Below are 87,705 nucleotides of genomic sequence, written 5' to 3'. Positions count from 1 at the left end.
TAGAGATTATCGGTAACTAAGAAAAGGATGTTTCGAACGTGTCGCTATGACATGATAAATTCGGAACATCCTTTTTTCATATTGACTACTGTAGTGGACAGCAGAAGAAGCACATTTTTTGACAGATAGGAATTTAAAAAATTCCTATCTGCATAAGTGCAACTAAGGCTTTACCTGCGCCAGAGGCTTGGTAAAACCAAGTTTTCTAATCTGCGAACTCGTTAAGATCCAACAAGGATGCTGAGGCTGTCCGCTACACAACAAAGAGTGCGGAAAGTGCAAAAAGTTGCGGATGCTACGTAGTAATCTCATGGATTGCACTTTTTATTCCGCACTCTTCGCTGTGTAGCTAGGTAGGACCTTAAATAGTTCTGGACAAAAAATGTGCTTCTTCTGCTAACGGCTTCAGTGTAAAAACAAAAACCAACAGCCAGTAAAAACCAGCTTCTCTTTTCACACAGAGCGTCTTGGCGAAGCCCGACTTAGCGGAGCGCTGTTCATCGGGATAAAGAAGCGAAAGCCAGCAAGTCTTACAGTGAATAAATCGTTTTGAAGCTTCCTAGGGTGAATAGTGCGGAGCGGACAGTTTACCCTCTTTGCGGGGCGAAGACTTTTAGCGAAGGGTGAAAAGAGAAGCTGGTTTTCCCCACTAAAGTATGAAGTTATAATCCTAGGTTATAGTAGTTACAACTATTATGTATTATACAAATTCGATCAACCACGTTAAACTTTAATCATAAAGAGATTAGGCCTAAGAAAAAATTAAAGCGCATACAAACGGGTGATTCAAGGTAAGTACTTACCAATACCTGCTCTTTTGATCTACCAGTAGCAGATAAAGCAATTTTTTTCTGAACGTTTGTGAAAAAAAGAACAATATTTATAAGATACGAAATATTCAGTTAATAATTGGAGTGAAAAATATGAAGCGTTTAGAAGGTAAAGTGGTTGTTGTTACGGGAGGAGCACAAGGACTAGGCAAAGAAATGTGCGAGCTCTTTATGGAAGAAGGAGCGAAAATCGTCTATTCCGTTGATTTAAGAAAGGGCGATTACACGGGAGAAAACGTAAGACATATCGAGTTAAATGTGACAAAAACCGATGAAATCCAAAGCTTTGTTCAGTCGGTAAAAGAAGAAATGGGTCAAATAGATGTGTTAGTGAATAATGCAGGAATTACAAAGGACGCATTGATTCAAAAAATGGATGAGGAGAGTTGGGATAGGGTTATTGATATCAATTTAAAAGGTGTTTTTAACATTACGAAAGCAGTAGCTCCTATCATGATGGAAAACGGAAAAGGATCAATTATTAACATCTCTTCTATTGTTGGTCTTAACGGAAATGTAGGACAAACCAACTACGCGGCAACGAAAGCTGGAGTAATTGGAATGACATATACATGGGCAAAAGAATTTACGCGAAAAGGTGCTGCCGTTCGTACAAATGCTATTGCACCGGGATTTATTGAGACTGACATGATGAAAACGATTCCGGAAAAAGTGTTGCAGCCTTTACGTGATCAGACACCATTAAAGCGTTTAGGGAAACCAAGGGAAATCGCAAATGCGGCTTTATTCTTAGCAAGTGAAGAATCAAGCTTCGTAAATGGACATGTGCTTTCCGTTAATGGCGGATTGCGTTTATAAGGACGAGTATGACGAGTCTCATTACTTACTAATGCTAGATTAAGGGAGATAGAAACATGTCGAAGGTATATATTGTTGATGCAAAAAGGAGTCCGATCGGCAAATTTTTAGGAACTCTTTCATCAGTGAGTCCAAGTGAGTTAGCTGCTCAAGTCATCAAAAAAGTGATCAAAGATAATAAGATTGACGTAGCCAAAATAGATGAAGTTATTTTAGGTAATGTTTTATCTGCGGGACATGGTCAAAACATAGCTAGACAGGCAAGTATGAAGGCTGGAATTCCAGAAGCAGTACCAGCCTATCTTCTCAACATGGTATGTGGCAGTGGCATGAAATCGGTTATGACTGCTTACAACAACATCAAAGCAAAAAGTGCTGACCTGATGCTGGTGGGTGGTGTAGAGGTTATGTCACAGACAGCATTTACGGTTTCACATAAAGTACGTTCAGGGATAAAAATGGGCAGTTCAAATCTCGAAGATACAATCATCTCAGATGGATTAACTGATGCTTTCCATCACTATCATATGGGAATAACAGCAGAGAACATTGCGGAGAAATTGCAGATTACAAGAGAAGATCAAGATAAAGTAGCAATTCAATCTCAAGAACGCGCCATTCAGGCGAATGATAGTGGACGCTTTGAAAGTGAGATTGTCGCGATTGAAGTAAAAGACCGCAAAAAAAATACCATCTTGTTCACGAAAGATGAATATCCAAACTATACGACTACATTGGAGAAATTAGCCTCATTAAAACCAGCTTTTAAGCAAAACGGAACTGTAACAGCGGGTAACGCTTCTGGAATTAATGATGGAGCAGCGATTCTCTTGATTGCATCAGAAGAGGCTGTTGAACAGTATGGGTTAACACCAATGGCAGAAATCGTGGCAATTGGACAGGGAGGAGTAGATCCAGAGATTATGGGTCTAGGACCTGTTAAAGCAATTGAAAATGTATTGGCAAAAACAGATTTGAAGCTAGAAGATATGGAGCTAATGGAGTTGAATGAAGCATTTGCAGCTCAAGCGTTAGGCGTTATGCATGAGTTGAAGCGAATCTATCAGCTTTCAGATGAATGGTTACAATCACGTGTGAATGTGAACGGTGGAGCGATTGCCTTAGGTCATCCATTAGGTGCTTCAGGTGCACGGATTATGACTACCTTACTTCATGAAATGAAAAAACAAGATGTTCAATTTGGACTCGCTTCACTTTGTATTGGTGGAGGAATGGGGACAGCGGTCATTGTAAAATCTGTTTAAGTGAAATGAAGGGAGAGTTCTAGATGGCAATTGAGACGCGTAATCAGATACATTCTCCTATTCAGATTGGAGATAAGGCTTCTTTTACAAAAACGATTACGGAGTTCGATGTATATTCTTTTGCTGGGATTGTGGGTGATTTTAATCCTGCTCACATAAATGAAGAGTATGCAAAACAAACTCAATTTACGAAGAGAATTGCTCATGGGATGATAGGGGCAGGCTTACTATCAACAACCTTGGGGACAAAGTTACCTGGTCCTGGAACCATTTACTTAAGTCAAGAAGTGGTTTTTCGTAAACCGATTTATTTCCAGGATACGATCACGGCAGAAGTTGAAGTTATAGAAATGGTGGACAAAGGTAAATTTACGATCGCAACGATGAAGACAAGTTGTTATAACCAAAATGGTGAACTTATCATTGAAGGTTCGGCAAAAGTCATACCCCAGAAGGAGAACTACCAAAGATGATTATTGAAGCAAAATTATCGGGCAATGTTGCACGAGCTGCCCATCCACTAGGATGTCAAGCTGATGTAATGAGCCAAATCCAATATGTAAAAGAGCAAGGCAAATTTGAAGGGCCCAAAAAAGTGTTAATTCTAGGGGCATCATCTAGTTACGGTCTCGCTTCTCGCATTTCATTAGCATTTGGTGCTCAAGCTGATACAATCGGTGTCTCTTTTGAAAGAGGAATCGCCAGTGAAGATAAGCTAGCTACTGCCGGTTGGTGGAATAATATCTTTTTTAAGGAAGCAGCCGAAAAAGAAGGATTGATTGCTAAGAATTTTATCGGTGATGCCTTTACAAATGAAATGAAAGACCAAGTGATTCAATATATTAAAGACGAATTTGGTGGAAAAATTGATTTGTTGGTATACAGCTTAGCAGCACCACGTCGTAATGATCCACAAACAGGTGAAATGCATGCCTCTGTCATTAAACCGATTGGAGAAAAAGTGAAGGGATACAGTATCAATATCGAAAAAGAAGAGTTATTCGAGCAAACAGTAGAGCAAGCGAGCGATAAAGAAATACTTGATACGATTAATGTAATGGGCGGAGAAGATTGGAAGTTATGGATTGATGCCCTAGCAGAAGCTGATGCCCTCAGTGAAGGATGTAAGACTACACTATACTCCTATTTCGGTCCTGACGTAACAAAACCATTCTATGGAGATGGAACACTGGGACAAGCCAAGCGTCATGCTGAAGAAACATCAAAAGAAATTAATAGATTGCTACAGGATAAAGTACAAGGTGAATCTGTTATTTGTGTAAGTAAAGCTGTAACAACAAAAGCGAGTGCGGTAATTCCGATCTTTCCAGTGTACGCTTGTGCGCTATATAAGGTTATGCGTAATAAAGGGATACACGAAACACCAATTATGCATAAGCTACGATTTTTCAAAGATATGCTTTATGGAAACCAACGTGAGTATGATCAGCTGGGTCGCTTACGTCCAGACTCTTGGGAATTGCGAGAAGAGATTCAAGCGGAAGTAAAAGAAATCATGAATAAGGTAACTCCTGATAATTTCAAAGAATTAACTGATTTCGCTCTATTTAAAAAGGAATTCTTACAATTGAATGGGTTTGATATAGAAGATGTTGATTACCGCGATGATGTAGATATTGAAAAGTTAAAAAGCTTACAACCGTAATGAAGAAGGTGAAAAAAAATGAAGGATAACCCTAAATTTATTAACGCTCGCGAAGCAGCGAATTTAATTACAGATCAATCTACGATTGGCGTAGGTGGTTTTATTGGTACAGGTGTAGCGGAAGAAATTCATATGGAAATCGAAAAAAGATTTCTGGAAACGGCTTCTCCAAGAGATCTAACACTCTTATATGCTGCTGGAATAGGTGATGGAAACGGTGGTTCAAAAGGATTGAACCATTATGCACATGAGGGATTGCTTAAGCGAGTAATAGGTGGGCACTGGGGGATGGCCCCTCAGTTAACGCCACTTGTTATTGAGAATAAGATTGAAGCTTATAATTTGCCACAAGGTGTAATCTGTCAACTGTTTCGCGAAGGGGCGGCAGGTCATCCACGATTAGTTACCCATGTTGGATTAGGAACATTTGTTGATCCTGATTTAGAAGGTGGGAAGCTAAATGAAAAAACGACAGAAGATATTGTTGAAAAAGTGCATTTTGACGGCAAAGATTATCTAGCTTATAAAACTCATAAAATTGACGTGGCTATTCTTAAAGGAACGGTAGCAGACGAAAAAGGTAATATTGCTCTTGAAAAAGAGCCGTTAACTTTAGCTGTTCTGTCGCTCGCAACAAGTGCAAAAAATAATGGTGGTAAAGTTATTGTACAAGTTGAAAAAGTAGTAAAAAATACAACATTAGATCCGAAAGATGTAAAAATTCCACATGTACTGGTGGATGCGATTGTTGTGGTCAATGATATAAAAAACCATATGCAGACATTTGGTACACAATTTAATGAAACATTTATTAAGAGCGATATTATTGTCAATAAAAGCCAAGAGCCATATCCATTAAATGATAGAAAAATTATCGCAAGACGTTGTGCTTTAAGTTTAGATCAATCTATGAAAGTGATTAACTATGGAATTGGTATCCCAGAAGTTATCGCCAATGTCCTATTTGAAGAAAAACAAGAAGATTATTTTACGCCAACAATTGAACCTGGGGTATTTGGTGGAACACCCGCTGGAGGACTTGATTTTGGTTGTTCCATAAGCCCTGATGCCATTATTGATGAAGCATATATGTTTGACTTTTATGATGGGGGAGGGTTAGACGCAGCGTTTTTAGGATTGGCGCAATGTGATCAGCACGGAAATGTAAACGTTTCCAAGTTTGGTCCAAAAATTGCGGGTTGCGGTGGTTTTATTAACATCACTCAGAATGCGAAGATGTTAGTCTTTTGTGGAACGTTTACAGCAGGAGGATTAATTACAAAAGTGGAGGATGGTAAGTTAGTCATTGTTCAAGAGGGTAAAGTGAAAAAGTTCATGCAAAATGTGGAGCAAATCACTTTTAGTGGTGATGTTGCTAGACAAAATGAAAAACAAGTATTGTACGTTACAGAGCGGGCTGTGTTTGCATTAAACCAAGAAGGATTAACTTTGATAGAAATTGCTCCAGGAATCGATTTACAAAAAGATATACTGAATCAGATGAACTTTATGCCAATAATTGCAGATGACCTTGCATTGATGAATGCAGCAATTTATAAAGAAGGACCAATGAATTTGAAGATTAAGTAGAAGAAGTAGTGTTTGTCTACAATTTAATAAATGGAGGTTCATAATATGAGCGAAGTTACACAAAAACCGGGTTTTAGAGCCTATATGATTGAAACAATTATGTTCTTCTCTTACGCGTTTTTCGCAGTTAGCTGGATTGCAGGTACAACCCTAACTCCGCAAATCATGGAATATTTTGATTTAACTAGTTTCTCATCAGCTACTTTTATCTCAAATGCGATTACGATTGCTAAAATTATAGGTAATTTACTTGCTGCTTGGTTTTTAATTAAATTACAACCGAAAAAAGCAATTATCTTTGCATCAGTACTAATTGTAATTGGGAGTGGTTTAGGTGCTTTCGTAACAGATTATTGGATGTTTGTTGCTGCCCGATTTATTATGGGCTTCGGTGGAGCATTGTTTGTAGTTTATTTTGGACCTATTGTTATTCGATACTTTGATCAATCACGTAGAGCAACAATAAATGGTATTAACGCAGCAGCCTATAATATTGGTAGTATTATTGCTATGGTAATTGTAACTCCTGTCATAACTTGGTTAGTTACATGGCAAAATAGTATTTTATTCTTTGCCGGATGTAGTTTAGTACTACTAATTTTGTGGATGATTTTTGGAGAAGATTTCGAGTTAAATGCACCAGTAAATACAAAGGCTACAACTACAGAAACATATACATTCAAAGAGGGACTAAAAGATAAGTTTAACTATATTTTCCCTTTCACATATGCTGGTCTACTATTATTGTATATTGTAATCTTAACTATTTTCCCAGTTTCAAATAGTGCAGCAGTTGATCCGAAAGTGCTAAGTACAGTAGTGGCTCTATCAGGTGTAGTTGGAGCAGTGGCGGGTATTGCAGTGGTAAAAAAGGTAGCAAAGCGTTTGCCTGTTGTCCGTTGGGCAGGCTTACTAATGACTGCTTCTGCTTTAGGAATGGTTATGACATCTTCTGGAACAATGGCATTGATTTTTGCAGCTTGCGTCGGTTTCCTTATGTTCTTACCGATGACAGCTTTAGTAACAATTCCGCAAGAATTACCTAATATGACCCCAAGTAAATTAACGCTCATCATGGGATTCTTTTGGTCATTTGCGTATCTCTTTGAAACAATCGCCTATTACTTCATCGGAGTAGTTATCGATACAGCAGGTTTTAAAATGGGATTATACATCTCAATCGCCTTAAGCTTATCATTCTTTATTGGCTCATTCTTATTACCTGAGACAGGGAAAAAGAACGAAGTCACTAATTAAAAATAAATAGGGGGAATAAGTGATGGATATGAATCATGTGAAAAAACAGCAGTTTACTATTGATCGTTTTACATTGGAAAATGGTAAAACAATCCCTGTAACGTTAGGATATGAAACATATGGGGAACTAAATGAAGATAAGTCCAATGTCATTTTAGTAGCTCATTATTTCAGTGCATCAAGTCATGCTGCTGGTAAGTATTCACCTGAGGATGCCGCTTCCGGTTACTGGGATGGATTAATTGGACCAGGTAAAGCTGTTGATACGAATAAATTCTTTGTCATTAGTACAGATAATCTAGCGAATGTACAGTTCAAAAATCCTAATGTAATTACAACCGGACCAAGAACGATCAACCCTGAAACAGGTAAAATATGGGGTATGAATTTCCCGGCATTCACCTTTAAAGATATAGCTGATATCCAACATGAATTTTTAACGAAACAACTAGGTATCGATAAATTATATGCGGTTATGGGCGCATCAGCTGGTGGTTTTATTTCACTTAATTGGGCAGTTTCCTATCCTGAAATGGTTGAACGTGTGATTGGGGTTATTACAAATCCACAGAACCCAGTGATTACTTCATTTAACGTGCTACAGCACGCAATGAGAGCGATCGCATTAGATCCAAATTGGAACGATGGTAATTATGAAGAGGGAAATGAACCAACGGAAGGGCTATACTTAGCTGTTCAAATGATGAATGCAGGTGCATTTACACCTGAGTTGTATGAAGAGACATATAAACGTGATAGTAAAGAGAATGATTCGTATCAAAATATTCAGCTGAAAACATCGTACGAGCAACAATTATATGATGCTATTAAAGCAGGATCAGCAACAATCGATGCGAGTCATTGGTACTATACATGCCGCGCAACCATGATGCACGATCTAGCGCGTAATCAAGAATCATTAGAGGCAGCATTAGAGAAAATTAAATCACGTGTACTAATGGTTTCATGTAATCGTGATTTGTTACAGCCTACCATTTATAACCGTCAAATGATAGAAATAATGAAGAAACAAGGGAAGCAAGCAGAACTTTATGAGTTTGAAAGTGTAAAAGGGCATATGGGTGGTGTACTTGATACACATTTATTTAGTGATAAAGTAGAAGAGTTTTTACGTTAACATTCTTTAGTTTCTCGGTTCTCGTAATGTGAGAAAAAGTTAATTCTATTAAAGTAGCTCTTCCTGTTCATGATATAACTCACAAAAAAAGCTGTCGGATTATCACCATGATAACGTGATTCCGACAGCTATTTTCTTATTCACTACTGTAGTGGGCATGCAGAAGAAGCACATTTTTTGTCTGCGAACTCGTTAAGGTCCCGCAAGGGAGCGGAAACTGTCCGCTACTGGGCAAAGAGTGCGGAAAGTGCAAAAAGGAGAGATGCTACGCAGTGTCTCATGGGTTGCACTTTTTAATCCGCTCTCTTTGCACAGTAGCTAGGAAGGACCTTAAATAGTTCTGGACAAAAAATGTGCTTCTTCTGCAAACGGCTGCACTGGAAAGAAAAAACTCAAACAAAACCAACAGAATGAAAAACCAGCTTCTCTTTTCACACGGAGCGCCTTGGCGAAGCCCGACCTAGCGGAGCATTATTCATCGGGAGAAAGAAGCGAACCCCAGCAAGTCTTACAGTGAAGACTTCGTTATGAGCTTCCCCGATGGAGAATGTGGAGCGGACAGTCTAACCCACAGCGGGGCGAAGACTCTAAGCGACGGGTGAAAAGAGAATCTGGTTTTCTCCACTATGGCAGGAAGAAAACCAGATTCTTTTTCTTTTGTTATACGAGGTTCTCCGGATTCAATCCTTGCAGTTCAGGTAGAACGAAGATACCATCTTTACGAATCAACACATCGTCAAACCAGATTTCTCCGCCGCCGTATTCAGGACGTTGGATTTGAACGAGATCCCAGTGGATAGCAGAGCGGTTGCCGTTGTCTGCGATATCGTAGGCATTACCAGGTGTGAAGTGGAAACTGCCAGCGATTTTTTCATCAAACAGGATATCGCCCATTGGATGCAAGATGTGTGGGTTAAAGCCAATCGCAAACTCACCGATATGACGTGCACCTTCATCTGTATCAAGGATGCTGTTAAGCAATTGGGTATTATTGCTTGTAGCTTCCACGATTTTACCTTGTTTAAACGTAAATTGAATATCAGTGAAAGTAGTGCTGTTGTAATTGGTTTTAGCGTTGTAATAAATAGTACCTTCTACGGAGTCACGTACAGGTGAGGTGTAGCATTCACCATCTGGAATATTACGCTCGCCATCACATTTGATTGCAGGAATCCCTTTAATCGAGAAGCGAAGATCGGTTTTTGGTCCTACGATGCGTACACGATCCGTTTTATTCATTAATTCAACGAGAGGGTCCATCGCTCTCGACATTTTTGCATAGTCCAGGTTACAAACGGAGAAATAAAAATCCTCAAAGCCTTCCAGACTCATGTTAGCTGCTTGTGCCATCGCCTTGTTTGGATAGCGAAGAACAACCCAACGCTTGTTAGGAACACGTTCTTTCAGATGTACCGGGCTGTAATAATAACGAGATTGCATGGTCAATTTCTCTTCAGGAATATCGCTGTATTCATTCACATTCTCGTAAGCACGGATAGCAATATAGGCATCCATATCTTTCATACGATCCAGTTCATGTTTGGCAAACAGTTCCATGTGCTCCTTGCTAGTTCCCATGATAAGAGAACGCATGATTTCCTGATCTTTGATAGTTACGACTGGCAGAGCACCAACTTCAAATGATTCACGAACCAGCGCTTTTACCATCATTGGTTGCAGACCGATGTTTTCAATCAGTACTTTTTCTCCTGCCTGCAAGTTAAGGGAATACCGAATTAAGTTTCTAGCCAATTCATTAATGCGTGGATCCATACCTAAACACCTCTTTTTTATGTATGTTGCTAGTTTTGCCCGCTTTATTTACTGTATCAGAAAGTATAAACTGCGGAGTTTCACTTCCTGATACGCATGAAAAACATCCACTAAGGAAGAACCAGCTTCTTCGAAAGGACTTCGATAGAAGTTTTTTTAATAACAGCCTTCGTAGATGGCGAGCACATCTTCTACAGTCATATTACGAGAACTAGGAATGCAGTCTTTTCCTCCACCAGTCCGAACTGCTTCTTTGGCTACTTCAAATAAATCCTCACGAACAATACCAAAGTCAGACAGTCGCTCGGTGATACCCATTTCCTGATACCAGTTGGATACCGCTACTATAGTGGCTTTCGCCGCATCTACATCATTTTCCTCTACTACTCCGAAACATAAGCGCCCCATACGTGCTAGTCGTTCAGGTCGATCCTGCATCACAACTTGTTCAAAGTAAGGCAAGGATAATAGTGCCAAACCTCTGCCGTGAGCGATATCGTAACGACCGCTTAACGGATGCTCCACCTTGTGAAGTGGATAGCCTGCATTACGACCAGCTCTGGAAAAAGGAGAGATTCCAAGCGTACTGGCAAAAAGCAGCGTTGATCTTGCTTCTTCATTATTCGGTTCACGAATCGCTTGCACAGAGAATTGAACGACCTGACGAATCAATGATTCTACGATTCCATCCTGAACATGTACATCATTTGGACCTACCAGATATTCTTCAAATAGATGGGAAAAGATATCCGCAGATGATTCTGCCGTTACCCTTGCAGGGATGGTATAGGTGATAGCTGGATCAAGGATTGCCACTTTTGGATAAAGAGCAGGTCCGGTGAACGAACTCTTTTCATGAGATTCCCAGTGAGTAAGTACAGTTGTATGATTCGATTCAGAACCAGTTGCGGCAACAGTTGGAATCGCCATTAAAGGAAGTGCTTCATTGACAGGAACCAGCTCTTTCGCTGTTCCAGCAGGATTACCGCGCATGTAATCATAGCTTGGACGTCCAGAGAGGGCTACTGTTGCAATTGCTTTGGACGCATCCATAGCTGACCCTCCACCAAGAGCAATGATAAAGTCACATCCGGATTCACGTGCCAGTTTACCACCTGCATCAACAGTGCTTGTTCGCGGATTTGGTTCTACCTGATCAAACAAGACAAAGGGAATGCTCGCTTCCTGAAGAAGCTGTTCCACTTTTGCTAGCAGTCCTGTTGCTTTGGCAGATTTTCCTCCGGTAACCAGTAAAGCTTTTGTCCCCATTTTCTGTGCTTCCGTACCAACACGCCTTAGTTCGCCTACTCCAAAATAAATATGCGTCGGAAAATAGACTTCAAATGGATACATTATACGTTTCGCCTCTTTCTCAATTATGTATATTTCTCCAGCTGACTAGCTAATGGTTTTCCCTATTAAAGATGCAGTGGTGCCCGAAAATACGTAAACGACACTGGTATCTTAATTGTATCACAATGAAGTTTTTGCTTTAAGTTGTCCTTAGATATGACCAAAACACGAACGATTGTCGAATTTGCGATGTGTAATATTCGTTGAATATCATCTCTATTTATGTTTTAATCAAATTGAAGAGTGATTATTGACTAAAACACGCATGAAGCTTTCAACTAGGAGGAGATTGTTCTTGGAAAAGCGCGAACAGCTGTATGAAGGAAAGGCTAAACGAGTCTTTTGTACATCAGATCCGAATGTGTATTGGGTAAGTTATAAAGATGATGCCACTGCATTTAACGGTGAGAAAAAAGGCACGATCGTAGGAAAAGGTAAGATGAACAATCAAATCAGTGCAATTTTATTTACGGCTCTTCAGGAAAAAGGCATCCCCAATCATTTTATTCAATTGCTTTCCGATTCAGAGCAATTGGTCAAAAAGGTTCAAATTATCCCATTGGAAGTTGTTGTGCGAAATATTACTGCTGGTTCTCTTGCCAAGCGTTTAGGTTGGGAAGAAGGAGTAGAATTGCAAAAACCTGTTATTGAGTATTATTACAAGGATGATGAACTAGGCGATCCACTGATCAACAATGATCATATTGAATTGCTTCAGGTGGCTAGCGCTGAAGAGCTCGTAACAATCAGAGAGATTGCGCTCGCTGTTAATGATTTTCTTGTTGCATATATGAAAGAACGTAATGTGCTAGTCGTAGATTTTAAACTGGAATTCGGACGTACGCCGGAGGGTGAAGTGTTGTTGGCAGATGAGATTTCACCGGATACGTGCCGCTACTGGGATGCAAGTACGAAAGAGAAGCTAGACAAAGACCGCTTCCGCCGTGATTTAGGTAATGTAGAAGATGCTTATATGGAAATGCTGAGACGACTGGGAGGAGAAATACATGTGTAAGGCAATTGTTTATGTAACACTTCGCGAGAGTGTACTTGATCCACAAGGACATGCTGTACAGGGAGCACTTCATTCTTTAGGGTTTAATGGCATAAAAGATGCACGTATCGGTAAATATATTGAACTGACTCTGGATACGGCTGATCGTGCTGAAGCTAGTGCTCAGGTAAAAGAAATGTGTGAAAAACTGCTTGCCAATACAGTGATTGAAAATTATCGCTTTGAACTGGTGGAGGAATAATCATGCGAGTAGCGGTTATCGTATTTCCAGGATCGAATGCAGATGTAGATATGTATAATGCTGTTGAAGATTGCATGGACGTTCCTGTTGATTACGTGTGGCATAACGAAACAGACTTGTCAGAGTATGAAGTAATTCTAATTCCAGGTGGCTTTTCATACGGTGATTACTTACGTTGTGGAGCAGTTGCCCGTTTTTCACCGATTATGGAGGCGGTAAAAAAAGCAGCTGAAGAAGGAAAGCTGGTTATGGGTGTATGCAATGGTTTCCAAATTCTTTTAGAATCCGGGCTTCTCCCAGGTGCCATGCTGCGCAACACTTCTCTTACTTATCGTTGTAAGCTATCTAGCCTGAAGGTTGCTAACAGTGAGACCCCTTTTACAAATGCGTATGAGCAGGACGAGGTAATCCAAATCCCGATTGCTCACGGAGAAGGTAACTACTACTGCGAGGAAGAGACATTAGCGCGTCTAACAGCCAATAATCAGATTGTATTCCGTTATGAAGGAGAGAATCCGAATGGCTCCCTTGATAATATTGCCGGTATTACAAATGAACGCGGAAATGTTCTAGGGATGATGCCTCACCCGGAACGCGCTGTACATGAGTGGATGACATCGGCGGATGGTCGTCGAATGTTTACCTCAATTATGACTGCATGGAGGGAAAAAAACGGTGTCACAACTTACGCATAATGAACCAACAGCTAACCGTATTAAAGAAGAGCGCCTCTATCGTGAATTAGGTCTCACCGATGAAGAGTATCAATTAGTACTCCGCCTTTTGGGAAAAGAGCCGAACTGGACGGAAATCGGTCTCTATAGCGTAATGTGGTCGGAGCATTGTTCTTATAAAAATTCCAAGCCTGTATTAAGACGTTTTCCTACAAATGGTCCTCGTGTTTTGCAAGGACCTGGTGAGGGAGCAGGGATTGTAGATATTGGTGATAACCAGGCTGTTGTATTTAAAATTGAAAGTCATAACCACCCATCTGCTATTGAGCCTTATCAAGGAGCTGCAACAGGTGTAGGTGGAATTATCCGCGATGTATTCTCGATGGGAGCACGCCCTGTAGCTTTGCTTAACTCCCTTCGTTTTGGTGAATTGGAGAAACCACGTGTTAACTATCTGTTCAAGCATGTCGTAGCTGGTATCGCAGGCTATGGTAACTGCATCGGTATTCCTACTGTGGGTGGAGAAGTCTGCTTTGATCCTACCTACGAAGGCAACCCACTTGTAAATGCCATGTGTGTAGGGTTAATCGATCATGACAAGATTCAAAAAGGGGTAGCAAAAGGTATCGGAAACCCGGTGATTTACGTAGGAGCAAGTACAGGGCGTGACGGTATTCATGGAGCGACCTTTGCCTCTGAAGAATTGAGTGAAGAATCGGAGAAGAAGCGTCCAGCTGTTCAGGTAGGAGATCCATTTATGGAAAAACTTCTTCTGGAAGCATGCCTAGAGCTAATTGAGACAGGCGCAGTCGCAGGTATTCAGGATATGGGAGCAGCAGGTCTTACATCTTCCAGTGCAGAGATGGCTTCCAAGGCTGGCAATGGTATTGAAATGAATCTGGATATGGTTCCACAGCGTGAAACAGGTATGAGCGCGTACGAAATGATGCTTTCTGAGTCACAAGAACGGATGCTAGTTGTAGTTGAAAAAGGTAGAGAAGCAGAAGTAAAAGCAATTTTTGATAAATGGGGACTATACTCTGCAGAGATTGGTCATGTAACCGATGATGGCATGCTGCGCTTGATTCACCACGGTGAGGTAGTAGCGAACGTGCCGGTAGATAGCCTTGCAGAGGATGCACCTGTCTATAACAAACCTTCTAGCGTGCCAGCTTATTATGAAAATAATGCATTGGTAGATACGACTAATCTTCCAGTACCACAAGATTATAACAAGACCCTTGCTTCTCTGCTCGCACAACCAACAATTGCGAATAAAGCTTGGGTATATGAGCAATATGATCATATCGTTCGTGCTTCTACAGCGGTAACTCCTGGTTCAGATGCTGCTGTTGTCATGATTCGTGGCACACGTAAGGCGTTAGCGATGAGCACAGATTGTAATGGTCGTTATGTATATCTGGACCCAGAAGTGGGTGGTGCAATAGCAGTAGCGGAATCAGCTCGTAACGTAGTTTGTTCGGGTGCTGAGCCACTCGCTATCACAGACTGTCTAAACTTTGGTAATCCGGAAAAACCAGAAGTGTTCTGGCAGTTCGAAAAAGCAGTAGACGGAATGAGCGCAGCTTGTCGTGCGCTTGAAACGCCTGTCATTGGCGGAAACGTTTCCTTATATAATGAACGAAGCGGCGAAGCGATCTATCCTACACCAGTGGTAGGTATGGTTGGTCTGATTACGGACGTAGATCATATCACTACGCAGGATTTCAAGGCAGAAGGAGACGCTATCATCCTTCTTGGCGATACGTATGCTGAGTTAGGTGGTAGTGAATATCAGAAGCTGGTAAAAGGAAATATCTCTGGTCGTCCACCACAAATCGATGTAGAAAAAGAAGCAAGACTGCAAAAGGTGGTTCTGGCTGCGATCCGCAATGGATTGGTACAATCCGCACATGACTTGGCAGAAGGCGGTCTGGCTGTAGCGATTGCAGAAAGTTGCTTTGGCGTTGGGATCGGGGCAAGCATCGAGCTTACAGATGAGCTACGTGCCGATCTGTCCCTGTTCAGTGAATCGCAATCCCGCATCTTGCTAAGCGTAAAACCGGAGCAAGTTGCCAAGATAGTAGAAATGGCGAAAGAACTAAATATTGCTTGCCATAAGATTGGTCAAACAGAAGGAGATCATCTAAGCATTACACATAACGGACAAGAAATCATTACTGCACCACTTGCTACGTTGAAGTCAGCTTGGAAGGATGCGATACCATGTTTGATCCAATAATCTGGGATAAATTAAACGAAGAATGTGGTGTGTTCGGCATTTTCGATCATCAGGAGGCAGCCCCGCTTACGTATATGGGGCTGCACGCCCTGCAACACAGAGGGCAGGAGAGTGCTGGAATTTGTTCGTCTGATGGTGAAAAGTGGTATAAACATCGTGGTATGGGGCTGGTAAGTGAAGCTTTTGGTAAAGGGGAGTTAGGCAAGTTCCGTGGTCATGTTGCCATTGGTCATACCCGTTATACCACGCAAGGTTCAAGCAAAATTGAAAATGCCCAACCTTTATTTTTTAACTATGCAAACGGCAGCATGGCAGTGGCGCATAACGGAAACTTGGTTAATGCCAGCGTTATTCGCAAGGATTTGGAAAAGAAAGGTTCCATTTTTCATACGACAAGTGATACAGAAGTGATTGGACACCTGATTGCAAGGTCCCAAAGCGTAGATTTGGCTTCAGCTGTTAGTGATGCCTTGCAAGATATTAAAGGAGCGTATGCACTACTGGTGATGAATGAAAAAGAGTTAATCATCGCTCTTGATCCGAACGGTCTTCGCCCACTATCACTTGGCAGACTGGGAAATTCCATCGTGGTAGCCTCAGAAACCTGTGCCTTTGATATCGTAGGGGCAACCTACTGGCGTGAAGTGCTTCCAGGTGAATTGATCGTAGTTAATAAAGACGGCGTCCATTCTCGTTTTTTTGCAGAGAAAACAAAACGTGCACTTTGTTCGTTTGAATATATTTATTTCTCCCGACCAGACAGCGATATTGATCAGATCAATGTCCACATGGCTCGTAAGCGTATGGGTAAGCAACTTGCTTATGAGGCACCTGTCGATGGTGATGTGGTTATTGGGGTCCCTGATTCCAGTATTTCTGCGGCAATTGGTTTTGCTGAAGCGACCGGTATCCCATATGAAATTGGGTTTATCAAAAACCGCTACGTGGGACGAACGTTTATCCAGCCTTCCCAGGAATTACGCGAGCGCGGAGTTCATATGAAACTATCCGTGGTTCGTAAAATTGTGGAGGGAAAACGAGTCATCATGATCGATGATTCCATCGTACGTGGAACTACAAGCGGCAGAATCGTCAAAATGTTGCGAGATGCGGGGGCGACTGAGGTGCATGTCCGCATCAGTTCACCACCAGTTAAAAATCCTTGCTACTATGGGATTGATACCTCATCCTTTGATGAGCTTGTTGCGTCTTCCCGGACCGTTGATGAGATTTGTGAATTTATCGGCGCTGATACTCTACAATACCTCACTCCTGAGGGATTAATTAACGCAATCGGTCGGAAAGACAACTCTCCTGATCGTGGACATTGTCTAGCTTGCTTTACAGGTGATTATCCGACAGAAGTTAATTTTGAAGAAGCGTTACCTAGCTTGAAATGTTAGGAGGAGGATCTTAGGATGAGTCAGGCATACAAACAGGCAGGCGTTGATATCGCAGCAGGTAATGATGCGGTAGAGTTAATGAAAAAGCATGTAAAACGGACGATGCGCCCGGAAGTAATGAATGGATTGGGAGGCTTCGGTGCTTTGTTTCGTCTGGACATGTCCAAATATAAGCAACCTGTACTCGTTTCCGGAACGGATGGAGTAGGTACGAAATTAAAATTGGCTTTTATGATGGATCGTCATGATACAATCGGGATCGATGCAGTGGCAATGTGCGTAAACGATGTGGTTGTTCAAGGAGCAGAACCATTATTTTTCCTTGACTATCTCGCATGCGACAAGGTGATTCCTGAGAAAATTGAGGCCATTGTAAAAGGGATATCTGATGGATGCGAACAGGCAGGATGCGCCTTAATTGGTGGCGAAACAGCGGAAATGCCTGGGATGTACGCACAAGGTGAATATGACATTGCCGGATTTACCGTTGGTGCAGTAGAAGAATCCAAAATTATTGACGGACAAACTATTTCTTCTGGGGATGTCTTACTTGGAATTCCTTCAAGCGGAGTTCACAGCAATGGTTTTTCTTTGGTACGAAAAGTGTTGCTTCAAGACGCAGGCTACTCGCTTACTGAGCAGGTAGAAGAATTGGGGAAAGAACTAGGAGAAGAACTACTTATACCTACCAAGATATATGTGAAGACCATCCTTTCTCTCTTGAGCAAAATTGAGATAAAAGGAATGGCGCATATTACTGGCGGTGGTTTTACCGAAAACATTCCACGTATGCTACCTGATGGCATTGGCGCTCATATTAAACTGGGTAGTTGGCCTGTTCTTCCTATTTTTGAACTGTTACAAAAAGAAGGGAAGATCAGTCAGGAAGATATGTATCTGACCTTTAATATGGGTATTGGCATGGTCCTTGTAGTAAACGGGGAGGACGTCGATACTGCGTTAACTCACCTTGAAGAGCTGGGTGAAAAAGCATATAAAATTGGCTGGGTTGAAGAGGGCGAGAAAAAGGTGGTTTATCACGAGGGGGAAAAGCAATGAGAGTAGCCGTGTTTGCTTCCGGTAGTGGCTCCAATTTTGAGGCCATTGCAGAGGCATGCCGTACGAACATGCTTCCCGGTGTTGAGATTGCTCTAGTTGTCTGTGATAAACCTGATGCAAAGGTACTTACGAGAGCGGAGCGCCATCAAATTCCTACCTTTACGTTTAATCCAAAAGAGTACGCATCAAAGGAAGAATTTGAGACAGTTATTAAGAATGAACTAATGAAGCTGGATGTTTCATTAGTCGTTCTGGCAGGATATATGCGTCTGATTGGTTCGGTTTTACTTGAGGAATACGGTGGGCGAATGATTAATTTACATCCATCTTTGCTTCCGTCTTTTCCTGGTAAAGATGCAATTGGTCAAGCCATCCGATATGGTGTGAAGGTAACCGGTGTTACGGTTCATTACGTAGACGAAGGTATGGACACTGGTCCAATCATTGCGCAAGAACCCGTACTGGTAAGTGATACTGATACAGTGGAATCGCTAGGGCAACGCATCCATAGCGTTGAGCATCAGCTGCTGGTTGAAGTAATCAAACAGCTCTCTGCAACCACTGCTAGTGTATAAGATAGGACTAGTAATACGATAGAAAATCCATTTGTTTACATGAACGAACGCATTCCTTTGAGGGATGCGTTTTTTTGTAATTAGATTCCTACTGTAGTGGGGTGCAGAAGAAGCACATGTTTTGTCTGCGAACTCGTTAAGGTCCAGCAAGGGAGCGAATACTGTCCGCTACACAACAAAGAGTGCGGAAAGTACAAAAGGATGAAAATGCTACGCAGAGTCTCATGAGTTGCACTTTTTATTCCGCACTCTTCGCTGTGTAGCTAGGTAGGACTTGTATAGTTCTAGCTAAAAAATGTGCTTCTTCTGCTTACGGCTTCAGTGTAAAAACAAAAACCAACAGCCAGTAAAAACCAGCTTCTCTTTTCACACGGAGCGGACAGTCCTGACCCCTTGCGGGGCGAAGACTCCAAGCGAAGAGTGAAAAGAGAAGCTGGTTTTCTCCTCTAAGGTAGGAATAAGTTCTCCAAGAACCAGCCTTTGCAACCACTTTGATTGATGTTTCTCTATCCGCTCACTCTTTTCTCCATCTAGTCATAAAATAACGCAGGTGGGCACGATACAAGGAGGGAATAAAGAACAATGGGGCAAGACCTGATATCCAACCTACTCGGGAAGCTAAGTGAGAAAACAGGCAGAGAATGGAGCATTCACGATATCTACCGACTGGCACAAAAGATTCCCGAAGTAAACAGCAAAAACATTAATTCAGTACTTGATGAAATTACAGATATGGGGCTAACAGTGTCCAAAGAAGCACGAGATCAAGTGATGAGTAAAGTAAAAGCGAAAGATTATAACAGCATTAAAAATCAGGTGCTGAATCATCCGATTGAGCAGGACAATTCAAGTGCGAAGGAACATACAAGTCTAAAAGAAAAATCGGCTTCTCATGAAACACCAAAAAAACCAGCAAAATCTTTACCCCCTTCAGAACGAAAAACAGGAAACAAAAAGAAATCAGAAGGAGCACGAGTGTCGCTTCATGAAAAGAAACCTAAGAGTAAAAAAGAGCAGTTTTACGATAAAGTGAAGCGAATGAATCAAAAAAGATCGCGAAAACGGAATTCGATATAGTGATAACAATGAATAAGGATTAGTAAAAAGGAGCTGTCTCAAAAGTGGATTTTTCTACCCGATAAGACAGCTCCTTTTTGCCATTGATTCAATTATAAAGTATCCATAATTTCTGATAATTGTTCAGCAGAATTAGCAATATGGCTAACTGCTTGATTCATTTCTTCAATCACTCTGGAGAATGTGGCAAGCTCATCTTCAATCATGCTGCTCCGTTCTTTACTGGTAAGTACTGCATCGCTAATATTGGTAAAGAAACTGGTAATCTCACTCATGGATGAGGTTGAAGAAACGATTAAATCTTCTACTTTATCCAATAAGGACGATACCTGTGAGGTTTGAGAATGTGTCTTCTCTATCAGTTGCGTCACACCTGAAACGGATTTTTTTGTTTCTTCTGCCAATTTTCGCACTTCGTCGGCGACAACTGCAAACCCTCTGCCTTGCTCACCAGCACGCGCTGCCTCGATTGCTGCATTTAGTGCAAGCAGGTTTGTTTGTTCTGCAATTCCCGTAACAACGCTTACAATTCCCTTGATTCGTTCAGAAGTATCCTCAAGTGCCTTCATTTCTACAGAAATTTGTTGCATGCTCGATTGCAATTGGCTAATTTGCTGCAACTGTTCCTCTAGTTTTTGCGTCCCTTCATTAGATAGATTTTGAGCTGTCGTAGAATATTGGGTTCCTAGCTGAGCATGTATGACAAAATTAGCTGCCTGGGTACTTAGTTCTTCAACGCTGGCACTTGTCTCTTCTGAAATAGCTGCTAATTCCTGCGCTGAATTATTTACCTGCTGGCGAATACATTCTTTTTTCTCGGCCTCTTTTTCTTGTTCAAGATCAATTACATTCCGATAAGCATCCAGTACAAACTGTTGTTCAATATTTAATAATTTGGAAACAGATTTTACTGTTTCGTGGTAATCTTTAACATCTGGAAGGTACTGAAGGAAAACATCAAAAAGAGAGTTGCTGAGAGCTTGGAATGCACAGAGATACCATTTTGGTAAGAGCCCAATTCGCACATGTGCATGTGCAATTCGTAAGCGATCCTTAAAGAAGTCATCGTCGATAATTCCAGCAAACATTTGCAAGATATGAGTGCGAAGTGTTTTTTTCAATCGATCAATAGAACTGTGTGTTTCAATCATTACGATTAGCGAGTCTTCGTGTACTAGGTTTTTGTAAAATTGGTCAACAATCGTTTCGATATGTTTTTCAACCAAAGGCTGAACGGTCAAGGCAATAGATAAATCCTTTTCTGTAAGTTGAATCATGTCTAATTGCTTAACAATCGTAGAATTGTTTGATACTGATAATTTCACCTGATGTAGTACCAATTCTGGTTGAAAAGTAAAAGGTTTTGGTTTTTCCTTTATGTTAAACAAGGAAGCGAAAGGGTTGGCGCTCATATATTTCCCTCCAACATACTAATCATACATACAATTTTAATATAGATAGAGTGAAATAGATATATCATTTCAGACTAATTTGTATATTTTAAACACTCCCATTAATCTATTTCAATAAACTTTTTTTTCCTGAAAATAATATATAGAAAAATAAAGAGATGAATAAAATAAGACTAGGAGTGAAGCATAACATAAGGTAAAATTGCACAATAGAATGTGTCAGTAACAATAGAAAATGCTACAAAATCAATATGTTGTGTGATGAATGGAATAAAAATGCGGGGGTGCGTGTTATGCGATCTTTTTGGAAATTACTTGGTTTGTACGCTACCGCAATGATCGTATGGATAGTAATGTGGGATGAAATGAATGGTATCATTCCTGGTCTGATGATTGCCTGGTTTGTAATCGGTGTAGTAATCGGATCGATTGTCCTTATTAATGTAGGAAATTCCACTCCACCTAACCAACGGACTTTATATCTACTGGTAGCATGGGTAAGTATTTATACAACGATACAGTTTTTTGAGCTACGTTTAACGGCTGACTCAATGCGTTCGAGACCAGTATGGGAGCAAGTTGTGCCAGATGCACCATCTGATGGTTCACAGGTGAATCAAAATACGACTCTTCTTAAAAAGAGACCACTTATATAAACAAACAAAGAGACAAAGCGAAGGATCGGTGAAAAACCGTTCTTTTGTTTTGTCTCTTTATTACTGGTATAAAATAATGTGAAACAACCTGGGAGGAAGGGTTAGCTTCTTCGGTGTGGTCAAATCATCATGGATTAGAGGTAGAAGACTTTTTATTCTGCTTTTCATTCTGTTTCTGCTTTTCATTCTGTTTCTGTTTTTCATTCTGTTTCTGCTTCTGCTTCTGTATTTTCTTCTCCCTTTGAACATCTTTAGCTGCCGCCACCCACGCTATGATACTCCCAATTAGAGTAAAGACAGCACTAAGTAAAACGAGTTCTGCTATGGAAAGACCTTCTCCTTCGATTTCTCCTTCTTTATCTTCTTCTTCTACTCCGGGTACTGGCACAGATGATTCTCCCCCTTCAGGTTCCGTTTATCTAATATGGTATGAGTCTAGAGAGGAACTGGGCACATTGATTGTGAAAACATGATGATGATAACGAAAGTGCGAATAATGGAGTGTTACATATACACAATAACCCCATATTTTATTGAAAAATACGTACATTTATTATATGATTAGCTTGAAATGTTCATGTATAAGAATTTTAAAACCAGGAGGTTCTTTTCTGTGTCTAAAAAGAGAGCACTGATCAGCGTTTCGGATAAAACAGGTGTAGTTGAGTTTGCGAGTCAATTGGTGCAACTAGGTTTTGAAGTGATTTCGACTGGTGGAACGGCAAAGATGCTACGTGATGCAGGGGTAGCTGTAACGGGTATATCAGATGTAACACATTTTCCAGAAATCATGGATGGACGAGTGAAAACCTTGCATCCAGCTATTCATAGTGGCTTATTAGCAGTTCGAGATAATGAAGAGCACGAAAAGCAAGTAAAAGACCTTGGTTTTGATTATATAGATGTGGTTGCCGTTAACTTGTATCCTTTTAAAGAAACCATTTCAAAATCAAATGTCAGCTATGAAGAGGCTATTGAAAACATTGATATTGGTGGTCCGACCATGCTTCGTTCTGCTGCCAAGAACCATGCTTATGTAACGGTGATTGTAGATGCAGCAGATTATGGACAAGTCCTAGATGAGCTTCGCGTTGGTCAGTCTACAACACTTGCAACCAGAAAGTATTTGGCAGCGAAGGTTTTCCGTCATACTGCAGCATACGATTCTCTCATTTCTCGATATTTGAGTGAACAGGTAGGGGAAACAATGCCTGAATCCATGACGGTTACGTATGAAAAGGCGCAAGATTTGCGTTATGGTGAAAATCCGCATCAAGTGGCAGCATTTTATCGCGAAGTGCTCGCTGTCCCTGGAAGCATTGCAACTTGCAAGCAACTGCACGGTAAAGAACTCTCATACAATAATATTAACGATGCAAACGCAGCCCTAGCTATTTTGGCTGAATATTCGGAGCCAGCGGTCATTGCAGTCAAACATACAAACCCATGCGGTGTAGGGGTTGGTCAAACTATTTTAGAAGCATATCAGAAAGCATACGCTGCAGATCCGGTATCCATTTTTGGAGGAATCGTAGCGGCTAACCGCACAATCGATAAAGAGACTGCTATGTTGTTAAAGGATATTTTCCTCGAGATTGTTATTGCCCCTGCATTCGATGAAGCGGCACTTTCAATCTTGCAAGAAAAGAAAAATCTGCGCTTGTTACAGACAACAGGAAGCGAAGGTAATATTCAAGAAACAGGATTATCTCAGTCGTACCAGATAACTGCGGTACAGGGTGGAGCGCTTTTACAAGAATGGGATCGCAAACCGCTTGATCCTACTGCTATAATGGTCGTAACTGATCGCGCTCCTAGCGAGGAGGAACAAAAACAGTTAGAGTTCGCGTGGAAGGTAGTAAAACACGTTAAATCAAATGCAATTGTCCTCGCCAAGGATAATAAAACAATTGGTGTAGGAGCAGGTCAAATGAACCGGGTTGGGGCGGCCAACATAGCAATTGAACAAGCAGGGGAAGAAGCAAAAGGAGCAGCTCTTGCCTCCGATGCCTTTTTTCCGATGGCTGATACAGTGGAAGCTGCGGCAAAAGCTGGTATTACTGCAATTATCCAACCAGGTGGTTCCATCAGAGATCAAGAATCGATCGATGCTTGCAATCGCTATGGTATTGCCATGATATTTACAGGTGTCCGTCATTTTAAACACTAAGAGGAGGACATACGGAAATGAAAGTTCTAGTAATAGGCAGCGGGGGAAGAGAACATACCCTGGTGTGGAAGTTAGCACAAAGTCCAAAAGTGGAGCAAGTGTATTGTGCACCAGGCAATGGAGGAACTGCTGCTCTGGCACAGAATGTACAGATTCCCATCAGTGATTTTGCAGCGCTTGCTCAATTTGCCAAAGACGAGGAGATAGACGTTACGGTAGTAGGACCGGAAGATCCGCTGTTAGGCGGAATAGTTGACTTTTTTACTGCTCGAAACCTGCCTATTTATGGTCCATCATCACAGGCAGCCAAAATCGAAGGTAGCAAGACATTTGCCAAGAGCCTCATGAAACAGTATGAGATTCCTACGGCAGCTTACGAATCATTTCTTGATCTGGAATCGGCTCTTACTTATGTACAGGATAAAGGAGCACCAATCGTTATTAAAGCGGATGGTCTGGCTCAAGGTAAAGGTGTTATTGTTGCAATGACTCAGGAGGAAGCGGAAGAAGCTGTGAGGCTCATTATGGAGGATAACCGATTCGGTCAAGCAGGAAACCGGGTGGTTATTGAAGAGTTCATGAGAGGCGAAGAGCTGACACTACTCTCTTTCGTTGATGGAGAGACAGTAAGACCGATGGTGCCTTCCCAGGATCATAAGGCAGTCTTTGATGGAGACCGTGGTCCCAATACGGGCGGAATGGGGGCATATGCTCCTGTACCACAAGTGAATCAAGAATATTTGCAGCAAATTGTCGAAACGATTGTTAAACCGATGGCTTCAGCTATGGTAAAAGAAGAGATGCCGTTTCAAGGAGTATTGTATACGGGTATCATGATGACATCAGAAGGACCAAAAGTAGTGGAGTTTAATGCTCGAATGGGTGATCCGGAAACACAGGTAGTGTTACCGCTTCTCGAGACGGATTTGCTAGAGATTATCTTGGCGTCATTAAACGGGACATTGGCTGATCTGGAAATTGATTGGAGTTCAAATAGTGCTGTAACCGTAGTCATGGCATCAGGTGGATACCCGGATGACTATCCAACAGGATTTCCAATTAAAGGCCTGGCAAAATGGCAAGAGAAAAAGCCAGCTGCTCGTGTAGATGACACATTTGTTTTCCATGCGGGTACAAAAGTAGAGGATGGTCACGTGCTAACAAGTGGTGGGCGAGTTCTTGCAGCAACGGCATGGGGTCCATCTCTAAAAGATGCCCAACAAAAAGCATACGAGGTTGTCTCGCAAATCTCATTTGAAAAGTCCCATTATCGGAAAGATATTGCTGATAAAGCATTTAAACGTGTATAAATATTGCCCCTGTCTGGGTGCATATAAAGAGCGAAACGCCTGGTTATGGCGTTTCGCTCTTTCATTTAGATTGCTATTTTGTAGGTTGTCCTTTTACTTTGCAGCGTTTTGTCCAGCGATTCTACCGAATACGGTAATGTCTGCTAGTGCATTACTACCTAAACGGTTAGTTCCGTGTATTCCGCCTGTAACCTCACCAGCAGCATAAAGACCTTCTATCACTTTGCCTTCGGTGTTAATTACCTGGGCATTTGGGTTAATCTTAATGCCACCCATTGTATGATGCACAGCAGGAACCGCTTTGATCATATAGAATGGACCTTTTTCAATTTTAGAAGGCAGGCTGCGTTTATTGAACTCTGGATCTTTGCCTGCATCCACATAGCTGTTGTAGTTGGTAACAGTTTTCTTTAACTCTTCCGCCTCAATTTCGAAGAATGCAGCAACCTCGTCTAATGTATCAGCTTTTACTAAAAGGTCATTCTTGTACAGGTAATCTAGCTCTGCCGCGTGGTTTTCCTGTAGTTTACTTTCGACAAAGCCATTATGGTCAATTAGCTCGTAAGCGGCGTGGCCAGTTTGTGCCTTGATAGCCATAGACATTACATCACGTCGACCAAGCTCTTCTACAAAGCGTTTTCCCTCTTTGTTAACAATTACGGTGTGACCATATAGACGGGCATCATCATAGTACAAAAGGGTACCAGTCAGTGGATCGCAAATTGGATAGGTTTGGATATACTCCATACCAGTTAAAGCTGCTCCGATTTTCTCAGCCATTACAATACCATCACCTGTACTGCCCACACTATTGGTTGAGAGAATGGTTTCATCAATGTCAGGGTTATATTTTTTACGCATCTCAATATTGGAACCAAAACCGCCAGTGGCAATAATAACTGCTTTGTTGGTATGGATCGTGTAGTTTGTATCAGTGCCTTCAGCTTTTACACCAACGACTTTACCGCTTTTGTCTGTAATCAGCTCGGTAGCAGGAGTGTCATAGTAAATAGGAATGTTTAGTTCTTCAGCTTTTGCTAGTTGTTTTTTTATAATTTCCTGACCGCTTGCACCTAGTGGAATTAAACTTCTTTTTACAGAGTGACCACCGAAGAACATCAACTCATCTTCCCACTCAACACCGACCACATCACGAAGCCAAACAGCCCCATCCAGCGCGTTTTCAGCTACTGTTTTTACCAGCTCAGGATCGTTTTTGTGATCTCCACCTTTAAGCGTATCTTCAATCATCAATTGGGGATTGTCACTGATGTTTTCTTTTTTTTGCAGCCAGTTGCCAGGAGCTGCATACTCAGCTCCAGAAATTAAGGTGTTTCCGCCAGCTACCGGAAGCTTTTCTATTATGAGTACGTCAGAACCAGCCATTTTGGCTTCTATTGCAGCGTTAAATCCTGCTCCACCCGCACCTATAATCACGATGTCACGTGTTTCCTCTACATTTTTCTTCTCCGTTGTTACGCCTACATTGCCATCAATCTTTTTCAGCATATCAGGGGTTGCTCCTGCGGAAGCTATGGCTGCGTTCACTGCTTCCAAGAAGCCCTTAGATGTCAACGTACAACCTGAGATCGCATCTTGATCGGCGCTGTTGGTTTTTAAAATGTTCTCTGTCAAAGTGTCCATAGACTTGTCCAAACCTTCTGTTTCAGAATGGCTTACTACCTTAATCCCGGTGATGGTGTCATCTTTAATGGTGACCTCTACTTTAATAGGTCCTCCCTTACCAATGCCCTCGCCAGTGTACGTTCCATCTTTAATTGTTGATGTTGCTGAACCGCTTCCAACTGATGTACCACATGCAGTAAGACTCAGGGACAGAATCATGATGAGTAGCCACGTAAAAAACTTCTTCATGTTGATCCTCCTATTTATGTATGTTTCAAACGTATTTCTCGAATTAAGCGTAGCACATATAAATATGAATTAATTTACACATTATTTATTTATTTTGCACTTTGCGGTATTGTTAAAAAAGAATGGACAAATGGATAACCTGTTGGGATTTTCAACACAGACAAAACAGCAGGGAGAGGGATGACGTGTCCTTACGGTTTAAAATTGTGTCAGTTTTCGTTTGTTGCCTATTACTTGCCTTTTTACCACTTATATTTATTATTCAATTGCAAGTGAAGTCATTAAATAAGCAAGAGGTTGAGCGGCAAACCTTGCAACTTATCAGCGCAAAAGCCAACGAGGTAGGCTCTTGGCTGAACGAGCGACTCAGTGAGATACGTATTATTCATGAATACCCATACGTAAAAGAACTGGATTTCACGCAAATTAAACCTTATATCACAAGGATTAATCAAATCGTAAAAGATAATTACGGCAATCCGGGGGAATCCTTTGCTATTGGAGGGTTAGATGGACAAGGGTGGATAAATGATGCTACCACCATAGATGTATGTAATCGCACCTATTTTTATCAAGCCATTCAAACAGACAAAGAGTATGCGATCAGTAGGCCGGTAGTATCCAAATTCGACAATCAGCCTATTTTTCTAATCTGTTATCCGATACGTAATGAATTAGGAAAAAAGATTGGATTTATTAATGGAGCAGTAAGTCTGGAAAGGATAACACAAGTCATTGAAGACATTGACATTTATGACGGCTTTGTGTGGATTATGAACCGTGAAGGGGATGTTTATACTGGTTCTGGCAAAGGCTTTGAGGAGCGGGATCTTTCCCGAGAGAAATTACTTGATCTAGCTAAACAAAGTATGGGATCACAGGCTGGTACTCTGGTGACGGCACAAAACAAATCCACTTTGTTTTATTCTTCTGTGCCTTATGCGGATGACTGGCTCCTATGCATGATGATAGACAACGATAAGATTCATGCAGAGACCAATTACATAACCAACTTAATCGTGATCGTCTGTCTACTATTGATTGTAGCCTCGGTAGGACTGGCTATCTTCGTTTCTGGATCTATCACACGACCAATAGAGCGTCTGAAGCGACACATGTTGGAGGTTTCAGCAGGCAACCTTGACGCTGTATATAAAAAGAGCGATGGTGAAGATGAGATATCGGTACTAGGCAGTGTATTTAATAACATGCTAGGAGACATTAAAAAGCTAATTAGGCAAGTCTATCAAATCCAGGGACAGAAACGAAGAGCTGAGCTTCGGGTGCTGCAATCGCAGATCAACCCCCACTTTCTGTATAATACGCTGGACACAATTCAGTGGAAGGCACTCAGCTATAACGCTTATGAAGTAGCCGACATGATACAGCTGCTCTCAAAATTATTCCGCACCTCATTAAACAATGGGAAAGAATATATCACCGTGGAGGAGGAGATCGCCCATGTTTCCACCTATCTGGAGATACAAAAAATTCGTTATAAAGAAAAGGCTTATTATGAAATCAACGTAGAACCCTCGATAACAAACTATCTGATGCCTAAGCTGATTATACAGCCGTTGGTGGAAAACGCCATTTATCATGGTATGAAACCAAAAAAACAACCAGGTAAAATTGAAATCAAGGTTTGGCAACAATCAGAGCACCTTTACTTATCAGTTCAAGACGACGGTGTGGGTATACCGGAGCAGCGCTTGGAGCAAATTCGTGATAATCTCAAGCATTCAGTAGAGTCTGATCACTACGGTTTATACAATATCAACGAGCGTTTAACCCTTGCCTATGGCGAACAATACGGCATTACACTGAACAGCCAACCAGGGATAGGAACCATCGTACAGATCAAAATACCAATAGCGAGTGAGGAATTCGTATGTTAAGAGCAATCATTGCTGATGACGAAGAAACGATTCGTAATGGATTAAAGAATTTGATCGAATCCTCCCAACTTGATATCGTTGTAATCGCCACAGCTGAGGATGGACAGGAAGCATTGGCAGTTGTGAATGAGTATAGCCCGGAGATTATATTAATGGATATCAATATGCCACATCTTAACGGTTTACAGGCTATTGAAAAGGTAAAGTCGAAGCATCAACATGCAAAAATTATTATTATCTCTGGCTACGATGAGTTTGAGTATGCTCATAAAGCAATAGAGCTTGGTGTATTTGCTTATTTATTAAAACCATTGGATTATCGAAACCTGATAGAGGTATTACAAGAAGCTGTTAAATCCTACTCCCAGCGTATTTGGGAGTTAAATCAGCTTAAAGTCAGTTCTAAAGAAATGGATTGCTACAAAGCTGCATCACAGGCTTCGTTAGCGGCATTGGACTACATCCGTGAAAATTATACTGATAATAACATTTCTCTGGTACAGGTGGCGAACCAATTTCATATTAGCCAGTCGTATTTAACAAAAGCAATAAAACACAAAACAGGAAATAACTTTACCGATTATGTAAATCGACTACGAATTTCCACGGCAATACATATGCTAACAGATAAGGATAAAATGTATACGATTAATGAAATTTCCTCCCTTGTTGGTTACAGTAGCCAACACTATTTCAGCCGAGCGTTTAAGAACTATGCGGGCGTTTCTCCCAATAAATACCGCAGTGGCTATCCGTCACCATAATGTTGTTCAATTACAGCATATATCGCATATATCAAAGGGAAGATTAGATAGAAAAAACTCTTCTTATGTTTTTCTCATAAAAAGAGTTTATTGCCAGCTACCCGGAGCTATTGCTCCGGGTTCTTTTCTTGTGAGGAACGATTCTGACGCTCATCCCGATGTCTAGCTCCATTTGTTGAGGATTGTGGGTTTCTTTGGGGACGTGGAGATCGATTCCGAGTCGTATCTCCTTGAGTATCTTGCTGTGAATTACTACCTTGTGAATAAGTATAAGCAGTCTGTTGACCTTGTGAGCGACCAGAAGAAGAAGGTCCTGCAGCTTCGTTTGAAAGGGAGAAACCGTTTGGGATAATCTTTTTCAATGCTTTTTCGACCATATCTTCTTTGCGTGTGCTCATTCCGCAAGAATAGAGAAGCGGACAAAATTGCGTGATGCCCGCAGCTACTTTCATGGAAGATAGTAGTAATAATCCCCAAGGCTTTCTGCGAGAGCTAAAGCAAGACATTTTGGCAATGGCACAGCCTAATCCGATTAATCCAAACGATATTCGCACATAAGCATCCAATGTCCCAACGTTCTTTTTCATGACATCCACTCTCCTTCTCTTCTATTCTTTGTTATTGTTCCGAAAAACAATCAAGGAAAAAACAGAGAGAGACAGAAGGGAAACAGCAATGAAATATACAATCATAACAAAGACCAAAAAGACCAAAATTATTACTTAGTATGAAACAACTAAAATCTTTCAAAACCATGTAATCAATCATCATATTTATCCTTGTAAATTTTCTTATTTATCATAAAATATAAAATAATCAGTAATTATTACAGGGAGTCCTGTACCTGATTGTAACTTCATAGAAAATCCCGGAGCTTTAGCGTTGTAACTGGTTAAAAAGAAAACATGAACAGGAGGATTCATGTATGGCAAAGGGAAAAGTTGCAACTAGGGGATTTTTAGCGGCAATACTATCTACGAGCTTACTGGTATCAGCATGTGGAGGTGGCACCAGTCAAGGAAGTGGTCTTGAAGTTATTAAGTTGGCCACTCAAAGCCCTCTATCTGGCGCATACGCTAACATTGGCGATGCAATCAGACAAGGAGCAAATTACGCTCTGATGGAGGAGAAGGATGAGTTCGCAAAATTGGGATTCGATATTCAATTGTTCCCGCAGGATGATCAGGGTGATCCAAAACAAGGGGTTGCCAACGCACAATTACTGGTATCGAACAAGGATGTATTAGGTGTTGTAGGACATTACAACACCGGAGTAGCCATTCCATCTTCCGTTGTGTATGAAAAAGGAAGCTTGGTCATGGTATCGCCAGCTAATACGGGTGTCGACCTAACCGAAGAAGGTAAAAAGACTGTTCACCGAATTTGTGCTCGAGATGATGCACAAGGCCCTGCCGCAGCGATGTACGCCAAGAATACAATGGGCGTAAAAACAGCTTTCTTGATTCATGATAAAACCGCATATGGACAAGGTTTAGGGGATCAAGTAAAAGCTCAGTTCGAAAAAGATGGCGTAAAGGTACTGGGGTACGAAGGGATTACGGTGGGAGAAAAGGATTACAGTGCTGTAATTAACCAGGCAGTATCAAAAAATCCTGATGTGATTTTCTTCGGAGGTATTTATGCCGAAGGTGGACTCATCGTAAAGCAGGCACGAGAAAAAGGATACAAAGGCATATTTATGGGTGGAGATGGCATTGACTCCTCTGATTTAGCGAATATCGCTGGCGCAGCGGTTGAAGGTGTCGTGTATACCTCGGTAGCAGGGGATGTTACGCAAACAGAAGTAGGTAAAAAATGGGCAGCAGATTATGAAAAGGCAACCCAAAAGAAACCGGAAACCTATTCTGTATATGGTTATGATTCCATGAAAGTATTATTAAACGGATTAAAGGAAGCAGCGAAAGCAAATGGGGGCAAAAAGCCTTCACGTGAACAGGTTCTGGAAGCCGTTCATAAAACAAAGGATTTCCAAGGACAGTTTACCAAAGTGACCTTTAATGAAAAGGGAGACAATCAGTTCGCGGAAGTATTTATTTATAAGTTCGAAAACGGAAAGCAGGTTTTCGTAGGAAAAGCAGAATAATCATTGGGGAAGGGGCGGCACAGCAGTTTGCGGGCCGCCTCCTTACTGTATCAGAAAAGTACAGACTTCAGAGCATTGCATCCTGATACGCATGAAAAACATCCGCTAAAGAAGGACCAGCTTCTTCGAATAGACTTCAATTAAAGTTTTTCTTACTGTATCAGATAACTATCACGAAAGGAAATGAGGGAAGCAAGCGTGGAAAATATGTTGCAGATATTACCTCAAGTACTAGTTGACGGACTTACCCTTGGTTTTATGTACGCTGTTGTGGCGCTAGGTTATACCATGGTGTATGGGATTCTTGAGTTTATCAATTTTTCTCATGGGGAAATCTTCATGGTGGGGGCTTTTATTGGGACGGAAGTATTATTAATTATGGACGCGTTAGGTGGATTACAAGGTCTGAATCCGTTTATTGCCTTATTGATGGCATTGGTAATCAGTATGATTATTACGGGAATGTTAGGGGTGGGAATTGAACGGGTCGCCTATCGACCATTAAGAAACTCGCCAAGGTTAGTACCTCTGATTTCAGCGATCGGTGTATCCTTCCTGTTGCAGGACGTCGTACGCTTTGCTGAAGCGTTGCATCGTGATGCATTTTATCTAACGGGGCCTATACTCTTTCCAGGAAAACTGGACATAGGTATTGCACAGATTCCTACAAAAGCATTAATCGTAATTGTAACCGCAATTGTATTGATGATCGTTCTTTCATTCTTCATTAACAAAACAAAATGGGGAATCGCCATGCGAGCAGTGGCACAAGATCAGTCAACTGCTTCGCTGATGACAATAAATGTTGATAAGGTAATCATGTTAACATTTTTAATTGGGTCAAGCCTAGGGGGCGCTACAGGGGTATTATTTGCCCAAAATTACGGAACAATCGATCCTTATATCGGTTTCATTCTCGGAATGAAGGCATTTACAGCAGCAGTTCTGGGTGGTATCGGAAATGTACGGGGCGCTATGGTAGGCGGTGTCTTGCTGGGAGTTATTGAATCGCTCTCTGGAGCATACCTCGGACCACTCACAAATGGGGCTTTTGGTGGCGAATACAAGGATGTAATTGCATTTTCCATTCTGATACTGGTGCTTCTGTTTAAGCCTGAAGGATTATTTGGTGAAGCAGTTAAAGAGAAAGTGTAGGTGAATAGCAAAATGGGTACATTCCGAAATTTAATGGCAAAAGAACAACCAATCCCGCTTTTGCTAACACTGGCGTGGATTGCTGCTTGCTCCGTTGCACTCTGGGTACTGAAGGATTCAGTTACCAGCTTTGTTGGCTTAATTTTATCTGTCTTGATTATTTACTACACGAATGCAAATAAATGGTTGAGAATGGCACTGGGAGGTCTTGTACTCCTAGTCATTATTCCTTATTTGGCAGGTGGTAATAGTTACTACATGGAGGTTGCTACCAACATTGGAATCTATGTAGCGATGGCGTTGGGATTAAACATTGTTGTCGGTTTTGCAGGATTACTTGATCTTGGCTATGTAGCCTTCTTCGCAGCGGGAGCATATGCTTATGGAATATTTGCTACGGCGCAAGCGAATGAGTTTATACCTGGGGACTTGTTTCCGTTAGGGGGAGAATGGTTCTGGGCGTTCCTGATTGTAGGATTACTGGTAGCTGCTGTTTTCGGTATTCTACTGGGATTACCTGTACTACGGGTAAAAGGTGATTACTTAGCCATTGTTACGTTAGGTTTTGGTGAAATTGTCAGAATTATCTTTAATAACCTCGATAAACCGGTTAATATCACAAATGGTCCACAGGGATTATCGTCCATTACTCCTCCCTCGCTGATTGGAGAAACCTTTTCGGATGCCTTCCATTTTTATTTTATCGTATTGGTAGTCATATTCTTTGTAGTCTGGGCGAACTTGAAGCTAGAGCATTCCAAGCTAGGTCGTGCATGGATTGCGATTCGCGAAGATGAACTGGCTGCCCAATCAATGGGGATTTCTTTGCTCAATACTAAGCTGACTGCATTTGCTACAGGTGCTTCCTTCGCGGGTGTGGTTGGGGTTATTTTTGCAGCTAAACAAACGTTTATTGATCCTACCTCCTTTACGTTAATGGAGTCAATCGGTATTCTCGTCATGGTTATTCTCGGAGGAAGTGGAAGTATCCCGGGTGTTATCTTAGGAGCAACCTTCGTTACCTTGCTTCAGGTCCAGTTGCTTAAAGAGCTGTCCAATTATCTTCATGAGCTGTCGCAAGCAGGTATTTTATCCTTGCCAAGCCAGTTGGACCCTTCTAAACTGCAACGTCTCGTTTTTGGAGTTTTGCTGATCCTGGCTGCCTTGTATCGTCCGAATGGTTTAATTCCGTCAAGACGTAAGAAGGAAGATATTGGTGCTATTAAGAGCCATGCTCATGCTGAGCAAAAACAGGGAATACTCGCCAAACTAACCGGACGTAAAAACGTAAGCTAAGGAGGAGCTCGGTATGGCATTGTTAGAAGCAAAAGGTTTAACAAAAAAATTCGGTGGTCTCGTTGCTAATGATAGTATTGATTTAGAAGTGGAAAAGGGAAGCATTACCGCGGTTATTGGACCAAACGGAGCAGGTAAAACCACTTTTTTTAACATGATTACGGGATTTTACGAACCTGATCAAGGTGAAATTCTGTTAGAAGGTAAAAGTATCAAAGGACTCCGACCAGATAAAATAGCTGGACAGGGAATCTCTCGGACATTCCAGAATATTCGATTGTTCAAGGAAATGACCGCTCTGGAAAATGTTATGATCGGACAGCATACTCGCTTGAAGGCAGGATTAATGGGGATTCTGTTTAACACCAAAAAAGTCCGAGAAGAAGAAGCACGGGCACGAGTTGAGGCTTATCAATTGTTGGAGTATGTGGGGATTGAGCATATTGCCAATGAAACAGCAGGAAGTCTTCCCTATGGATTACAGCGTCGTCTGGAGATAGCCAGAGCGCTTGGAACAAATCCCAAGATTATTTTGCTAGATGAACCGGCAGCAGGGATGAACCCGCGTGAAACGGTGGAAATGACTGAATTTATTCGACAACTGAAATGTGAATTGGAACTGACGATCATTCTAATTGAACATGACATGAAGCTGGTTATGGGGTTATCCGAATATATTCACGTACTGGATTACGGTCGTAAAATTGCAGAAGGCACACCAGAAGATATCCGAAATAATCCGAAGGTAATTGAGGCGTATCTTGGCAAAAGTGCAACGGAAGCTTCGTAGGGGGAGGAAGAAAAATGGCATTACTGGAACTAAGTAACATTCATACCTATTACGGAGGAATCCATGCGCTTAAAGGCCTTACCATAAAAGTGGAAGCAGGAGAGGTCGTTACCCTTATCGGTAGTAATGGTGCTGGTAAATCAACGACGCTCAAATCAATATGTGGACAAGTAAAAGCAAAAGAAGGCAAGGTTCATTTCAATGGAGCTGATATTACAGGGAAAAAGCCGCATGACATTGCAGCGTTAGGCATCGCGCATGTACCTGAAGGAAGACGGATTTTTTCCAAGCTAACTGTGCGGGAGAATCTGGAGATGGGGGCTTTTTCAGTTAGTGATAAGCGACTGGTTGAGGAGGGAATTGAACGAGCTTTTCATTATTTCCCACGCCTGAAGGAGCGTATTTCTCAAAAAGGTGGGACGATGTCGGGTGGAGAGCAACAAATGCTTGCCATTGCTCGGGGACTTATGATGAAACCAAAGATTCTCATGCTGGATGAACCATCTATGGGTCTAGCTCCAATTCTTGTTGAACAGATTTTTGAGATTGTAAAAGAACTGAATGAAAATGGCATGACCATTCTATTGGTAGAGCAAAATGCGAATCAAGCGCTTAGCGTGGCACATCGGGGCTATGTTATCCAAACAGGACAAATAATTTTGCAGGATGAAGCGGCTACCCTGTTGCAAGATCCGCAGGTGCGTGAGGCTTATCTGGCGTAATCAGAGTGTCTAAATTCCTTAGTATAAGACTCTTCTTATGTTGGTGACATAAGGGGAGTTTTTTATATAACCGCCCTGTAGTGGATGCAGAAGAAGCACATTTTTTGTCTGCAAACTCGTTAAGGTCCCGCAAGGGAGCGAGGACTGTCCGCTACTGGGTAAAGAGTGCGGAAAGTGCAAAAGGGTGACAATGCTACGAAGTGTCTCACGGGTTGCACTTTTTAGTCCGCACTCTTTACCCAGTAGCTGGGCAGGACCTTAAATAGTTCTGGACAAAAAATGTGCTTCTTCTGCAAAGGATTGCAGGGGAAAATCGCTAAAGCGGGTTTTATTCACCATAACATGTTAAAACCAGCTACTTTTTTCACACGTAGCGTCTTGGCGAAGCCCTGCCCAGCGGAAGGCTTTTGTCCGGGAAAAAGAAGCGAGCCCCAGCAAGTCTTGCAGTGAATACATCGTTGTGAGCTTCCCCGGACAAAAGCGTGGAGCGGACTTTACAACCCACAGAAGGGCGAAGACCTTAGCGAAGTGTGAAAAAAGTAGCTGGTTACCTCCATAAAAATGGTATCCTAGCTATTTCTAAGGAACCAATTTAGCAACCTTAATCCGACTAGATAGCGTATTCCATATAGCAGGATCCTCTAGTCCAAGACGCCATAAAGCGATGCCAGACAGATTGTATTTTTCAACCAGCGCCAGCTTAAAGCGCAGGCTGAAACTATTTTCGAACCAAGCTACATGCATATTACCACTTGCATCTTGATAGTTGAGATGGGGTGATTGATGAGTGCTATCCCATTGCAATGAAGAAGCGGGCTTGTTCATATGGGCGTGCAGTTTGGAATACGTTGTATAGGCAGCTTTTTCACCAGTGCTGCTCCAATCCCAACCGTACCCTGCCACACCTAGCAGGATTTTGTTAGCTGGTACATTTTGATTAAGAGCATAGCAAATGGTGTCTTCTACCCATTGAAAAGAAGCAACAGGTCCTGGCACTGTCCGTGGATTGTGCTCGTCGTACGCCATAATGATCAGCCTATCTACAGAACGGCTTAATTCTTTGTAGTCAAACCAAGGTGACCAGGGATTCGCACGGTCATCACCTGTATTGGCAGGTACGTTGACGCTAATAGATTTGCCATGTTGATGCATGATAGCACTTAATTCCTTAATAAAACGAGTGAACGCTTCCTTGTCCTCCAGAAAGAGATTTTCTATATCAATATTGACTCCGTCGTAACCTAAGGAGAGGATTTCTTTTTGCAATTCATCGAAAAAGGTTTTTTGGATGTGGGGATAGCGTAATATGTTGCGAGCTACTTGTTTGCCTACTGCGTTTGAACCATAAAAAAGATTGTGAACCAGTAATTCCACCTTAATATTGCGGGAATGGGCATGTTCGATTACTTTTTTCCGAACATCCACAGGTATATCCGTTTTAAGATGACCGGGTTTTTCTTCGTCCAGTTTATAAGTAAAGGGAGCAATCATGCTAATGTTCTCGTGATGAGCCGCAAGCGTAGGTGCAGAGCTAGGTAAGGTATCTTCCTCTTCGGTATAAAAACCAAATACTTCTCGAACTGGTTTTTGAATCTCAGATGCGATATGTCCGGAATATCGTGTTGAATCGATGGTATCAGCAGAGAAATGGTGGAAAGGAGCCTCCTTTTGATTGAGGACCAGTTTAGTTTGTTGGGACTGTGAATGGTACTGCCTTGTATCCATCGAAGAAGGAGAACATCCGATAATAAGAATGAAGATAAACCCAAAGTTAATAGGGAAATACAAGCGTGGGAAGAGCTTTTTCATCTCCTCCCTCCTTTCTCATACTAGTAGGCGTAGGGTTTGCAAATAGCGAGAAACATATCCATAGAAATCCATATGAGTTTCACATTTCTACGCAAAAAAATAAGCCAAGCAATGTCATATCTGCTTGGCTCGTTTTTATTATATTGTTATTTAAGAGGTGAATTCGGGTCCATCGGTAACGTAATCTGGAATTGAACGCCCTGATCATCAGGCAGATTCTCAGCAGAGATGTGACCGCGATGGGCCTCAACTACCGCACGAGAAATGGCTAAACCGAGACCATGCTTTCCAGTTTTTCCTTTTCGAAAACGCTGGAACAGATTAGGCAATACGCTTTCCTCAATCGGTGGCCCATCATTGGCGATCGTAATGTGGACGGCATCCTGAGTAAGCTCTCCTGTAATGGAAATGGTTGTTTTTGCATAGCGAAGCTGATTTTCCAAGATGTTGGTGATCGCCATGGAAATCTGTTCACCATCGCCCAGTAGGGGCAGACTCTGCGGTAACGATATATTCCAATGCAAGTGATTGTGTAAAGGTTGATAACGTTGATGCAGGAATCCAAGCATCTCTGAGAGATCAAGTGAGTTGAAGGAAAGCATACGGTCAACTGACTCTAATTTAGTAAGATAGAGAAGCTGCTCAACTACTTTCTCAAGACGATCACTCTCTTCCATGATAATTGCCATTCCTTTTTTTGCTTCCTCTCCCTGAAATACACCATCAATCAATCCTTGTGTATAACCTTGAATCGCCATGATTGGGGTTTTTAGTTCATGTGAAATATTTTGAACAAAATGTTGCTGTGATTGATCATAATCCTTTAATTGTTGCTTCATTATATCGAAGGAGCGAGCTAATTGTCCGATTTCATCCTTTCGATCCATATTTAGCGGGATATCAAATTGACGACGGGCAATTTTTTGGCAGTATATTTCTAGTTTACGAAGTGGCTTGGATAAATAGCCACTAAACCAGATAGCAAGCAAGATACTAACTCCAATTAAAATCGCAAAGAGAACGAAAAATTGCTGCGTAATAATATTGTTAATATGAATGAGTTCACGATCTCTGGTGAATATAACCAGGTAGTACGGGAAGTCAAAAAAATTTAGTTTCTGGCTGACATACAGATAATTGTCCTCTTTATGCTTGAGAGTACCTTCTTGAAGATTAAAACTAGGTGTGGAAATGGATTTATACAATTCATCCACAACAGATTCAGGGATACCTTTGGTACCGTCCAGAACTTCACCGTGCGTATCATAAACAAGCACTTCAAATGAAAAACGATAGTGTTGCAGAAGATACATCAGTAAGCGAGGGGAACTGCCCTCAGGTACTCTGACTACACTATTTTGCTGAGTAAATGCAACATTGCTAGAGATTTGCTCAAATTCCTCTTCAAGTAGGGCAAAGGTATTGCTATACAAGATTTTTTGTAGTGTATACGGATAGATGATAGAGACACTGGTTGCAAGAATGATGATCAGCGCAAAGAAAAGAAAAAAGATTTGTCGGGCTAATGGTTGGTTTCTCAATGAGAACTTATCTATCATTTTGTCATCCTGTATCCAAAACCGTATACGGTTTCAATTGGAAAGTTAGGTAGTTTTTTTCGAATGCGCTTTACCAAGTCATCAACAGCCCGATCTGAACCAATATAATCGTCACCCCATACAGCAGTTAAAATTTGTTCTCGCTGAAGGGCTTGTCCCTGGTTCTGCATAAAATATAGCAATAGGTCAAATTCTTTTGTTGTTAAATCAATGATCTGTTCGTCTTCCTTCACCAAACGTCCTTTTTCTGAAATATAGTAGCCGGAAACGGAAATCCAGTCCTGATAATTGTCGGTGGAAACAGGAATCCCCGGTGATGATGTTGCAGGTTTATCATAGGTACGGTTTAAGAGTCGTTGGGCTCTAATAACCAATTCTCTCGGCAGAAAAGGTTTGGCGAGATAGTCGTCGCTACCTAGTTCCAAACCGATGATTTTATCAATATCTTGATCTCTAGCAGAAATGAACATGATCGGTACTTCGGATGATTTGTTACGAATTAATCGCAATAATTCATAGCCATCTATGTCAGGTAGCATGATGTCAAGAATCCAGAGATGGGGCTTTGCCTGATCAATCTCCAGAACGGCAAGCACTTCTTCCCCGCTTTGAAAGGTTTTAACTTCCAAACCTGCTCGTACAAGATAGGATCGCAACAGCTCCAGCAAGTTGGTTTCATCGTCGACCAGATAAACAAGATAAGGGATAGTCTGCGTCATTTTTCTTACTCCTTTCCATTCTATAATTCATAGTATCACAGCTTATAAAAAAACTTGTGGCAACAAGATATAAGGAATGTGGGAAAGTTGTGGCAGGAAACGGAAGGAGACTGGTAGAAAAAGAAGGGTACTGAAAAGAAAGGGGTACACCTATGAAAAAAATGTGGACCACCGTACTAACTATCCTAGCCACTGCCAGTATTTTGACCGCATGTAATTCTAATTCCGAGCCACAACAACCATCAAATCCTAATCCGCCCATAACAGAACCTGCTCAAGAAAAACCTGCTGCCTTTAAAGCACCACTTACAGGCTTACCGATGAGTGAACAACTTACGAATCGTCCCGTAATGGCGATGATTAATAATCATCCAAAAGCTAGACCACAATCAGGACTTCAAGACGCCGATATGGTTATTGAGGTCTTGTCTGAGGGAGAGATCACCAGATTTTTAGCTGTTTTTCAATCCAATCAACCTAATAAAATTGGTCCAGTCCGTAGTATCCGTCCCTATTTTATTAAACTTGGCAGAGGATTTGATGCTGTGCTCTCCCATGTTGGGGGTAGTCCTGATGCCCTTCAAATTTTAGCTGGAGCTGATGATGATATTAATGAGATCAGCAACAGTTCTTATTTCTGGAGAGATAAGTCGAGAAAAGCGCCACATAACGTATATACAAGCATGGAAAATATGAATACGGCAATGCAGGACAAGCAAATGCGAATGAAATCAGAACTTCCCTATTTTCCGTTTTTGGCTGAGGACACAGTGATAACAGAAGGACAGCCAGCAGATTTAGTAAATATAGAATTGCATAAGTTGTACTCTTTGCACTATGAGTATGACCCAGATAAAAAGAAATATCTCCGCTTTACAGAAGGAAAGCCTCATAACGATCTGGAGACAGATAAGCAATTGGAAGTAACCAATTTGATGGTTATTGCTACCAAGCATCAGGTTTTGGATGCCGAGGGAAGAAGAGATGTAGACGTTACAGGACCTGGAGACGGATATTTGTTCCAACAGGGGAAAGCTAAACCAATCAAATGGGCTCGTATAAATGGAATAATTCGTGCGTATGAAGATATTGCTTTAACGCAGGAAATCCCATTATTACCAGGTAATACCTGGATTAATATAGTCCCTAATTCGCCTAGTTTTGATGCTCATTTGAAATTTCAATAGGTGCTACAACAAGCTTTTTGTGTTGCGCGTATACATATAATGCACTATCATAAATAGAGGACTTTAACACTTAAAAACTTTACAGAGGAAAAAAGGTCTCATAATGATCGCGGGGTGATCTTATATGCAATTGGAAAAATTAAAAGGTAAAGGGATCGAGCAGTTATTTGAAGCAATTTTATCCTTACAAGACATAGAAGAATGCTATAAATTTTTTGACGATCTATGCACGGTAAATGAAATGCAGTCACTGGCTCAGCGCTTGGAAGTAGCACGTATGCTTCGTAAAGGGTATACCTATAACCACATCGAGTCAGAAACTGGAGCAAGTACAGCTACTATTTCCAGAGTGAAGCGTTGCCTTAACTATGGAAATGACGGTTATACACTGGCGCTTGATCGGATTGGAAAATAAGTGGAGGTATCATTGTGATTGATTTTAGCAACTGGAGACATACTTTCAAACTGGACCCGGATAAACCGATAGAGGAAGAACAACTAGAGCGTATTTGTGAATCTGGCACGGATGCCATCATTGTAGGTGGAACGCTCGGGGTTACATACGATAATACCTTGGAACTAATGTCGAGGGTTAGAAGATATGCGGTACCATGCGTTTTGGAAGTTTCAAATCTACAGGCGATTGTACCCGGTTTTGACAGCTATTTTGTCCCTATTGTGTTGAATGCAGGCAATCCCAATGTAATCTTTGCTCCGCATGTAGCTGCGATTCAATCTTTTGGTAGTTATATCCCTTGGGAAGAGATCGTAGCGGAAGGTTATCTGGTGTGCAATCCCGATTCGTCGGTTGCTGAAGTTACTCAGGCTAAACAGATCACTTCTCCTGAGGAAGCTCGTGCATATGCACATACGGCTACCAAGCTGTGTCGTCTCCCTATCTTTTATGTGGAATATAGTGGTTCGTTTGGTGAACCAGAAATCGTTCGCGCTTGTATGCGTGCCATGGATGGAGCTCACCTTTTCTATGGTGGTGGAATAACCAGTCCATCTCAGGCAAAAGAAATGGCTGAAATTGCTGATACAGTTGTTGTAGGTAATATTATCTATGATGATAGTAATGCTGCACTTTCTACGGTAGAAGCTGTGAAGAATACGAATAAAAAATGACGAATGTCTATTGGACAAAAACATGTATAAACTCCTTGTGCAGACTGCCAAGGAGTTTTATTGCTCTCATGCTTGGTAAAAGGGAGAGGCAAGCAGGACATTTTTTCTAAAAAGAGTTAGTGGCATCATCCGCTAAGATATGCCAAAATAGGAACATATGCTTTCCTTTGATCGATAGAAAAAGGAAAGAATCCAACAGGAGTACGAAAGCAAGTGGAAAGGTGGCTTATGTAATGTCAACTCAGGATAAATTCTTTGCGGGACTAAACCCTGAACAGAAACAGGCAGCGGAAACGACGGAAGGGCCTGTACTTATTCTCGCAGGGGCAGGTAGTGGTAAAACACGTGTGCTTACGCAGCGCATCGCTTATTTGGTGGGGTACAAGCAGGTGTTTCCTTGGAGTATTCTGGCGATTACTTTTACCAACAAGGCTGCCCGTGAAATGAAGTCTCGTGTAGGGAGATTGGTGGGAAAGGATGCAGGAGCGGACGATATCTGGATATCAACTTTTCACTCCTTGTGTGTTCGTATCCTAAGAAGAGATAGTGATCGCATTAACATTAACCGTAACTTTACCATTCTGGATGCAGGTGACCAGCTTAGTGTAGTGAAGCAATGCATGAAGGAATGTAATATAGATGTGAAAAAATTTGAACCTCGCTCAATCCTGAGCGCGATCAGTGGGGCGAAAAATGAACTGATCGATCCAAAGCGTTACAGAGAACAAGCAGGCGATCCATTTCAAAGTGTTGTAGCGCAAATGTACGAATTGTACCAGAAGAAACTGAAGGGGAATCACTCTTTGGATTTTGACGATCTGATCATGACTACCATTCGTCTGTTTAAAGAGGTCCCGGAAGTACTTGAGTTTTATCAGCGCAAATTCCAATATATCCACGTGGATGAGTATCAGGATACCAACAGAGCTCAGTACATGTTAATCAGCATGCTGGCAGATCGACATAAGAATATTTGCTGTGTGGGGGATGCTGACCAGAGTATCTATAAATGGCGTGGTGCTGATATTTCCATCATTCTTAACTTTGAAAAGGAATATCCCAATGCCAAGTTGATTAAACTGGAGCAAAACTATCGCTCTACCAAAACGATTTTAGATGCGGCTAACCATGTCATTAAAAACAATCGGAATCGTAAGGAAAAAAATCTGTGGACCAATAAAAATGAGGGCGAGAAGATTTACTGTTTCCAGGCAGATTCCGAGCATGATGAAGCTTATTTTGTTGTGGATACAATCAGAGAACAACTGAAAACATATAAAAGCTACGATAAATTTGCCATCCTTTACCGGACGAATGCACAGTCCCGTGTAATGGAGGATGTGTTGGTCAAATCGACCATTCCATATACCATCGTCGGGGGGACGAAGTTCTACGATCGCAAAGAGATTAAGGACGTCCTTGCCTACCTACGTCTTATTTCTAACCCGGATGACGATATCAGCTTAGCCCGAATTATTAATGTACCTAAACGTAATATCGGTGACGCTACTGTCGAGAAAATGCAAGCATACGCGAATGGACATGGTATTTCCCTATATAAAGCTGTACAGGATGTTGCGTATATGGGATTACCGGCACGTGCCACCAATGCCATTATGGCGTTTGCTGAGATGATGAATAATATCATTCAGATGGTTGATTATCTCAGTGTTACTGAATTGGTAGAGGAAATCTTGAAGCGTTCGGGTTACAGAGAATCCTTAAAAGAGGACAAATCCTTGGAGGCAGCAGCAAGACTGGAGAACATCGAGGAGTTTCTTTCCGTAACCCAAGAGTTCGAGAAAAAGAGTGAGGATAAAACATTGCTTGCTTTCCTAACCGACCTTGCGTTGGTGGCTGACATTGACTCGCTTGGTAACGACGGAGAGCAGGAGCAGGTTCCAGATGAAGGGCAAGTTGTATTGATGACTTTGCATAGTGCCAAGGGTCTGGAGTTCCCTGTAGTTTTCCTTGTGGGTATGGAAGAAGGCGTGTTTCCACATAGCAGGTCCATATACGATGATACAGAAATGGAAGAAGAGCGTCGCCTAGCCTATGTAGGGATTACACGTGCGGAAGAGAAGCTGTATCTGACACGTGCTCGCATGCGTACCTTGTTTGGTCGTACCAACATGAATATGGCTTCACGCTTTTTTTCGGAAGTTCCAGCGGAATTGTTGGAGGGGGATGCAGGAGAGAACACATCTTCTAACGGTTGGGGTAGCACCAATGAATCAAGTAGATTTGGTTCTGGCAGAAGCAGTTTTGGTGCATCGCGTGGTGGTGCCGAGAGTGCCTTTGGACAAGGTGGTGGACGTAGCTTCGGTGCATCCAATAAATCTGGTGGTGCCTTTACAAGGTCTCCGAAACCTACGGAGTCCACAGTATCTATGCAACCAAGTGCATTCCGCTCTTTGAATCAGTCTGGTAAATTGCCAACTCATGGTGCTTCTGCCAGTGCAGATTGGAAAGTAGGCGACAAGGCTAAGCATGGAAAATGGGGTACAGGCATGGTAGTAAGCGTAAAAGGTGCAGGAGACAATACAGAATTAGACATTGCTTTTGCCAGCCCGGTCGGGATTAAGAAGCTGTTGGCAAAATTTGCACCAATTGAAAAGGCGTAGGTTATGGTAGAAAGGATGAAGGATACCGTGGATCGATTGACGGCTGAACAAAAAATTATTGAATTATCGAAACTGATCGAGGAGCATAATCGTCATTATCATCTAGAAGATAATCCTCAGATTACGGATCAGGAATATGACCAATTGATGCGGGAACTTCAAGATCTAGAGGACCATTTTCCAGACCTGGTTGCACCTGATTCCCCTACGCAACGAGTGGGCAGTACACCACTCTCTGCATTTGAAAAAGTTGAACACAAAACACCGATGTTAAGTCTCGGAAATGCTTTTAACGAAAGTGATCTACGTGATTTTGATCGTAGAGTACGCCAAGGGCTAGGGAACCAACCTGTCAAATATGTATGTGAGTTAAAAATTGATGGATTAGCTGTTTCTTTACGCTACGAAAATGGCTATTTCATAACGGGAGCTACACGAGGAGATGGAACGACAGGTGAGGATATTACACAAAACCTGCGGACAATAAGGTCCGTTCCATTACGCTTGAAGGAACCTCTTACGTTGGAAGTACGCGGAGAAGCTTACATGGGAAAAACAGCATTTGAACAGCTAAATAAAGAGCGGGCAGAAAAAGAGGAAGCATTATTTGCGAACCCTCGTAACTCGGCAGCAGGTTCCTTACGTCAGCTCGATCCTAAAATTGCTGCTTCTCGCAAACTTTCTACCTTTATCTATGGAATAGGTGAAATAGAAGGCAAGCGAATCGACTCACATAGTGAAGGCTTAACATATTTGGAGGAGCTCGGTTTCTGTGTGAACGAGGAGCGTCGTGCTTTTGACAGCATTGATGACGTGATTTCATTTGTAAACAACTGGACGACAAAACGACCAGAGCTGAAATATGAAATCGATGGAATTGTCATTAAGGTAGATAGTTATGCCCATCAACAGGAACTAGGTTTTACCGCAAAAAGTCCACGCTGGGCGATCGCATATAAATTCCCTGCTGAAGAAGGGATTACGGTTCTTACTGATATCGAAGTTTCCTTGGGACGAACAGGGGTTGTTACGCCGACAGCTATTTTAAAGCCAGTCATTCTGGCTGGAACAGAAGTGAAACGGGCATCCCTTCACAATGAAGATATCATTACGCAAAAAGGACTTATGCTAGGAGATCATGTTATTGTAAGAAAAGCGGGAGATATTATCCCAGAAATCGTAGGTGTATTAAAAGAGCGTCGTACAGGCGAAGAGCGCCCGTTCCAAATGCCTACGCATTGTCCTGAATGCGGCAGTGAACTGGTTCGCCTTCCAGATGAAGTGGCGCTTCGTTGTATTAATCCAGAATGTCCGGCTGTCATCCGCGAAGGAATGTCGCATTTTGTGTCCCGTCAGGCGATGAATATTGACGGATTGGGAGAGAAAGTGGTAGCACAACTGTTTGCTAACGGACTGATTACAAGCGTTGCTGACCTTTATTATCTGCATGACAAACAGGATCAGTTGCTTCAGATGGAACGTATGGGACAAAAGTCAGTGGATAACCTGTTGCAAGCCATTGAGGCAAGCAAGGCTAATTCCGTAGAGCGCTTACTGTTTGGTCTGGGTATCCGTCTGGTTGGAGCAAAAGCTGCGAAGGTGCTCGCTGAACATTTTGGAAGCATGGATCAAATTATGCAGGCTACCACAGAAGAATTGGTTACAATCGATGAGATTGGACCTAAAATGGCTGAAAGCATTCGTACCTACTTCTCAATGCCACAAGTGCATGAATTGATTGATAAGTTGAAAGCTGCAGGCGTAACGATGGAGTATAAAGGAATGCGTGTGCAGGCTGGTGATGATCTGCCATTTTCAGGTAAGACCGTTGTACTCACAGGTACTCTTTCCAAAATGTCTCGTCAGGAAGCTGAAGAAAAAATTGCCCTCCTTGGCGGAAAGATAACAGGAAGTGTAAGTAAGAAGACAGATTTGGTCATAGCTGGTGAAAAAGCTGGGTCAAAGCTGGAAAAGGCTGAAAAATTAGGAATAACTATACTGGATGAAGAGGCGTTTATCGCGTTATTATCTTAGTAGAGAGGTAAAAGCAGATTGGATGGTGCCAAATCTGTTACCTTGGTAGCAAGTAAATGAGGTGTGAAAAGAATGAAGATCTTCACGCTTACAAAAATAGGCTTAACAGTGGGAGTATTACTCTTAGTAAGCAGTTGCAGCACTAGCCCTACAAAACAAGAGTCAATAGAGGCTGCCACTAATCAAAAAGAACAACAACAGAAGGGCAAACAAGAGGTAAAACTGGCACAGATTACGGGAGAATTAACTTATCAGGATGTGCTGGAAAAAGGGGGCAATGTTAATGCCATTGCCCTAACACCTGGCAATCAACATATGTGGCTCTCAACTCACGCAGGAGTATTTGCCTCTGCCAACCAGGGGTTGTGGGGAGTTGTTTCTCCAGATCTGGAAAATAGCATTGTAAAAACACTCTGGTTTGACCCGAAGAGTACTGATACTATCTATGCAGGAGGTTTAGGCCTTTGCAAGGTATCAAGAGATGGAGGGAAAACCTGGAGTGATATTACGAATGGTTTATCCAAAGGCTTTGAGATGCAGTCTCTAATAGGTGCCGAGATCAAGGGGAAAACCCTTCTGTATGGACTGGTGAATAAAGAAGGTGTCTACATGTCTGAAGATGGTGGTCTCAACTGGACAATGGAGCTTCCTTTACCAGCAACAGAAGGCTATGATATGGACTACTCACTTGAGGACATGTCTTTATATGTACTTACACAGGATGAGCTTCTAATGGCTAAACAAGATGATGTAGAATGGCAGAGCATTCCGGTTGGAACAGACTCCCATGTTTACTCCATTGCTTCCGATAAAGAGAATGATCAATTATACGCTGCAACAGATATTGCGATCCTAGAAAAAAACGGAAGAGAATGGGAAGTATTTTCAGATGAGCTACCAGAAAAGTTTATTCATATTTCCTATGGTTCAAAAGAGTATCCACTGATTGCAATGGGAGAATCTGCTCAGATCTATGTGTACAGTAAGAATTCATGGAAGAAGTGGGAGTAGAAATAAGTAAGGAGTTAGAAATGATACCTAACAAAATGAAACTGGGACAGCTTCTCGCAGTTGTTCTTTCCTGTTCGTTGCTTTTGTCAGCATGCTCATGGCTACCGAGTGGTGAAAAGGAGAAGGGAAACCCGGTCGCTCCTGAAATTTCGTCCATCCTAGATGTTGATGAAAATTATTTCGGAGGGCCTATTCCTTATCTACAAAACAATACGCGTGGTATGCTGAATTCTGGAAGATATATTATGGATTTCAGTCATCTGGAATTCGGTATGATGGAAATTGCCCAGGAAACGTTCTCTCCTGATGATTATCTTTTCCAGGAAGGTCAGAGAATTTCACGAGAACAGGTTACAAACTGGCTAGCGTGGGAAAAGAAAAATCCGGAGGGGCTAAATCCGGATAAGACGAACAAGTTACTAGTGAATGTATTGGAACATAATTATTTGCATAAAAAAGACCAGTCATTAGCCGGTATGGTTATAGGTCTCTCGTTATCACCGGTCCAACAGGATGCATCTGGTGAGAAACGCTTGACGGTTGATGAGCTTCGCGCAAAGGGTCAGCAGTTAGCAGCGAAAATCGTTGCTAAAGTAAAAGCTGATAATCCTCAAGTGCCAATTGTAGTAGCTCTGTATCAGGTTCCAGAGCCTAACTCTACTATGGTCCCCGGTAACTTTATTATGACGGGAACAGTGAATGCGAATGAGAGCAGTGTATCCAAGTGGCAGCCGATAAGTGAGGGATTTTTTCTGTTCCCAAGCGATAAGGCGTATAAGAAGGACCCGCAGATATCGCTCCAATTTGACAAGATTATTGAGCAAGCACAAGCTGTATTCGGAGAGTATATTGGAATGACAGGTACGGGTCGTTTTAATAATGGCGAACTGACGGAACTGACCATTACAGCAACCGCAGAGTATGATTCCAGGACCGCTGTTATTCAGTTTACCCAACTAATGGCAAAAGCGCTTGAAGATCAATTCTCGGAAAAGGTTCATATTAACTTTTATGTTCAGTCGATTCAGCGTCCACTAGCAATCTATGTGCGTCCTTCCGACGGTGGAAAGCCTTATATACACGTTTACCGCAACTGATCGTAGTTGTTGTACAGTGTACAGAATTGCATAGGTGTTTTGAACACAGGTTGAACATATTTGTTTAACCTGTGTTTTTTTGTGGTTTTCAATGTATAAAAGTTTTTTTAATGACTACTGCAGTGGTTCTTCTGCCAAGGACTTCAGGTGGTTAACAAACTAGAAACAAAACCAAAAGCATGAAAAAACCAGCTTCTCTTTTCATACGGAGCGTCTTGGTGAAGCCCAACTCAGCGGAGCATTATTCATCGGGAATAAGAAGCGAAACGAGAGCAACTTACAGTGAATACATCGTTTTGAGCTTCCCCGATGAATAGTGCGGAGCGGACAGTCCAACCCCCAGTGGGGCGAAGAATTTTAGCGAGGGGTGAAAAGAGAAGCTGGTTTTCACCACTGAAGTAGGATACTATCTCCATTTTTCTATTTCCTTGATTCTCTGGTACATAACTTGCATAAAAGTATGTATAGGCAAATTAAGTTAGGTGAAAAATAGAGGAGGCGAATAACGTGCAAGTAGAATTCAAAAATGAACCATTCGTAAATTTTAATGTGCCAGAAAATAAAGAAGATTTCCAGAGAGCCCTGGATAAAGTTGAAAGTCAATTAGGGGAAGAATACGCACTAATCATTGGTGGAGAGCATATTACAACTGAGAAAAAAAGTAAATCATATAATCCGTCTCAAAAAGATGAATGTATCGGGATTGTATCACAAGCTGATCAAGAGTTAGCGGAAAAGGCAATTCAGGTCGCTGCTGAAACCTTTGAAACATGGAAGCATGTCGCACCGCAAGCTCGTTCCCGTTATTTATACAAAGCTGCCGCTCTAATGCGCAGAAGCAAGCATGAATTCTCTGCATGGTTAGTAAAAGAATCAGGTAAAAGCTGGGCTGAGGCAGACGCAGATACAGCCGAAGCAATTGACTTTATGGAATATTACGGCAGACAGATGGATCAGTTAGGTCAACGACAGCCTTTAACTCGTATCCCAACAGAGGATAATGAATTGACGTATGTACCTCTAGGTGTGGGAATTGTAATTCCGCCGTGGAACTTCCCACTTGCTATTATGGCAGGGATGACGACAGCAGCATTGGTAGCAGGAAATACAGTTGTGTTAAAACCAGCTTCTACAACGCCGGTTATTGCTGCTAAGTTCATGGAAATGTTAGAAGAAGCCGGGGTTCCTGCCGGGGTTGTTAACTTCGTACCAGGAAGTGGCGCAGAAATTGGAGACTATCTGGTTGAGCATCCGCTTACTAGATTCATCTCTTTCACAGGTTCCCGCGATGTAGGACTTCGCATCAATGAACTAGCTGCTAAACCACGCAAAGGTCAAAAATGGATGAAGCGCCTCATTGCTGAAATGGGTGGCAAGGATTCCATTGTGGTAGATAAGGATGCTGATCTTGATCTGGCAGCTTCTGCGATTACAGCTTCAGCATTCGGATTCTCCGGACAAAAATGCTCTGCTTGCTCCCGTGCTATTGTTCATCAGGAAGTATATGATGAAGTACTTGCTAAAGTAGTGGAGCAAACAAAGAAATTAACTGTGGGTAACATTGCGAAAAATGAGTTCTATACAGGACCAGTTATTGATGAGAAAGCTTACAATAAAGTAATGGAATATATTGAGATCGGAAAAGAAGAAGGTAAATTGGTTGCAGGTGGTGTGAAAGGTCCTGAAGAAGGATATTTCATCATGCCTACCGTTTTTGCTGATGTAAAAGAAGATGCACGTCTGATGCAGGAAGAAATTTTTGGTCCAGTTGTTGCCTTCTGTAAAGCTGACGATTTTGATCATGCGCTCACGATTGCGAACAACACCGAGTATGGTTTGACTGGTTCCGTATTCAGCCGTAACCGCGCTCACCTGGAAAAGGCGCGTGAAGAGTTCCACGTAGGTAATTTGTATTTTAATCGTAAGTGTACAGGTGCATTGGTAGGGGTTCATCCTTTTGGTGGATTTAATATGTCTGGTACAGATTCAAAAGCAGGTGGACCAGATTATTTGCTACTGTTCACACAAGCTAAATTAGTTTCAGAGTTGCTGTAATTTAGGTTTTGTTTACTGCCCCCTGTAAGTAGCTCAGGGGGCTTTGTTTATAGTGGGTATGCAGAAGAAGCATATTTTTTGGCTGTAAACTCGTTAAGGTCCCGCAAGGGAGCAGTGGCTGACCTAATAATACGAAGGATGAGATGCTACGCAGTATTTTATGGGTTGCACTTTTTATTCCGCACGTTTTGTTATGTAGCTAGGTTGGACCTTAAAGGTTTTTGCCAAAAAATATGCTTCTTCTGCTAATGGTTGTATGGAAAAACCAAAACCAAAACCCCAAAAATATAACTCTATTCCATCCCTAATACTAGACAATAGAAACTCTAAAGTAAGCCTACTACTTAACTTCCTAAAATTATTGGGTGAAAAAAGGATGACCAAAATATCTTTGATCATCCTTTACAATCATTAACTGATCCAGGTACTGACAGCATTGACAACCTGCCATGAACCTTCTTTGTTTACTACAACGACTTTTAAGCCAATAGCTCCGTCACCAGATCTATATTTAGAGCCGTCCACAATCATTTTATTCCCGTGTATTTCTGTATTCTCAACTCGTAATAATAAACCATCCAATGAACCTGTCTCTGGATCATATAATCCTTTCGTTTTTAGCTGTTCAAGTGTTGCTTCCATAACTTCCACATTAAATTTTTCAAAATGCTTTAGAATTTGTTCTTTATCCCCCTGATCAAGGTCAACAAAATTGCTCATATCAATTGCGATATATTCAATTCCGTCATTTAGGCCTTCATCAATAGGCATGTAGGCATCTAAAGCAAGGCTATATAGTTCGCCCATATCTGTTGTAGGTGTGGTAGTGGAACATGCGGTAGTTACCATGAGGCAAAATAAAGCTGAGATACATAGAAGCAGATATTTTATTCTCATTGACATTCCCCCTGTACTTCATCAGACGAAATAATTTTCTAACTGTTTCAAGGGAGAGAAGAGTAGAGAAAAGAATCAAAAACCAAAGCATCCAACCAAAAAAGAACAGGTTGAATGCCTACGAAAGAAAACTTACTAGTTATGAAATATATTGATCATACAGATAGAAGAACGAATCGATCTTCCCATATTTAAGATTGATCTTGGCAAGAAGAGCATACCCCTTCAACAGATAGCGCTGTGATTTATATTCATTGAAATAATGTAGCGCCTCTTCCAAATGAGAGAGTGCCTCCGCACCTTTTCCCATCTCGCATAGAATTGAAGCATACACCAGTTTCGCTTCTGCATATGCATGTTCATTCATGGATTGTCCGAGAAGCTCCTGACATAGTTCACTTGCTTCTCCATAGCGTTGCAAACCTTTCAATATGCTGGCGAGCTCAATCTTGTATTCAATCATTTTGCTACCTTCAAAATGTGGCTGTAAGGAGAGTGCACGAGTAATATACTCATGGGCAAGCTGATATTGCTTTTGCTCGGTATAAATAACAGCTAGATTGTGATAAATATTTGCTTCAAGAGATGGTGAGGGATGGATTTTGACAATCTCCAACGCCTTTTCATAATAGTGATGGGAAGCCTGATAATTTTTCAGGATTTGCTGACAAACCCCTAGTTGTTGATAGATGGACTCCATCCGATAGATAGCCCGTAAGCTTTTGCACAAATATTCAGCCTGCTTTAACTGCTCAATTGCCGAGTGAATCTCGCCCATACTAATATGCATGGTTCCCACAGCGTGTAGGAGAGTGATATGCAACAGACCGTTAATTTGATAACGATTGGTTAGTTGCAAGGCTTCCAGTAAGTGAGGGAGAGCCTGATCCGCCTTTTTTGCTTTGCAATAATGAAATCCGAGCGAAGTCAAAAGGCGTACCTGCCACTCATATTTATCTAGCTCATGGGCAATTGCAATACTTTTAAGAAAAAGTGACTCAGCAATATCAAAATGATTTTTATTTTCAGACAAAATAGCTTTTGCCCATAGATAGATACAAGTTTGCTCTTGAGACATTTCAGCGCCTTCTAATTTGACAAACCATTTATTGGCTAGATCCCATTCCTGTGTATCAATACTAGCTACTAAGTGACGAAAGTTATTCTCTATTTCTATTTTAGTAAAAGCTGGCCTCACTGATGGGATAAAGAGTTGGTTAAGGTCGGCCTTTAGTTTTTGCGCCAATTCTTCCAGGATCTCTGGAGAAGGAATAACATCGCCTTTTTCAATCTGGCTAATATAACTACGATTACATATACCTTCAGCCAGTTCACCTTGTGTCATATTCAGCTTCTTTCGATATTCCCGAATACCCTTTCCGATTTGGTTGCTCACGTACTTCACCTTTTTCTTTTATTTTCTTTTTCTATCATTATACAATCATTTTTCACTATTTTTACATTTTTGTACACAACTTAGCCACATTTTTTATTTACAAGTATTTCGAACCGTTATATTTATTGTTTTTTTATAATAAAGATGTTACAAAATAAAGGACAATGAGAAGCATTTTAAAATATTTTGAATAGTCCTATGAAAAAACTCCTGCAATTGTACGATAAAAGAAAGGAAGGGGAAATATTTTGTGACTTTATTCCTGTTTTTCAATAATGGATGTGGGTGAAAATATTCATTTTAATTAAAATGAAAAATGCGTAAGTTCAGAAAGGAGAGGGACTCGTGCAACAATTTTTGGGGAAGTCATTCACTCAAGCTTATGAATTAGTACGTCAAACTCTTACGAACAAAGAAGGCTTCATGATTTTTATTTTATGGAATCATTTGTGGTTGTCCATAGCTTTTGCGTGGTATGAGGGAATATCTCTCTGGCAACTTACTTCCGTAGGACTTATCGCAACATTAATTGTTTCGCCTCTTTATTTTATGAGCAAGAAGAATAAGTGGCTTCGTTATCTGGTAGCCCTTGGCTTAGTCTATTACTCTCTCTCATTCAACTACTTTATACCTCATCCTGAAATGGCGATCCTGCCTATTGTTGTCTTGGCTCTATTATCAGCATATTTAGATTATAAATTAGTGATTTTTGCAAGCGCTTTACTTATTGCAAGCATTGTTGCTGGATATGTGACTAGCTTTTTCTACGTGTTTGAAGGAAGTCATACGTTAGTAAACGTGGGTTTTGAATTGTTGGGTGTTATCATGACAACAATTGTGGCTATCTATCTCTGTCTTTCAGGAAAAGCATCGCTACAACACGCAGAGGAAGCAAGGATTGAGTCAGAAAAAAAGGAAGCGAAAATCACGGAGCTTTTACAGCATGTCTCCTCCATGATTGATACGCTTGATACTACCTCTACACAAGTTACGAATAATGCAGATGTAACCAAGCAAAATACCGATGAAATGATGCTTGCATTTAAAGAAGTAGCAACTGGAATGGAACAGCAAGCCCAATCAACGGTTAAAGTTGAAGAAGATATGCAATCTATCAACCATGAAATTAAAAAAGTAAACTCCCAAGCGAATGACATGAAGGAAGAGGCGCTTCAAAATAACAAGCGTCTGACAACAGGCATTGTAATGATGGACGAGCTAACAAATCAGATGAATCATATTGTAGATACCGTTAAGCTGGCTTCAACAACCATTCACCGACTTAATCAACAAACCGGACAGGTAGAAGCTATTGTAGGTACGATCAACCAAATTGCTACACAAACAAATTTACTAGCTCTAAATGCAGCGATTGAATCAGCACGGGCTGGTGAACACGGTCGAGGTTTCGGTGTTGTAGCAGACGAAGTGCGTAAACTGGCGGAGCAGAGTGCAGAAGCAACCCAGGAGATTGCCAAGATTCTTGATGGTCTGCATCAGGAAACACAAACGGCAGTTCTTCACATGAAAGAAGGGGAAGTCTCTGTTAATACAGGTCAAGAACTGGCAAATAAGACGGTTACATCCATGGAAACGGTTCGGACTGGCATGAATGTTCTGATGAATGCAGTGGAAGCAGTTCAGATGAGCATGGATCAAGTTAAGAACCGTTCCAGTGAGGTAACGGATGAAGTAACCAATATTACTTCTATTACGGAAGAGTCTGTAGCAAGCCTAGAAGAATTGTTTGCCGCAGCTGAGACCCAGCGAGAGAAAGTAAGTGGCATTGCGGTCGAAATTCATCAATTGAATGAGCTTTCGCAATCTTTACGCCAATCCTTACGGTAAATTAAGGAAATAAAACTCTCTATCTCATTTGCCGAGAACTATTTGTCATGATAAAGTAGGCAATGTATACCAAGAGTAGGAGAGGTTGTATGAGGAGTAAACGAGTGCTTCATGGACTGATCAGTAAGATGCCGCAAAACGTAATGTCACGGCAGATGGGCAAAGTTACTAGTTCCCGTATTAGTCGATTAGCCATTGAAACGTATATCAAGCATTATAAAATTGATGTATCGGAAATTGAAAAACCGGTGAAAGAGTATGGTTCACTTAAGGAGTTTTTTACGCGCCGCCTCAAACCGGGAAAAAGACCCGTTGATCAAGCACAAGAAGCCATCGTTAGTCCGGTTGACGGTACAGTCTCCCAATTAGGAAAAATCCAACAGGGTACGTTAATTCAGGCAAAAGGAAAAACATATACGGTTAGCGAGCTTCTTGCAGATGATCAGCAGATGGCAGAAAAGTATTTTGGTGGTTCCTTTATCACTATCTATTTAAGCCCTCGCGATTATCATCGGATTCATATGCCTGTAGCGGGTACGTTATACAGATACTCTTATTCTCCAGGAAAGCTTTACCCAGTTAATTCGATGGGCGTGGAGAATGTTGACAGCTTATTTGCCCGCAATGAACGCCTCATTACGTATGTTGATAACGAGATATGCGGAGATGTAGCAGTCGTTAAGGTAGGAGCATTATTCGTAGGTAGTGTCAAAGTAAACTATAATACTACAACAACCAACGTTAAGCGGGGAAAACTAATCAGCGAAGATATCAGCCAACCGCCTGTGTATGAAAAAGGCGCTGAGATAGGCTGGTTCGAATTTGGTTCTACTGTTATCCTCTTGTTTGAAAAAGAAGTCACGTGGGTACCTGAGCTTCAGATTGGAAGTACGTTACGTATGGGGCAAAGGATTGGAACGACAATTAACAATGAATAATGAAAAATTAAGATAGGACCTCTTTGCCGTATTCTGAAAATATCGGCGAAGGGGTTTTCCTTTTGCGGACGAATATGTTGTACATAATGAAAAGAGCAGAAGAGATGGAAAAAGGGACGGTGTTGAGATGGGAAAACAATATATAGTGGCCCTTGATCAGGGAACAACAAGTTGCCGAGCCATCTTGTTTGATCATAAGGGGAAAGTAGTACAGATTGCTCAGCGTGAGTTTCAACAATTTTATCCGAAACCAGGCTGGGTTGAACATGATGCGAATGAAATCTGGAAAACACAACTGGCCGTCATGCAAGAGGCGATAGGTCATGTTCAGCCAGAAAGCATTGCAGCGATTGGCATAACCAACCAGCGTGAAACGACTGTATTATGGGACAAAAATACGGGTGAGCCCGTCCATCCTGCTATCGTATGGCAATGCAGAAGAACAAGCGAGCTGTGTGAAGAGTGGAAAGACGGGAAGACAGAACAAATGATCAAGGCAAAGACAGGGCTTGTACTGGACCCGTATTTTTCAGGAACAAAAATAAAATGGATACTGGATCAATATCCCGAGATTCGCAAACAGGCTGAGGAAGGAACCATCCTTTTCGGTACAATTGATAGCTGGTTAATCTGGAAGCTAACAGAGGGAGGGGTTCATGTAACAGACCCAAGCAATGCATCGCGTACCCTTTTGTATAACATCTATGAACAGAAGTGGGATGAACAGTTGCTTACTCTGATGGGCATTCCACGCCAAATGCTACCTGATGTGCGTAGCTCCAGCGAAATATATGGGTATACCAATTATGGTAGCGACGAAAAAGCATATACAATTCCGATTGCAGGAGTGGCGGGAGATCAGCAAGCCGCACTCTTTGGACAAAACTGTCTGGAAAAGGGTATGGCAAAAAACACTTACGGGACAGGTTGCTTTTTATTGCTTCATACAGGAGAGAAAGCGATTACATCGGATAAGGGATTATTAACTACCATTGCGTGGAAGATAGGAGACAAGGTGGAATACGCCTTGGAAGGCAGTGTTTTTATTGCTGGGGCGGCTGTGCAATGGTTGCGAGATGGAGTCGGAATTATTAAAAATGCGAGTGAAATAGAAGAGTTGGCAAATAGTGTGGAGGATACGGAAGGCGTTCATTTTGTACCGGCATTCACCGGATTAGGCGCACCGTATTGGAACGTAGAGGCACGAGGAATGATTTGTGGATTGACCAGAGGAACTACCAAAGCGCATCTGGCTCGAGCTGCACTGGAGGCGATTGCTTTTCAGAGCAAGGATGTACTGGAGTGTATGGTCGAAGAGGCGGGTATCACTATTAAGGAGTTACGAGTGGACGGAGGCGCCTCCCGTAACAATTTGCTGATGCAATTTCAATCAGATATACTTGATGTAAGTGTGATACGTCCTGTCAATCAGGAAACTACAGCATTGGGAGCCGCTTTTTTAGCAGGTTTAGCCGTAGGATTCTGGCGTGACACGGACGAGATTGCTTCGTTCTGGGAAAAGGATCGAATTTTTTATCCGAACATGGAGTGGGCAGTACGTGAGGAAAAATACGCTGCGTGGAAGCACGCAGTTGCGTACCAAATGAATCTACATCAATGATGGAGTGTAAGGGAGACAGGACAACATGCAAATTAACTGGCATGACATCAAAGATCTGGAGTCGCCGTTATTACAAGGGGCACTCACTTTATATGAACATACTTTTCCAGAGGAATTACGGGAACCTAACGAAATTATGTTGCGAGGAGTAACAGATAAAGCGACTGCTGCGCCGAATGCTTTTCATTTGGTAGTAGGAACGGACGAACAGGGTAAAGTAGTAGCTGCCAGTACCGCACATTATTTCGCGAAAAGTAAAATGGGATTCATCGTGTACATGATGGTAGACCCAACCTACCAAAGCAGCGGGATTGGTGGGAAATTGCTTGGTGAATTAGAAAGACTTTTTCTTGAAGATGCTTCTAAGCATGGGGAAGGGCTAACTGGTTTCGTCTTGGAAACGGAAAGATTAGAAGATGCTCATGACGAGGAAGAAAAGGTATTAACTGAAAAAAGAATGCGTTTCTTTAAGCGTCACGGGCTTGTTTTTGTTGAGAACTTTCCTTACAAACAACCTCCACTATGGGCAACCAGTCCTGAGGTACCTCTTCATTTAATGGTGAAGTGGACAGGAGAGCATAAAGAGTACGTTCAGAACGATTGGTTGGAGGTAACTCAAACCATTTATTTGGAAAAATATAGAAATATTAATCGTATCGATTCAGCAATTTTATCCTCTATGGAGTTAGAACTAGCTGAAAGTGTAACGGATTAACAACAGATAAAGCTTATAACAACAACGCTTTGCCAATTATGAACAAATTTCCAAAATAAATTAAGATAATTTTAAGATTGATGTAAGATTGGTGAAAGAGTTGCTGTGTATCATGGAACATGTAAGGTAGATGCCGCTCATGAATGAATCATGTGAAGAAAGACGAAGGCATCACCCCCAACTTTTAAAGAAGTGGTGTATAAACATGGGTTTAGCGATACGTAATGAAACCATTCATCCGAGTGAAGAATTAAATACAACCAAATACTTTGAGCACAGGGAATTCGTAGAATTGTATGATGAGTATTTTGATCGAGTTAACAGATATTTGCGCTGTCGCGTACATAATGTCTGGGATGCCGACGATTTGACTACCGTAGTTTTTCTAAAAGCATTAGAAAAATTTGAGCAATATAGTCGTACCAGTCCATTTGCAGGTTGGATTTTCAGTATTGCTCATCATGCGTTCATTGATTTTTGCCGTAAGAAAAAAGAACTGCCGATGGACCATACGGAGTTCTTCGAGCAGAGTGTAGATCCTACATGGGACCCTGAAGACCATGCGTTAACGAATGAACAAACCAGTATTCTCTTGAAAAAAATGGAGAATCTTACACGTGATCAGCGTGATGTAATTACGCTTCGCTACTTCGGAGACCTTCGAATTGCACAGGTAGCTGTCATTCTTGGGAAAACAGAAGCGAGTGTTAAAACCATCTCCCACCGTGGGTTAAAGGAATTACGAAAACAATACACGGCATAAAGCAACGTGATAAAAGGAGGGCTCATGGAGAGTCCTTCTTCTTGTTATTTTTGAGAGGAATTCCCATTTTAAGAGGTTTACTTTTCTCTTTTTACTTGATTTTATGGTACAATTAATCGAAAAAGATGGGTTCGTTCATCCAAGTGCACGCACATTAATGAAAGTGCCTCTCTTACATAAATATGAAAAAGAAAGTGGAGGGACTATCTTGTCAGAAATCGCGATTGTAACGGATAGCACCTGTTATATACCTGAAGAAGACATCGTAAAGTATGGAATAACGGTAGTACCTCTTCAAGTGGTATATGGCAACGAGGCATTCCGTGAAGGTACAGAGATAACCGAGGAAGATTTCTATCAAAAGCTGAAGACAACTGATCAATTGCCGACAACGTCACAACCTCCAATTGGTGAATATGTAGAAGCATTTGAAAAACTGGCGAAAGACTATAAGCGAATTATTGCTATTCATATGTCGAGCGGAATCAGCGGAACCTATCAAGGGGCTGTAGCAGCAGCCAGTATGGTAGATATTCCCGTTGATGTGATTGATTCAGAAATTACTACATATGCCATGGGCGCTGTAGTTACGGATGCGGCCAAGATGGCACAGGAAGGTAAATCACGTGAGGAAATACTAGCTCGCGTTGAGTACATAAGAAGTACGATGAAAACGTACTTTATGGTAGAAGATCTTGATTTCTTATATCGGGGCGGACGCTTGAATGCTGCACAGCTAATGCTGGGTAATATGCTAAAAATCAAACCAATCCTGACATTTGAAAACAAGAAAATTGTACCTTTTCAAAAGGTACGAACTCGTAATAAAGCGAAAAGTGGCATATTAGATCTGTTTGATGAGGACGCGAAGACAGGCAAGCCTCTACAAGTATCCATTATTCAATCCAAAGTAATGGAAGAAGCAGAAGAATGGCGCCAGTATATCTTAGATAAATATCCGCATACAGAAGTGAAAATTGGTAACTTTGGCCCGGTTATCGCTGTGCATGTAGGTCCTGGTACGCTTGGATTATCTTGGTATTATAAATAATAAAACATGTAAGCCGTATTGCAGGAACTGCATACGGCTTTTATTCATCGTATGTCTTTAACACTTTAATGAAATAACGAAAATGAGTGTTGATAAATTGACGAGCAACCGATTTTTCAAGTAATATCAAACGTATGTGAGTATGATATCGTAACAACATAGTACGGAGGTGGATAAGATGAATAAAATTTCGAAGCAGGAAGTGGAACACGTAGCGAAGTTAGCACGCTTACACCTGACTGAAGAAGAAGCAGAACGCTATACGCGTGATCTGAACGATATTTTGAAGTTTGCTGCCCAGCTGGATGAAGTGGATACTTCAAATGTAAAACCAACAAGTCACGCATTTGACGTACGTAATGTAATGCGTGAAGATGTGAATCGCCCATCTGTATCGAATGAAGAGGCACTAAAAAATGCTCCTGACCAAGAAGAGGGTCAGTTTAAAGTACCAGCCGTATTTGAATAATGAAAGAAAGGGGGAGACAAAGGTGTCCCTGTTTGATAAACGCTTGTCAGAATTACATGATGATCTGAAGAAAAAAGAGTTGTCAGTAACTGATCTGACTGTGGCTTCTCTAGCACGTATTCGTGAAGTGGACAAGAAGGTACAAGCTACACTGTTGGTCGATGAGGAAGCTGCGATGGAACAGGCCAAGGCATTGGATGAACGCCTGGCAAAAGGAACAGAGGAGCTGGGATTACTGTTTGGATTACCAGCAGGTCTGAAGGACAATATGGTAACCAAAGGCTTGAAAACAACATGTGCAAGCAAACTGTTGTCCAATTACGATCCAATTTATGATGGAACGGTTAGCCAAAAGCTAAAAGAAGCTGACGCTCTTGTTTTCGCTAAATTAAATATGGATGAATTTGCGATGGGTGGTTCCAATGAGAACTCCAGCTTTTATCCTACACGCAATCCTTGGAACTTGGACTACGTACCAGGTGGTTCTAGTGGTGGATCTGCTGCAGCAATGGCAGCACGCGAATTCTACTTTACATTAGGTAGCGATACGGGTGGTTCTATCCGTCAGCCCGCAGCTTTTTGTGGTGTAGTAGGGTTAAAACCAACGTATGGTCGTGTTTCCCGTTTTGGTTTGGTTGCGTATGCCTCCTCTCTTGATCAGATCGGACCTATTACTAAAAACGTAGAAGATGCTGCTTATGTATTACAAGCGATCTCTGGTCATGATGGAATGGATTCTACTTCAGCTGATGTGGAAGTTCCAGATTTTCTATCTGCACTGACTGGTGATGTAAAAGGCTTGCGTATTGCTGTACCTAAAGAATTAATTGGCGAAGGAATTTCCACAGAAGTTCGCGATGCTGTACTGGCTGCTCTTAAACAACTGGAAAGCATGGGAGCAACGTGGAGTGAAGTCTCCATGCCACATACAAAATATGCGGTTCCTGCATATTATCTACTCGCATCATCTGAAGCGTCTTCCAACCTGGCTCGTTTTGATGGTGTTCGCTACGGAGTGCGTGCAGATAATGCGGAGAACCTGCTTGATTTGTATATGGAGTCTCGCAGCCAAGGCTTCGGACCTGAAGTAAAACGTCGTATCATGCTGGGAACTTATGCACTCTCCTCCGGTTATTACGATGCTTTCTATAAAAAAGCACAACAGATGCGTACCCTAATCATTCAGGATTTCCAAGAGATATATGAGAACTTTGATGTGATCTTGCATCCTACAACACCAAGTACAGCATTTAAAATCGGTGAAAAAATCGATGATCCGATTCAAATGTTCGTAGAGGATATTTGTACGGTTACCGTTAACCTGGCTGGTTTGCCAGCGATCTCTGTCCCATGTGGATTTTCCAAAGAGGGGCTACCTATTGGTATGCAGCTGGTGGGGAAAGCATTTGACGAAGGAACGATCCTGCGCGTAGCACACGCCTACGAACAAGCGGTTAACCTGAGTCCGAAGAAACCAGAACTGGGTAAGGGGGAAGCGTAATGAGCCAGCAATTTGAAACCGTCATTGGTTTGGAAGTTCATGCCGAGCTTTCGACCAACAGTAAGATTTTTTGCGGTTGCAAAACAGAATTCGGCGCACCGCCAAATACACATGTATGCCCAATCTGCCTTGGTCACCCTGGAGTTTTACCTGTACTAAATAAACAGGCACTGGAATTTGCCATGAAAGCGTCTATGGCACTTAACTGTGAAATTAACCGTGAGACCAAGTTCGACCGCAAAAACTATTTCTATCCCGATCTGCCAAAGGCCTATCAAATCTCTCAATTTGACAAGCCTGTCGGAATTAACGGCTACATCGATATTGAAGTAGATGGCAAAACCAAACGTATTCGTATTAACCGTCTACATCTAGAAGAGGATGCAGGTAAGTTAACGCACTGCGAATATGGCAGTGGTACAAAAATGGATTACAACCGTGTAGGTGTACCATTGGTTGAGATCGTTACAGAGCCGGATATCAGCTCTCCAGAAGAGGCAAAAGCTTATCTAGAAAAACTAAAAGCGATCATTCAATATACAGAAGTATCCGATGTAAAAATGGAGCAAGGCTCCCTTCGTTGCGATGCGAACGTATCCATTCGACCTGTTGGACAAAAGGAACTGGGAACCAAAACTGAGTTGAAAAACATGAACTCGTTCCGCAACGTACAAGTAGCGTTGGAGTATGAAATTAAGCGTCAGGAAGAATTAGTTAGCTCAGGTGGCGCAGTAAAACAAGTAACACTTCGATGGGATGACGCTAACAAGAAAACGATCGTGATGCGTTCTAAAGAAGAAGCGCATGATTATCGTTACTTCCCAGACCCAGACCTGGTTGACATCACCATTACAGAAGAGTGGATTGAGCGCGTGAAGGCTACTATTCCAGAGTTGCCAGACGCACGTAAGATCCGCTATGTAGAAGAGTTCGGATTGCCAGAAACAGATGCTGGGGTTATTACGATGACTCGTGAGTCCGCTGATTTCTTTGATGCCGCAGTAAAAACTGGTGCAGATCCAAAAACAGTGGCTAACTTCCTGATGGTTGATCTATTCGGATATCTGAATGCCAATAACCTGGAGATGTCAGATGTAAAAATGACTCCTCAAGGACTTGGTGAGATGATCAAGCTGATTGAAAAAGGGACGATTTCTATCAAGATCGCTAAAACCGTCTTTAAGGAAATGCTGGAGACAGGCAAAGACCCTGCTACAATCGTAGAGGAAAAAGGTCTGGTACAAATCAGCGATGAAGGCGAATTGAAGCGCATTGTGGAAGAAATCATTGCCGCTAACAATCAGTCTGTTGAGGATTATAAAGCAGGTAAGAAACAATCAATCGGCTTCCTGGTTGGTCAAGTAATGAAGCAGACCAAAGGAAAAGCAAATCCTGGGGTTGTGAACAAGCTATTGGTTGAGGCGCTAGAATCGTTGTAAGGTTAAACACAAACAAAGAGGGAAGCCCATTTTCGTATAGATTATGGGCTTCCTTTTTTATATCTACTATTGTAGTAAGCGTGCAGAACATGAATGAATCTAGGAAGAAACGCTACTAGTATACAACTACTACAGAGGAGAGTAAAAAACCTTGCCAAAAACAAGAAAAGAAAATAAAGTTAAAAATAACCATTTTTGCATATTTGTATTAAAATGAAAACGACAATGGAGTGATAATGTGCGCAGTTTAATAAGTTTTAAAAGTAAAACGATATCCATATGGAAAAGGTATGACGTTACAATATGGGTACGTTTTTTTGGTACATTCTTAACAAAAGTTGCCCAGTTTATGATGTACCCCTTTTTAATCCTATATTTGACTCAAAAATTTAATGCATCATTACCACTTATTACTGCCATTATCGGTCTCGAATCAATTGCAGGATTCTTAATGAATTTGTTATTTGGTGGTCTCTCTGATAGATTTGGAAGAAAGAGTATAATGATGCTTTCTTTAGCAGTACAATCATTTTGCCTAATAGGTTTTATATTTTCAAACTCTTTATTGATTTTTGCGTTTTTCATTACTTTACTCGGTGCCGGTTCATATATGTTCTTTCCTGCTGCAAATGCCCAAATTGCAGATATTGTACCTGAAAATAGACGAGCCGAGGTTTATTCGCTCTTGAGAACGGGCTCTATGATAGGAATGGCTATTGGTCCCATGATAGGACTCATGGTTTTCAATGCAAATCCTGTTTATTCTTTTGCTTTTTTTGCTTTTGTATCCATCTGTTATCTTTATTTGATTTGGAGAAAGCTACCAGAAACCCTCCCGAAAACCTATGAGAGTATTGAAAACAAGATAACAACCAGTGTAAACAAATTATCGTTTGGAGAACATAAACGCTTATTTATTTTTACTTTTTTAGCAATACCTACTTCATTAATTTCAAGCCAAACTTGGTCTACTTTACCCTTGCATTTAAAAAATATTATGCCTTTAGATTATGGGTGGATATACTCAACTTTGTTAACAACAGGCTCAATTATCTCTGCATTACTACAATTCTGGATTGGTAAGCGTACTGAACAATATAAATCTCACAATGTTATTTTTGTAGGCTATACTTTAGCTACTTTTGCTGTTCTAATCTTTGCTTTTGTAGATTCCTTCTTTCTATTATTGTTCGCACAAGTATTACTTGTAGTGGGAAGCATTTTCTATGGAACTCATTTAGACAAATCGATATCAATTTGGTCACCAGTTGATATGCGTGGAAGGTATTTTTCAATCTTTGGATTACATTGGCGAGTTTCAGAAGGAGCTGGCCCTTTTCTAGGTGGGATTTTGCTGAGTCAATTTGGTGGAACTGTAATGTTTCTATTTTTCTCAATATTGTTATTTTTAGGTGGGCTAGGTCAGTATCGCTTACTTAAGAATCTGGATACCAAATTATATGTGTTGAAGTAATTTATTTTATCCATCAGGTGGAGAGAGGACCATGTTGAAGAGTGACTCATTACATGCATTTTTTGCTTTTTTCCTATGACTAAATACCTTTTGGTTAATCAAAATAAGCTAAAAAAACAGGAATAAGGAAAGTTGAAATATTTGGGTATTTTTGGGATTCTAGTTCATAGAGCCTTACAGCACGCTGCTACTTCAGATTGAAGGATGCAAGGAGCGCATAAAGTGAGAATTCTCGTTGAACCAGATCAATTGAGGCATCTAGCCCAACAGTTTAGAGAAGTTAATGATCACTGGCTAAGCTTTGAAAAGAAGATTTTTGATTGCTTGGAGCTTTGTCAAAATACAGAGTCTAGACGTATGAAAGAAATGTATGAATATGAATGGCCCATACTCATGAGTAATTTTCAGCTTCTATACCAAAGGTTAGAGGTGATCTCAGAGGAGCTAAGGGTAAAAGCAGATGCCTTTCAGATGGCAGATGAGATGGCAAGTGGTGTTCGTACTGATGTGAGTATGTGGTCATTTTTTGAAATTGGAGCTTGGGATGAAGGAAAAGCGATGTTGCTTGGAGGAACTCATGCTCTGCTTCAAGATATCAGCTGGGGGTTCACGGATGAAGTAGGAATAACAGGAGTTGCTCCAGAAGGACAAGAAATGTTGTATTATTACACCAATACAGGTATGCATGGTGTGATTACTGCTGCAAGTCTCCGAGGTATGCAATCTTCGATAGAAGCAGCCAAAACATCCGCTATTTCTTCGGTATCAGGAACGGGTGTTGCAGGAATAGGAGTAAGTGTTGCTTTTGCTGGATTAGCTGCTGGAATGGCTATGACAGGAGCAACAGCAGGAAAGAATATAATGAGTTCAGGGCAGAAGTATGCTGATGCGAAAGAGCAGTATATGAATGCGAGGAATGGTGCTGAGGGGACGGGGAAAGCTGAACCTAGTAAAGTGGTGAATGCTCTCGAGAATTTTCAAAGTAAAAAATTCACATTTGACAATCAAAACTTCCTATTAGATAAACGGGGAATGAAGCATATTCTTGAAAGGCACCATTCTGAATATTGGGATGGCTCAATAAAAGCACAACAGACCTTCTTAAAGAAAGATATGTCAATTGATGAAGTAGCAAATGCTATAGAATCTATTATGAAGCAAAATCGGGATACCCTATTAAAAAATGGTACAGCTTTTAATTACCAAATAAAGGGAACTTATAATGGGGTAGAATATGTGGTTGGTTTTAACAAAGGACGAGTTGGACAATTTTATCCTGAATAGTAGGTGAGTATATTGTTTTATGTAAATACCTTAATTGGTAGACCAGACAGAAAAATTAATGATTTATCAATTTTGAAATCTAACGTCGAAGATTATTTTGTGCATATTAATAATACTAGTGAGGTAATAGATCTAGAAAATTTATTGGATTTTGATTATCTAAATGGAGCAATTACATTAACTTATTGCGAACAGACTTTGCTTGATGTTACATTATGGGATTTGATTGATCAATTATGGGCATATATTTTAAATGTTATTGAGAGTTTTTTAACTACAGGAGAAGGGAATACTTACTTTCCGGATCAACCTGTAAAGCTACATATAAAATCAATATCTGGGGATTTAGTGCTTTACCAAATAGATGCTGATGATCAAATTAAAGCAGTACTGCCAAAGAATGAATTTATTGAAACTTTGTTAGAAGGAGCAAATGTTTTTTTTAGAAACATGGAGGAGTGTTTCAGAGGAAAATGTAATTACCAATATGAAATCGAAAAGATAGAGACATTAAGAAAAACGTTGAATAGCTGAATTACCGGGCTACATCTTAGAAACTAGGTCGTACAATACAACAACTAAACACTTGATACATCCATGCTAGAAATGATTATTTCACGTTATCAACCTGCTGATGATATTATGGAAAACAATAGTTTTGAAAATTTGACAAAAGACATGTTTAGATTTGGTGGTTCAGTAAGGGCATACTTGGAATCGTATAGTGATTATATGAATCCTATGCTCGGGGAATTGGACGAGGCTGAGAAAATGCTTGAGGAAATTTTTCGATAAAAAAGTGGGGGCTACCCACTGCCGAATAAACACATCGGCGGCTAGCAATCCGCAATGAGGCTCTAGAAGCGTTGTAAGAATATAGCTATGCAGGTTAAACACTAACAAAGAGGGAAGCCATTTTCGTATAGATTATGGGCTTCCCTTTTATAGATGGATGTTCACTATAATCTTTGCTTAATTTTTATTACGATGCTTCCTATTACTCCTATGATGAACGAAATTACTAGCTTTGTGTCGTAATGATAAACCAAACCTTCAGATAAATACCCTTTTATCCTTTGATATACAGTAGCACCAGGAATCCAATCAATAACATAACAAACACTAAAATAAATAGTAGATAAGCTGATGATGAAATAAGAAGCAACAAACACCATTACAAAACGTTTGCATATATGCATTCTTTTTCACCCCGATAAATTCTTTACTGTTAGATTGAATTACCACTCTCAAGATCAACTTCCACCGTCTCTACCTGACTGGGGAACGACGCACGTTTCCAGATCGCCACTAGCACACTCGCGCTAAGCAAGCCTCCTGCTACCAGATAAGCTGTAGAAGCACCTGCTACCTCTACAATGATACTCATTCCAAAAACGGATAAGCCAAAGGAGAGGTAGTTTAACGTGCTCTTTGCTGATAGAACAGCGGGTAAAGATTCATGTGCGATGGATTGCTGAAAGAAGGTTTGCTTATTCACATCCTGATACTGGATAAACACCCCTAGTACAAAGGAAAGCGCAAGGGCGACCCACGCCTCTGTCGTCAATCCAAAGTAGAGGGTAAGAAGTGCGTTGGCGATCCCGATAATAATGAGTGTTAATCGGAATCGTTTATCGAGCCAGGACGATAACTTGTAGGTGATCATTCCCCCTGTAATCATACCAAGGAAGAAGACAGCGTTAATATAGCCCCACCATTCCTCACCCTTCATTAATACTTCAGAGACATAAAACAGCATGATTGCTGCTGCCCAGATTGCTCCAGCCAGTCCCTCTAGTAGTTCCATCAGTGTGAGCGTGCGTAGATCAGACCGCGAGAGGATTAATCGCCAGCCGTGAAGTAAGATTTCTTTTTTTCCTGCTTGTTTGGTTTGCTGCTTGTTCATTTCGATTGAAATTTGATTTGATTCAGCAGGCATACCTTTTCTCTTTTTGTCATCATACGGATCACGCAACAATCCCATTAGAAGACTAGCTAGTAAAAACAGTATCAAAGAGCCCCACAAAATGGGAGCTGGTCCAAGGAGGCTGACCAGTAATCCGCCTAATGCCCAACCAGACAGTTGAACGGTCTGGTCTGTTGTGGCAAACAGGCTATTTAGGCGCATTAATTGCTGTTTTTCAGAAAGCCGTGGCAGCAAGGCATTACTGGCTGGATTAGCCCATCCATCAAGAAAAGCAATGGCAAGATGGGTGAACATAATCGGATATATGGAAAGTGAAGTTGTACTTGCAAGCAATAGTACAAGAAGTAATAATAAACATGACTTACTTAGCTGGGATACAAACAACAAACGCTGAAGAGGGAAGCGTTTATAAAGTAAAGGAGCCAGTGTACTTGATACTGTTTGGGCAATGACAAACAGTATCGGTACAATGCCCGTTATGATGGGAGATTGTGTGGTTGTAAAGATATAAGTGAGAATGCAGACGAGATAAAAAACATCCCCAATATTGGCGAGCAATTGACCAAGCCAAAGAATGCGTACTTGTTTTGTAAGCATGACAAATAAACCCCTTTTCATTGAGATTGCATGTCAAACAGGAGACGCGTCATAAAAGCGACAGGCCTTGTTTGCATAAGTACATAAAATATCTCTCAAAGAAAAAGGAATTTTACACTGGGGATCGTCTCCAATTCGAAAAAATGATCTTACGATAACTAATTGTAACAAATAACACTTAGGTAAACAAAATATTTTGAAAACAACACAAAATATTCATATACTTGGAAAAGAGTATAAAAACACATTCACATAAAAAGAGAGTATGATATGGGATATGCTATTCATTAGCTGATTTGCAGGAATGAATTGAAAGGCTATTGGCTTACACTGAGTTTTAGTAGTGGAAGTACAAAGGGAACATATCAGGGGGCACTTATGGAACAACAGGCGATACTTGCACTTGTCATTTTTTTAGTCACATACGGACTTATTATTTCCGAAAAGATTCATCGCACCATTGTTGCATTAGCCGGTGCTTCACTTATGCTGATCTTTGGGGTTATCGATCAGGAAACAGCGCTTCATCACATTGATTTTAACACGATTGGTTTATTGATCGGGATGATGATTATCGTTGCTATCACAGCTCAAACGGGGCTGTTTAAAGCGATTGCGATATGGTCAGCCAAAAAAGCAAACGGGAATCCTCTCTATATCCTGATTTCGTTATCACTGATTACCGCAGTTGGTTCTGCTTTTCTCGATAACGTTACAACTGTTTTATTAATGGTTCCTGTAACCTTTAGCATTACGCGGAAGCTCAAGGTGAATGCTTTTCCTTTTTTGATGTCGCAGATTTTAACAGCGAATATCGGTGGTACGGCTACCATGATTGGTGACCCGCCTAACATTATGCTAGGCAGTCAGGTTCCTGAATTGACCTTTATGGAATTTATTTATAATTTATCAGCAATCTCCATGTTTATCACATTGGTTACCGTTGGATGTCTTGTCTTTATGTTCCGTAAGCAACTTCATACCACTGATGAATTGCGTGAAGAGATCATGAAAATTGATGCCAAAGCTGAGATTACAGATAAGAATCTCTTAATTAAATCAGTGACAGTTATGCTTTTAACCATACTAGGATTCTTCTTGCATCAAATGCTGCATATGGAATCGGCAACGGTAGCTCTAGTTGGTGCGGTTCTACTGCTATTACTTACTGGCGAGCATTATTTAGAAGACTCTCTGACTAAAGTAGAGTGGACAACAATCTTCTTCTTTATTGGACTGTTTGTTCTCGTCTCCGGATTAATAGAGACAGGCATTATTGCTTCCCTAGCAAAAAGTGCTATCGAATTGACAGAGGGAAATGTAACAGCAACAGCACTACTGATTCTTTGGCTGAGTGCCATTGCATCGGCGTTTGTGGATAACATTCCGTTTGTTGCAACGATGATCCCGATGATCAAAGAAATGGGTAACATGGGAATTACCAATTTGGAACCACTTTGGTGGAGCTTGGCTCTAGGTGCTTGTTTAGGTGGTAATGGTACGCTGGTAGGTGCCAGTGCCAACCTTATCGTTGCTGGACTCTCTGCTAAAGAGGGAGAGAAGATCACGTTTATGCAATACCTGAAGATTGGATTCCCGCTAATGATCCTCTCCATCGTGATTAGTACAATCTATATTTATTTCAGATATTTAGTTTAGCTATAGGTAGAAGAGACAAAAAGCGTGTTGGCGAGGTACTGAGAAGTACGCTAGCTACACGCTTTTTTCGTGAAGAAATATAGAAGATTTAGCTTAGCAAGATGTTTAGTAAAGTACAATAAATTATAAAAAGATTTTTCCAGGAGAGTCTACCATGTCTAGGAGGCTTGTGATAAGATAAAATCCTTCTGTGAATATTCGGAAAATAACAGAAAGGAGATTCTTCATGATTTATATGCTTTTGGCAGTCAAAACGTATAAGGTTAATTTGCAGTATCGTATGGCGCATCTTGTTCATAATCTGGGAAGTTGTATCTTCTGTTTTGTCTATATGGCAATCTGGACAGGCATCCTGTCAGGCAGGGAGGAAATGAGCCCGTACGGATTGCAAGAGCTACTCTTTTATCTTACTTCTACGCAATGTTTGCTCTGGCTAACTACTTTTTTATCACCTGGTTTACAGATTCATCTCTGGGTTCGTTCTGGTGATGTATCCATGTACCTGGCAAGACCTGTTCATTTTTATCTGTACACGATCAGTCAGGAAATGGGGCGCATCTCTTATAATTTTTTCTATCGTTCTATTCCGATTTACCTGATTCTCGGCTTCGCTGTTGGATTTCACACTCCTGATGAACCGCTTACGTTACTCTGGTACGCACTCTCCTCGCTGTTTGCCATTATCATCGGACTTAATTTTTTCTATATCGTTGGTATAACTTCTTTTTGGACGACAGAAGTACGCTGGGCGATGTATCTCAACCAGTCATTGATCCTCATGCTGGGTGGTCAGATGCTTCCGCTAGAATTCTACCCCGAGCCGTTTGCATCTATCCTGATCAATCTACCATTCGCAAGTATTTTATACATTCCCTCGATGATTTTATTAGAAAAGCTCTCTTATGACATGCTCGGATTGCAATTGTTTTGGTGTGTTGTGCTTATCGCCTTCAATGTGACAGTGACACAGTTTGCACGTCGTCGAGTAGAAATACAGGGAGGGTAGGAGGGGAAGCTTAAGATGATTTCCATGTACGGAAGACTGATTCGAGCCAGCTTAAAAGCAAGCATGCAGTACAAGTGGAACTTTCTGATTTCCAGCACGATGATGGGGCTTTTGATGATCATTGATTTTATTGTGATTGCTGTCCTATTGTGGCGATTTGATAACATACGAGGCTGGAACTTGTACGAAATCGGTCTCCTGTATGGGACGGTTTCGCTGAGTGATGCGCTCGTACGATTTATTGCTAGTGAGATGCAGGATTTTGACAAGTATATCATTCAAGGGGAGTTCGATAGTTTGCTGGTTAAGCCCGTTTCTCCTTTGATTCTATTAATTACGAGAAAGATAGATATTAGCAGACTGGGACCGGTATTCCAGGCTTCGCTAATTATCTGCTTTTGTCTCTACTTTTTAAGTCAGCAAGGGCAAAGCATCGGACCTCTTCTGCTTTTTTTACCATTTGTAATCCTGTGCGGCATGCTGGTCTGCTTTTCACTATTGTTGATAATGTGCACGATCTCCTTTTTGATTGGAAAGGGTAGTGAATTAATGGTCTTTTTTTATTACGCACCTCTTAATGCAGCAAAGTATCCGATCAGTCTTTACTCCAACTGGTTGAAGGCATTATTTTTCAGCCTCATTCCCGTAGGATATATGGGGTATCTGACATTCTCTTATTTGCTTGAAAAAGGGGGAAGCATGTGGCAATTTTTGTTTGTTCCAGTAGCAGTAATAGCTTTCTTTGGACTATCAATTAGCTTCTGGAATTATGGAATTCGCCATTATCACAGTACGGGACAATAATAGGGGGAGTGAACGGGTGATTCATGCGAAGCAAGTTCAGAAAAGTTTTATGCTGGCTAAACAAAAAAGCGGACCATTCGGGACATTACGAGGGTTGTTTTCCCGGGAAAAGCTACGTATTGATGCAGTTCGAGAGATTTCCTTCGCGATTGAAGAGGGGGAAGCTGTCGGATATATTGGTCCTAATGGGGCGGGTAAATCAACAACGATTAAAATGCTATGTGGCATTCTTCATCCATCTGCCGGGGAGATTGCGGTGTGTGGCTTGCATCCACAGCGTCAGCGAAAGCTATTAGCTCACAAGATTGGCGTGGTTTTTGGTCAACGGACTCAGCTATGGTGGGACTTGCCAGTGTTAGATTCCTTCGAGCTGTTAAAAGAAATGTATAAGGTGGAGGATTACGAATATCGCAAACGGTTATTACGATATGATGATCTTCTTGACCTTCAGAGTTTTATTCATACACCTGTCCGTAAACTGTCGTTAGGACAACGAATGAGAGCTGATCTAGCTGCCGCTTTATTACATAATCCAGATGTATTGTTTCTTGATGAACCTACCATAGGTCTTGATGTAGTGGCGAAGACTAACATTCGTTCTTTTTTACAGGAGTTAAATCATCAGGAGAAAAAAACAATTCTATTAACCACGCATGACATGGATGACATCGAGCAAATTTGTTCACGAGTCATTGTCATTAATCATGGAACCATTATTTCAGATGGCAGTTTACAGGAGCTTCGAGCTACAATCGGCTTGCCGAGCCAGCTACAGGTGCAGTTTATGGAGTTGCCCAAACCACATGCCTTACCTGAAGGAATAGCCTGTGAGATAAAGGGTAAACAAGTCACGCTTCTGTACGATAAAAAGCAGGTCGGAACAATGGAGTTACTCACGTTGCTCAGACAATGGGGAGAAGTAGAGGATATCAGCATGCAGGAAGCGAACGTAGAGGAGTTAATTCGCAAGGTATACGAGGTCCCAGCACTACCTAGCCCAAAAATAGAGGAAGAGGAAAGAGAGTTAATTAGCAATTAACAGAAGGTTTGTGCAACTTATTCCCCTCAATTATAATGAAGAAGAAGGATTTGAACGAAAAGGGGATACATATGATGAAATTTATTTCCATAACAGGTGAGGCGCTACCTACTACGAAAGGCAATTCACCGTCTGACACATTCGACAAATCTGTGGTGACGTATCAGACCGGAAGCGAAATCAAGACGCTAACCGTTACCTATGTGCGTTATTTTGCTAAGGTCCTTCAAGAAACTAACATCTACGATGAAGCTAGGGAAGGGGTTCCTGTTAACAGACTGGTAGCACTACTATTTTTGGAAAAGAAACCTGAGGTGAAAGAGTCCCGCCATTATATTAATGATATGGAAGTGATTCATGAGCTCTTTGCTGATTTTAAGCTGGACGACTATCTTCAGAAATATGCTGGATTATTGGTGAAGGAGAGTAAGCCAGTTGCCACCAACCAAGAGGAAGAACGTAATGAAACAGTAGAAGTAAGCACGGGTGAATAGGAACTTGCCAGTAAATAACGCCCCGCATGGAGAAAGTTTTAGCAACCCCCGTTTTTGTGTAATTGTTTCTGAATTGTGAAATATTTCGTCAACTGTAGCATTTAATTGAAGTCCCGCCCGATATTTTGCATAATAAAATGGGTATTATATGATAACAATTATTATTTGTTGATTAAATAACAGATAATGAACCATATATGCAGAACAAGGGGCGAATGCGGTATGAACGAAACGGGTGTAATGATTATAGGTCATGGTTCCAGTAATGCTGCTTGGGTGGAATTGGTTGATCAGGCAGTAACAAACCTGGAATGTAGCGTACCGTTTACAACCTGTTTTCTGGAGATGGTGGAAGGCAGACTGATTGCAGATGGTATACGCGAATTGGAAGAGCAAGGTGTCCAAAAAATCGTCGCCATTCCACTTTTTGTAGCGGCTGGAAGCACACACATTGATGAAATCGCATACATGCTGGGAGCATCGGAACATAAGCTGGATGAAAAGTGGAAAAGACTATCGCATGAAGCAAAAATTGCATTCTGCCCACCGATGGAAGATCATCCGCTCATCATTGATATTTTAGAAGAGAGAATTAAAGAATTATCTGTTGATCCAGAAAAAGAAGTCTTGCTCGTGATTGGTCACGGTGCTGATGAGGGAGATAATTATCAGAAGTGGGAAGAATTACTCTCATCTGTTACGAACAAATTGAACCAACGTTTTGGTTTTGTTCACGCTGGTTATGGAACCCTACATCCGAATAACCTGAGAGAGCGCGCCTTATCTGCGAGCAAACAGGGAACAACGATTGTGATCCCGTTATTTTTAAGTGAAGGATATTTTACTAATAAAGTTATTCCAGCCAAGCTAGAAGGCCTGGATTATGTGTATAGTGGTAAAACGTATTTACCCCATCCGTATGTATCACGATGGTTGCAACAGGTGATCGATCATCATTGTGAACCGAATGATTTATCTTCGGTTGGGTGAGAGAAGTAGGTGAAGGGGCTTACTAGGTAAAAATTACATTCTATCGGTGGATGAGTAATGCAAAGGGATATCCCCTCTTTGTGTTGCTCATTCTATTTAGTTTAGGCTCTGTTAACTAATATTGTTGTTATTTTTACAAACAAAAAGGACTTCAAATTGTAAAGTCCTTTTTGTTGAACTAAAGCAACCTTTTGCGATCAATAAATTTAACGTAGTTTTACACTGTAAAACCTCATTGCTTTTGGAATACCTTCTATTTCAAAAACTCCATTCATGATTAGATGTCTCACTCTATATTCAACATACTGGTCGCCAATATATTGATCTACATGTCCAATGACTTCACCTATGACTCGTGCTGATTTCATAAAGTCCTTATTCTTTTTCTTGTCATGTAAGTTTTGGGCTGCATTGATAATATAGTCATCGTAATAATCTTCATTAACACTGTGTATTTCTCTATTTCTCCAGATCCTGAGAACTTCTTGTTTAGTAGATAACTCTTCCCATTCTTTCTCGAATTTTTCCCGTTCCTCTTGAGACAAAGGTTTAGCCGTCCTATTTTTATCATAGATTAACTTTAACTTCTCAGGTGCAATTCCTCCTGTATGTAAAGGGGAGTATTCAATATCTGGTATATGAAATTGATTTTTATAATGTGTAGTTGTATCCATTAAAATAATATCATTTGTTTTCTCTTTCAATAAATAGAGAACATATCTTACGGCAGTTTGTTCGTGAGAGTTATCTCCACTCCAAATAAAAATTGGTACATCTTCAGGTATAGCATTAATCTTTACGAGTGTATTACTAAAATCATCTTGATACTTGTCTATATATTCTTCATCAAAATTAATATGATTTTTTAACCATTCATACCTGTGGATAAGACCAATCTTCTGATGCAATTTCCAAACTGGACCGATAGAAAACAGGTCTGAAAAGGAGATAATCTTTTCCTCCTCTTGTAGTTCCATATCCTTTAGTGCCATTTTTAAGCTACCCGAAGGTGAATCTCCGAAAACAATATGTACAATCTTGTAGTTTTTTTCGCTTTCATTACGTATTTGATTGGATGTATAGTGAAGAAAATCTTTATAAATCCTTTTGAGTTGTGTTGTAAACTGTTCCTCCGAGTATTCTGTTTCCTCTAACATATTCATTCTAAGAAGAAATTGTAACAAAAGTGATTTTGCTTCCTCCTCAGGTAAATTTCCAACTCTCCTTTTTAACTCATTAATCATTTGGTTAACCTCCCGATACTCATAATCGATCTTAGTCTAAACATAAAATACCAAAATCTTTATTGAAGTATTCTGCCCCATTAGTTGAATAATGAGAATCCTAACATTGATACGGTTTTAATGAGTGATAGGTTTCAGTATTTGGAAATGGACTACAGTTTATATATTTTAGAATGGGAAAAAGAAGAGATAGCTGATTATCGTTACGACATTGCAAACACCTTGGCGTTAGGTTATTCATCCGGGCAAGTAATCATATTACTATAACTTCCTCACCATAGTAATAAATGTAGTAGGCCCATTTTGGAATTCCATCTTCTTGGAGAATCCCAGTTTTTCATATAGATGGATGGCTCTATGATTAAATTCGGCCACAGTTAATCGCATGGGAACATTGCTGTAGCTATTTTCCACATGATGAAGAATAAATGAGAAGTACGAATAACCATTTCCCTGACCAGTCGCCGCCGGTTTCATCCCGATGCCAATATCAATCTGTTCTCCGGAGTAAGCACCAAATTGTGAACCAACAGGCACTTGTGCAGATCCTCCCACACAAAAGAAACCAAATAAATTGCCGTGACCGTCTACAACCGCATAATATGTGTTTTCCAAGAGCTCCTTCATGGACTCAGCATTTTCTTCGTTGTTGTAAAAGTCATAGGGAGCATCATATTTCCAATTCAAGATTTGTACTGCGAAGTCCTCACTCATATCTGTAATGAATAATTGCATCTCTTTCACCTCATTACTTTATCGAGTAACTACTTTCATTTCGATGTGCTTCCCATTTTCCCCTTTGTTACATTGACATTCCAATACCGATCAGATACAATCGTCATCAAATATAAAAGATTGGAGTTGGGAAAATGGATAACTTTTCTTGCTAATGATTTTGTAGCATATCTAAATTTTAAAAGCGGTCTAAACCGCGTATTTGGTATGCTCATGCAAGAAAGTTACTCCATTTTTCCACTCATAAAATAAACGTACGTATGCCTTGCTATGCCTGTGATGGGCTTTGCTTTGCTGTATTTTTATGAGCTGCGAGAAGTAACTTTCTTGCAGCTTTCTTCATTTTACAGGAGGCGATGCATATGTCACTTATAACGATTTCGAATGTAACATTTGCCTATGATGGCAGTTATGATAACGTTTTTGAGGATGTTTCCTTTCAAATTGATACAGATTGGAAATTGGGTTTCACAGGAAGAAATGGTCGTGGTAAAACAACTTTCTTACACCTGCTACTGGGTAAGTATGAGTATAGTGGAAGTATTTCAGGGAGGGTGAATATTGAGTATTTTCCCTTTGACGTACATGACAGAACCATAAACACACTGGATGTCGTAACTAACATTAACCCTGACTATCAGTTATGGGAACTTGAAAGAGAGTTGTCCATACTCGGAGTATCGGAGGATGTGCTTTATCGTCCATTTGATACATTATCAAACGGAGAGCAGACGAAGATACTGCTTGCCACACTGTTTTTAAAAGAGAACAGCTTTTTGTTAATTGATGAGCCTACCAATCATCTCGATTCCGAAGCAAGGGAGATCGTTGGCAATTATCTGAAGACGAAGAAAGGGTTCATCCTTGTTTCCCACGATCGAGCTTTTTTGGATAACTGTATCGACCATATCTTATCGATCAATAAAACAGATATAGAAATTCAAAAAGGTAATTTCTCCTCATGGTATGAGAACAAAAAGATGCAGGACAATTATGAGCTTGCGGAAAATCAGAAGCTCAAAAAAGAGATTAAAAGGCTGGATAAAGCAGCAAAGCGAACTGCTGTCTGGTCCGATAAAAAGGAAAAGAGCAAAAATGATGATGATGTTCCAGACAGAGGCTTTGTGAGTCATAAAGCTGCCAAGATGATGAAGCGATCTAAAAGTTTGGAAGCAAGAAGGCATGATGCTATTGAGGAAAAATCAAGTCTTCTCAAAAATATTGAGAGCTCCGACCTCTTGCAGATTAAACCACGACAATATCACTCAAGTAGGCTGGTCACCTTCGATAAAGTCTCCCTCTCTTATGGAGAAAAGAAGGTCTGTGACAATGTGAGTTTTACCATTGAACAAGGTGATAGAATTGCGTTGCGTGGTAAAAATGGATCGGGAAAATCAAGCATACTAAAGCTGATATGCGGGGAGAATCTTAGCTTTACGGGAAATTTCCAAAGAAGTAGCAACCTGGTTATATCCTATGTGTCACAGGATACCTCTTTCTTAAAGGGCAATTTATCTGATTTCGCAAAAGAATCGGGGATAGATGAAAGCCAATTTAAAGCAATTTTGCGCAAAATGGATTTTTCCAGAGTTCAGTTTGAAAAGGATATGCGAGATTTCAGTGGTGGACAGAAAAAGAAAGTGTTAATCGCCAGAAGTCTGTGTGAAAGCGCACATCTGTACATTTGGGATGAACCGCTTAATTTTATTGATGTGTTGTCCCGTATACAGATTGAAGAGCTTTTACTTTCCTGTAATCCAACGTTATTATTTGTGGAGCATGATAAGACTTTCACAGAAACGATAGCAACGGATACGATTTACTTATAAAAAAAGCTTGGTCACTCAGAACTTACGATGTACGCGTCTGAGTGACCAAACGTCATGTCTTGCCTCACCTGATACCTATACGATTTATTGTAGCTAGGAAACGGTTGGGACGGATTTTTGGGAGTTGTACACGAGCCAGGCAGCTCCGATTACACCAGCATCATTTCCGAGAGTGGCAGGCAAGATTTCACAACATTCTGCCGCAATAGGGAAGGTGTACTGATCAAAGGACGCTCGTATACGCTTAAATAATTCTTCTCCAGCAGAAGAGACACCGCCGCCGATCACGATTTTACCCGGATTGAGCAGGTTACCAAGATGAGATAGTCCAAGCCCAATATAAAAACCCGCTGTGTCGATCACCTCAATGGATGCGAGATCGCCTTGTGCGGCGGCATCGAAGGCGTCTTTTGCGGAAAGGTAACCTTTTTCCTGAAGGATGGAAGCGAGCAAGGGACTCTTTCCGTTCTGAGCTGCTTTCTCGATTCCAGTAATGATGGCAGTAGCTGAACCGTACGTTTCCATGCAGCCTTTTTTTCCACAATTGCATAAAGGTCCTTCGGGGTTAACGGTGACATGTCCAACTTCACCGCCCACGCCTTTTACACCATGAACCACATGTCCGTCAATAATGATACCCCCACCAACACCTGTACCCAGCGTGATGGCGATCAGATTGGCAGTTCCACGACCGGAACCACACCACATTTCGCCCAGAGCTGCTGCATTGGCGTCATTTTCAATGGATACGGGTAATCCTGTGAGAGCTTCGGTCTTGGCTTTTAGAGGGGTGTCTCGTAGTCCTACGTTGACAGCTCGCAGGACAACACCTTGAGTTGGTTCCACTGGACCTGGAACACCGATCCCGATACCATAAACATGTTCCCTGGTAAAACCATGTTGAGCGAGCAACGCCCAAATGGCTTGCACCATATCACCGATGATTACGTCTTCCCCATCCTTAACAGGTGTGGGGATTTTGGATTTTGCCAGAATGTCCCCCGTTTCAGAAAGTAAGGCAATTTTAATTGTCGTTCCACCAATATCTACTCCAACGATTAAGCTTTTACTCATTAGAAACACCCCTTACCCGTATTGTGTAACAGCATAAAAAATAGAGAATACATATGTATGTATGAGATCTTGATTGTATAAAAACTGGAATTTTTTAACTGGATGTACCATAATACTACCATGAGCACTACTAAACATTATAGAGAAAATGCGTACAGATGTCGCATAATCATTCCCAAAAATGGTCATACAGGATATGATGGTTAGGGTAACGTGATCAAACCTAGATTATTTTGGACGGAAGAAGGGACGCAAGTGAAGAGAGCACGTCTTATTTACAATCCAACTTCAGGGCGTGAAGCTGTTCGCCGCCAATTGCCGGATATTTTGGATATTCTGGAGGGTGCAGGTTACGAAACTTCTTGTCATGCTACCACTGGAGAAGGAGATGCTACGAGGGAAGCAGCTCTGGCAGTAGAGCGAGACTTTGATCTGATTGTGGTTGCTGGTGGCGACGGTACAATCTATGAAGTAATCAATGGGATTGCTGAGAAGAAAAACAGACCTGAGCTAGGCATCATTCCATGTGGAACGACGAACGACTTGGCGAGGGCACTGGGTTTACCGAAATCAATTACGAAAGCCTGCCAAATCATTGCGGCTGGCCGAACCAGACCAATCGATGTAGGTAAAATTAATAATCGATATTTTATTAATATTGCAGGTGGCGGAACACTGACGGAGTTAACCTATGAGGTGCCGAGCAAGCTAAAAACAATAATTGGACATATGGCTTATTACATTAAAGGTATTGAGAAGCTGCCTTCTATAAGCCCTACACATATACGTATCGAAACACGAGATGGAGTTATTGTGGATGAGGAAATCATGTTGTTCCTTATTTCCAACAGTAATTCTGTAGGCGGTTTTGAAAAGCTGGCACCCCACGCAAATCTAGGTGATGGTAAACTAGATTGTCTTGTCTTGAAGAAAACAAATCTGGCAGAGCTACTTCGTATTGTCAGCATGGCATTGAAGGGCGATCATATTAAAGATCCTCATGTCATTTATTTTCAAACAGACTATATTAAAGCAACTGCCAAAGATAATCATCAAGTGCTGATTAATCTAGATGGTGAACTAGGTGGACAATTACCTTGTGAGTGTTATGCGCTTGGACGACATTTGAATATTTTTGTGCCGTAGGAAAAGGAGTTAGACATCGTGAAAAAAGGAAACAAACCACAGCAAGGCAAAAAACAGCAACATACCAACACGAAGCGTCAAGGAGAAGCTGTGCGCCAAGATGGAGGGCGCCAGAGATCGAGTGCAGGACGACAAGCAAATGGAGCGGGTCGTAATAGAAGCCAAAATACAGGTGCAGGTGTAGCACGCGAATATCCTGTACAGCTGGATCAACTGGTGGAGCTCTCGATCACTGGACTTAACCATGAAGGCGAAGGTGTAGGTAGACACAATGGCTACACCTTGTTTGTAAAAGGAGCGTTACCAGGTGAGCAAGTGCGTGCAAAAGTAGTGCATGCAAAGAAAAGCTTCGGCTATGCAGAGCTAGAAGAGATTCTCAGCACGAGCGAGCACCGTATGCAGCCTCCTTGTCCTATTTATGATCGTTGTGGCGGTTGTTCTCTGCAACACCTTTCCTACGAGGAACAATTACGACATAAACAGCAGATTGTTGCAGATAATTTGCGACGGATTGGCGGATTTGAGATTGCGGGAGACGAGCAGAGTCAGGGGCTTGGTCGTGTACGTATAAATGACCAGAATGGTAAGAACGAGCTGAAAGAAGATGGGACAAGTAATGACTCGTCTAGTAATGAGCATGTTGCTGCTGTTTTGGACAAGCAAGTTGGCAGAAAATCAGTTATGGTCTTACCCACCCTTGGCATGAGTGACCCGTGGCGTTATCGTAATAAGGCACAGATGCCGATCGGTGGGGAAAATGGTGCGCTAATTGGCGGTTTTTATGCGGAGAAATCTCATGACATTATCGATAATGATGAGTGCCTCATTCAGCATCAGGCGAATGACGAGGCTGTGGCAGTTGTAAAGCGAATTGCCTCGGAACTAGGTATTGCACCATATAACGAAGAAGCGCATACAGGGCTTCTTCGTCATGTGGTAGCCAAGGTAGGTGCCAAGACAGGCGATGTAATGGTTGTACTGATTACCACAGAGGCATTTATCCCACATCGGGACGAGCTTGTTGAGCGAATTCAAGCTGAATTGCCAGCAGTGAAAAGTATCGTCCAGAATGTAAATGAGCGCAGAACGAATGTAATTTTTGGCGATAAGACGATCACGCTTTGGGGCGATGATGTCATTTATGATTATATCGGACCGATTAAGTTCGCGATCTCAGCCCGTTCGTTCTATCAGGTGAATCCAGAGCAGACCGATGTGCTTTATTCCAAGACGCTGGAGTATGCTGGGTTGTCTGGTGGCGAGACTGTTATTGATGCGTACTGTGGAATCGGGACTATTTCGTTGTTCTTAGCGCAGAAGGCAAAGCAGGTGTATGGTGTAGAAATCGTGCCGGAAGCCATTGACGATGCTAAGAGGAATGCGAAATTGAATGGGTTTGAGAATGCGAGCTTTGAAGTGGGACCTGCTGAGGTTGTGATTCCTGGATGGCGTAAGCAGGGGATTGTAGCGGACGTGATTGTGGTTGACCCACCACGTAAGGGATGCGATGAGGCATTGCTTACGACCATTCTGCAGATGAAGCCGGAGCGGGTAGTGTATGTGTCGTGTAATCCGTCGACGTTGGCGAGGGATTTGAAAGTGCTGGCGGAGAGTTATGAGGTTGTGGAAGTGCAGCCGGTGGATATGTTTCCGCATACGGGGCATGTGGAGTGCTGTGTGTTGCTAGTGAGAAATTAGTGCAATAATAGAATGATAAAAAGACATAAGGAGATTGATCCGTTTGAATAATAGTGAAGCAAAAAATGAGTTACCCTCAAATTATGAGGAATTAAAAAAATCTGCCAATCGAACGTCTAATTGGAGAGAACGTTTAGATGCTGTTGAAGAGTTAGGTCAGTGGAAAAACAAACAAACAATAGATATATTAAAGCGTATAATGATCAGCGATGCTGTGTACAAAGTTCAAGAGGCTGCTTTTCGTAAGCTCAAAGAATTTGGCGAAGATGTCCAATTACCGTCAAAGAAAAAAGGCGACTTGATTAAAGGAACAACTAAAATCTTGGTAAGAATTAAGAAGAGTTTACCAGAAGGTCATACGTTTGAAGAGTTTAAAGAGAAGTTACAGAAGATGAGAACTGATGTATATGATACGTACGAGGGTGAAAAAGGAGCTGACTTTGATCAGTGGCTTGAAAACACATGGGTCTCGTTACAGAAAGAACAGTAGAAATGAGATAGGCAGTGATCGACACTTTAGTTATTTTGAGAGCGTTGCTTTGCTTACATTGAAGGAAATGGCGAAAACCCTTGGGATACAGGGGTTTTTTGTTTTGGAGATTTGATGGAATCAGGGGAATGACCACATTTTGACCACACTTGGTTAAAATACAGAAAATAAGTTTCCATTTATTTATAATTTGAATTTTTTAATTTTCCAGAGTATATATATCCATTTTATGGTATATTATTTTTTGTGATGGATGTCATATATATAGGGGCTGCTCAAGGATGATAGAAAATGCGATGGGGAAAGAACGGACGATATTTGACCATGCTGGAAATACGATCAAGACAGAGGATCGAGAGATTCGAATACTAGCCAAATACGAGGAACCGCTGGTTGTCGTATTAGGAAATGTGGTTAGCAATGAGGAATGTGATGAGCTTATAGAACTGTCCAAGGAACGGCTGCAACGCTCGAGAATTGGGGAAGTTCGTACGGTCAATCAAATTAGAACGAGCAGCGGGGTATTCTGTGAGGAGAATGAGACGATTACACGAATCGAGAAGCGAATCTCTCAAATTATGAATATTCCCATTGAGCATGGTGATGGCTTGCAAGTCCTACTATACACTCCTGGTCAAGAGTATAAGTCCCATTATGATTTCTTTGCAGAGACAAGTCGAGCAAGTACCAATAATCGAATTAGTACGCTCGTGATGTATTTGAATGATGTGGAGGAAGGCGGAGAAACGGTGTTTCCTATGCTTAATCTTTCTGTTTTCCCCAACAAAGGAATGGCTGTCTACTTCGAATATTTTTATAGCAATCATGGATTAAATGAACTTACGCTGCATGCAGGTTCGCCAGTGATCAAAGGGGAAAAATGGGTGGCAACGATGTGGATGAGAAGACAAAGCTTTCGAGTGTCTTAGAAGAATTATCTTATTTTGATTTACTTTAGGAGATGAAATGTTGAGATTGTATTTAGTAGTATTTTAGCCAAGCAGGGAGTAACATGTGTAGCGTGGCTCCCAGGTGACATCAAAACGGTGACTACACCCGTAGAAGACTATGTGGCGTGATTTTCGAAAAGGGATTCAGTCCGCGCACAGGGAGTGAAGCGGACGAGCACAGCAACGATATTGACTGCTAGGATAGTCATCGTCGGGTAAGCATCGGTAGTAATTTACTCGGAATATGGATACTCTCCACGCCTCCACTATGAAAAGTCCGACCTCATGTGGTCTGGGCTTTTCTTATACCTAAAAATGTAGGATGATGGAGTGATAGTTTACACCATCTACGTAGTAAAGTTGCACCTGAGTACGTTGAATATCATAAAAGGGAACCTCGTGTGAAGCCCATATAGTTCCTTCCCTCATTATAGGGGGGGAACTATAGTTTTCTGTGTGAACCCTAGTAAACATATATAGCCCTGCCCTTTTTAAGAAAAGAACTCTTCGTCAGGGTGACCTTGACGATTTTGGCTGATTCAAATATTCAAACATGAGCGTGATCATCTCAAATCCTTATTACTTGTATCTTATTTGCCGTCATTAGCCAATCCTGTGTAGCATAGTAGTAGTCATTATAAGCCTGACTAGCGACAAACGAAAATGCCCCCCCTTAAGCATTAAGACTCAGTGGAAATAAATATGATCTAACTAAACTATGTTCCAATTAAACATTAGATCTCCTCTATTAGAACACTTTTATCTTTAGTCAAACTAATAAAAAATAGACATATTCGCTATTCAAGTTGGAATAAGCCTTTGAAGGTGTATCAAGTGCTTGTTAAGTTATTTAGCGTTTGGTTTGTTGCTTTGTACGATCCTGCTTGAGTGGAGGTTGTCGTAGACGTATGTGAACTTAATCTTTTGGCATAGTTAAATAAGTAATGACCGGATGGCAATTGCTATCCGGTCATTTTCAATCTGATTACAATCCTGTACGCGTTAGCAGACGATATCATACTCAATACAATTGGCGTTGTTATTGGTGTCATTTTTTACGGCTCTATCAGATGGTTATTAGGCGCTTGCAGAAAAAGAAACACAAAATCTGTTCTGTTGATCTAACCTATCGTTTTTCGTAGTTGGACAATTCTCATTTCATGGTTTATATCGTCTCGCCTTGATGACAAGCATGCTCAAGTGTCTGGAGCACAGATAATAATTCCTGCTTTAGTTCTGGATCTGTAATACTACCTTCTTTATTTAGTTTCAAAGTGATGTGCGGTATTATCAATGTTCCTCTTTCTACAATATCAGCATTAATCATTTTAAGTGTAAGCAGAAGTGAAGCATTAGCTTTATCACCGCCCATTGGAGATGGTGAGGCACTGATTACCGCTGTAGGTTTATTCATGAACTCGCCTGAAGATACGAGCCAATCCAACGCGTTTTTTAACACACCAGGCACTCCATTCCCATATTCCGGTGTACATATAAGCACACCATCTGCCTCCTTAATATGTGTCCTTAATTCTTTGACCGGAACAGGTTCTTCGACAGCATCGATGTCTTGATTAAAATGCGGCAGGTCGCCCAACCCGCCATAGATGGTAAATTTAACGTTCTCCTTGGCTAATCCGATGATGGCATTCATTAGTGCTTTATTCGAAGAGTTTTGACGAAGACTTCCCGAAATAGCCAAGATTTTAATTTCTTTATCCATTTAACATCATCCCATTTCTTCTGTGATTTGATTATTCGCTAAGGAATCGTTGGTGTCTTCGGTAGAGGAGTTTAACCATTTAGCAACACTTCACAACAGTTAATTATTACCTAATTTCGATATCTTTTTACTTCTGTCCAGTCAGTTTAAAAGGGAAAAGTTGTTCTGCGAAGATCGGTGTTCGTTTCATATACAGTGAACAGGCAAGAAGCAACCAACAAACTTCTTTTTATTCGACGTTGTGTTTTCATATTCCTTGCTGTCTAAGTAACGGAACCAAGCTGGATGACGTTGTAAATACTCGGTTGAAATTCCGTTAAATCGGTCAATCCATCTTTTCAGATGACTGTGGTAACTGTTGACGTTTTGAACATCGTACACGCCTTTCACACGCTGTTTCCTATCGGACTTAAAATGATAATGGTCTAAACATAAAGGGTTCTACATATTAGTCATGCATAATATGTAGAACCCTTTATGGTATTTGATTTCCTTAAGTTTAGGTCTTGATAATTTTCAATAGAGTGTTAGACCGTGAAAATAATGTTTTAGACTGAGTTAATTATAGTATCGCAAATAGAGGATAGTTAGTTCATTATATGAGCTTAACCTCCTCTTATTTTTTGATATGAAAGATTATTTAATATTCATAATTCGTTTGTATAGGTCCAGATATGTACAAACGAATGTACATAATTAGGTTTCAATAGCAACTGACTCTTCATAATGTAAGCGCTATAATAATTTACAAGGAGGGCGAACAACATGTTAGATGAAAGAGTTGTCGCTTTGTTACAAAAAATTACTTCTAGTCGACTAGTAACAATTAAGCAACTTGAAAATCAAACCAAATGTTCAAGAAGACAAATAAATTATGATTTACAAAAAATCAATGATTGGCTTACTGAACAGAAATTACCTCCTATTACTAATAAGCGTGCACAAGGATTGATTGTTGATCCACAGGTAAGAGAATTTGCTAAGAGTGCAATACCTGAAGTGAAGATGTTGGACTATATTCCATCAAGTGAAGAAAAGATTTGTATCATTCTTATTCGAACGTTTATCCGTACAGATTATTTATCTGTAAACCACTTTATTGATTCCTTAAAGATGAGCCGAAATACAGTATTAGCTCATATGAAACGTGCCAATGAATTTGCACATACATTCGGAGTTCAGATCGCATACAATCGAAAAGAAGGCTATCATTTTGTCGGAAGTGAAATAGACAAGCGTTCATTAATGGTCAAATGTATTTTTCTCCTTTTACAACAGAAAAGTGGATTGAATATTTTAGCAGAAATCTATAATGAAGAAGAGCAAAATGAATCTTTTAAGATAGCATTTAAATCGATGACTGATCATTTGCATCAAATTGAAAAAAAGTTAAATGTAATATTTGTTGAAGAGAAAATGAATGAACTTACGGCTTTTATGGTTATTTTATTCATCCGAATATGTAAAAAGAAGCACGTGATTTTTCCGTTAGAAATAAAACAAACGATATGTGAGGCGCATGAACACGAAGCAGCAAAGACGTTGATTCAGA

The 87,705-nt window shown here is 41.1% G+C and carries 74 protein-coding genes and 1 pseudogene (1 of these 75 cut by a window edge); 58 read left to right on the top strand and 17 right to left on the bottom strand.

Annotated elements, in window-relative coordinates; genetic code table 11:
• The first annotated feature begins 923 nt into the window (after window positions 1-923).
• From fabG to LM917_RS11300, 7 genes are read left to right on the top strand one after another with little or no spacing between them, the layout of a single operon-like run.
• The gene (fabG, locus tag LM917_RS11330) at window positions 924-1,649 is read left to right on the top strand and encodes a 3-oxoacyl-ACP reductase FabG (RefSeq protein WP_232697617.1); all 726 of its coding nucleotides are present in this window, start codon (window positions 924-926) and stop codon (window positions 1,647-1,649) included.
• A gap of 56 nt (window positions 1,650-1,705) precedes the next feature.
• A complete protein-coding gene (locus LM917_RS11325) occupies window positions 1,706-2,914 on the top strand; it encodes an acetyl-CoA C-acetyltransferase (protein ID WP_232697616.1) in 1,209 nt (402 codons plus the stop codon).
• Between the two features lie 23 nt (window positions 2,915-2,937).
• Window positions 2,938-3,387, top strand: coding sequence for a MaoC family dehydratase (locus tag LM917_RS11320; protein ID WP_232697615.1), 450 nt, complete (start codon window positions 2,938-2,940; stop codon window positions 3,385-3,387).
• Complete coding sequence (gene fabV, locus LM917_RS11315; RefSeq protein ID WP_232697614.1) at window positions 3,384-4,580, top strand: enoyl-ACP reductase FabV; 1,197 nt, start codon at window positions 3,384-3,386, stop codon at window positions 4,578-4,580. The genes LM917_RS11320 and fabV overlap by 4 nt, the downstream gene beginning before the upstream one ends.
• 18 nt (window positions 4,581-4,598) lie before the next feature.
• Window positions 4,599-6,170, top strand: a complete 1,572-nt coding sequence (locus LM917_RS11310) for an acyl CoA:acetate/3-ketoacid CoA transferase (RefSeq protein WP_232697613.1) — start codon at window positions 4,599-4,601, stop codon at window positions 6,168-6,170.
• Window positions 6,171-6,215: 45 nt separating this feature from the next.
• Window positions 6,216-7,427, top strand: coding sequence for an MFS transporter (locus LM917_RS11305; protein WP_232697612.1), 1,212 nt, complete (start codon window positions 6,216-6,218; stop codon window positions 7,425-7,427).
• A 28-nt stretch (window positions 7,428-7,455) separates the two neighbouring features.
• Window positions 7,456-8,565 (top strand): alpha/beta fold hydrolase, encoded by a 1,110-nt coding sequence (locus LM917_RS11300; RefSeq protein ID WP_232697626.1) that lies wholly within the window; start codon window positions 7,456-7,458, stop codon window positions 8,563-8,565.
• Window positions 8,566-9,225: 660 nt separating this feature from the next.
• Here the strand turns inward: LM917_RS11300 and LM917_RS11295 are convergent.
• The gene (locus LM917_RS11295) at window positions 9,226-10,338 is read right to left on the bottom strand and encodes an aminopeptidase (RefSeq protein WP_232697611.1); all 1,113 of its coding nucleotides are present in this window, start codon (window positions 10,336-10,338) and stop codon (window positions 9,226-9,228) included.
• Between the two features lie 156 nt (window positions 10,339-10,494).
• The gene (locus tag LM917_RS11290) at window positions 10,495-11,691 is read right to left on the bottom strand and encodes an iron-containing alcohol dehydrogenase (protein WP_232697610.1); all 1,197 of its coding nucleotides are present in this window, start codon (window positions 11,689-11,691) and stop codon (window positions 10,495-10,497) included.
• A gap of 295 nt (window positions 11,692-11,986) precedes the next feature.
• On the opposite strand from LM917_RS11290, the gene purC reads away from it, so the two are divergent.
• The 8 genes from purC (at window position 11,987) to LM917_RS11250 (ending at window position 19,977) form a co-directional block, all read left to right on the top strand.
• On the top strand, window positions 11,987-12,706 hold the full coding sequence (purC, locus tag LM917_RS11285) for a phosphoribosylaminoimidazolesuccinocarboxamide synthase (RefSeq protein ID WP_232697609.1): 720 nt from the start codon (window positions 11,987-11,989) through the stop codon (window positions 12,704-12,706).
• Complete coding sequence (purS, locus tag LM917_RS11280) at window positions 12,699-12,947, top strand: phosphoribosylformylglycinamidine synthase subunit PurS (RefSeq protein ID WP_232697608.1); 249 nt, start codon at window positions 12,699-12,701, stop codon at window positions 12,945-12,947. The genes purC and purS overlap by 8 nt, the downstream gene beginning before the upstream one ends.
• Before the next feature lie 2 nt (window positions 12,948-12,949).
• The gene (gene purQ, locus LM917_RS11275) at window positions 12,950-13,642 is read left to right on the top strand and encodes a phosphoribosylformylglycinamidine synthase subunit PurQ (RefSeq protein WP_232697607.1); all 693 of its coding nucleotides are present in this window, start codon (window positions 12,950-12,952) and stop codon (window positions 13,640-13,642) included.
• Window positions 13,623-15,863 carry a phosphoribosylformylglycinamidine synthase subunit PurL gene (gene purL / locus LM917_RS11270; protein ID WP_232697606.1) on the top strand — a complete coding sequence of 747 codons (2,241 nt, stop codon included), beginning with the start codon at window positions 13,623-13,625 and terminating at the stop codon, window positions 15,861-15,863. Before purQ ends, purL begins: the two co-directional genes overlap by 20 nt.
• Window positions 15,848-17,266 (top strand): amidophosphoribosyltransferase, encoded by a 1,419-nt coding sequence (gene purF / locus LM917_RS11265; RefSeq protein ID WP_232697605.1) that lies wholly within the window; start codon window positions 15,848-15,850, stop codon window positions 17,264-17,266. Before purL ends, purF begins: the two co-directional genes overlap by 16 nt.
• 15 nt (window positions 17,267-17,281) lie before the next feature.
• Window positions 17,282-18,325, top strand: coding sequence for a phosphoribosylformylglycinamidine cyclo-ligase (gene purM, locus LM917_RS11260; protein ID WP_232697604.1), 1,044 nt, complete (start codon window positions 17,282-17,284; stop codon window positions 18,323-18,325).
• Window positions 18,322-18,900, top strand: coding sequence for a phosphoribosylglycinamide formyltransferase (purN, locus tag LM917_RS11255; RefSeq protein ID WP_232697603.1), 579 nt, complete (start codon window positions 18,322-18,324; stop codon window positions 18,898-18,900). Before purM ends, purN begins: the two co-directional genes overlap by 4 nt.
• 582 nt (window positions 18,901-19,482) lie before the next feature.
• Window positions 19,483-19,977, top strand: a complete 495-nt coding sequence (locus LM917_RS11250; protein WP_232697602.1) for a hypothetical protein — start codon at window positions 19,483-19,485, stop codon at window positions 19,975-19,977.
• A gap of 92 nt (window positions 19,978-20,069) precedes the next feature.
• Here the strand turns inward: LM917_RS11250 and LM917_RS11245 are convergent, their stop codons facing one another.
• Window positions 20,070-21,389 carry a globin-coupled sensor protein gene (locus tag LM917_RS11245; protein WP_232697601.1) on the bottom strand — a complete coding sequence of 440 codons (1,320 nt, stop codon included), beginning with the start codon at window positions 21,387-21,389 and terminating at the stop codon, window positions 20,070-20,072.
• 293 nt (window positions 21,390-21,682) lie between these two features.
• On the opposite strand from LM917_RS11245, the gene LM917_RS11240 reads away from it, so the two are divergent.
• Window positions 21,683-22,045, top strand: a complete 363-nt coding sequence (locus LM917_RS11240) for a hypothetical protein (protein WP_232697600.1) — start codon at window positions 21,683-21,685, stop codon at window positions 22,043-22,045.
• Between the two features lie 127 nt (window positions 22,046-22,172).
• On the opposite strand, the gene LM917_RS11235 is transcribed toward LM917_RS11240, so the two are convergent.
• The gene (locus LM917_RS11235) at window positions 22,173-22,433 is read right to left on the bottom strand and encodes a hypothetical protein (protein ID WP_232697599.1); all 261 of its coding nucleotides are present in this window, start codon (window positions 22,431-22,433) and stop codon (window positions 22,173-22,175) included.
• Window positions 22,434-22,658: 225 nt separating this feature from the next.
• Between LM917_RS11235 and purH the strand changes: the two genes are divergently transcribed.
• Window positions 22,659-24,215, top strand: coding sequence for a bifunctional phosphoribosylaminoimidazolecarboxamide formyltransferase/IMP cyclohydrolase (purH, locus tag LM917_RS11230; protein ID WP_232697598.1), 1,557 nt, complete (start codon window positions 22,659-22,661; stop codon window positions 24,213-24,215).
• A 17-nt stretch (window positions 24,216-24,232) separates the two neighbouring features.
• A complete protein-coding gene (gene purD, locus LM917_RS11225; RefSeq protein ID WP_232697597.1) occupies window positions 24,233-25,525 on the top strand; it encodes a phosphoribosylamine--glycine ligase in 1,293 nt (430 codons plus the stop codon).
• A gap of 93 nt (window positions 25,526-25,618) precedes the next feature.
• Here the strand turns inward: purD and LM917_RS11220 are convergent, their stop codons facing one another.
• Window positions 25,619-27,400 (bottom strand): flavocytochrome c, encoded by a 1,782-nt coding sequence (locus LM917_RS11220; RefSeq protein WP_232697596.1) that lies wholly within the window; start codon window positions 27,398-27,400, stop codon window positions 25,619-25,621.
• Window positions 27,401-27,585: 185 nt separating this feature from the next.
• Between LM917_RS11220 and LM917_RS11215 the strand changes: the two genes are divergently transcribed.
• Complete coding sequence (locus LM917_RS11215; protein WP_232697595.1) at window positions 27,586-29,298, top strand: sensor histidine kinase; 1,713 nt, start codon at window positions 27,586-27,588, stop codon at window positions 29,296-29,298.
• A complete protein-coding gene (locus LM917_RS11210) occupies window positions 29,292-30,062 on the top strand; it encodes a response regulator transcription factor (RefSeq protein ID WP_232697594.1) in 771 nt (256 codons plus the stop codon). The genes LM917_RS11215 and LM917_RS11210 overlap by 7 nt, the downstream gene beginning before the upstream one ends.
• Before the next feature lie 107 nt (window positions 30,063-30,169).
• On the opposite strand, the gene LM917_RS11205 is transcribed toward LM917_RS11210, so the two are convergent.
• Window positions 30,170-30,649, bottom strand: coding sequence for a YgaP family membrane protein (locus tag LM917_RS11205; RefSeq protein WP_232697593.1), 480 nt, complete (start codon window positions 30,647-30,649; stop codon window positions 30,170-30,172).
• Window positions 30,650-30,987: 338 nt separating this feature from the next.
• Between LM917_RS11205 and LM917_RS11200 the strand changes: the two genes are divergently transcribed.
• The 5 genes from LM917_RS11200 to LM917_RS11180 all read left to right on the top strand — a co-directional run bounded on the left by LM917_RS11200 (window position 30,988) and on the right by LM917_RS11180 (window position 36,129).
• Entirely contained in the window at window positions 30,988-32,166 is a 1,179-nt protein-coding gene (locus tag LM917_RS11200) for a branched-chain amino acid ABC transporter substrate-binding protein (RefSeq protein ID WP_232697592.1), read from the top strand.
• 207 nt (window positions 32,167-32,373) lie between these two features.
• A complete protein-coding gene (locus LM917_RS11195; RefSeq protein ID WP_232697625.1) occupies window positions 32,374-33,321 on the top strand; it encodes a branched-chain amino acid ABC transporter permease in 948 nt (315 codons plus the stop codon).
• 12 nt (window positions 33,322-33,333) lie between these two features.
• Window positions 33,334-34,617, top strand: coding sequence for a branched-chain amino acid ABC transporter permease (locus LM917_RS11190; RefSeq protein WP_232697591.1), 1,284 nt, complete (start codon window positions 33,334-33,336; stop codon window positions 34,615-34,617).
• 13 nt (window positions 34,618-34,630) lie between these two features.
• Complete coding sequence (locus LM917_RS11185) at window positions 34,631-35,407, top strand: ABC transporter ATP-binding protein (protein ID WP_232697590.1); 777 nt, start codon at window positions 34,631-34,633, stop codon at window positions 35,405-35,407.
• A gap of 14 nt (window positions 35,408-35,421) precedes the next feature.
• Window positions 35,422-36,129: an ABC transporter ATP-binding protein gene (locus LM917_RS11180; RefSeq protein ID WP_232697589.1), complete on the top strand. Its 708-nt coding sequence runs from the start codon at window positions 35,422-35,424 to the stop codon at window positions 36,127-36,129.
• 579 nt (window positions 36,130-36,708) lie between these two features.
• Here the strand turns inward: LM917_RS11180 and LM917_RS11175 are convergent.
• The 3 genes from LM917_RS11175 to LM917_RS11165 all read right to left on the bottom strand — a co-directional run bounded on the left by LM917_RS11175 (window position 36,709) and on the right by LM917_RS11165 (window position 40,216).
• A complete protein-coding gene (locus tag LM917_RS11175) occupies window positions 36,709-37,938 on the bottom strand; it encodes a glycosyl hydrolase family 18 protein (protein WP_232697588.1) in 1,230 nt (409 codons plus the stop codon).
• 146 nt (window positions 37,939-38,084) lie between these two features.
• Window positions 38,085-39,497 carry a sensor histidine kinase gene (locus LM917_RS11170; protein WP_232697587.1) on the bottom strand — a complete coding sequence of 471 codons (1,413 nt, stop codon included), beginning with the start codon at window positions 39,495-39,497 and terminating at the stop codon, window positions 38,085-38,087.
• On the bottom strand, window positions 39,494-40,216 hold the full coding sequence (locus LM917_RS11165; RefSeq protein ID WP_255668208.1) for a response regulator transcription factor: 723 nt from the start codon (window positions 40,214-40,216) through the stop codon (window positions 39,494-39,496). The genes LM917_RS11170 and LM917_RS11165 overlap by 4 nt, the downstream gene beginning before the upstream one ends.
• 152 nt (window positions 40,217-40,368) lie before the next feature.
• On the opposite strand from LM917_RS11165, the gene LM917_RS11160 reads away from it, so the two are divergent.
• From LM917_RS11160 to pruA, 8 genes are all read left to right on the top strand, one after another.
• Complete coding sequence (locus LM917_RS11160; RefSeq protein ID WP_232697586.1) at window positions 40,369-41,403, top strand: DUF3048 domain-containing protein; 1,035 nt, start codon at window positions 40,369-40,371, stop codon at window positions 41,401-41,403.
• Between the two features lie 124 nt (window positions 41,404-41,527).
• Window positions 41,528-41,818 (top strand): YerC/YecD family TrpR-related protein, encoded by a 291-nt coding sequence (locus LM917_RS11155; protein ID WP_232697585.1) that lies wholly within the window; start codon window positions 41,528-41,530, stop codon window positions 41,816-41,818.
• 14 nt (window positions 41,819-41,832) lie between these two features.
• Window positions 41,833-42,531 (top strand): heptaprenylglyceryl phosphate synthase, encoded by a 699-nt coding sequence (pcrB, locus tag LM917_RS11150; RefSeq protein ID WP_232697584.1) that lies wholly within the window; start codon window positions 41,833-41,835, stop codon window positions 42,529-42,531.
• Window positions 42,532-42,764: 233 nt separating this feature from the next.
• Window positions 42,765-45,155, top strand: coding sequence for a DNA helicase PcrA (gene pcrA / locus LM917_RS11145; protein ID WP_232697583.1), 2,391 nt, complete (start codon window positions 42,765-42,767; stop codon window positions 45,153-45,155).
• Window positions 45,156-45,182: 27 nt separating this feature from the next.
• On the top strand, window positions 45,183-47,189 hold the full coding sequence (gene ligA / locus LM917_RS11140; protein WP_232697582.1) for an NAD-dependent DNA ligase LigA: 2,007 nt from the start codon (window positions 45,183-45,185) through the stop codon (window positions 47,187-47,189).
• A 72-nt stretch (window positions 47,190-47,261) separates the two neighbouring features.
• On the top strand, window positions 47,262-48,200 hold the full coding sequence (locus LM917_RS11135; RefSeq protein WP_232697581.1) for a WD40/YVTN/BNR-like repeat-containing protein: 939 nt from the start codon (window positions 47,262-47,264) through the stop codon (window positions 48,198-48,200).
• A 20-nt stretch (window positions 48,201-48,220) separates the two neighbouring features.
• The gene (locus LM917_RS11130) at window positions 48,221-49,297 is read left to right on the top strand and encodes a CamS family sex pheromone protein (protein ID WP_232697580.1); all 1,077 of its coding nucleotides are present in this window, start codon (window positions 48,221-48,223) and stop codon (window positions 49,295-49,297) included.
• Between the two features lie 507 nt (window positions 49,298-49,804).
• The gene (gene pruA / locus LM917_RS11125; protein ID WP_232697579.1) at window positions 49,805-51,352 is read left to right on the top strand and encodes an L-glutamate gamma-semialdehyde dehydrogenase; all 1,548 of its coding nucleotides are present in this window, start codon (window positions 49,805-49,807) and stop codon (window positions 51,350-51,352) included.
• Window positions 51,353-51,763: 411 nt separating this feature from the next.
• Here the strand turns inward: pruA and LM917_RS11120 are convergent, their stop codons facing one another.
• Together LM917_RS11120 and LM917_RS24630 are read right to left on the bottom strand one after the other, a co-directional pair.
• On the bottom strand, window positions 51,764-52,249 hold the full coding sequence (locus tag LM917_RS11120; protein WP_232697578.1) for a peptide ABC transporter substrate-binding protein: 486 nt from the start codon (window positions 52,247-52,249) through the stop codon (window positions 51,764-51,766).
• A 139-nt stretch (window positions 52,250-52,388) separates the two neighbouring features.
• The gene (locus LM917_RS24630) at window positions 52,389-53,645 is read right to left on the bottom strand and encodes a tetratricopeptide repeat protein (protein WP_232697577.1); all 1,257 of its coding nucleotides are present in this window, start codon (window positions 53,643-53,645) and stop codon (window positions 52,389-52,391) included.
• Window positions 53,646-53,990: 345 nt separating this feature from the next.
• On the opposite strand from LM917_RS24630, the gene LM917_RS11110 reads away from it, so the two are divergent.
• The 13 genes from LM917_RS11110 (at window position 53,991) to LM917_RS24920 (ending at window position 67,543) form a co-directional block, all read left to right on the top strand.
• On the top strand, window positions 53,991-55,493 hold the full coding sequence (locus LM917_RS11110; protein WP_444876691.1) for a methyl-accepting chemotaxis protein: 1,503 nt from the start codon (window positions 53,991-53,993) through the stop codon (window positions 55,491-55,493).
• 89 nt (window positions 55,494-55,582) lie between these two features.
• Window positions 55,583-56,431 carry an archaetidylserine decarboxylase gene (gene asd / locus LM917_RS11105; protein ID WP_232697576.1) on the top strand — a complete coding sequence of 283 codons (849 nt, stop codon included), beginning with the start codon at window positions 55,583-55,585 and terminating at the stop codon, window positions 56,429-56,431.
• A 127-nt stretch (window positions 56,432-56,558) separates the two neighbouring features.
• On the top strand, window positions 56,559-58,052 hold the full coding sequence (gene glpK / locus LM917_RS11100) for a glycerol kinase GlpK (RefSeq protein ID WP_232697575.1): 1,494 nt from the start codon (window positions 56,559-56,561) through the stop codon (window positions 58,050-58,052).
• Between the two features lie 25 nt (window positions 58,053-58,077).
• Window positions 58,078-58,767: a GNAT family N-acetyltransferase gene (locus tag LM917_RS11095; RefSeq protein WP_232697574.1), complete on the top strand. Its 690-nt coding sequence runs from the start codon at window positions 58,078-58,080 to the stop codon at window positions 58,765-58,767.
• Between the two features lie 205 nt (window positions 58,768-58,972).
• Entirely contained in the window at window positions 58,973-59,530 is a 558-nt protein-coding gene (locus LM917_RS11090; RefSeq protein ID WP_232697573.1) for an RNA polymerase sigma factor, read from the top strand.
• Between the two features lie 208 nt (window positions 59,531-59,738).
• On the top strand, window positions 59,739-60,581 hold the full coding sequence (fakB, locus tag LM917_RS11085) for a DegV family protein (protein ID WP_232697572.1): 843 nt from the start codon (window positions 59,739-59,741) through the stop codon (window positions 60,579-60,581).
• 178 nt (window positions 60,582-60,759) lie between these two features.
• Window positions 60,760-61,050, top strand: a complete 291-nt coding sequence (gatC, locus tag LM917_RS11080; protein WP_232697571.1) for an Asp-tRNA(Asn)/Glu-tRNA(Gln) amidotransferase subunit GatC — start codon at window positions 60,760-60,762, stop codon at window positions 61,048-61,050.
• Between the two features lie 22 nt (window positions 61,051-61,072).
• Window positions 61,073-62,551: an Asp-tRNA(Asn)/Glu-tRNA(Gln) amidotransferase subunit GatA gene (gene gatA, locus LM917_RS11075; protein ID WP_232697570.1), complete on the top strand. Its 1,479-nt coding sequence runs from the start codon at window positions 61,073-61,075 to the stop codon at window positions 62,549-62,551.
• Window positions 62,551-63,990 (top strand): Asp-tRNA(Asn)/Glu-tRNA(Gln) amidotransferase subunit GatB, encoded by a 1,440-nt coding sequence (gene gatB, locus LM917_RS11070; protein ID WP_232697569.1) that lies wholly within the window; start codon window positions 62,551-62,553, stop codon window positions 63,988-63,990. Before gatA ends, gatB begins: the two co-directional genes overlap by 1 nt.
• A gap of 238 nt (window positions 63,991-64,228) precedes the next feature.
• Complete coding sequence (locus tag LM917_RS11065) at window positions 64,229-65,464, top strand: MDR family MFS transporter (RefSeq protein ID WP_232697568.1); 1,236 nt, start codon at window positions 64,229-64,231, stop codon at window positions 65,462-65,464.
• A 222-nt stretch (window positions 65,465-65,686) separates the two neighbouring features.
• Window positions 65,687-66,748 carry an EndoU domain-containing protein gene (locus LM917_RS11060; protein ID WP_232697567.1) on the top strand — a complete coding sequence of 354 codons (1,062 nt, stop codon included), beginning with the start codon at window positions 65,687-65,689 and terminating at the stop codon, window positions 66,746-66,748.
• Window positions 66,749-66,751: 3 nt separating this feature from the next.
• Window positions 66,752-67,282, top strand: coding sequence for a hypothetical protein (locus LM917_RS11055; protein ID WP_373688780.1), 531 nt, complete (start codon window positions 66,752-66,754; stop codon window positions 67,280-67,282).
• A gap of 63 nt (window positions 67,283-67,345) precedes the next feature.
• On the top strand, window positions 67,346-67,543 hold the full coding sequence (locus tag LM917_RS24920; RefSeq protein WP_507236591.1) for a hypothetical protein: 198 nt from the start codon (window positions 67,346-67,348) through the stop codon (window positions 67,541-67,543).
• 433 nt (window positions 67,544-67,976) lie between these two features.
• Here LM917_RS24920 and LM917_RS11050 read toward each other — a convergent pair whose 3' ends face one another.
• A complete protein-coding gene (locus LM917_RS11050) occupies window positions 67,977-69,272 on the bottom strand; it encodes an MFS transporter (protein ID WP_232697565.1) in 1,296 nt (431 codons plus the stop codon).
• A gap of 378 nt (window positions 69,273-69,650) precedes the next feature.
• On the opposite strand from LM917_RS11050, the gene LM917_RS11045 reads away from it, so the two are divergent.
• The 6 genes from LM917_RS11045 to LM917_RS11020 all read left to right on the top strand — a co-directional run bounded on the left by LM917_RS11045 (window position 69,651) and on the right by LM917_RS11020 (window position 75,264).
• Window positions 69,651-70,931, top strand: a complete 1,281-nt coding sequence (locus LM917_RS11045) for an ArsB/NhaD family transporter (protein WP_232697564.1) — start codon at window positions 69,651-69,653, stop codon at window positions 70,929-70,931.
• A 226-nt stretch (window positions 70,932-71,157) separates the two neighbouring features.
• Entirely contained in the window at window positions 71,158-71,937 is a 780-nt protein-coding gene (locus LM917_RS11040; RefSeq protein WP_232697563.1) for an ABC transporter permease, read from the top strand.
• Window positions 71,938-71,952: 15 nt separating this feature from the next.
• Entirely contained in the window at window positions 71,953-72,741 is a 789-nt protein-coding gene (locus LM917_RS11035; RefSeq protein ID WP_232697562.1) for an ABC transporter permease, read from the top strand.
• A 16-nt stretch (window positions 72,742-72,757) separates the two neighbouring features.
• A complete protein-coding gene (locus tag LM917_RS11030) occupies window positions 72,758-73,780 on the top strand; it encodes an ABC transporter ATP-binding protein (protein ID WP_232697561.1) in 1,023 nt (340 codons plus the stop codon).
• Between the two features lie 71 nt (window positions 73,781-73,851).
• Window positions 73,852-74,274, top strand: a complete 423-nt coding sequence (locus LM917_RS11025) for a hypothetical protein (RefSeq protein ID WP_232697560.1) — start codon at window positions 73,852-73,854, stop codon at window positions 74,272-74,274.
• A 222-nt stretch (window positions 74,275-74,496) separates the two neighbouring features.
• On the top strand, window positions 74,497-75,264 hold the full coding sequence (locus LM917_RS11020; protein WP_232697559.1) for a sirohydrochlorin chelatase: 768 nt from the start codon (window positions 74,497-74,499) through the stop codon (window positions 75,262-75,264).
• Window positions 75,265-75,470: 206 nt separating this feature from the next.
• Here LM917_RS11020 and LM917_RS11015 read toward each other — a convergent pair whose 3' ends face one another.
• A complete protein-coding gene (locus LM917_RS11015) occupies window positions 75,471-76,508 on the bottom strand; it encodes a DUF1835 domain-containing protein (RefSeq protein WP_232697558.1) in 1,038 nt (345 codons plus the stop codon).
• Window positions 76,509-76,769: 261 nt separating this feature from the next.
• Window positions 76,770-77,243, bottom strand: coding sequence for a GNAT family N-acetyltransferase (locus LM917_RS11010; RefSeq protein ID WP_232697557.1), 474 nt, complete (start codon window positions 77,241-77,243; stop codon window positions 76,770-76,772).
• 362 nt (window positions 77,244-77,605) lie between these two features.
• Between LM917_RS11010 and abc-f the strand changes: the two genes are divergently transcribed.
• Window positions 77,606-79,072: a ribosomal protection-like ABC-F family protein gene (gene abc-f, locus LM917_RS11005; protein WP_232697556.1), complete on the top strand. Its 1,467-nt coding sequence runs from the start codon at window positions 77,606-77,608 to the stop codon at window positions 79,070-79,072.
• A gap of 93 nt (window positions 79,073-79,165) precedes the next feature.
• On the opposite strand, the gene LM917_RS11000 is transcribed toward abc-f, so the two are convergent.
• Window positions 79,166-80,146, bottom strand: a complete 981-nt coding sequence (locus LM917_RS11000; protein WP_232697555.1) for an ROK family glucokinase — start codon at window positions 80,144-80,146, stop codon at window positions 79,166-79,168.
• A 255-nt stretch (window positions 80,147-80,401) separates the two neighbouring features.
• Between LM917_RS11000 and LM917_RS10995 the strand changes: the two genes are divergently transcribed.
• From LM917_RS10995 to LM917_RS10980, 4 genes are all read left to right on the top strand, one after another.
• Window positions 80,402-81,292 carry a diacylglycerol kinase gene (locus tag LM917_RS10995; RefSeq protein ID WP_232697554.1) on the top strand — a complete coding sequence of 297 codons (891 nt, stop codon included), beginning with the start codon at window positions 80,402-80,404 and terminating at the stop codon, window positions 81,290-81,292.
• Between the two features lie 204 nt (window positions 81,293-81,496).
• Window positions 81,497-82,990: a 23S rRNA (uracil(1939)-C(5))-methyltransferase RlmD gene (rlmD, locus tag LM917_RS10990; protein WP_373688783.1), complete on the top strand. Its 1,494-nt coding sequence runs from the start codon at window positions 81,497-81,499 to the stop codon at window positions 82,988-82,990.
• A gap of 43 nt (window positions 82,991-83,033) precedes the next feature.
• On the top strand, window positions 83,034-83,480 hold the full coding sequence (locus LM917_RS10985; RefSeq protein WP_232697552.1) for a HEAT repeat domain-containing protein: 447 nt from the start codon (window positions 83,034-83,036) through the stop codon (window positions 83,478-83,480).
• Between the two features lie 281 nt (window positions 83,481-83,761).
• Window positions 83,762-84,409: a 2OG-Fe(II) oxygenase gene (locus tag LM917_RS10980; RefSeq protein ID WP_232697551.1), complete on the top strand. Its 648-nt coding sequence runs from the start codon at window positions 83,762-83,764 to the stop codon at window positions 84,407-84,409.
• 1,186 nt (window positions 84,410-85,595) lie between these two features.
• On the opposite strand, the gene LM917_RS10975 is transcribed toward LM917_RS10980, so the two are convergent.
• Entirely contained in the window at window positions 85,596-86,153 is a 558-nt protein-coding gene (locus LM917_RS10975) for an NADPH-dependent FMN reductase (protein WP_232697550.1), read from the bottom strand.
• Between the two features lie 127 nt (window positions 86,154-86,280).
• Window positions 86,281-86,582, bottom strand: a pseudogene (locus LM917_RS10970) (IS1595 family transposase); the annotation flags it as partial.
• 336 nt (window positions 86,583-86,918) lie between these two features.
• Between LM917_RS10970 and LM917_RS10965 the strand changes: the two are divergent.
• Window positions 86,919-87,705, top strand: partial view of a BglG family transcription antiterminator gene (locus LM917_RS10965; RefSeq protein WP_232697549.1) — the beginning only. 1,283 nt of this gene lie beyond the right edge of the window; the window shows 787 of its 2,070 coding nt (coding positions 1-787); the start codon lies at window positions 86,919-86,921; the stop codon falls past the right edge of the window.

Source organism: Brevibacillus daliensis, assembly GCF_021245735.1.
Classification (GTDB): domain Bacteria; phylum Bacillota; class Bacilli; order Brevibacillales; family Brevibacillaceae; genus Brevibacillus_B; species Brevibacillus_B daliensis.
The sequence above is the reverse complement of the archived record's forward strand: the minus strand, read 5'-3'. Positions and strand labels throughout refer to the sequence as shown.

What these genes read in the sequence shown, in the direction of transcription:
- LM917_RS11185 (WP_232697590.1), top strand. Translation starts at nt 34,631, where the DNA reads ATGGCATTGTTAGAAGCAAAAGGTTTAACAAAAAAATTCGGTGGTCTC.
- LM917_RS11160 (WP_232697586.1), top strand. Translation starts at nt 40,369, where the DNA reads ATGAAAAAAATGTGGACCACCGTACTAACTATCCTAGCCACTGCCAGT.
- glpK (WP_232697575.1), top strand. Translation starts at nt 56,559, where the DNA reads ATGGGAAAACAATATATAGTGGCCCTTGATCAGGGAACAACAAGTTGC.
- LM917_RS11205 (WP_232697593.1), bottom strand. Translation starts at nt 30,649, where the DNA reads ATGAAAAAGAACGTTGGGACATTGGATGCTTATGTGCGAATATCGTTT.
- LM917_RS11300 (WP_232697626.1), top strand. Translation starts at nt 7,456, where the DNA reads ATGAATCATGTGAAAAAACAGCAGTTTACTATTGATCGTTTTACATTG.
- LM917_RS10975 (WP_232697550.1), bottom strand. Translation starts at nt 86,153, where the DNA reads ATGGATAAAGAAATTAAAATCTTGGCTATTTCGGGAAGTCTTCGTCAA.
- LM917_RS11310 (WP_232697613.1), top strand. Translation starts at nt 4,599, where the DNA reads ATGAAGGATAACCCTAAATTTATTAACGCTCGCGAAGCAGCGAATTTA.
- fabG (WP_232697617.1), top strand. Translation starts at nt 924, where the DNA reads ATGAAGCGTTTAGAAGGTAAAGTGGTTGTTGTTACGGGAGGAGCACAA.
- LM917_RS11170 (WP_232697587.1), bottom strand. Translation starts at nt 39,497, where the DNA reads ATGATAGATAAGTTCTCATTGAGAAACCAACCATTAGCCCGACAAATC.
- LM917_RS11010 (WP_232697557.1), bottom strand. Translation starts at nt 77,243, where the DNA reads ATGCAATTATTCATTACAGATATGAGTGAGGACTTCGCAGTACAAATC.
- LM917_RS10980 (WP_232697551.1), top strand. Translation starts at nt 83,762, where the DNA reads ATGATAGAAAATGCGATGGGGAAAGAACGGACGATATTTGACCATGCT.
- abc-f (WP_232697556.1), top strand. Translation starts at nt 77,606, where the DNA reads ATGTCACTTATAACGATTTCGAATGTAACATTTGCCTATGATGGCAGT.
- LM917_RS11095 (WP_232697574.1), top strand. Translation starts at nt 58,078, where the DNA reads ATGCAAATTAACTGGCATGACATCAAAGATCTGGAGTCGCCGTTATTA.
- purS (WP_232697608.1), top strand. Translation starts at nt 12,699, where the DNA reads ATGTGTAAGGCAATTGTTTATGTAACACTTCGCGAGAGTGTACTTGAT.
- fabV (WP_232697614.1), top strand. Translation starts at nt 3,384, where the DNA reads ATGATTATTGAAGCAAAATTATCGGGCAATGTTGCACGAGCTGCCCAT.
- gatB (WP_232697569.1), top strand. Translation starts at nt 62,551, where the DNA reads ATGAGCCAGCAATTTGAAACCGTCATTGGTTTGGAAGTTCATGCCGAG.
- LM917_RS11035 (WP_232697562.1), top strand. Translation starts at nt 71,953, where the DNA reads ATGATTTCCATGTACGGAAGACTGATTCGAGCCAGCTTAAAAGCAAGC.
- LM917_RS11175 (WP_232697588.1), bottom strand. Translation starts at nt 37,938, where the DNA reads ATGAAAAAGCTCTTCCCACGCTTGTATTTCCCTATTAACTTTGGGTTT.
- LM917_RS11325 (WP_232697616.1), top strand. Translation starts at nt 1,706, where the DNA reads ATGTCGAAGGTATATATTGTTGATGCAAAAAGGAGTCCGATCGGCAAA.
- pcrA (WP_232697583.1), top strand. Translation starts at nt 42,765, where the DNA reads ATGTCAACTCAGGATAAATTCTTTGCGGGACTAAACCCTGAACAGAAA.
- LM917_RS11245 (WP_232697601.1), bottom strand. Translation starts at nt 21,389, where the DNA reads ATGAGCGCCAACCCTTTCGCTTCCTTGTTTAACATAAAGGAAAAACCA.
- LM917_RS11155 (WP_232697585.1), top strand. Translation starts at nt 41,528, where the DNA reads ATGCAATTGGAAAAATTAAAAGGTAAAGGGATCGAGCAGTTATTTGAA.
- LM917_RS11020 (WP_232697559.1), top strand. Translation starts at nt 74,497, where the DNA reads ATGAACGAAACGGGTGTAATGATTATAGGTCATGGTTCCAGTAATGCT.
- LM917_RS11165 (WP_255668208.1), bottom strand. Translation starts at nt 40,216, where the DNA reads ATGACGCAGACTATCCCTTATCTTGTTTATCTGGTCGACGATGAAACC.
- gatC (WP_232697571.1), top strand. Translation starts at nt 60,760, where the DNA reads ATGAATAAAATTTCGAAGCAGGAAGTGGAACACGTAGCGAAGTTAGCA.
- purD (WP_232697597.1), top strand. Translation starts at nt 24,233, where the DNA reads ATGAAAGTTCTAGTAATAGGCAGCGGGGGAAGAGAACATACCCTGGTG.
- purQ (WP_232697607.1), top strand. Translation starts at nt 12,950, where the DNA reads ATGCGAGTAGCGGTTATCGTATTTCCAGGATCGAATGCAGATGTAGAT.
- purM (WP_232697604.1), top strand. Translation starts at nt 17,282, where the DNA reads ATGAGTCAGGCATACAAACAGGCAGGCGTTGATATCGCAGCAGGTAAT.
- purN (WP_232697603.1), top strand. Translation starts at nt 18,322, where the DNA reads ATGAGAGTAGCCGTGTTTGCTTCCGGTAGTGGCTCCAATTTTGAGGCC.
- LM917_RS24920 (WP_507236591.1), top strand. Translation starts at nt 67,346, where the DNA reads ATGCTAGAAATGATTATTTCACGTTATCAACCTGCTGATGATATTATG.
- LM917_RS11050 (WP_232697565.1), bottom strand. Translation starts at nt 69,272, where the DNA reads ATGCTTACAAAACAAGTACGCATTCTTTGGCTTGGTCAATTGCTCGCC.
- LM917_RS11195 (WP_232697625.1), top strand. Translation starts at nt 32,374, where the DNA reads ATGTTGCAGATATTACCTCAAGTACTAGTTGACGGACTTACCCTTGGT.
- LM917_RS11290 (WP_232697610.1), bottom strand. Translation starts at nt 11,691, where the DNA reads ATGTATCCATTTGAAGTCTATTTTCCGACGCATATTTATTTTGGAGTA.
- LM917_RS11295 (WP_232697611.1), bottom strand. Translation starts at nt 10,338, where the DNA reads ATGGATCCACGCATTAATGAATTGGCTAGAAACTTAATTCGGTATTCC.
- LM917_RS11200 (WP_232697592.1), top strand. Translation starts at nt 30,988, where the DNA reads ATGGCAAAGGGAAAAGTTGCAACTAGGGGATTTTTAGCGGCAATACTA.
- LM917_RS11220 (WP_232697596.1), bottom strand. Translation starts at nt 27,400, where the DNA reads ATGAAGAAGTTTTTTACGTGGCTACTCATCATGATTCTGTCCCTGAGT.
- LM917_RS11130 (WP_232697580.1), top strand. Translation starts at nt 48,221, where the DNA reads ATGATACCTAACAAAATGAAACTGGGACAGCTTCTCGCAGTTGTTCTT.
- LM917_RS11250 (WP_232697602.1), top strand. Translation starts at nt 19,483, where the DNA reads ATGGGGCAAGACCTGATATCCAACCTACTCGGGAAGCTAAGTGAGAAA.
- LM917_RS11045 (WP_232697564.1), top strand. Translation starts at nt 69,651, where the DNA reads ATGGAACAACAGGCGATACTTGCACTTGTCATTTTTTTAGTCACATAC.
- LM917_RS11320 (WP_232697615.1), top strand. Translation starts at nt 2,938, where the DNA reads ATGGCAATTGAGACGCGTAATCAGATACATTCTCCTATTCAGATTGGA.
- LM917_RS11015 (WP_232697558.1), bottom strand. Translation starts at nt 76,508, where the DNA reads ATGATTAATGAGTTAAAAAGGAGAGTTGGAAATTTACCTGAGGAGGAA.
- purF (WP_232697605.1), top strand. Translation starts at nt 15,848, where the DNA reads ATGTTTGATCCAATAATCTGGGATAAATTAAACGAAGAATGTGGTGTG.
- LM917_RS11240 (WP_232697600.1), top strand. Translation starts at nt 21,683, where the DNA reads ATGCGATCTTTTTGGAAATTACTTGGTTTGTACGCTACCGCAATGATC.
- LM917_RS11135 (WP_232697581.1), top strand. Translation starts at nt 47,262, where the DNA reads ATGAAGATCTTCACGCTTACAAAAATAGGCTTAACAGTGGGAGTATTA.
- LM917_RS11000 (WP_232697555.1), bottom strand. Translation starts at nt 80,146, where the DNA reads ATGAGTAAAAGCTTAATCGTTGGAGTAGATATTGGTGGAACGACAATT.
- LM917_RS11190 (WP_232697591.1), top strand. Translation starts at nt 33,334, where the DNA reads ATGGGTACATTCCGAAATTTAATGGCAAAAGAACAACCAATCCCGCTT.
- LM917_RS11040 (WP_232697563.1), top strand. Translation starts at nt 71,158, where the DNA reads ATGATTTATATGCTTTTGGCAGTCAAAACGTATAAGGTTAATTTGCAG.
- LM917_RS11025 (WP_232697560.1), top strand. Translation starts at nt 73,852, where the DNA reads ATGATGAAATTTATTTCCATAACAGGTGAGGCGCTACCTACTACGAAA.
- LM917_RS11090 (WP_232697573.1), top strand. Translation starts at nt 58,973, where the DNA reads ATGGGTTTAGCGATACGTAATGAAACCATTCATCCGAGTGAAGAATTA.
- LM917_RS11305 (WP_232697612.1), top strand. Translation starts at nt 6,216, where the DNA reads ATGAGCGAAGTTACACAAAAACCGGGTTTTAGAGCCTATATGATTGAA.
- asd (WP_232697576.1), top strand. Translation starts at nt 55,583, where the DNA reads ATGAGGAGTAAACGAGTGCTTCATGGACTGATCAGTAAGATGCCGCAA.
- LM917_RS11120 (WP_232697578.1), bottom strand. Translation starts at nt 52,249, where the DNA reads ATGAGAATAAAATATCTGCTTCTATGTATCTCAGCTTTATTTTGCCTC.
- LM917_RS11210 (WP_232697594.1), top strand. Translation starts at nt 29,292, where the DNA reads ATGTTAAGAGCAATCATTGCTGATGACGAAGAAACGATTCGTAATGGA.
- LM917_RS11180 (WP_232697589.1), top strand. Translation starts at nt 35,422, where the DNA reads ATGGCATTACTGGAACTAAGTAACATTCATACCTATTACGGAGGAATC.